Annotated in this window: 109 protein-coding genes and 1 tRNA gene (1 of these 110 running past the window's edge); 53 read left to right on the top strand and 57 right to left on the bottom strand. The window is 64.1% G+C overall.

Translation table 11 applies throughout. The features are described from left to right. Window positions 1-211: the final stretch of a TrmH family RNA methyltransferase gene (locus ABD791_RS04430; RefSeq protein ID WP_345062649.1), read on the top strand. The gene continues 593 nt to the left of window position 1, outside the view; 211 of the gene's 804 nt are visible here — the last part of the coding sequence; its start codon lies off the left edge, out of view; its stop codon occupies window positions 209-211. A 27-nt stretch (window positions 212-238) separates the two neighbouring features. Continuing rightward, window positions 239-1,480 carry a D-alanyl-D-alanine carboxypeptidase family protein gene (locus tag ABD791_RS04435; RefSeq protein WP_345062651.1) on the top strand — a complete coding sequence of 414 codons (1,242 nt, stop codon included), beginning with the start codon at window positions 239-241 and terminating at the stop codon, window positions 1,478-1,480. Here ABD791_RS04435 and ABD791_RS04440 read toward each other — a convergent pair. Then, window positions 1,477-2,271, bottom strand: a complete 795-nt coding sequence (locus tag ABD791_RS04440) for an SGNH/GDSL hydrolase family protein (RefSeq protein ID WP_345062653.1) — start codon at window positions 2,269-2,271, stop codon at window positions 1,477-1,479. The two genes, ABD791_RS04435 and ABD791_RS04440, sit on opposite strands and share 4 nt — an antisense overlap. 56 nt (window positions 2,272-2,327) lie before the next feature. On the opposite strand from ABD791_RS04440, the gene ABD791_RS04445 reads away from it, so the two are divergent. Beyond that, entirely contained in the window at window positions 2,328-4,139 is a 1,812-nt protein-coding gene (locus tag ABD791_RS04445) for a DEAD/DEAH box helicase (RefSeq protein ID WP_345062655.1), read from the top strand. Here ABD791_RS04445 and ABD791_RS04450 read toward each other — a convergent pair. After that, window positions 4,136-4,387, bottom strand: a complete 252-nt coding sequence (locus tag ABD791_RS04450) for a response regulator transcription factor (RefSeq protein WP_345062657.1) — start codon at window positions 4,385-4,387, stop codon at window positions 4,136-4,138. The genes ABD791_RS04445 and ABD791_RS04450 overlap by 4 nt on opposite strands. Before the next feature lie 229 nt (window positions 4,388-4,616). On the opposite strand from ABD791_RS04450, the gene ABD791_RS04455 reads away from it, so the two are divergent. After that, window positions 4,617-5,993: an FAD-binding oxidoreductase gene (locus tag ABD791_RS04455; protein WP_345062659.1), complete on the top strand. Its 1,377-nt coding sequence runs from the start codon at window positions 4,617-4,619 to the stop codon at window positions 5,991-5,993. Between the two features lie 77 nt (window positions 5,994-6,070). On the opposite strand, the gene ABD791_RS04460 is transcribed toward ABD791_RS04455, so the two are convergent. Beyond that, window positions 6,071-7,267, bottom strand: coding sequence for a trans-sulfuration enzyme family protein (locus ABD791_RS04460; RefSeq protein ID WP_345062661.1), 1,197 nt, complete (start codon window positions 7,265-7,267; stop codon window positions 6,071-6,073). Window positions 7,268-7,372: 105 nt separating this feature from the next. On the opposite strand from ABD791_RS04460, the gene ABD791_RS04465 reads away from it, so the two are divergent. Further along, complete coding sequence (locus ABD791_RS04465) at window positions 7,373-7,852, top strand: Lrp/AsnC family transcriptional regulator (RefSeq protein ID WP_345062663.1); 480 nt, start codon at window positions 7,373-7,375, stop codon at window positions 7,850-7,852. A 94-nt stretch (window positions 7,853-7,946) separates the two neighbouring features. Here ABD791_RS04465 and cspE read toward each other — a convergent pair whose 3' ends face one another. The 6 genes from cspE to ABD791_RS04495 form a co-directional block, all read right to left on the bottom strand. Continuing rightward, a complete protein-coding gene (gene cspE, locus ABD791_RS04470; protein WP_055814297.1) occupies window positions 7,947-8,150 on the bottom strand; it encodes a transcription antiterminator/RNA stability regulator CspE in 204 nt (67 codons plus the stop codon). Window positions 8,151-8,347: 197 nt separating this feature from the next. Continuing rightward, a complete protein-coding gene (locus ABD791_RS04475; protein WP_345064494.1) occupies window positions 8,348-9,190 on the bottom strand; it encodes a DUF3097 domain-containing protein in 843 nt (280 codons plus the stop codon). Window positions 9,191-9,215: 25 nt separating this feature from the next. Continuing rightward, window positions 9,216-12,644, bottom strand: coding sequence for an error-prone DNA polymerase (locus ABD791_RS04480; RefSeq protein WP_345062667.1), 3,429 nt, complete (start codon window positions 12,642-12,644; stop codon window positions 9,216-9,218). 14 nt (window positions 12,645-12,658) lie between these two features. Further along, a complete protein-coding gene (locus ABD791_RS04485; protein ID WP_345062669.1) occupies window positions 12,659-14,239 on the bottom strand; it encodes a DNA polymerase Y family protein in 1,581 nt (526 codons plus the stop codon). A 2-nt stretch (window positions 14,240-14,241) separates the two neighbouring features. Beyond that, a complete protein-coding gene (locus ABD791_RS04490) occupies window positions 14,242-14,985 on the bottom strand; it encodes a hypothetical protein (RefSeq protein WP_345062671.1) in 744 nt (247 codons plus the stop codon). Window positions 14,986-15,150: 165 nt separating this feature from the next. Beyond that, window positions 15,151-16,011, bottom strand: a complete 861-nt coding sequence (locus ABD791_RS04495; protein WP_345062673.1) for a slipin family protein — start codon at window positions 16,009-16,011, stop codon at window positions 15,151-15,153. Window positions 16,012-16,179: 168 nt separating this feature from the next. Between ABD791_RS04495 and ABD791_RS04500 the strand changes: the two genes are divergently transcribed. Both ABD791_RS04500 and ABD791_RS04505 read left to right on the top strand, forming a co-directional pair. Continuing rightward, window positions 16,180-16,896, top strand: coding sequence for an SOS response-associated peptidase (locus tag ABD791_RS04500; protein WP_345062675.1), 717 nt, complete (start codon window positions 16,180-16,182; stop codon window positions 16,894-16,896). Between the two features lie 34 nt (window positions 16,897-16,930). Continuing rightward, a complete protein-coding gene (locus tag ABD791_RS04505) occupies window positions 16,931-17,650 on the top strand; it encodes an alpha/beta fold hydrolase (protein WP_345062677.1) in 720 nt (239 codons plus the stop codon). Here ABD791_RS04505 and ABD791_RS04510 read toward each other — a convergent pair. The 7 genes from ABD791_RS04510 to ABD791_RS04540 form a co-directional block, all read right to left on the bottom strand. After that, complete coding sequence (locus ABD791_RS04510) at window positions 17,604-18,776, bottom strand: flavin-containing monooxygenase (protein WP_345062679.1); 1,173 nt, start codon at window positions 18,774-18,776, stop codon at window positions 17,604-17,606. The two genes, ABD791_RS04505 and ABD791_RS04510, sit on opposite strands and share 47 nt — an antisense overlap. Then, on the bottom strand, window positions 18,773-19,084 hold the full coding sequence (locus tag ABD791_RS04515; protein WP_345062681.1) for a hypothetical protein: 312 nt from the start codon (window positions 19,082-19,084) through the stop codon (window positions 18,773-18,775). The genes ABD791_RS04510 and ABD791_RS04515 overlap by 4 nt, the downstream gene beginning before the upstream one ends. A 109-nt stretch (window positions 19,085-19,193) precedes the next feature. Beyond that, window positions 19,194-20,822, bottom strand: a complete 1,629-nt coding sequence (locus ABD791_RS04520) for a helix-turn-helix transcriptional regulator (RefSeq protein WP_345062683.1) — start codon at window positions 20,820-20,822, stop codon at window positions 19,194-19,196. Window positions 20,823-20,861: 39 nt separating this feature from the next. Further along, on the bottom strand, window positions 20,862-21,806 hold the full coding sequence (locus ABD791_RS04525) for an SMP-30/gluconolactonase/LRE family protein (RefSeq protein WP_345062685.1): 945 nt from the start codon (window positions 21,804-21,806) through the stop codon (window positions 20,862-20,864). Between the two features lie 212 nt (window positions 21,807-22,018). Further along, window positions 22,019-23,080, bottom strand: coding sequence for an enoyl-CoA hydratase/isomerase family protein (locus ABD791_RS04530; RefSeq protein WP_345062687.1), 1,062 nt, complete (start codon window positions 23,078-23,080; stop codon window positions 22,019-22,021). 105 nt (window positions 23,081-23,185) lie between these two features. Further along, window positions 23,186-23,659 (bottom strand): SRPBCC family protein, encoded by a 474-nt coding sequence (locus ABD791_RS04535; RefSeq protein ID WP_345062689.1) that lies wholly within the window; start codon window positions 23,657-23,659, stop codon window positions 23,186-23,188. A 44-nt stretch (window positions 23,660-23,703) separates the two neighbouring features. Beyond that, window positions 23,704-24,189, bottom strand: a complete 486-nt coding sequence (locus ABD791_RS04540) for a Dps family protein (RefSeq protein ID WP_345062691.1) — start codon at window positions 24,187-24,189, stop codon at window positions 23,704-23,706. 201 nt (window positions 24,190-24,390) lie between these two features. Between ABD791_RS04540 and ABD791_RS04545 the strand changes: the two genes are divergently transcribed. Continuing rightward, window positions 24,391-24,555, top strand: coding sequence for a hypothetical protein (locus tag ABD791_RS04545; RefSeq protein WP_345062693.1), 165 nt, complete (start codon window positions 24,391-24,393; stop codon window positions 24,553-24,555). Between the two features lie 37 nt (window positions 24,556-24,592). On the opposite strand, the gene ABD791_RS04550 is transcribed toward ABD791_RS04545, so the two are convergent. Next, entirely contained in the window at window positions 24,593-25,255 is a 663-nt protein-coding gene (locus tag ABD791_RS04550) for a DUF1345 domain-containing protein (RefSeq protein ID WP_345062695.1), read from the bottom strand. A 253-nt stretch (window positions 25,256-25,508) separates the two neighbouring features. Here ABD791_RS04550 and ABD791_RS04555 point away from each other — a divergent pair, with 253 nt between their 5' ends. Both ABD791_RS04555 and ABD791_RS04560 read left to right on the top strand, forming a co-directional pair. Then, window positions 25,509-26,459, top strand: coding sequence for a DnaJ domain-containing protein (locus ABD791_RS04555; RefSeq protein ID WP_345062697.1), 951 nt, complete (start codon window positions 25,509-25,511; stop codon window positions 26,457-26,459). Window positions 26,460-27,234: 775 nt separating this feature from the next. Continuing rightward, on the top strand, window positions 27,235-28,938 hold the full coding sequence (locus ABD791_RS04560; protein ID WP_345062699.1) for an HNH endonuclease: 1,704 nt from the start codon (window positions 27,235-27,237) through the stop codon (window positions 28,936-28,938). Between the two features lie 31 nt (window positions 28,939-28,969). Here ABD791_RS04560 and ABD791_RS04565 read toward each other — a convergent pair whose 3' ends face one another. Further along, the gene (locus ABD791_RS04565; RefSeq protein WP_345062701.1) at window positions 28,970-29,845 is read right to left on the bottom strand and encodes a hypothetical protein; all 876 of its coding nucleotides are present in this window, start codon (window positions 29,843-29,845) and stop codon (window positions 28,970-28,972) included. 105 nt (window positions 29,846-29,950) lie between these two features. Here ABD791_RS04565 and ABD791_RS04570 point away from each other — a divergent pair, with 105 nt between their 5' ends. Continuing rightward, window positions 29,951-30,322 (top strand): hypothetical protein, encoded by a 372-nt coding sequence (locus tag ABD791_RS04570; protein WP_345062703.1) that lies wholly within the window; start codon window positions 29,951-29,953, stop codon window positions 30,320-30,322. Between the two features lie 55 nt (window positions 30,323-30,377). Beyond that, window positions 30,378-31,007, top strand: coding sequence for a hypothetical protein (locus tag ABD791_RS04575; RefSeq protein ID WP_345062705.1), 630 nt, complete (start codon window positions 30,378-30,380; stop codon window positions 31,005-31,007). 43 nt (window positions 31,008-31,050) lie between these two features. Here the strand turns inward: ABD791_RS04575 and ABD791_RS04580 are convergent, their stop codons facing one another. From ABD791_RS04580 to ABD791_RS04595, 4 genes are read right to left on the bottom strand one after another with little or no spacing between them, the layout of a single operon-like run. After that, window positions 31,051-31,875 carry a hypothetical protein gene (locus tag ABD791_RS04580; protein WP_345062707.1) on the bottom strand — a complete coding sequence of 275 codons (825 nt, stop codon included), beginning with the start codon at window positions 31,873-31,875 and terminating at the stop codon, window positions 31,051-31,053. Beyond that, window positions 31,872-32,534 (bottom strand): SatD family protein, encoded by a 663-nt coding sequence (locus tag ABD791_RS04585; protein WP_345062709.1) that lies wholly within the window; start codon window positions 32,532-32,534, stop codon window positions 31,872-31,874. Before ABD791_RS04585 ends, ABD791_RS04580 begins: the two co-directional genes overlap by 4 nt. Before the next feature lie 43 nt (window positions 32,535-32,577). Then, a complete protein-coding gene (locus ABD791_RS04590; RefSeq protein WP_345062711.1) occupies window positions 32,578-33,294 on the bottom strand; it encodes a hypothetical protein in 717 nt (238 codons plus the stop codon). Between the two features lie 50 nt (window positions 33,295-33,344). Beyond that, window positions 33,345-33,689 carry a PadR family transcriptional regulator gene (locus ABD791_RS04595; protein ID WP_345062712.1) on the bottom strand — a complete coding sequence of 115 codons (345 nt, stop codon included), beginning with the start codon at window positions 33,687-33,689 and terminating at the stop codon, window positions 33,345-33,347. A 1,178-nt stretch (window positions 33,690-34,867) separates the two neighbouring features. Between ABD791_RS04595 and ABD791_RS04600 the strand changes: the two genes are divergently transcribed. The 3 genes from ABD791_RS04600 to ABD791_RS04610 all read left to right on the top strand — a co-directional run bounded on the left by ABD791_RS04600 (window position 34,868) and on the right by ABD791_RS04610 (window position 36,869). Continuing rightward, window positions 34,868-36,136: a cation:proton antiporter gene (locus tag ABD791_RS04600; RefSeq protein ID WP_345062714.1), complete on the top strand. Its 1,269-nt coding sequence runs from the start codon at window positions 34,868-34,870 to the stop codon at window positions 36,134-36,136. Between the two features lie 111 nt (window positions 36,137-36,247). Beyond that, on the top strand, window positions 36,248-36,706 hold the full coding sequence (locus tag ABD791_RS04605) for a DUF6325 family protein (protein WP_345062717.1): 459 nt from the start codon (window positions 36,248-36,250) through the stop codon (window positions 36,704-36,706). A gap of 1 nt (window position 36,707) precedes the next feature. After that, window positions 36,708-36,869 carry a hypothetical protein gene (locus tag ABD791_RS04610; RefSeq protein ID WP_345062719.1) on the top strand — a complete coding sequence of 54 codons (162 nt, stop codon included), beginning with the start codon at window positions 36,708-36,710 and terminating at the stop codon, window positions 36,867-36,869. A gap of 113 nt (window positions 36,870-36,982) precedes the next feature. Here the strand turns inward: ABD791_RS04610 and ABD791_RS04615 are convergent. After that, window positions 36,983-37,067: transfer RNA gene (locus tag ABD791_RS04615), tRNA-Leu, on the bottom strand. 146 nt (window positions 37,068-37,213) lie between these two features. On the opposite strand from ABD791_RS04615, the gene ABD791_RS04620 reads away from it, so the two are divergent. Genes ABD791_RS04620 through mshC form a run of 3 tightly spaced genes read left to right on the top strand, consistent with a single transcriptional unit; the run spans window position 37,214 to window position 40,700 of the window. Continuing rightward, window positions 37,214-38,539, top strand: a complete 1,326-nt coding sequence (locus tag ABD791_RS04620) for a M20/M25/M40 family metallo-hydrolase (protein WP_345062721.1) — start codon at window positions 37,214-37,216, stop codon at window positions 38,537-38,539. A 17-nt stretch (window positions 38,540-38,556) separates the two neighbouring features. After that, complete coding sequence (locus ABD791_RS04625) at window positions 38,557-39,411, top strand: undecaprenyl-diphosphate phosphatase (RefSeq protein ID WP_345062723.1); 855 nt, start codon at window positions 38,557-38,559, stop codon at window positions 39,409-39,411. Between the two features lie 14 nt (window positions 39,412-39,425). After that, window positions 39,426-40,700 (top strand): cysteine--1-D-myo-inosityl 2-amino-2-deoxy-alpha-D-glucopyranoside ligase, encoded by a 1,275-nt coding sequence (gene mshC / locus ABD791_RS04630; protein ID WP_345062725.1) that lies wholly within the window; start codon window positions 39,426-39,428, stop codon window positions 40,698-40,700. Between the two features lie 16 nt (window positions 40,701-40,716). Here mshC and ABD791_RS04635 read toward each other — a convergent pair whose 3' ends face one another. Further along, window positions 40,717-41,667, bottom strand: a complete 951-nt coding sequence (locus ABD791_RS04635; protein WP_345062727.1) for a PAC2 family protein — start codon at window positions 41,665-41,667, stop codon at window positions 40,717-40,719. Between the two features lie 82 nt (window positions 41,668-41,749). Between ABD791_RS04635 and ABD791_RS04640 the strand changes: the two genes are divergently transcribed. The 10 genes from ABD791_RS04640 to lnt all read left to right on the top strand — a co-directional run bounded on the left by ABD791_RS04640 (window position 41,750) and on the right by lnt (window position 52,356). Then, window positions 41,750-42,532, top strand: coding sequence for an HAD family hydrolase (locus ABD791_RS04640; protein ID WP_345062729.1), 783 nt, complete (start codon window positions 41,750-41,752; stop codon window positions 42,530-42,532). Continuing rightward, window positions 42,529-43,590, top strand: coding sequence for a tRNA (adenine-N1)-methyltransferase (locus tag ABD791_RS04645; RefSeq protein WP_345062731.1), 1,062 nt, complete (start codon window positions 42,529-42,531; stop codon window positions 43,588-43,590). Before ABD791_RS04640 ends, ABD791_RS04645 begins: the two co-directional genes overlap by 4 nt. A gap of 140 nt (window positions 43,591-43,730) precedes the next feature. Beyond that, the gene (locus ABD791_RS04650) at window positions 43,731-44,699 is read left to right on the top strand and encodes an FKBP-type peptidyl-prolyl cis-trans isomerase (RefSeq protein WP_345062733.1); all 969 of its coding nucleotides are present in this window, start codon (window positions 43,731-43,733) and stop codon (window positions 44,697-44,699) included. A 127-nt stretch (window positions 44,700-44,826) separates the two neighbouring features. Beyond that, complete coding sequence (locus tag ABD791_RS04655) at window positions 44,827-45,900, top strand: helix-turn-helix transcriptional regulator (RefSeq protein ID WP_345062735.1); 1,074 nt, start codon at window positions 44,827-44,829, stop codon at window positions 45,898-45,900. Beyond that, entirely contained in the window at window positions 45,897-46,883 is a 987-nt protein-coding gene (locus ABD791_RS04660) for a helix-turn-helix transcriptional regulator (RefSeq protein WP_345062737.1), read from the top strand. The genes ABD791_RS04655 and ABD791_RS04660 overlap by 4 nt, the downstream gene beginning before the upstream one ends. A gap of 2 nt (window positions 46,884-46,885) precedes the next feature. Further along, window positions 46,886-47,254 carry a hypothetical protein gene (locus tag ABD791_RS04665; RefSeq protein ID WP_345062739.1) on the top strand — a complete coding sequence of 123 codons (369 nt, stop codon included), beginning with the start codon at window positions 46,886-46,888 and terminating at the stop codon, window positions 47,252-47,254. Then, complete coding sequence (gene tatA / locus ABD791_RS04670; RefSeq protein WP_345062741.1) at window positions 47,239-47,442, top strand: Sec-independent protein translocase subunit TatA; 204 nt, start codon at window positions 47,239-47,241, stop codon at window positions 47,440-47,442. The genes ABD791_RS04665 and tatA overlap by 16 nt, the downstream gene beginning before the upstream one ends. A 46-nt stretch (window positions 47,443-47,488) precedes the next feature. Beyond that, window positions 47,489-48,241 (top strand): twin-arginine translocase subunit TatC, encoded by a 753-nt coding sequence (tatC, locus tag ABD791_RS04675; protein ID WP_345064496.1) that lies wholly within the window; start codon window positions 47,489-47,491, stop codon window positions 48,239-48,241. A gap of 56 nt (window positions 48,242-48,297) precedes the next feature. After that, window positions 48,298-50,742: a DEAD/DEAH box helicase gene (locus ABD791_RS04680; protein ID WP_345062743.1), complete on the top strand. Its 2,445-nt coding sequence runs from the start codon at window positions 48,298-48,300 to the stop codon at window positions 50,740-50,742. Window positions 50,743-50,751: 9 nt separating this feature from the next. Continuing rightward, window positions 50,752-52,356, top strand: coding sequence for an apolipoprotein N-acyltransferase (gene lnt, locus ABD791_RS04685; RefSeq protein ID WP_345062745.1), 1,605 nt, complete (start codon window positions 50,752-50,754; stop codon window positions 52,354-52,356). Between the two features lie 47 nt (window positions 52,357-52,403). Here lnt and ABD791_RS04690 read toward each other — a convergent pair whose 3' ends face one another. The 4 genes from ABD791_RS04690 to ABD791_RS04705 all read right to left on the bottom strand — a co-directional run bounded on the left by ABD791_RS04690 (window position 52,404) and on the right by ABD791_RS04705 (window position 55,117). Next, window positions 52,404-52,769, bottom strand: a complete 366-nt coding sequence (locus tag ABD791_RS04690) for an RNA polymerase-binding protein RbpA (protein WP_345062747.1) — start codon at window positions 52,767-52,769, stop codon at window positions 52,404-52,406. An 89-nt stretch (window positions 52,770-52,858) separates the two neighbouring features. Further along, a complete protein-coding gene (locus ABD791_RS04695) occupies window positions 52,859-53,560 on the bottom strand; it encodes a glycerophosphodiester phosphodiesterase family protein (RefSeq protein ID WP_345062749.1) in 702 nt (233 codons plus the stop codon). 76 nt (window positions 53,561-53,636) lie between these two features. Further along, window positions 53,637-54,647 carry an SPFH domain-containing protein gene (locus ABD791_RS04700; RefSeq protein ID WP_345062751.1) on the bottom strand — a complete coding sequence of 337 codons (1,011 nt, stop codon included), beginning with the start codon at window positions 54,645-54,647 and terminating at the stop codon, window positions 53,637-53,639. Next, entirely contained in the window at window positions 54,644-55,117 is a 474-nt protein-coding gene (locus ABD791_RS04705) for an NfeD family protein (protein WP_345062753.1), read from the bottom strand. The genes ABD791_RS04700 and ABD791_RS04705 overlap by 4 nt, the downstream gene beginning before the upstream one ends. A 115-nt stretch (window positions 55,118-55,232) precedes the next feature. On the opposite strand from ABD791_RS04705, the gene ABD791_RS04710 reads away from it, so the two are divergent. Beyond that, entirely contained in the window at window positions 55,233-55,991 is a 759-nt protein-coding gene (locus ABD791_RS04710) for an SDR family oxidoreductase (RefSeq protein ID WP_345062756.1), read from the top strand. A 100-nt stretch (window positions 55,992-56,091) separates the two neighbouring features. Here ABD791_RS04710 and ABD791_RS04715 read toward each other — a convergent pair whose 3' ends face one another. Together ABD791_RS04715 and ABD791_RS04720 are read right to left on the bottom strand one after the other, a co-directional pair. Then, the gene (locus ABD791_RS04715; RefSeq protein WP_345062758.1) at window positions 56,092-56,688 is read right to left on the bottom strand and encodes an HdeD family acid-resistance protein; all 597 of its coding nucleotides are present in this window, start codon (window positions 56,686-56,688) and stop codon (window positions 56,092-56,094) included. 580 nt (window positions 56,689-57,268) lie between these two features. Next, window positions 57,269-57,859 carry a TetR/AcrR family transcriptional regulator gene (locus tag ABD791_RS04720; RefSeq protein WP_345062760.1) on the bottom strand — a complete coding sequence of 197 codons (591 nt, stop codon included), beginning with the start codon at window positions 57,857-57,859 and terminating at the stop codon, window positions 57,269-57,271. An 85-nt stretch (window positions 57,860-57,944) separates the two neighbouring features. Here ABD791_RS04720 and ABD791_RS04725 point away from each other — a divergent pair, with 85 nt between their 5' ends. The 5 genes from ABD791_RS04725 (at window position 57,945) to ABD791_RS04745 (ending at window position 60,750) form a co-directional block, all read left to right on the top strand. Further along, complete coding sequence (locus tag ABD791_RS04725; protein WP_345062762.1) at window positions 57,945-58,334, top strand: MmcQ/YjbR family DNA-binding protein; 390 nt, start codon at window positions 57,945-57,947, stop codon at window positions 58,332-58,334. Continuing rightward, a complete protein-coding gene (locus ABD791_RS04730; protein ID WP_345062764.1) occupies window positions 58,331-58,690 on the top strand; it encodes an MmcQ/YjbR family DNA-binding protein in 360 nt (119 codons plus the stop codon). Before ABD791_RS04725 ends, ABD791_RS04730 begins: the two co-directional genes overlap by 4 nt. Beyond that, entirely contained in the window at window positions 58,687-60,000 is a 1,314-nt protein-coding gene (locus tag ABD791_RS04735) for a replication-associated recombination protein A (RefSeq protein WP_345062767.1), read from the top strand. The genes ABD791_RS04730 and ABD791_RS04735 overlap by 4 nt, the downstream gene beginning before the upstream one ends. A gap of 67 nt (window positions 60,001-60,067) precedes the next feature. Continuing rightward, on the top strand, window positions 60,068-60,544 hold the full coding sequence (locus tag ABD791_RS04740) for a DUF2975 domain-containing protein (protein WP_345062769.1): 477 nt from the start codon (window positions 60,068-60,070) through the stop codon (window positions 60,542-60,544). Next, window positions 60,544-60,750 carry a helix-turn-helix domain-containing protein gene (locus ABD791_RS04745; RefSeq protein WP_345062771.1) on the top strand — a complete coding sequence of 69 codons (207 nt, stop codon included), beginning with the start codon at window positions 60,544-60,546 and terminating at the stop codon, window positions 60,748-60,750. The genes ABD791_RS04740 and ABD791_RS04745 overlap by 1 nt, the downstream gene beginning before the upstream one ends. 37 nt (window positions 60,751-60,787) lie before the next feature. Here the strand turns inward: ABD791_RS04745 and ABD791_RS04750 are convergent, their stop codons facing one another. The 3 genes from ABD791_RS04750 to ABD791_RS04760 form a co-directional block, all read right to left on the bottom strand. Continuing rightward, window positions 60,788-61,744: a patatin-like phospholipase family protein gene (locus ABD791_RS04750; RefSeq protein ID WP_345062772.1), complete on the bottom strand. Its 957-nt coding sequence runs from the start codon at window positions 61,742-61,744 to the stop codon at window positions 60,788-60,790. Between the two features lie 198 nt (window positions 61,745-61,942). Beyond that, a complete protein-coding gene (locus ABD791_RS04755) occupies window positions 61,943-63,172 on the bottom strand; it encodes an RNA polymerase sigma factor (RefSeq protein WP_345062773.1) in 1,230 nt (409 codons plus the stop codon). Window positions 63,173-63,177: 5 nt separating this feature from the next. Next, a complete protein-coding gene (locus ABD791_RS04760) occupies window positions 63,178-63,384 on the bottom strand; it encodes a YciI family protein (RefSeq protein ID WP_345062775.1) in 207 nt (68 codons plus the stop codon). Window positions 63,385-63,623: 239 nt separating this feature from the next. Here ABD791_RS04760 and ABD791_RS04765 point away from each other — a divergent pair, with 239 nt between their 5' ends. Next, window positions 63,624-64,172 (top strand): RNA polymerase sigma factor, encoded by a 549-nt coding sequence (locus ABD791_RS04765; protein WP_345062777.1) that lies wholly within the window; start codon window positions 63,624-63,626, stop codon window positions 64,170-64,172. After that, window positions 64,169-65,167 carry a CU044_5270 family protein gene (locus tag ABD791_RS04770; protein WP_345062779.1) on the top strand — a complete coding sequence of 333 codons (999 nt, stop codon included), beginning with the start codon at window positions 64,169-64,171 and terminating at the stop codon, window positions 65,165-65,167. The genes ABD791_RS04765 and ABD791_RS04770 overlap by 4 nt, the downstream gene beginning before the upstream one ends. Before the next feature lie 85 nt (window positions 65,168-65,252). On the opposite strand, the gene ABD791_RS04775 is transcribed toward ABD791_RS04770, so the two are convergent. The 3 genes from ABD791_RS04775 to map form a co-directional block, all read right to left on the bottom strand. Continuing rightward, on the bottom strand, window positions 65,253-65,609 hold the full coding sequence (locus ABD791_RS04775; RefSeq protein ID WP_345062781.1) for a VOC family protein: 357 nt from the start codon (window positions 65,607-65,609) through the stop codon (window positions 65,253-65,255). Between the two features lie 136 nt (window positions 65,610-65,745). Further along, window positions 65,746-67,926 carry an RNA polymerase recycling motor ATPase HelR gene (helR, locus tag ABD791_RS04780; RefSeq protein ID WP_345062783.1) on the bottom strand — a complete coding sequence of 727 codons (2,181 nt, stop codon included), beginning with the start codon at window positions 67,924-67,926 and terminating at the stop codon, window positions 65,746-65,748. Between the two features lie 294 nt (window positions 67,927-68,220). After that, window positions 68,221-68,991 carry a type I methionyl aminopeptidase gene (gene map / locus ABD791_RS04785; RefSeq protein ID WP_345062785.1) on the bottom strand — a complete coding sequence of 257 codons (771 nt, stop codon included), beginning with the start codon at window positions 68,989-68,991 and terminating at the stop codon, window positions 68,221-68,223. A gap of 68 nt (window positions 68,992-69,059) precedes the next feature. Here map and ABD791_RS04790 point away from each other — a divergent pair, with 68 nt between their 5' ends. Next, window positions 69,060-69,347, top strand: coding sequence for a helix-turn-helix domain-containing protein (locus tag ABD791_RS04790; RefSeq protein WP_345062787.1), 288 nt, complete (start codon window positions 69,060-69,062; stop codon window positions 69,345-69,347). Between the two features lie 129 nt (window positions 69,348-69,476). Here the strand turns inward: ABD791_RS04790 and ABD791_RS04795 are convergent, their stop codons facing one another. From ABD791_RS04795 to dhaK, 4 genes are all read right to left on the bottom strand, one after another. Beyond that, window positions 69,477-69,788: a hypothetical protein gene (locus ABD791_RS04795; protein WP_345062789.1), complete on the bottom strand. Its 312-nt coding sequence runs from the start codon at window positions 69,786-69,788 to the stop codon at window positions 69,477-69,479. A gap of 74 nt (window positions 69,789-69,862) precedes the next feature. After that, the gene (dhaM, locus tag ABD791_RS04800) at window positions 69,863-70,576 is read right to left on the bottom strand and encodes a dihydroxyacetone kinase phosphoryl donor subunit DhaM (RefSeq protein ID WP_345062791.1); all 714 of its coding nucleotides are present in this window, start codon (window positions 70,574-70,576) and stop codon (window positions 69,863-69,865) included. Window positions 70,577-70,578: 2 nt separating this feature from the next. Further along, window positions 70,579-71,217 (bottom strand): dihydroxyacetone kinase subunit DhaL, encoded by a 639-nt coding sequence (gene dhaL, locus ABD791_RS04805; protein WP_345062793.1) that lies wholly within the window; start codon window positions 71,215-71,217, stop codon window positions 70,579-70,581. 58 nt (window positions 71,218-71,275) lie between these two features. Next, on the bottom strand, window positions 71,276-72,277 hold the full coding sequence (gene dhaK / locus ABD791_RS04810) for a dihydroxyacetone kinase subunit DhaK (RefSeq protein WP_345062795.1): 1,002 nt from the start codon (window positions 72,275-72,277) through the stop codon (window positions 71,276-71,278). A gap of 276 nt (window positions 72,278-72,553) precedes the next feature. Between dhaK and glpK the strand changes: the two genes are divergently transcribed. Beyond that, window positions 72,554-74,068: a glycerol kinase GlpK gene (gene glpK, locus ABD791_RS04815; RefSeq protein WP_345062797.1), complete on the top strand. Its 1,515-nt coding sequence runs from the start codon at window positions 72,554-72,556 to the stop codon at window positions 74,066-74,068. A 96-nt stretch (window positions 74,069-74,164) separates the two neighbouring features. On the opposite strand, the gene trpD is transcribed toward glpK, so the two are convergent. Further along, a complete protein-coding gene (gene trpD / locus ABD791_RS04820) occupies window positions 74,165-75,217 on the bottom strand; it encodes an anthranilate phosphoribosyltransferase (protein WP_345062799.1) in 1,053 nt (350 codons plus the stop codon). Between the two features lie 105 nt (window positions 75,218-75,322). Here trpD and ctaE point away from each other — a divergent pair, with 105 nt between their 5' ends. The 6 genes from ctaE to ABD791_RS04850 all read left to right on the top strand — a co-directional run bounded on the left by ctaE (window position 75,323) and on the right by ABD791_RS04850 (window position 80,986). After that, a complete protein-coding gene (gene ctaE, locus ABD791_RS04825; RefSeq protein ID WP_425562218.1) occupies window positions 75,323-75,991 on the top strand; it encodes an aa3-type cytochrome oxidase subunit III in 669 nt (222 codons plus the stop codon). Between the two features lie 24 nt (window positions 75,992-76,015). Continuing rightward, window positions 76,016-76,828: a cytochrome bc1 complex diheme cytochrome c subunit gene (gene qcrC / locus ABD791_RS04830; protein ID WP_345062803.1), complete on the top strand. Its 813-nt coding sequence runs from the start codon at window positions 76,016-76,018 to the stop codon at window positions 76,826-76,828. A gap of 48 nt (window positions 76,829-76,876) precedes the next feature. Continuing rightward, the gene (gene qcrA / locus ABD791_RS04835; RefSeq protein ID WP_345062805.1) at window positions 76,877-77,947 is read left to right on the top strand and encodes a cytochrome bc1 complex Rieske iron-sulfur subunit; all 1,071 of its coding nucleotides are present in this window, start codon (window positions 76,877-76,879) and stop codon (window positions 77,945-77,947) included. After that, a complete protein-coding gene (gene qcrB / locus ABD791_RS04840) occupies window positions 77,944-79,563 on the top strand; it encodes a cytochrome bc1 complex cytochrome b subunit (protein ID WP_345062807.1) in 1,620 nt (539 codons plus the stop codon). Before qcrA ends, qcrB begins: the two co-directional genes overlap by 4 nt. 177 nt (window positions 79,564-79,740) lie before the next feature. Beyond that, on the top strand, window positions 79,741-80,433 hold the full coding sequence (locus ABD791_RS04845) for a methyltransferase domain-containing protein (protein ID WP_345062809.1): 693 nt from the start codon (window positions 79,741-79,743) through the stop codon (window positions 80,431-80,433). 106 nt (window positions 80,434-80,539) lie between these two features. Next, entirely contained in the window at window positions 80,540-80,986 is a 447-nt protein-coding gene (locus tag ABD791_RS04850; RefSeq protein ID WP_345062811.1) for a GNAT family N-acetyltransferase, read from the top strand. 77 nt (window positions 80,987-81,063) lie between these two features. Here ABD791_RS04850 and ABD791_RS04855 read toward each other — a convergent pair whose 3' ends face one another. From ABD791_RS04855 to ABD791_RS04875, 5 genes are all read right to left on the bottom strand, one after another. Further along, window positions 81,064-81,486: a cytochrome c oxidase subunit 4 gene (locus tag ABD791_RS04855; RefSeq protein WP_345062813.1), complete on the bottom strand. Its 423-nt coding sequence runs from the start codon at window positions 81,484-81,486 to the stop codon at window positions 81,064-81,066. Further along, window positions 81,487-83,232 carry an aa3-type cytochrome oxidase subunit I gene (gene ctaD / locus ABD791_RS04860; RefSeq protein ID WP_345062815.1) on the bottom strand — a complete coding sequence of 582 codons (1,746 nt, stop codon included), beginning with the start codon at window positions 83,230-83,232 and terminating at the stop codon, window positions 81,487-81,489. Window positions 83,233-83,235: 3 nt separating this feature from the next. Further along, window positions 83,236-84,123 (bottom strand): aa3-type cytochrome oxidase subunit II, encoded by an 888-nt coding sequence (gene ctaC, locus ABD791_RS04865; protein ID WP_345062817.1) that lies wholly within the window; start codon window positions 84,121-84,123, stop codon window positions 83,236-83,238. A gap of 213 nt (window positions 84,124-84,336) precedes the next feature. After that, window positions 84,337-84,714 carry a HesB/IscA family protein gene (locus tag ABD791_RS04870; RefSeq protein WP_345062819.1) on the bottom strand — a complete coding sequence of 126 codons (378 nt, stop codon included), beginning with the start codon at window positions 84,712-84,714 and terminating at the stop codon, window positions 84,337-84,339. A gap of 204 nt (window positions 84,715-84,918) precedes the next feature. Continuing rightward, window positions 84,919-86,343 (bottom strand): dipeptidase, encoded by a 1,425-nt coding sequence (locus ABD791_RS04875; protein WP_345062821.1) that lies wholly within the window; start codon window positions 86,341-86,343, stop codon window positions 84,919-84,921. Window positions 86,344-86,381: 38 nt separating this feature from the next. On the opposite strand from ABD791_RS04875, the gene ABD791_RS04880 reads away from it, so the two are divergent. Beyond that, window positions 86,382-86,981, top strand: a complete 600-nt coding sequence (locus ABD791_RS04880) for a DUF3043 domain-containing protein (RefSeq protein WP_345062823.1) — start codon at window positions 86,382-86,384, stop codon at window positions 86,979-86,981. A 67-nt stretch (window positions 86,982-87,048) separates the two neighbouring features. Here ABD791_RS04880 and ABD791_RS04885 read toward each other — a convergent pair whose 3' ends face one another. Further along, window positions 87,049-88,191, bottom strand: coding sequence for an alkaline phosphatase family protein (locus ABD791_RS04885; RefSeq protein ID WP_345062825.1), 1,143 nt, complete (start codon window positions 88,189-88,191; stop codon window positions 87,049-87,051). 98 nt (window positions 88,192-88,289) lie between these two features. On the opposite strand from ABD791_RS04885, the gene ABD791_RS04890 reads away from it, so the two are divergent. Continuing rightward, window positions 88,290-90,764 (top strand): DNA gyrase/topoisomerase IV subunit A, encoded by a 2,475-nt coding sequence (locus ABD791_RS04890; protein ID WP_345062827.1) that lies wholly within the window; start codon window positions 88,290-88,292, stop codon window positions 90,762-90,764. A gap of 155 nt (window positions 90,765-90,919) precedes the next feature. Here the strand turns inward: ABD791_RS04890 and ABD791_RS04895 are convergent, their stop codons facing one another. Next, window positions 90,920-92,998, bottom strand: coding sequence for a DNA gyrase/topoisomerase IV subunit B (locus ABD791_RS04895; RefSeq protein ID WP_345062829.1), 2,079 nt, complete (start codon window positions 92,996-92,998; stop codon window positions 90,920-90,922). A 172-nt stretch (window positions 92,999-93,170) separates the two neighbouring features. On the opposite strand from ABD791_RS04895, the gene ABD791_RS04900 reads away from it, so the two are divergent. Then, a complete protein-coding gene (locus ABD791_RS04900) occupies window positions 93,171-93,407 on the top strand; it encodes a DUF7455 domain-containing protein (RefSeq protein WP_345062831.1) in 237 nt (78 codons plus the stop codon). A gap of 66 nt (window positions 93,408-93,473) precedes the next feature. Here the strand turns inward: ABD791_RS04900 and ABD791_RS04905 are convergent, their stop codons facing one another. The 5 genes from ABD791_RS04905 to ABD791_RS04925 all read right to left on the bottom strand — a co-directional run bounded on the left by ABD791_RS04905 (window position 93,474) and on the right by ABD791_RS04925 (window position 99,370). After that, a complete protein-coding gene (locus ABD791_RS04905) occupies window positions 93,474-94,202 on the bottom strand; it encodes a type 1 glutamine amidotransferase (RefSeq protein ID WP_345062833.1) in 729 nt (242 codons plus the stop codon). After that, the gene (locus ABD791_RS04910) at window positions 94,199-95,464 is read right to left on the bottom strand and encodes a MurT ligase domain-containing protein (RefSeq protein WP_345062835.1); all 1,266 of its coding nucleotides are present in this window, start codon (window positions 95,462-95,464) and stop codon (window positions 94,199-94,201) included. Before ABD791_RS04910 ends, ABD791_RS04905 begins: the two co-directional genes overlap by 4 nt. A 10-nt stretch (window positions 95,465-95,474) precedes the next feature. Next, complete coding sequence (locus ABD791_RS04915; RefSeq protein ID WP_345062837.1) at window positions 95,475-96,740, bottom strand: RNA polymerase sigma factor; 1,266 nt, start codon at window positions 96,738-96,740, stop codon at window positions 95,475-95,477. Between the two features lie 244 nt (window positions 96,741-96,984). Continuing rightward, a complete protein-coding gene (locus ABD791_RS04920; protein WP_345062839.1) occupies window positions 96,985-98,313 on the bottom strand; it encodes an MFS transporter in 1,329 nt (442 codons plus the stop codon). 133 nt (window positions 98,314-98,446) lie between these two features. Next, a complete protein-coding gene (locus ABD791_RS04925) occupies window positions 98,447-99,370 on the bottom strand; it encodes a proteasome assembly chaperone family protein (RefSeq protein WP_345062841.1) in 924 nt (307 codons plus the stop codon). 171 nt (window positions 99,371-99,541) lie between these two features. Here ABD791_RS04925 and ABD791_RS04930 point away from each other — a divergent pair, with 171 nt between their 5' ends. From ABD791_RS04930 to ABD791_RS04940, 3 genes are all read left to right on the top strand, one after another. Further along, window positions 99,542-101,005, top strand: a complete 1,464-nt coding sequence (locus tag ABD791_RS04930) for a leucyl aminopeptidase (protein ID WP_345062843.1) — start codon at window positions 99,542-99,544, stop codon at window positions 101,003-101,005. A 107-nt stretch (window positions 101,006-101,112) separates the two neighbouring features. Then, window positions 101,113-102,486, top strand: coding sequence for a dihydrolipoyl dehydrogenase (lpdA, locus tag ABD791_RS04935; RefSeq protein ID WP_345062845.1), 1,374 nt, complete (start codon window positions 101,113-101,115; stop codon window positions 102,484-102,486). A 66-nt stretch (window positions 102,487-102,552) separates the two neighbouring features. Next, window positions 102,553-103,974, top strand: a complete 1,422-nt coding sequence (locus ABD791_RS04940) for a 2-oxo acid dehydrogenase subunit E2 (RefSeq protein ID WP_345062847.1) — start codon at window positions 102,553-102,555, stop codon at window positions 103,972-103,974. Between the two features lie 48 nt (window positions 103,975-104,022). Here the strand turns inward: ABD791_RS04940 and ABD791_RS04945 are convergent, their stop codons facing one another. Beyond that, window positions 104,023-105,573, bottom strand: coding sequence for a hypothetical protein (locus tag ABD791_RS04945; protein WP_345062849.1), 1,551 nt, complete (start codon window positions 105,571-105,573; stop codon window positions 104,023-104,025). Window positions 105,574-105,750: 177 nt separating this feature from the next. On the opposite strand from ABD791_RS04945, the gene ABD791_RS04950 reads away from it, so the two are divergent. Continuing rightward, window positions 105,751-106,461, top strand: a complete 711-nt coding sequence (locus tag ABD791_RS04950) for a DUF4191 domain-containing protein (RefSeq protein ID WP_345062851.1) — start codon at window positions 105,751-105,753, stop codon at window positions 106,459-106,461. A gap of 50 nt (window positions 106,462-106,511) precedes the next feature. Here ABD791_RS04950 and ABD791_RS04955 read toward each other — a convergent pair whose 3' ends face one another. Next, window positions 106,512-106,940 carry an RDD family protein gene (locus ABD791_RS04955; protein WP_345062853.1) on the bottom strand — a complete coding sequence of 143 codons (429 nt, stop codon included), beginning with the start codon at window positions 106,938-106,940 and terminating at the stop codon, window positions 106,512-106,514. Window positions 106,941-107,136: 196 nt separating this feature from the next. On the opposite strand from ABD791_RS04955, the gene glnA reads away from it, so the two are divergent. Together glnA and ABD791_RS04965 are read left to right on the top strand one after the other, a co-directional pair. Further along, window positions 107,137-108,561: a type I glutamate--ammonia ligase gene (gene glnA, locus ABD791_RS04960; RefSeq protein ID WP_345062855.1), complete on the top strand. Its 1,425-nt coding sequence runs from the start codon at window positions 107,137-107,139 to the stop codon at window positions 108,559-108,561. 232 nt (window positions 108,562-108,793) lie between these two features. Further along, a complete protein-coding gene (locus tag ABD791_RS04965; protein ID WP_345062857.1) occupies window positions 108,794-109,405 on the top strand; it encodes a hypothetical protein in 612 nt (203 codons plus the stop codon). Between the two features lie 84 nt (window positions 109,406-109,489). On the opposite strand, the gene ABD791_RS04970 is transcribed toward ABD791_RS04965, so the two are convergent. Together ABD791_RS04970 and ABD791_RS04975 are read right to left on the bottom strand one after the other, a co-directional pair. Beyond that, the gene (locus ABD791_RS04970; RefSeq protein ID WP_345062859.1) at window positions 109,490-112,495 is read right to left on the bottom strand and encodes a bifunctional [glutamine synthetase] adenylyltransferase/[glutamine synthetase]-adenylyl-L-tyrosine phosphorylase; all 3,006 of its coding nucleotides are present in this window, start codon (window positions 112,493-112,495) and stop codon (window positions 109,490-109,492) included. A 24-nt stretch (window positions 112,496-112,519) separates the two neighbouring features. Then, a complete protein-coding gene (locus ABD791_RS04975; protein ID WP_345062861.1) occupies window positions 112,520-113,857 on the bottom strand; it encodes a glutamine synthetase family protein in 1,338 nt (445 codons plus the stop codon). Window positions 113,858-113,925 lie beyond the last annotated feature (68 nt).

Consider the following 113,925-nt stretch of genomic DNA (forward strand, 5'->3'; position numbering starts at 1 on the left):
CGCGCTCTCCGACGACGCGGTCACCCTCGACGACTTCGCCTCCGATGCCCCCGAGCGACTCGCGCTCATTCTTGGCACGGAGGGCGATGGCCTCAGCAGCCAGGCCCTTGCCGCTGCCGACACCGTTGTGACGATCCCGATGAAGCACGGCGTCGACTCGCTCAACGTCGCATCCGCTAGCGCCCTGGCCCTCTACGTTCTCCGCGTCTAGTCAGCGCAGCTTGGTTAGGATTGACGAATGCCTTCGCCCCGACAACAGCTGACGCGACGCCAGATCTATCGCCGCCGCCGGATCGCACTTTTCGGAGGGCTGGCCGTTGTGCTGGCCGGACTTGTCTTCGTGGTCAGCGCCGGAGCCGCCCCGCTTCCGGCCGCCGCAGCCGCGCTGAGCCAGCCGGAGCCGTTGACTGCTGCCGCTGCCCAGCCTGCGTGGCCGGGCTTTGGTGAGACGGCGATCGGCGCAGTCGGGTTTGACGGTGTTCTCGCTTCCAGCGGCGATCAAGCTGCGGTTCCGATTGCGAGCATCACCAAAATGGTGACGTCGCTGGTCATTCTCGAAGCCAAGCCACTCACCGTCGGCGAGCAGGGTCCGAACATCACCTTCACCGATGCCGATGTCGACATTTACTACGACACGATCGCCGAGGATGGTTCGTCTGCTCCGGTCGTCGCCGGAATGGTGCTGAGCGAGCGCGAGGCGCTCGAGGCCATGTTGCTTCCTTCCGCGAACAACTATGCGGTGTCGCTGGCGAACTGGGCGTTTGGCTCGGAGGACGCCTACCTGGCGGCGGCCTCCGCGTGGATCAGCGAGCACAAGCTCACTGCCACGACGGTTGTCGATACGAGTGGTTTGTCGGCGGGCAGCATGAGCAGCCCGGCTGATCTGGTCGAGATCGGCAAGATGGTGGCGGCCAACCCCGTGCTCGCCGAAATCGTGGCCATGACGAAGGCCGACCTGCCGACCATCGGCGTTGTCACCAACACGAACAAGCTTCTCGGCGATTTCGGCGTCGATGGAATCAAGACCGGCACAACAGACGAGGCTGGCGCCTGCCTGCTCTTCTCCGCCGATTTCACGGTCGGCACCGAGACGGTGACTCTCGTCGGCGTCATGCTGGGCGGAGACACGCACTCAGAGCTCAACGAAGCGATTGCGGCTCTCATTCAGAGCGTGAAGCCCGGTTTTCAGCAGCTGACACTGACCGAAGCTGGCGCACCGTTCGCCTCGTACACCTCAGCCTGGGGCCAGACCAGCCATGCCGTGGCCGCTGAAGACAGGTCGGTACTCGTCTGGTCTGACACTCCTATCACCGGTACGGCCACGGCCAAACCGGTCGGCACCGCGCGGTCAGGTGACAGCATCGGTAGCGTCGACTTTCAGGTGGGCTCACGCACGATCAGCGTTCCGCTCATTCTCGACGGCACTGTCAGCGACCCCGGCCTGGGGTGGCGTCTCTCCCATCCGGGCGAACTCTTCTAAACCGGCCGGTGCTCAGCGTCGTAGGGACCGGCATCGGGACGCTTGGGCTGCACGAGGTCTCCTGAAGACTGGTGACGGATGCGTCGCAGCACCCACGGCATCAGGTACTCACGCGCCCACGCCAGGTCCTCGGTGCGCGCCTGACGCCACGTTGTGCCCGGCATGGGCGCCGGAACAAGCGGCTTGAGAGAATTCTTCACGTTGAGCGTGTCCAGAAGCATCCGCGCAACCGTGTGATGGCCGAGCGGGTTCAGGTGCAGCCGGTCTGGCGACCACATGCGCGGGTCTTGAATCTCGGTGAGCGCCCAGAGGTCGGCGACGACGCAGTCATGCCGGGCCGCGACGGCCCTGATGTTTTCGTTGTAGATGGCGATCTTGCCGCGCAGCGAGCGAAACACGGGCGAGAAGCCCATATCGGTGCCGGTGAAGACCACGATTGTCGCGTTGTCCCGTGCGAGTCGTGTGATCATGTCGTCAAACTGGGCAGCGATCTCATCGGGATCGGTTCCCGGCCGGATGACGTCGTTGCCGCCGGCTGAAATCGTGATCAGGTCGGGACGCAATGCCAGTGCCGGCTCGACCTGTTCCGCGGCGATCTGCCGAATCAGCTTGCCGCGAACAGCGAGATTTGCGTAGGCGAAATCGTCGGTGCCGATGCTGAGCTGTTCGGCGACGCGATCGGCCCACCCCCGGTTGCCACCAGGGCTTGCAGGCTCAGGGTCGCCGATTCCCTCGGTAAATGAGTCGCCGAGCGCGACGTATCTGCTCCACGGATGCTCTGACTTACTCATCCTGACATTGTGCCCGGTGCAGCAGAGCCCGACACAACTTGATAGATTCTTATGAAGTGACTACTCCACCTGTTTTCGGCCCCGCCCAGGGCACGAGTGCAGCCGAACACCTTTCGCCGTCGTTTCCGGAACGCGCCGCCTGGGGCACCGCGAGCAAGCTGCGGGCCTGGCAGGCCGAGGCCCTCGAAGCCTATTTCCAGAACGAACCGCGCGACTTTCTGGCTGCTGCAACCCCTGGCGCCGGCAAGACCACCTTCGCCCTCCGACTTGCCGCCGAACTGCGCTCCCGCCGCGTGATCGACCGGATCACCGTTGTCGCGCCCACCGAGCATCTCAAGACCCAGTGGGCGAATGCGGCGGCGCGTGCGGGCATCCGTCTCGACCCGACGTTCAAGAACAGTGATGGTCGCTACGGCAATCACTATCACGGCATCGCCGTGACCTACGCGCAGGTGGCGACCCGGGCTGCACTGCACCGCGACATCACCCTGGCGAACCGCACCCTGGTCATTCTCGACGAGGTGCACCACGGCGGCGACGCCCTGAGCTGGGGCGACGCGATTCGTGAAGCATTCGACCCGGCCACGCGTCGGCTCTCGCTGACCGGAACCCCGTTCCGATCTGACACCTCGCCGATTCCGTTCGTGAGCTACCTGCCTGACAAGCACGGCATCCGTCTCTCGCAGAGCGACTACAACTACGGCTACGGCCGCGCCCTCGAAGACGGCGTCGTGCGGCCCGTCATGTTCATGGTCTACGCCGGTCACATGACCTGGCGCACCAGGGCCGGCGAAGAGATGGAAGCCAAGCTCGGCGAAGGCAACACCAAAGACATCACCTCACAGGCTTGGCGCACCGCGCTCGATCCAGGCGGCTCCTGGATTCCCGCGGTGTTGCGTGCGGCCGACCTGCGCCTGACCGAGGTGCGTCACGGCATCCCGGATGCCGGTGGCCTGGTGATCGCGACCGACCAGACGGCGGCCCGCGCCTACGCGGCCATGCTCGAGGAGATCTCGGGGGAGAGCGTCACGATTGTGCTCTCCGACGAGAAGGAGTCGAGCGACCGGATCGAGGAGTTCTCTCAGAACAGCAAACGGTGGATGGTTGCCGTGCGCATGGTATCTGAGGGTGTCGATGTTCCGCGACTGGCGGTCGGGGTCTATGCGACGAGCGCGTCCACCCCTCTCTTCTTCGCTCAGGCGATCGGTCGTTTCGTGCGGGCGCGTCGTCGTGGTGAAACGGCTTCGATCTTTCTTCCGGACGTTCCTGCCCTCACCGGACTCGCCGGCGCGATGGAATTGGAGCGCGATCACGCACTCGACCGCCGCAATCGCGACGACGAAGGCGACGGGATGTACAACCCCGAAGACGCCATGGTCGCCGAGGCCAATCGCCAGGAGAAAGGCTCAGACGAGCTCGGCGAGGAGTTCAGCTGGCAGGCGATCGACTCTCAGGCGACGTTCGACCGGGTCGTGTTCGACGGCAACGACTTCGGCCAGCTTGCCGAACCCGGCACTGACGAGGAGTTCGACTTCATCGGCATTCCTGGTTTGCTTGAACCGGAACAGGTCTCTGAGCTCTTGCAACAACGTCAGGCCCGGCAGTCCAAGCGGTCTTCTGACAAGCGCAAGGATCCGGTGACCGGCGAAGAACAGCCGGGGGAGCCGGCGCTTTTTCGCACGCTCAAAGAGCAGCGCACGCTCTTGAACAGCCTGGTTGGCATGTGGGCGAAGCTCTCGCAAGAACCGCACGGCATCGTTCACGCTGAGCTGCGTCAACTCTGCGGGGGTCCGGCCGTCGCCCAGGCCAGCGTCACCCAATTGCAGAAGCGGATCGACCTGCTGCGTCGGCGCCTCGGTCGCAGCTAACGAGCTGCTCTGCGATTCTCGGCCAACTCCGTCGCCAGGCGTGCGGCCGCTGCGGCCCGGTTCGAGACGTGGAGCTTCGAGTAGACATGCTCCAGGTGTTTCGCCACGGTGCGCGGGCTGCACGATAGATGACCCGCGATGGCGGCGTTGGTGCTTCCGGCGGCGACCAGGGTGAGTACGGTCAGCTCGCGCGGTGTCAGCGTTCCCATGGCGGTGTCTGACAGCGAGACGAGCGTTGCGCTGCTCACGGCTGAACCGTCGGGCTCGACAAGGGCGCCCAGCCCATCGACCAGGCGAATCGCCCGTTCACGTTTGCGCCTTGAGAATATGATTTTCGTCGCCTCGATTCGCTCGAGCACGGTGCCGACGCGCACTCCGTAGCATGCGCAATTTACGTATATCGTACGCCGACGATGGGTTTTAGGGTCACCTCAGAGGAATCTGATCCCCGCCTGATTCGGAAAGCGAGAGCCCATCATGTCTGACCAATTCGACCCCCTTCGCGAGAACGTGCGCGGCCGTGTGATCGTGGCGCAAGACGCAGACTATGAGGAGGCGAGGGCTGTCTACAACGGATCGATTGACAAGCATCCGGCTGCGATCGTGCGTGTCGGTCAGGTCGCGGACGTGATGGCCACGGTGAACTTCGCGCATGAGGCCGGACTCGATGTGGCCATTCGAAGTGGCGGGCACAGCGCGCCGGGGTTCGGCACCTGCGACGGGGGCATTGTGATTGACTTTGCCGCTCGAAACGGGGTTCGTGTTGATCCCGAAACGCAGACGGCTCGGAGCGAACCCGGTGCGACCTGGGCTGACTTCAACCATGCCACCCATGCCTTCGGGCTGGCCACCACCGGCGGAATCATTGGGTCGACCGGGGTGACCGGTCTGACGCTGGGTGGCGGCATCGGCTACCTGGCTCGCCAGTATGGGCTGTCCTGCGACAATCTGCTTTCGGCCGATGTCGTCACGGCCGATGGTCGGTTTCTGATCGCGAATGCAGAGAAGAATGCCGACCTATTCTGGGCACTCCGGGGAGGTGGCGGCAATTTCGGGGTCGTCACTTCCCTGGAGTTTCAGCTTCACCCGGTCAAAATGATCTACGGCGGTGTGGTCATCTTCTCGGCAGAACACGCCGTAGCGGTGGGGGAGTTCTATCGCGATCTGATCGCGTCCGCGCCCGAAGAGCTCGGCGTCTTTCTGGGTTTCCATCAGGGGCCCCCTGTGCCGTTCCTGCCCGAGGAATGGCATGGCAAGCCCGTCTGCGTCATCGTGGGCGCCTGGACCGGCGACCCGGCCGAGGGGCCGGCGCGCTGGCAACCCATCCTCGACGCCGCACCCGTGCTCGGCTCATTCGTCGGAACCCTTCCCTACCCTGCGTTGAATACGCTCTTCGACCCGATGCTGCCCAAGGGCTTGCAGGCGTACTGGAAGGCAGATTTTCTCGCCGAGCTGTCTGACGACGCACTGAACGTCGCGGCAGACTTCGGAAGCCGGGTGCCCAGCCTGGAATCGGCGAATCACTACTATCCGATCAACGGCGCCGTGCAGCGAGTCGGTGCCGACGAAACGGCGTTTGCCTACCGCAACGTCAGCTTCGCACCCGTCATCGCGGGGATGTGGCCCGACCCGGCCGATAACCCGGCGAATATCGCGTGGGTCAAGGAGTATTGGACCGCACTGCACAAGTATTCAGAGGCCGGGGGCTACATCAACTTCATGGATGCCGACGACCAGATCAGAGTCGCCGACAACTATCAGTCGAACTACTCCCGCCTCGCCCAAGTCAAGGCGACCTACGACCCCGACAACTTCTTTCACATCAACCAGAACATCACGCCGGCACTTCGCTGATCTGAACTGGTCCGTGCTGTTGGTTGAGCTTGTCGAGACCAGCGAACTGGTCTCGACAAGCTTGACCAACGATTCAGTTAGACCGCGTCGAGCGCCCGCAGGATGTCGGCGGTGAGGTCGTCAGCGTGCTCCAGGCCGATCGAGATCCGCACGACCCCGGCTGACGGCCGAGCGCTGGCCACCACCGGGCGGTGGGTGAGCGACGCCGGGTGCTGCACCAGGGAGTCGATGCCGCCGAGCGACACGGCGTGGGTGATCAGCTCGCAGGCTTCGGTGAATCGCACGGCGGCGTCGTAGCCGCCGACCAGGTCGAGAGCGATCAGTGAGCCTGCTCCCGACGTCTGAGTGCCGATCAGACCGGCAGGGTCTTGCCCTGGCAAGCCGGGGTAGAGCACCCGGGTGAGCGCCGGGTGGCCGACCAGGCGGCGGGCAACCGCGCCGGCAGTCTCCTGCTGGGCGCGAACGCGAACCGGCAGAGTACGGAGGCCGCGGTGCAGCAGGTATGCCGCGAACGGGTGGAGCAGGCCGCCGGTGAGTGCGCGCACCTGGCGCAGACGCACGATCCAGTCCGTCGGTCCTGACACCGTGCCGCCCATGACGTCGCCGTGCCCGCCCAAGTATTTGGTGGCACTGTGCAGCACCAGGGTCGCTCCCGATTCAAGGGGACGCTGTAGCACCGGCGTGGCGAAGGTGTTGTCGACGAGAACAGGCACGCTGCCCGCCGCATCCGCGACCGCATGGATGTCGGTGAGCTCAAGCGTCGGGTTCGCGGGAGATTCGAGAATGACGAGCCCGGTGTCGGGGCGAATCGCTGCAGCGACGCCGGCCACGTCAGTCCACGTGACCTCGGTGCCAAGCAGCCCGGTGGCCAGAACGTGGTCGGTTCCGCCGTACAGGGGGCGCAGGGCAACGATGTGGGGAGTCTTCGCCGCGACCGCGGAAATGAGAACGGCGCTGAGCGCAGCCATTCCCGTCGCGAACGCGACAGTGCCCTCCGTGCCTTCGAGTGCGCTGAGCGACTCCTCGAAGCGGGCAACGCCGGGCTGCCAGAGGCGCTGATAGACGGCGGAATCGCCCTCGCCCAGGTCGCCGCCGGTGGCGAGGTTTTCATAGGAATCGCCACCTGACTCGACGCCGGCCAGCGGGTTCGTCGTCGACAGATCAATCACCGGAACATGAGACCCGCTCGCGGACACGCCGCGCATTCCGCCGTGGACCGCCAGGGTTTCGATGTGCTCAGGCGTCGTTTCGATGTGCTCATGCGTCATTGTCATGCACTGAGAAAAACAGATCCTGTGCAGATGTGCAAGCGACCCCGCAGGCTCTTTCACTGCGCGCAGTCAGATCGCATAAACTTGTGGAAACAGAAAGTTGGACGCATGGATTCGAAGAAGGCCGAACTCGACAGAGTCGATCGCGCACTCCTCAGGGCACTGTCGGTGAACGCTCGGGCATCGGGAGCCGCTCTGGCCGCTGAGATCGGTGTTGCCGAATCAACCGTGTCACTACGTCTGCGGCGCCTGCAGCAACTCGGCCACATTCGAGGCTACCGGGCGAATATCGACCTCGCTGCCCTCGGCGCCTCGTTGCAGGCTCTCATCTCGGTGCGGCTGGCGAAGCACGCACGTGGTCAGATCGATGCGTTCCGCAATGCCGCCCCGCACTGGCCCGGCGTGATCGGCTTGTTTCACACAGCCGGCGCCGACGACTACCTGCTGCACGTCGCAGCTGCTGATGCGTCTCACTTACGTGACTTTGTACTTGAGCATCTGGCCGAGCATCCTGCTGTCGCACACACGGAGACAAACCTCATCTTCGAGTACGTCGACGGCGATGGCTGGCAAGACCTGGTCAAGTAGGCGACTTAACGAAACAACGCTCCCCGCCGAAGCGGGGAGCGTTGTGCAGTTCAAAGAACTGCGCAGTTCAGAAGAACCAGCCCTAAAAAGTGATTTAGAGGGCGCGGATGTTCTCGGCCTGCGGACCCTTCGGGCCCTGCGTCACCTCGAACTCAACCTTCTGGTTCTCATCGAGGGACTTGTAGCCGCTCGATGCGATTGCGGAGTAGTGCGCGAACACGTCGGCGCTTCCGTCGTCGGGTGCGATAAAGCCGAAGCCCTTTTCAGCGTTGAACCATTTCACGGTACCTGTTGCCATTATGAAACTCCTCCAGGAGTGTAAGACCGGCCCCGACTGTCGGGACCGTTCGTCGCGGTATTCGTCGTCCGCTTCCGAAAGGAATGTGGCGCACAGACCGGGGTCAATGCGTTTTAAGACGTGCAAGCACTACAACTTCTTTCTAAACACTAGACCATGAAGCTGCGTTTTCACCCGAACCTTTCAGACATTCGTTATTAAGCGTTATCTACCGTCACAAAGTCAATGAGTTGTTCGACCCGGCCGAGCAGCTCTGGCTCCAGATCGGCGTAGGTGCGCACCTGCCCGAGAATGCGCTGCCAAGCCCGAGCGATGTCGGCCTGCTCGGCGTGTGGCCAGCCGAGGGCCTGGCAGATTCCGTGCTTCCATTCGATGGAGCGGGGGATCTGTGGCCAGCTGGTCAACCCCAGCCTGGCCGGCTTCACCGACTGCCAGACGTCCACGTACGGATGTCCGACCACGAGCACATGACGCCCGTGCGGCCCGCGCGCCACGGCTTCAGCGATGCGGCTCTCCTTGGAGCCGGGCACGAGGTGGTCGACGAGCACCCCGACTTTGCGCTTCGCGTTCGGTTTGAACTCGGCCAAGAGTTCAGCCAGGTTGTCGACGCCTTCGATGTATTCGACGACGACGCCTTCGATCCGGAGATCGGCACCCCAGACCTTCTCGACGAGCTCTGCGTCGTGGCGACCCTCCACGAAGATGCGGCTGGGCAGGGCGACACGGGCCGGCGCGTTGGCGACGGCCATCGATCCGGATGCGGTTCGGGCGCGTTGCTGAGTGGTCTTCATCGTCGGGTTGATGAGTGTGACGGGCACGCCGTCGACCAGGAATCCGCTGCCGAGCGGAAACAGGCGCAGTTTGCCGTGGCGGTCTTCGAGGGTGACGATGCCCTTTTCAATGCGCGTCACCGCTCCACAGAAGCCGGTGGCGACCTCCTCGACGACGAGATCGCGGGTGGCCTCCTGCTTGTTGATTATTGTTCTGCCGGCTTCCCGCCATCCGGGGGCGAGCACGTCTTGTCCGTATCGGTCGTCAATCACTGTTTTACGTTAGCCGAACGCATTAGCGGAAGTCGCGCGAGCTCATCCGCGCACCGACGGTCAACGGCTCGAACTTGTCGGCAATCAGATTGATGACCCCCTCAGGAGAACGCTCCAGAATGCCCCGCACCACGAGCGCCGGCGACTCACGCGCGATACGCCGGTAACGATTCCAGACGCCGATCCCGGCGATCACGTTGAGGGTGCCGGTCTCGTCTTCCAGGTTGATGAAAGTGATCCCTCCGGCGGTCGCCGGCCGCTGGCGGTGCGTGACCACTCCGCCCACCTCGATCCGTCGCCCTGACTCATGCTCGGCCAACTGGTCGACCCGCAGCGCGCCCCTGGCGGTCAGCTTCGGTCTGGCGTGGCGGATCGGATGGTCGTCTGTCGAGATTCCGGTCGCCCAGAGGTCGTAGACCACCTGCTCGGCGGGGCTGAGCAGCGGCAGCAACGGCGGTTGCACGCTCACCATCGAACCGCTCAAGTAGCTGGCCTTGTCTTGGCTGGCATCCCCGGCGTTCCAGAGGGCCTCGCGCCGCTCCAAACCCAGCGTGTCGAACGCGCCGGCCGCGGCGAGCGCCTCGAGCTGTTCGGTGGTCAGGCCGACGCGACGGGCGACATCCGCCATCGACTGGTAGGGACCGTAGGCCACACGTTCGGCGACAATGCGTTCGGCGAGGTTCTGCCCAATGGTGTTGACCTCGGCCAGGCCCAGCCGCACGGCGAAGCCGCCGTCGCGGCGGTGCTTCGCCCAGTCCGGCGCAATCGATCGGTCGAAGAGCGGCACCTCTGGTTGCTCGTGGACGAGGCAGCTGTCTTGTCCGCCGAATGCCGATGCTGTTCCTGGCACGCTTTCCAACGCTTCGAGGCCGGCGTCCGCACCCGAGCGCAGGATGTCGGGGCGCAGCACGATCACGCCGTGCCGCCTCGCATCCGCCACCAGCGATTGCGGTGAGTAGAACCCCATCGGCTGGGCGCGCAGCAGCGCGGCGAGAAACGCGCCGGGATAGTGCAGCTTGAGCCAGGCGCTGGCGTAGACGAGCAGGGCGAAGCTGATCGAGTGGCTCTCGGCGAAACCGAAGTTCGCGAAAGCCTCGATCTTGTCGTAAATGTTGTCGGCGACCTCGCCGGTGATGCCGTTCTCGGCCATGCCGACGTAGAGCTTGGCTTTCAGCGAGGAGATCTTCTCGATCCCGCGTTTGGACCCCATGGCCCGGCGCAGCAGGTCGGCGTCTTCACCGGTGCATCCGCCGACGGCCATGGCCATCTGCATGAGCTGTTCCTGAAAGAGCGGCACCCCGAGGGTGCGTTCGAGCACCGGTTCGAGTTTCGGATGCAGGTAGGTCACCTTCTCGGTGCCGAGCTTGCGCCTGATGTACGGGTGCACCGCGCCGCCCTGAATCGGGCCGGGACGAATCAGCGCGATCTCGACCACGAGGTCGTAGAACCGGCGTGGCTGCAGGCGGGGGAGCGTGCCCATCTGCGCCCGGCTCTCCACCTGAAAGACGCCGATCGAGTCGGCCCGGCAGAGCATGTCGTAGACGCCCTGCTCCTCGCGCGGGATGGTGTCGAGCGCCCACCGCTCACCGAGGTGCTCCGCGGTCAGATCGAAGGTGTACTGCAGCGCGGCGAGCATGCCGAGCCCGAGCAGGTCGAACTTGACCAGGCCCATCCAGGCGCAGTCGTCTTTGTCCCACTGCAACACCGTGCGGTTCTCTTTGCGGGCGTGTTCGATCGGGCAGACTTCGCCCACCGGCCGGTCGGTGAGCACCATACCGCCGGAGTGGATGCCGAGGTGCCGCGGAAAGGTCAGCACCTGTTCGGCGAGCTCGACGACGGATGCGGGGATGTCATGGTCGCCACTGGCCACCTGACCGCCCCAGCGTTCAATCTGCTTGGACCAGGCATCCTGCTGCCCGGTGCTGTAGCCCAGCGCCTTGGCCATGTCGCGCACGGCGAACTTGGGCCGGTAGGTGATCACATTGGCCACCTGCGCGGCGTTCAGTCGCCCATAGGTGGCGTAGACGTACTGGATGACCTCTTCACGCCGGTCGGAGTCGAAGTCCACATCGATGTCGGGTTCTTCGTCGCGCAGGCTCGAGAGAAACCGTTCGAAGGGCAACCGGTAGTAGATCGAGTCGACGGCGGTGATCCCGAGCACGAAGCAGACGGCGGAGTTGGCCGCAGAGCCCCTGCCCTGGCAGAGGATGCCGCGACCCTTGGCGAAGTGCACGATGTCGTGAACGATCAGAAAGTAGCCGGGAAAGTCTTTCGCCTCGATCACGGCGAGTTCCTTCTCGATTCGCTCACCCACACTGTTGTGCGAGCCGGGGTCGTCGTAGCCGGGGTATTTCTTGGCCGCTCCCTCCCAGGTGAGCTTGCGCAGCCAGCTCATCGGGGTGTGGCCATCGGGCACGCTCAGCTTCGGCAACCGGGGGCGCGCCCGGCGCAGCGGAAAGGCGAGTTCGGCGGCGAGCGGCACCGTGTTGGCGACGGCACCGGGAAACCTGGCGAACCGTGCGGCCATCTCGGCGCCGCTGCGCAGATGGGCGCCACCGGATGCCGGCAGCCAGCCGTCCATCTCGTCGAGACTGCGCCGGGCACGCACGGCGGCCAGCGCGCCGGCCAACCGGTGCTCGGCGGGGGTGGCGTAGTGCACGCTGTTCGTCGCGATGATCGGCAGGCCGGCTTCGGAGGCCAGCCGGGCCAGAACGTCGTTGGTGCTGCTGTCGGTCGGGTGTCCGTGATCGAACAGCTCCACGTAGACGTTGCCGGCGCCGAAGAGGTCGACCAGGCGGGTCAGCTCTGCGGCGGCCGCAGCCGGTCCGCTGGTGGCGAGGGCCTGGCGCACGGCGCCCTTGCGGCATCCGCTCAGCACCACCCAGTGACCCGCTGACTGCTCGGCCAGCGTGTCGAGGTCGTAGACAGGGCGGCCTTTCTCTTGGCCGCCCAACTGGGCGTGGGTGAGTGCAGACGCCAGACGGTGGTAGCCCTCTTCTTGGCGGGCGAGCACGACCAGGTGGGTTCCTTCCGGGTCGGCGGTGCCGTTCTGGGGCGTGCTCAAGCCGAGCGAGAGTTCGGCACCGAACACCGTGGCAATGTTCGGAAAGCTCTCGGCGGTTTCGGCCAGGCGCACGACACCGTAGAGACCGTCGTGGTCGGTCAGGGCGAGAGCGGTCAGGCCGAGCCGGCTGGCCTCCTCAAGCAGCTGCTCTGGCGAGCTGGCTCCGTCGAGAAAACTGAAGTTGGAGTGCGCGTGCAGCTCGGCGTATGGCACCGTTTCGCCGGTTGGCGCAGGCGGCGGCTCGTGCGGAATGTACGGCTGACGCTTGCTCGACCAGGCCGGGCTGTCGCCACCGTCTGCGGCGGGCGGGGTGGCGCCAGGGCGGCGTTGGTCTGACAGCTTGCGCTCAAGCTCAGACCAGGGGATCGGGGGGTTACTCCAGCCCATGGGAACACCTCCACTCAGTCATAGCGCGCCTCCGCCCACCAGACGTGGTCTTCGAGCGCGAGCAACCAGGCGTTGCCGTCGACATCGACCACCTGAAAGCGGTGCAGCCCGCGCCCGCGTTCGGCATCCCACCAGCGTTCACTGACCGGCCACGGCCCGGCCCAGGCATCGATCGGGCGCTGGTCTGCCGCCTTCGCCGTGGGGGAGAACCAGCCGGGCGCCCCGGTGAGGATGCCCCGCTCGTCAACGTCGATCGGCTCGCCCCCTGCGGCGACAACGGCAACAGGCTTGCGTGTCGTGAACACGGTCGAGGGGGCCAGCCCGGGCAGGCTGCCCGGCCAGGGCTGCGCCTGCGCACCGCGCAGCACGGCACCGGACCCGGGCGCCTCGTCGCCCCAGGGCACCAGGATCTGCCGGTCTGCGAGCATCCGCCCGCCGCCGATGACCGCGGTGAGCACGCCCTCGTGCCCGAGCATGCTCTGCACCCGAGTGAGTCCGTGGTGGATGCGTTCATCGGGCCCGGAACCCCAGAGACCCTGTTCGTGGTGGCCCGTCGAGTCGACCCGTTCCGGCGTGATCTGCACCTTCGCGATGCCCGAACGCAGCCCGGTATCGATGCTGCCACCGCCCTGCAGCTGCCAGCGCACCCGGTCGACGACATCCGCGGCGGTGAACCAGCGCGGATGCAGCCAGCTGCGCAGTGAGATCTCGCCCGATTCGGTGTGCACCTCGATCGCGACCGCGGTGCAGACCAGCCGGGCCTCGGTGAGCGCGTCGATGAAGCCCTCGGCCGACGCCCGGATGGCGAAGGTCACCTGGTCGACGCGGTCGAGCGCCGGGTCGAACTCGACGGTGAGGTCATGCAGCTTCGGCGGTACCCGGGCGACAACGCTACGGCTGTCGAGTCCGCTCGCCTTCTCATGGGCCGCGGCGCCCTCTGCTCCGAACCGGCGGCGCACATCGAGGGCGGGCAGCGCGGCGAAGTCGCCGAGGGTGTGAACGCCGAGCCGGTGCAGCAGGGTGGCAAGCCGGGCATCGACGAGAAGGTTCACCGGCAGCGGAGCGAGAAACCGGGGTGAGTCCCCTGGATCGATGATGAGCACTGGGCTCTCAGGCCCGCGGGTGGCACGCGCCGCCTGCTCGGCGGCAAAGGGCCCGTCGGCGATTCCCACCCGCACATCGGGAACACCGAGTTCGGCCAGGCAACGGATGAGCTCCTGCGCGGCTGCCTCTTCGCCGCCGTAATAACGGCTCGGCCCGCGAGCGCGGATGGCGCTGGTTCCGGGGCGCAGCACCTGCACCCCCGGCGTGATCTCTTCGATGCCACGGATCACCGGTTCGAACGCGCGGGCGTCATTCACCGGGTCATAGGGAAGAACGATCAGCGACGTGCACCGGTATTGGGCCTCACGCAGAGTCAAGCCGCGCTGCACCCCCTCGGCGCGGGCGGCCCGGGAACACGCGAAAACGAGGCCATGCTCGATCAGGGCCAACGCTTCGTCGGCGTTCACGCCGGATTCCAAAGCCTGGGTCGCCGCGACAATCGGCCAGTCGGGGCACCAGAGCACGATCGTGCGGGTCAGCCGGGTGGTCATGCTCACCCCGCGACCGCGTGGAGCCCTGCGCTGCGTGACTCAGCACCGCTTGGCACCGCACCGCTTGGCACAGCACCGAGCTGCGGTTTCGCCGACCGGAACTGCTGCTCACCATCGGGCAACCACAGCCGGGTGCTGTTCGCTCGGGCGAACCCGGTGCGCCCGGAGGAGGAGACCGTCACCTCGCGCCCGGTCAACAAGCCGTGCCCGCGACCCACTCCGCTCCACCGGCTGGAGGTGACCCGCAACTGCGCTTCGCTCTGTGGCCACTCGCCCACAACGATCAGCGCGCAGCCTCGTTGGCGCAGCCGGGCGCCGAGCCGGGCGACATCCGCATCGCTGGCCTTGCGTGGCGGGCGAGTGACCACCACGGTGAGCACATCGACGAGTGCCGCGGTCACGGTGAGCCACTGCTCACCGGGCGCGGGCACCAAGACAAGCCGTTCGAGGTCGATGCCGAACCGGGTCGCCGCCTCTGCACCGAAGTTCGGTAGGCCGACGACCCCGCACCAGGCGCCGCTCTGCGAGGGGCCGGCCAGCAAGGCCATCACCAGGGTGGTCGACCCGTCAATCGAATAGGCCGCACCCTCCCGCAACGCCCCGCCGGGCAGGATGTCGGCCAGTGCGGGGAGGGTGGGCAGCGCCGTCGTCGACAGCTTGGTGGCCTGCATTCCTTGGATGCGCTCTTGCAGCGCGACCACCCGACTGTGAGCTGCTGACGAGGGGGAAGCAGCGGGAATGGACATACTTCAATGTTCGAACACTTGTTCTATTAAGTCAACCGAGATCACGCATTCCCGGCGAGTCGTAAGGCAGACCGCCAGACGCGTCACACAGAACCCAAGTGCCGCGCACTGACCACTCTGACAGCGACCACCGACATCCGCTTCACATCTGGTTCACGCCCACGTTCACACCGCCTCCGGCACCGTATGCGGGCCCGACGGATGCGTTGACACGACGGCATCGCCCTGTGTGCCCCCACCCGCATGCTCGATGCTCGCCGCGGTCTCCCGCGCCAAGAAGGTGCCCAGCTCACCGATCGTGCTCATCAGTGGAGCAGGGAAGACCACCAGGGTGTTCTTGTCGACACCGATATCGACCAGGGTTTGCAGATTACGCAGCTGCAGGGCAAGCGGATGCGCCATCATCGTGTCGGACGCGTCGCCCAGTGCAGCGGCGGCCAGGGACTCGCCCTCTGCGGCGATGATTTTCGCGCGCTTCTCCCGCTCGGCTTCGGCCTGCTTGGCCATGGCGCGCTTCATCGAATCAGGAAGCAGAATGTCCTTCAGCTCGACCAGGGTCACCGCGACACCCCAATCAACGGTCTGCACATCGAGAATCTCGCGAATGTTCACGTTCAGGATGTCCGTCTCGGCGAGCGTCTCATCCAGTGCGTGTTGACCGACGACCTTGCGCAGCGTCGTCTGGGCGATCTGCTCGATCGCGGCTCCGACATTCTCAATCGCGATCACCGATTTCACCGGGTCGACGACGCGGTAGTAGGCGACGGCCGAGACCCCGACGCTGACGTTGTCGCGGGTGATGATGCCCTGCGACTGGATGGGCATCGTCACGATCCGCAGCGACACCTTATGCATCACATCGACAATCGGGATGATGAACCGCAGACCCGGCATGCGGGTTCCGACCAGGCGACCGAATCGCAACACGACACCCTGCTCATATTGCTTGACCACCTTGATCGAAGCGGCAAGCAGAATAATCACCAGAACGACGACGATGACCGAAATCACAATTGTCCAGATCATGAGAATCATCTCCACGACGACGGAACTCCTGCTCGTCGTCTCACGTTAATTCTGATCCTGTTTCGCTGTGAGTGCACCGTGTTCGACGAGCCGAATGAGGGAGGCCGGCCTCGCCTTCCCGGCCTCGCCTCCACGTGCACCAGCGGCGCCCGGGAGTAACCTAGCCCTATGTGTGGTCGATTCATCATTACCGATACGGCGCCCGATCTCGTCGCCATGTTCGACGTCGAGCATGAGGGCGAGAACATTCCAGAGCCGTCGTGGAACGTCAAGCCGACCGAGCAGATTCCGATCGTGCTCGAGTCGGCCAAGCAGGAGCCGGCGGTGCGTCGACTCGAATCGGCGCGCTGGTCGCTGGTTCCCTCGTTCGCGAAAGAACTCGCGGCCCCGTACCCCACCTTCAACGCCCGCGCAGAGTCGGTCGGCGAGAAGTCGACGTTCAAGAACTCGCTGGCATCGAAGCGGGCTCTGATCCCGGCCACCGGATACTACGAATGGCACACGGTCGGCACGAAGAAGACTCCCTATTTCGTGCATTCCGACGACGGGTTGCCCCTCGCTTTCGCCGGTCTCTATTCCTGGTGGCGCAACCCCGCCCTCCCCGACACCGACCCGGCCCGTTGGGTGCTGACCGCGACGATCTTGACGACCGACGCGCAGGGGCCGCTCGCAGCGCTCCACGAACGCATCCCTGTCGTGCTCCCCGAGGAGTGGTGGGACCACTGGCTCGACCCGCACACGACGGGTGATCAAGGCTTGGCGGATGCGGCTGTCGACGCGTCGCGCCCGCTTGCCGCAAGTCTGCAGTTCTATGCGGTTGCCAAGCTCGACGGCAATGGTCCAGAACTGCTCGAGCCGATCGGCGAGATCGGGCAGCTCGTCTAATTCGTGTGGAGGCGGCAAACCTAAGATAAAGGGCATGCCCGCCACCGTCATCCTTGTACACGGCCTACGCACGTCGGCCACCCTGTGGCGTCAGCAGGTGGAGCATCTCGGCCGCCTCGGCATCCCCACCGACGCGATCGACCTCCCCGGACACGGGCGGCGTCTCCAGGAGCGCTTCACTCTCGACCGGGCCCTGCAGGGCATCGGTGACGCGGTCACCGCAGCCGAGGCATCCGGCAGCAAGCCCTACCTGGTGGGGTTCTCGCTGGGCGGCTACCTGGCGATCGAGTGGGTGGCCCGCAACCCAGGCCGCGTCGCCGGCCTGCTCGCGGCCGCCTGCGCCACGGTGCCTCACCCCGTGATCATGCACGGTTGGCGGGCTGCGTCGAAGGTGATTCACACATTCCCCGATCGCGGCCGGGCGCTCAACGACTTCACGGTGCGACTGTTCGTGCCGCAGCCCGGTGCAACCGATGTGATCGCCGGGGGAGTCGCCCTCGAGGTCATGGACGATGTGCTTCGCTCCCTGCTGACACTGCACCCCCTCGAACGGCTGGCCGAGATCGACGCGCCCGTGTTGTTCGTCAACGGGCGCTTCGACCACGTGCGCGCCCACGCCGGTCGTTATCTCGCGGCTACCCGCAACGGTCGGCTCATCACTGTGCCCGGCGCCAGTCATATGGTCAGCGTGGTGCGGCCGGTGCCGTTCACCGATGCCCTTCTCGACGGGTATCGCCAGGCGACATCTGACTGACACCGGAGTGGGTCGGCCGGGGCGACGCCACATTGATGCGTTTGGCCAGGTACTTCGCATCGCGGCACGCACCGGTCACCGTCGCCGACGCAGCAGCGAACATGAATTCCAACCCCAGGAAGTACAGGCCAGGGGCCGATTCGACGACCCCTCTGAGCTGTTGCGGCCGCCCCGCTGCGTCGAAAACGGGGGCGTCCACCCACTCCCACTCCTCGCGGTAGCCGGTGCACCAGATCACGTTCGCGACGTCAAGCACCTGGTCTCCCTCGAGCAACGGCTTGCCGTCGCTGACCCCCGCCACTCGTGAGGTTGGCCGCACACCGGCGGCCGTGAGGTCGCTGAGTTTGGTGCGGATGAGCGGTGCGGCGTGCGCCGTGAAATTCGGCGCCGACCTTCGCCCGATCGGCGTGCCGAGGGTGAGCACATGCATCCCGAGAAATCGCACCAGTGGCAGGGCGAACCGTGCAGCCATCCGGCCATGACGAATCGGGAGTTCTGCGCTCGGCCGGCCGGCGAGCCAGGTCGGATGCGTGCGGCTGAGTTCACGCGCAATTTCGGCGCCGGAATTGCCCAGTCCAACGACAAGCACCGCACCTGGCTGAAGCTGCCCCGGATTGCGATAGGCGCTCGAATGCAGCTGCACGACGTCCGAACCGAGCTCGGCGGCGAAAGCCGGCAGCCGAGGCTTCTGGCATCCGCCGGTCGCCACCACGACGTTCTGCCCAACCCAGCGATGAGTGCCCGACGTGACAACGTAGCGATCGTTCTCCGGCCAAAGCCGATCCACCCGCATATCGGTATGCACCGGCAGCCGGAATCGGGCCGCGTAGTCCTCGAGGTAGTCGGCTTCGTCGTCCTTGGTCGGAAAGGAGTTGCGGTCGCCCGGAAACGGCATGCCAGGGAGTCCGTCGTACTTGGTGGGAGTGAAGAGCCGAAGGGAATCCCAGCGGGTTCGCCACGCGTCACCGACCCGCCCGTGCGCATCGAGAATGACGAAATCGCGCTTCTGCTGAGCCAGGTGATAACCGAGGGCAAGGCCGGCTTGGCCGCCGCCGACAATAACGGTGTCGACCTCCGTCTGCTCGGTGACTTTGGTGTTGGTGTTGGTGTTGGTGTTGGTGTTCATGAGTTTGCCTCCTGCTCGGCGAAGGGTGTCCCGGTGGGGGACAGAGAGTGCGTGGCCCGATAGCGGAGGAACCACACCAGCATGAGTGCAGACGCCTCCAGGTAGAAGGTGTGCAGAACCCAGATCGGGCCGAGCGGCAAGCTGAAGACGTACAGCGAGTACACGACGTTTCCAACATTGGTGATCGTGATGTTGCTCAAGCTGTACGACGACAGGTCCTTCGTGCGCGCAGCCTTGTGCAGCATGGGCAGATAGCTCAGCGCGAAGAGGATGGTCGACAGTGCGCCGGCGAGGAGCGGAAGGTTCATGCCTCAACGCTAAGAAGTGGTGGGGAGCGCGCGCGTCGACCAGAATGCGCATTCGCCGGATGCCGGAGTGGGTAAAACGATGCAGACTCCGATGCAGACTCCGCCCGCGTCACACCAGCCCGTGTTCGTACGCGTACGCCGTTGCGGCAGCCCGTGAGGAGAGTCCGAGCTTCGCGAACACATTGCTGATGTGCCGGGCGACCGTCTTTTCGCTGAGGAACAGTTCGCCGGCGATGCCCCGATTCGTCAGACCCGCCGCGATCAATCTCACGACCTCGATTTCGCGCGCGGTCAGCGGACCGGCCGGTGTCTGTGCCGCCGGCGTCAGGGCATCCAGCTCCACGATCGCCGGCACCGCACCGAGATCGACAAAGACCGTCCGTGCGGCCTCGAACTCCATGAGCGCAGACTCTTCGTCACCGAGTGTGCGCCAGGCGCGTGCGGTGAGCGCCCGGCAGCGGGCCGCTTCGTAGGGCGCGTCGAGCTCCAGCCAGAGAGCTCGTGCTCGATGCAGCTTGCCGAGCGCTCCGCGTGCGTCTCGCTCGGCGAGCAACACCGCACCCTCGGCCTGCTCGCTGAGGGCGTGCACCATCGGCATCGTGACGGTGGTGCAGAATGCGGTCAGTTCGTCTGCGGCCGCGCGCGCCGCGACGACATCGCCGGCAGCCAATTCAATCTCAACCAACGCAGAGAGCAGGCGACGCCGGGTTGCTGGGTCGGCACCTTCGACGGCTCGACGGATCACAGACTGGGCGGCTTTCACTTCTCCCTCGGCGAGGCGGAGCAGGGCCAGCCCCGGTTGCGGCTCGAACCCTGTCTGATTGGCGAGAGCGTAGGACTGCAGAGCGGCAGTGAACTCCCCGCGCAGACGTTGCACCTCGCCCTGCTGATAGTGGGCACCGAAGAATGCGTCAAGGTCGCCCCGTTGCGCTCGATCCTCTGCGACCCGAGCCGCAACGAGAGCGTCAGTCCACGCGCCGTGCAGACAGAAGAGCTCGGCCCGATGCATCTGGCATTGCCCGCTGAATGCCACCATGTCGGGCCGGTCGTTGCACCAACGATCCAGAGCCACAGTCCATTCCTGGGCGCGACGCACGTCGAATGCGAGGCGGCAGCTTTGAAGTACCGCACAGTAGATGATGCCGGCGGGAATAGGGGAGATCTCCCCGGCCGTGACGGCGACCATGACTTCGTCGAGCATGGCCAATCCTGCGTTCACCCGCCCGAGCATGATTTGGGACTGTCCTTGCCCCAGCCGAGCCAATGCGCTGAGATCGGGGTCTCCGAAACGCTCCCCGAACTCAGCCACCCGGTCGAAGGCCTGCGCCGCAGCCGCCCCATCGCCGGAGTACAGCGCGCTGAGTGCCTCAGGAACGAGGATGAATCCTTCAACAGGGCTGGGGTCTGAACTCTTGTCGGCGAGCCGTTGAGCTCGAGCGAACCATCCGGCACTCTGCGCGGGTTCGCGCAGGTCCATCAGGTGCAGGCCGATCCAGGCCGCACATCGTGCTGCATTGACGACATCACCGCCCCGCAGAAACTCCTCGTGCGCCCTCGTCAGTGTTTCGATCCCATCGGAGTTTCTGCCGATCAGCACCGCCGCCGTTCCAAATAGCTCAAGATCATGCGCCGGAAGGCCGCCCTCCTGATTGGCTTCCGTCCACGCATTGAACGCGTCGGTCCAGTGGTGTTCCGCATACGAAACACGTCCACGATCAAGGTCCGTTGAGGAGGTCATTCGCTCTTCCACTGGCTGTATGAGCTTGCGACCCCACGCTCAGGTGCGTGCAGGCACAAGAACCACCTCAAAATCTGTAGCCCCTGGAGTGAAGAACTTCGCGTTGACCACGGCGAGGGTGTCACCGAAGAGGGCTGCCGTCGTCGGCGTCTCGAATTCTGGGCTTGTGATGACGCCCCGCACCTCACCGGACGAAAGATCCGACTTCAGGGCGACTCGACTGATTTGGTTGAGTTGGTTCTGTACTGCCCACAGTCTGTTGCCCTGGACGACGATGCCATCGACGGCGGGCACGTTGACGCCCGCGATGACCTCACTCGAACCGTTCTCCGGATCGACGGTGTAGAGGGCGCCGATGCCTGAATGCGCGACGATCAGGGTTTTGCAGTTGGCGGAAGCGGCAATGCCGTTGAGGTTGAATGCGGAAGCGGTGTCGACTGCGGGGCCCGTCAAGGTCAGCGTCTCGACCCTGCCGAGTTCACCCGAACGGCTGACCGGAACAAGATACAACTCCCCGCGTGCGGAGTTGGTGAACCAGGCACCTTCCCTGGTCAGGGCAACATCGTTGATAAAGGATGCCTCCGCGGTCAGCTGGTATGTCGCCACAGTGGCACCGGTGCTCGTGTCGTAGACGTAGGCCTGCCCGGTGGCACCTCCTGCCACGAACAGCAGGTTGTTGCGTACATCCACCGTCATCCCCACAGCTGCCCGGCCGTCTGGAACGTCGATGAACAGTTGGGCGGTGCCCCTGCGCACGTCTCCGCGGTAGATGTCGCCGAGAGTCAGATCGCCGGCGAAGAAGGTGTTCCCCCGTCCGGCGGCGATGCCTTCGGCCGATGTGGCGCCGGGCAGCTCAATGACTGACTGACCAGTTGGCTTGTTCGCGGCGGCGGACTGTGCCGGGATGAGGAGTGCGGTGAGGGCGAGTACCCCGATCATGGCGCGGAGAAGTGTTCTTCCTGAATTCTGGGTTGTGTGAAACATGATGCTTCCTCAACAGGGACCATTCGTGCAGGCCAGATGCAGAGGCTCCGCACAATTGTGAACTGCACCGGGTCTGAAGACGTACCTCTGAATGCAGCGTTAAGGCCCAAGCTACCCACGTGTTGAGGGGCCGACAAGACTCATCGACGGAGCCGCGGTCCGACTGCCGGCCGGCGTCCGGCCCGACCCCCTCTGCCGCGTGACTGCGCGCCTCACCAGAGGGGAGCGGCCACCGGATGCTGCAGGGCGACGGCGGCAAGGTCTGGCGCCAGCAGGTCAAGACGCGCCGGGTTCCAGCGGGGCGAGCGATCTTTGTCGATGATCTGCGCGCGGATACCCTCACGCAGATCAGGCTGGTCGAGCAGCCACCCGCACGCACGATACTCCAGCTGCAGCGCGTCGCGCAGACCGGGCAGCTCCCGCGCCTGGCGGAGCGCGGCAAGCGTGACCGTCACCGCGGTGGGGGAGAGCGCAACCAGCGCATCGGCCGCCGCTCGCACCTCGTCGGAGGCGTGGGTCGCGGCATAGTCGTCGAGCCGCGCAATGATCTCCGCAACCGTGTCGGCGGAGAAGCAGGCGTCGATCCAGCCGCGGCGGGCGGCGAGCGCTGACAGTTCAGGCGTCTCGTCAAAGAGCAGCACGATCTCGCTGGGCGATCCGGGGTCCGCACGTTCGGCGAATGCTTGAATCAGATGCGGAAGCAGCTCAGACGGCACGAAATAGTCGGCGAATCCCAGCGCGAGCGCGTCGGAGCCATTCATTGTCGCCGAGCTCAGCGCCAGGTACGTTCCCAGTTCGCCAGGGGCGCGGGCGAGCAGCCAGGTGCCGCCGACATCCGGACAGAAGCCGATGCGGGTCTCCGGCATGGCGAGCCTCGAGCGTTCGGTCACGACACGGATGCCGGCGTGGCCGGCTAGGCCGATCCCACCGCCCATGGTGACGCCATCCATGATCGCGACAAATGGTTTCGGGTACTCGGCGATCATCGCGTTCAACCGGTACTCGTCGCCCAGAAACGCGAGCGATGCGCCGGTGTCACCCGACACCGCGTTGTCATACAGCGCGCGCACGTCGCCGCCGGCACAGAGACCACGGTCGCCGGCGCCATCGAGCACGACGAGCGACACTTCCGGATCGTCACGCCACGCCGTGAGGGCCTCGGTCAACAACAACACCATCGAATGGGTGAGGGCGTTCAGCGCCTCCGGACGGTTGAGCGTGAGATGGCCGATGCCATCGTGCACACGGATGCTCACCTGGGCTGTTTCTGACATGGTCCCACGGTAGCGACGCAGGCGGGCCGCGCGCGAACTCGCAACGGGTTGTGGAGAAGAGTTGAGTTGTGGGAGGCCCTCACCGTGGGAAGAGTGGGTCGGCCCTCAGGCCCCGCTATTCGCGACCAACCGTGTGTCGAGCTGATCGAGAATGGCCGGCCACGCCTGCGCATGCTGGTCTTTCAACTCAGCGGTCGGAAATCCGGCATGCGTCAGGCGGAGCAAGGTCGTCTCGCTCTGTGGGATCGATCCAGAAATCCGCTCCGGAATCAGCTCAACAGTGACGATTGTCTCTGCTCCCAGCGTTCCGCTTGTCACCCAGGTGAGTTCGACAAGTCGATCGTGTTCGAGGCGCAGAAAACGTCCGTAGTGCGGGTGTCGTTTGCCCTCAAACTCGGTCTGAAAGAAGAACGGCGCATTCACCTCGGCGATCATCGACACGGAACCGCGTGCTGCGAACCAGAGTTCGAACCACTGGGTCCAGGCGTCATAAAGGTCTGAGGGGTGCGACACCATCGCGCGTTCAACCTGGAGGGAGTGCGGGCGCTCGGTCAGATCCGGATACTGGGGCCCGGTCATGGCATCACGTGGGTTCTTGGCGGAACGTCGGCTCTGGCAGCGAGTCAGAGAACGCGTGCCGCACGCTCGAAGCCAGGCTTGCGCGGAGTGCGATTCTCGGCGCTGACCATCCAGGCGTACTGCTCCAGCGTGTCGATGATGCCGTGCAGCAGATCGGCAGTCGACGGATCCTCATCGTCGACCTCATCGTGCACGGCACGAACGGTGGCCACCGTTGCGGTGAGGCGCTCCGTCACGAGGTCGACGGCATCCGTGGTGCTCACTTCGCCATCGGGAAAGGGTGGAAGTTTGGTCGTGTCACTGACGGTCTCACTGCGGCCATCCGGCACGCAGTCGAGTGCGCGCATCCGTTCGGCGATCACATCGGAGAACTCGCGAACCGCATCGATGATCTCGTCGAGTTGCAGGTGCAGATCACGAAAGTTCGTGCCGACGATGTTCCAGTGCGCCTGTTTGCCTTGAAGATGCAGTTCGATCAGATCGACCAGAACCGATTGCAGATTCTTGCTGAGTGTTTCGGAAGCTTGCACGGCGTTCCTCCTCGCGCGAGAGGGGTGGTACCCGACCGATCAGCTGGGCCTGCTACCCCTGTCTTGGTCATTTCAGGCTAACAGGACGCGTTCGATCGGAGAGGCTTTTCTTCAGGGCCGCCGAAGCAGCCCGGCAAAGCGGTACGCTCGATGGTGCGGCGTCAGCCGTGCCCGTCGGCAGCCCATCGCAAGGAACAGCTCATGAACGTCGTTATCTTCATCGTCTCTCTCGCCATCTTCGTGCTGGGCTTGTGGCTGTTCGGGCTCGCGTTCACTGTGACCGCCGGCATGCTGCCGATCTTCTTCGGTGGCATTCTCTGTGTGGCCCTCGCCGTCGCGATTCCGACGAACCTACTGCGCGACTAGGTTTCGTTCTCGCACTCGTTCTCGCACTCGTTCTCGCTTACGACGGGCTGCTCGAGAGCCCGGCGATCAGGTTGATCAGGCTGGCCAGAATGACCGAGCCGAAGAGGTACGACAGCAGACCATGTCGGAGCGCGGTCATTCTGACCTCATGACTTGTCAGGTTCGTGTCTGAGACCTGAAATGTCATGCCCAGCGTGAACGCCAAGTAGGCGAAGTCGCCGTAGCTCGGCGGCTCTTTCTGGTTGAAATCAACTCCTCCGTCGACCCCCTGGTAGTAGAGGGACGCGTAGCGCAGCGTGAACAGCGTGTGCACCAGCAACCAGGAAAGCGCGATTCCGAAGATCGCCAAGACGGCAACGATCACTTGCACGCTGTTGCTGGCGCCGTTGGCTCCGATGAGCAGCAGCACGATGGCGCCAAGGCTTGCGATGCTCGCGAGAACGATCAGGAGGTCGGCCACCGGCCGCGCCGGATCCTCGCGCGTTGCGTGGCTGGCTGTCGTCGCGGCATCCATGCGCCCAATCATCGCCCAGACCCAGACGACGTATGTGATGGATGCGGCAGCCCAGCCGGCGATCGGCGCATACTCCCAGTGGCCGAGCAACCCTGTGGCGACTGCGACGACCACACCAGCCACCAGCATCAGCGCAAATCGAGTGCCTGACCGGTGCACTCGCTTCCACGACTCAGTTTGTTTCATGGGCCGATGCTCGCACAGAATCGTGGACTGGCCAGTTTCACCACGCGTCGGGCGTCCATTGCGCTGATCGGGCAAACAAATTCGGCAGACACCGCTGTGAACAGGTGTTCTTCGGCGCCATGCCAGAATTGTTCGATACGTTGTTGTACTGCCCATCGGGTTGAACTGCTCGCTGGGTTGAACTGCTCGCTGGGTTGAACTGCTCGCTGAGTTGCACTGCCCGCCGACCGCACATTGAAAGAGAACGCCCAGGATGCCTGAGAGCCCCGCCGCATCCACTCCCTATGAGGTGCTGGGCGTCGCCGCCACGGTCAGTGACGAAGAGTTGCGCCGCGCGTATCGCCGACGCTTGCGCGTCACCCATCCCGACGTGGGTGGGAGCGCTGTCGAGTTTCAGGCCGTGCAGACGGCGTGGGAGCGCATCGGCACTCCGCAGAACCGGGCCGCCTACGACGGCCATCGCTTTGCGGATGCCGAACCGCATCCGACCCGTACGGCGGGAGCGGGCGGTCGATCCGGCGCCGGCGGCGGTGCCTCTGGGCGGGCGACCCAGTCGTCAGGGCCGAAGGCGCGCATGCACGGGCACCCCGGTGGCATTGCCCGGCAGCACTATCTCACGCTGATCAAGGAGTGGTCTGGTCGCGGAACCACGCTGGCTGATCCCTACGCGCCGCAATTGATTCGCTCAGCCCCGCGGGAGATTCGGCACACGTTGGCGAAAGCCCTGGCCGAGGAATCGACCGCGCAGCTCATCTCGAGTCTCGGCATCGGCTATACCGCGTGGCACGATGTCGAAGCGGGCCACAAGGGCGACAAGCTCGACCACGTGGTGCTGGGTCCGGCCGGTCTCTTCGCGATCATGTCTGAGGATTGGGGCGGCCCGGTCGAACTGAAGCGCGGAGAGCTCGTCGGGGAGTCACTCGCCGGTGCCAAGCCGATCGACGCTCTCGAAGACTCAGCGCGGGCATTTTCGCGTGCGCTGCGGGTGAAGTTCACCGCGCTCATCGTGGTGCTTCCCGACGCGGCTCTCAACGATGTCTACACGCTTCCGGCACGCGGCCGTCGCCCGATTCTCGTTGTCGTTCCGCGGTCGCGCCTGGTCGGTGTGCTGCGCGAGGGAATGCTGGGGATGAGCCGGGGGAGTTTCGAGAAGGTCTTCGAGCTGCGGAGCACGTTGCAGAATGGCATCAGGCTGCTTGACTGACTGGCTGCTTGGCTGACTGGCTGGCTGGCTGGCTGGCCGACGGACTGGCTCGCTGGCCGACGGACTGGCTCGCTGGCCGACGGACTGGCTCGCTGGCCGACGGACTGGCTGATTCTGACGGGCTGGCTGGCTGATTTGCTGACTGGCTGGCTGATCTGCTGACTGGGTCGTTATCGGCCGACACATCCGATGGTTCCGCCATCCGGCCCCGGTGGGGTACCGGGTTCAGGAGTGGAGGTGTGTCGGCCGCGACCTGCCCGCGGAATCGCGGGCCACCGCATCCGCGACACGGCCTCCGTTTCTGAACCCGGTCCCGTCCCGCCCGTTGGTCGCGCAGGTCGAGGCCCCTGCCGGCCGACCCTCGAACACGCTCCGCGCGTCCCGGCCCCGGCCCCGGCGGGTACCTAGTTCAGGAGTGGAGGTGTGTCGGCCGCGGCCTGCCCGCGGAAGCGCGGGCGACCGCATCCGCGACACGGCCTCCGTTCCTGAACCCGGTCCCGTCCCGCCCGTTGGTCGCGCAGGTCGAGGCCCCTGCCGGCCGACCCTCGAACACGCTCCGCGCGTCCCGGCCCCGGCCCCGGCGGGTACCTCGTTCAGGAGTGGAGGTGTGTCACCCGCGACCTGCCCGCGGAATCGCGGGCCACCGCATCCGCAACACGGCCTCCGTTCCTGAACCCGGTCCCGTCGATCCGGGGAAACACCCGGTCCCAGCCAGTTTGTCAACCCCCATCCCGGATCCGGGGTTAGTGTCGGTGGTGTCCGGTTAGCTGAAGATATGGATCAGCTGGAGCTGTTGCAGAACCTGGAGCTAGCGCCCGACGAGGATGACTTCGGGGTGTGCGGCGACTACGACCCGATGGAGTTTTGCCTGGGCATGAGCCCGGCCGACTTTCCCGGGTTCGTCGACGGCCCGCTGCCCGACGACCCGGAGGACGGCCCGAGGCTGGTGGAGGGCTACACGGCCCGGCTCAACCAGTACCTCGATGTGGCCGTTGACGATCAGAAGCTCACGGCGATGCGTGCGGGGCACTGGGCCCGGGCGATTGACGCGGCCCGGATGTGGTCGCGGGTCTCCGACGAGTACGTGCTCTACAACCCGACGCAGTCCGACTCGCAGCGGGCGGAATGGGCGCACCTGATCTTTGTCCGGGAGGTCAGCGCGCGGTTCAACATGCCCACTCCGACCGCGTCGCATCTGATCGACGAAAGCCAGACCCTCGTGCACGAGCTCCCCGCCACCCTGGCGGCGTTGGAGAACGGGTCGATCAGTTACCGGCACGCGCAGGTGATCATGGACCAGGCGCGCACGCTGCCAGCCGAGGTACGGGCCGCGTTTGAGCAGGCTCTGCTGCCCGATGCGCTCCGGCTGCCGGCCCCCCAGTTGCGGCGGAAGGCCATCGCGTTGCGGGAGCGAATGCACCCGGACTCCATCACCGCCCGCAAACGCGCCGCGCTGGCGGAGCGCCGGCTCGCGTTTGAAGCGGCCCCCGACGGGATGGCCTGGTTGAACCTGTTCGGACCGGCCGCGGACGTGCTCGCCGCATTCAACCGAGTCGACGCCGTCGCCCGCCGCCGGCAGGGCCCGACCGAACCGCGCACCCTCACCCAGTTGCGGGCGGATGTCGCCGTCGAACTGCTGCATGACGGGGAACTGTTCGAGCCGGGCGAGATCACCGCCGAACTGCAACAGCTGCTCGACGACGCCAGTGCCGGTGGCGGCGGTAGCGCCGGTGCCGGTGGCGCTGACGGCGCTGCTGGTGGTGCTGGTGGTGGTGCTGCTGGTGCGAAGCGGACCAAGCGCCGCTCGAAGGCACGCCGCGGCATCCGGCCCACCGTGATCGTCACCGTGCCGATGTTCACCCTGATGGGACTCAGCGACGAACCCGCCACCCTCGACGGCTACGGGCCGATCGATCCGGACACCGCACGCGAGTTGTGCGCGAAGGCGCCGTCGTTCCTGCGGTTGATGGTGAATCCGGAGACCGGAGTCCCGCTCTCCCTCGGCCGAGAGCACTACACAGTGCCCAAAGACCTCCGGATCTGGTTGCAAACCCGCGACGGCACCTGTCGCGGCGTGAACTGCGGGCAACCCGCGGCCACCTCCGAGATCGACCACACCCACGCCTTCGCGCACGGCGGCCCCACCGACGCCAACAACCTCGCCCACCTCTGCAAGGCCTGCCACCGGCTCAAACACGCCAGCACCTGGAACCCCATCGGCCGCGGCAACGGCGTCATCGACTGGACCTCACCCACCGGACGCGTCTACACCACCTGGCCCGCACTCGACCTGCCCGGCACCAGCCTGCCCAACGCCGGGCTTCCCAACGCCGGTCAGACCGAACCTGACCCGTCCGAACCTGACCCGTCCGAACCGACGTCCGGCGGCACCGACCTCAACGATTCGAAATCGTCTTCGTGGAACCCCGAATGTTCGAACCCTGCACCGCAGAGCGAGCCAGAACCGCCGCCGTTCTGACGACTCATCCGGCCAGCCTCCTGGTAGTCCGCTAGTGCAGCTGCAGCTTCTCCACCCAGTAGTCGAGAAAAGCAGCCCCCGCCTCGTCGTGAATCTGTTCACCCATCACGATCACGGGGTAGGGGCGGTCCAGGATGCCGTCGGCGGGTCGCACGTCGACGTGCGCGACGTCGTACCCAGCGGCGTGCAGGTGATCGGCCATGAGGTAGTCGCTGCGGGAATCGCCGACCGAGCGCCATACTTCGGGAAGTGAACCGGATTCAGCGAAGAATTCCAGGGCGCGGCGGGCGCCGTGGTCTTTGTCCAAGGTCACCGACTCAATGTCCGTGGAGATGATTGTGGGGTCAAGACGGAACGGCACCGAACCGTCGGCATCCGGGTGCTCACGATCGCCGTAGCGCACACCGAGACCATGGCGAGTGACGATGGCGAATGCCGCCTCGTTGAAGTCGGGCTGGGCTGCGACATAGGTCGCGTGGTCGACATCCGTGCGCTGTTCGACCGAGATCATTGCCTGCTTCGTGGCGTCGAAGAACATGGTGTCGCTGAACCGGTCGACGACCAGCTGACGCACCTCGTCGACGACGGCCTGGGGGAGCGCCACCGAGTCGTCGATGACGACCTCGCCCATGCCCGCTGGGCTGATCGGAAACCACACAGCGCCCTTCTCGCAGACGCCGTACATCCGCAGGTCTGCGGGCAGTCCGGCAGAAACCAGAGGAGCGATCACCTCGTCGCGGATGAAGTCGGCCGATCGTCCGGTGATGAACGCAATCGGAACGTTTGCACCGGCCAGCAGAATCAGGTCACTGACGATGCTCGGGGTGGCGATGGTGCGGGTCACGGGGCTCGCGATGGGGCCGTCAACGTCGAGCAGCAGGCCAAGGGGAGAATGGATGTCAGGCATCCGCTCATTCTCGCATCTTGCGTTTCCACTTCGCGCGACCCTGCGGTCGCTACGGCGTCGCCGCGTCACGACGTTACGGCGGCCGACGGCCTATCCTTGGTGGAGATGATTACCAGAAGAGAAGCAGCACTCCGCCTTGATATCCCGCTCGAGATGGCTCAGCGCAATGGGATCCCCTCGCGACTGACCGAGGCGCAGCTCGCCGAGATCGACGCGAACCCACCGGTCTGGCTGGCTCAGTCGCGCGCGAACCGCACCGGCAAGAAGCCGGTCTGGGTGGAGCTTCGCTGTGACGTTTGCGGGTACACCGAGGCTGCCCGGCCGAAGAAGTGGTGGCCGACGTTCACCTATCTCAGCTGCGATCATCACGGTTTCGATGAGCTGCCGGAGCCGGCGGAGGGGCTGGCCCGTCGCGAGGTCGACGGTATCGGCACCCGATTCATCGGCATCGTCGACGAGGCTCCGAGCGGCGCCTAAGCGAGCTCGGAACGCCCTCGTCTGTGCGTTCCTCTCATCCAACGAAGGAGTTAGGGTGGCCCACGCCTATCAGCTGTATAACGACGTCGACGCACAATGCCTGTGCTGTCGGGCGATGCAGCCATTTCATTTCACGTCGGCAGCCGACCAGGTGGTCTGCTCGTTCTGCGTGAGGCACACCGGTCCCGACCGGGCCGAGCGCCGCGACACCGACCACGTCGCCCTCTGGCTTGAGCTCTACACCGAGCTTCAGGATGTCCACGCGGCCGCCGTAGCCGACGCGACAGCGGAATCTGCGTTGAAAGACCAGATCATTGCCGAACGCGTGGCCGAGGTCGACGAGCTGCGGGGCCTCCTGGCCGAAAGCTTCGATTCCACGCCGCGCGGAGGAATCCGTGAGGTTCTCGAGACTGATCTCGTCAAGCGCGCTGAGCGCAAGACCGAACTCGCTGAACGGCGCACCGACCGGGCGATGGCGGTGCTCTGGCGCCTCGCCCAGCGACATTCAATCAATCCCGGCGATCCCGCCCTCTGTGGCTGCGGAATGGGCGTCGCGCTCTGCCCGGACCAGCAGGCGCTCGAACTGGTGCGCACCGAGCTAGCCGAGTGGGAGACACGCAACGTGCAGCGTGCGGAAGCCGGGCAGCGGCATGCGCTTCCACCGGAGCATCCGTCATTCGTCTGACTGCGGTCGCTCTACGAGGAGCTCACTGTGTCTTGCCTGAAAACTAGACCTGGGCAGAAACCAGGAGAAGCCCGACGGCGCCGAGTGCCAATGCCCAGCTGACCAGGCTGCCGACGAGGAAGTATTCGGCCTTTGAGCCGGAAGAGCCGTCCTTCGAAATTTCGGGAAATCGCACGATTCCCTTCGCAGCAATCACGGCCCCTGCGATGACGTAGGCGCCTGACAGCGTGAGTGCGACGATGAGGATCCGCTCAATGACGCCGATTGATCGACCGCCCTTGAGATCCTCGACGAGAACCTCGCTTCCTGTGGGAGGCATGACTCCTCGCGCGGTGCGCAGTGAGGCTCTCCGTTTCCAACGATTGGAAGACTCAGATTGGGTTGCGACCGCCTGCGGAGCAACTGCAGACTGCCGGGTGCGCCGTGAGAGCGCCTCTCTGACGATGATGTTGCTGCTCTCACCGAGAAACAGAATGAGTGCTGCGCCCAGCACGAGGGCCGCAAGTGGAACAGCCCGCACTGCCGCCGTCGGCGTCGAGTCATACCAGTCAACGAGGAAACCCGATACGGGGGCAGCCGTGCCGTCGAAGGCCAGAGTTACCAGGACGACGATCGCCAGTCCGGAGGCCGGATAGAGACCGAACGACGGGCGAATGCGCTCCGTGGCTGTCGTTGTCGCCAACCAGGCGATGGCGACGGCGATCATCGCCATGATCCAAACGAGAGGCAGCGAGAGCCCTCCGACCGCAACGACCGCGCCGACCGCCCACCCCACGGCGATGATGGCAGTGGCAATCCACCCGCTGCAGCGTGAACGAATGAGATCCGCGGATCCGATGAAGTAGAGCAAGAAAGCGGCGAGCATCATTCCGTCCCGATTGTCAGCTCGTGGAGCCCAGCAACGAGAACGGCCCCGCCCGATTTTTTGAGCGATTGTGAGACTGCCGACTGGGTGATGCCTTCGTCCTCGGCGATCTGCGCCTGGGATCGCCCCAACATCACGCCGAGCGTGATGCGACGCGCACGGTCGCTCATGCCACCGATCAGATGGTCTCGGGCCAGGAGGTACGAATTGATGAGTGACTGCTCAGCCAGCCCGGGGCGCTCCGGGCCAGGATCGCGGTCGGCCAAGTACCAGGTGCGCAGGGTTGGCGTTCGCACGTCGGCGCGTTTGTGGGCCTGATCGATTGCCTCACGCGCTCTCCACCATCCGGGTCCGTCTTGAATCTCACCAGCGGCTCCATCACCGATCGGCCAGACGGGTCCGCCGCCCAGTCCGAAGCGGCAGTCGATTCCAGCCGGAATTGCGAGCCTCACCAGCAAGGTTGCGTGCAAGGCATCACCCACGCTGCCGTAGACGCCTTGAAATTCATCCCCCACCGTTGGCGCAAGAGGCTGGACGGCAGCAACATGGCTATTCACGATCTCGATCGAACGCTCCGTCTCAAACTGAGCCAGGCGCCTGTTCGCGAGTTGCCGGGAGTTGACGAGATCGAGGATCACTGCAATGACTTCTGGCTGCACCATGGCATTAGCGTACAGCTAATATCTTCAAGATATAAGCCTGAAGCTAATGCTTATGCCGGAGCCGTGGACGCAACGGCCAGAGGAGCGCGAGTGCCCCCGCAAACGACGCTACGGCACCAGCGGCCGTCCCTAGGCCGGCGGGGCTCGACGTCAATACGGGCAGCCGAGCGAAAACTATCTGGGACAGGAGGATCCCCAGCACGACGAGAAAGAGAGCGCCGAGCGCTCGCCCGACATCGGAGGCAGAACGGAGCGGAACGCCGGCCGCGATACCAAGCCCAACGAAGATCACGACGGCAGGAAGGCCCGGACCGAGCCAAGAATAGCTCGCTGACAGGATTCCGATCAGAATCGTGACGGGAACGCTCAGCATGGCGATGAGCCGTGCCGTTCTTCCGCGTCCGAGCAACGCACAGACCAAACCGATGCCCAGCATCACGCCGACGATTGCCGACGGATTCGAGAACGGCCCGACTGTACCCGCGTAGCTGATGCCGGGCGCCCATGCAATCACGGCGAGGTACCAGACCGAGAAGGTGGCCGCGGCGATCTGAGTTCCCAGACCAAACCGATTGAGGCGCTCGGGAGCGATGAATCGCTCATACAGGCCGGCCGCGACAACGGTGAGGCTGCTCGACAGGGTGGGAGCGATGCGTCCGTGCGCATCATCCTCGTCCATGAGTACTGAAACGATTGCTTCGCCGTTGCGCTTCTGCCAGTTGGCCGGATACCAGCGCACAAGCTTGCGATACCTCGCCACTCTGGCTGCTTCAGGCCCGGTGGGCGAACCCTCTCCGCGAGCACCCACGGCTAGAACGCCACGATCGGAGTCGATGAGCTTCGGGCCTGCAACCGGGTCCGTGCCTGGCGGGCATTCGCTTCGAGCCTCGCGACCTCGGCCTCGAGCTGCACTGCGCCTGCATCGGTCAGACGAAAGTAGCGACGCAAGCGCCCGTCGACCACCTCGTCGCCGTCGAGTGCCACCCAGCCCTGTTGTCCGAGGCGTTCGAGTGCCGCATACAGGGTGGCGGCCTTGAGGTTCACCCGGCCATCGGAGAGCTCGCGCGCCTCTTCGATCAGCGAGTAGCCATGCCGTCGACCTCCCGTCAACACCGTGAGCACCCAGAACGTTGGTTCGCGCATTTCAGCTGCCATGCGCTCAACATAGTCCCGCGACTGGAATATCACAACGAATTGACTATGTGCGACTCAGGCGTTTCCTCCGCCCTCGCTACGCGTATCGGCCACTTCGGTTAATCGCTCGCACTGGCACGGTGTCGACGAACTAGCATTGCGGCATGAGCACTGAGTCGCCTCAATTGCCCGTCCCGCCATCGGGAGGGCTGCGCAGGCGGTCTCGCTGGTGGTCGGTCCTGCTGATTGCGCTATCCCTGGTGAGTGTATTGGGAGCCTTCGGCGTGCAGTCAGGTTTCTGCTCCGATTCACCAAGCGATGCACCCGGTGCCGGTAATTGCTCCAGCGGACCCGCGATGGGCTGGGCGGAAGCCTGGGTTATCGCCGTTCTGGGATTAATCATCGTGGCGTACTGCATCTATCGCATGGCGCGCAGACAGCCATGACGAGCGGAAGCAGCGACTCCGGTGAGCGGGTGAGCCGATCTGTCAATGGACCGGAAGCGCGCCGCGGTTAAGCCGCTTTCGTATTCGCTCGACCAGGAGAACGCCGTTGCGGATGCGGCATGGCCGGGCGAGGGTGCTCGACCTCGGCAACACCCGGATGTCGCACTAGGCTGGCGCGCCGCGGGCAGCGTCACCCTCAGCGGTCGTGCTTGCAGAAGTCGGTCTGCCGGGTGCCCTGTTGGCACCGGAGCAGGCGCAGCTGTTTTCGCTCGAAGCGGTATGACGCGACGGCGGCAAGCCATTCGCGGGATCGCGCCCACCGTTGGTCGAGCGCCAGCAACCCCACGCGCCTCAATCGTGCGCCGAACTGTGTCAAATGACGACATTTATCGCTGATAAATGGTCATTCGCCACAGTTCGATGGCCGGACCGACCAGCGATCACGACAAGGGAACAAGAAAATAGCCCCGGTTCCGAAACACCGGGGCTGTGAGCACTGTCTCAACCAGTACTCTCCGGCGGGGCTCTCGCCGCACCGGAAATCTCCCTCAAGCCTACTGCGTCTTGAGTTAGAGAACTTCTGTGCGTGTGCCGGCCGCTCGAGCGATGCGGCGCCCCTTGGCGGCTGTCGGGTCGCGGGCCACACTGACCAGGAGTGTTGGTCTGCACCGTTGCTACCGCCGCTCGTTTCAGCCTCCCCGGACCGTCACGGACCGCGGGAGGCGGAAAATCTGCAACCGAAAGCAGGACCGCATGCTCGCGGCGACGATGATACTGGCGCTCATCATCGTCTGGAGCGTGTTTTCCCGGCCGCTTGACCGGCGCGGGGTCACCTCTGCTCTCTTTCTCATGGTCGCGGGATTTGTGATCGGCGCACTGGAGCTTGGCCTGCGCGACATCTCGGTCGACTCGGTCGTCGCCGAGCGGGTGGCGGAGGTAACGCTGGTGCTGCTCCTGTTCAGCGACGCGACCCGCATCGACCTGCGCTCGCTCCGCCACGAACTGCGCTGGCCGAGCCGACTCCTTCTGATCGGGTTGCCGCTCTCGATGCTCGCCGGGGTGGGGGTGGGCGTGCTCGTCTTCCCTGGCATGGCGCTTGCCTCCGTTGTTCTGCTCTCCACCATGCTCGCCTCGACTGATGCGGCCCTCGGCCAGAAGGTGGTCTCCGACCCGGCCGTGCCGGCCAGGGTGCGCCAGACGCTCGATGTGGAGAGCGGTCTCAACGACGGCCTCGCCGTCCCGTTCTTCCTCGTGGCGCTCGACGTGGCCAACGCCGACCTCCACACCGGCGTCACTTGGTCGGTAGTGAGCAACATGATCACCCAGATCGGCGGGGGACTTATCGCGGGACTCTGTGCGGGCATCCTCGGCGGGCTTCTGTTCCGCTTCGCAGATCGCCGCGGCTGGATCGGCTCCGAGTGGCGACAGGTTCTGCCACTGGCGGCGGCGCTTCTGGCCTATACCCTCGCGCTGTTGCTCGGCGGCAGCGGCTTCATAGCGGCCTTCGTCGGTGGCCTCGCGTTCGGCAGCATGTCGGGCGCGAGCGGATCGATTGTGACCTTGCTCACCGAGGAGATGGGTGGCTTTCTCGCCGCCGTCACCTGGATCGGATTCGGGGCCTTGGCACTCAGTTTTGCGATCCCACACATCACGTGGCAGGTTCTCCTCTACGCCGCGCTCAGCCTGACGCTGGTGCGGATGATCCCCGTCGCGATCGCCTTCGCCGGCCAGCGGGTGAAGCGCCCGACCGTGGCATTCATCGGATGGTTCGGCCCGAGAGGGCTCGCGTCGCTGGTTTTCGCACTGCTCGCTCTCGAGCGCGGCATCCCCGACAGCGAGGTTGTGCTCACCACCGTGATCGTAACCGTGGCACTCAGCGTCATCCTCCACGGCCTGACCTCGGTGCCCCTGGTCGCCGCCTACCATCGCTGGTCTGCGGCTCACACGAAAGAGCATCCGTCGGCCGAAGAGGCCGCGCCGACGACGATACCGCGCCAGCGGCGGCACAGTGGCCTCGGTTAGAGACTGATAAATCCGGCGAAGAGAGAACTGTCGAAGCGCCCGAGCGGGGCGTACGATGTGCCACATTCTCGGTCCCGCTGCGAGCGATCGAGTCAGACGAAGGGATATGTGATGACTGAAACTTCACTCGACGAGTTGGGGCCAGTTGACTTCTTGATCGTCGAATTCCCTGAGGGGGAGTCGAACTTCACAGGAGAGATTGCCGATGAATTGGTGAGGCTTGTCGATGCGGGCACGATTCGAGTCATTGACATCCTCATTCTCGCCAAAGATGACGAGGGTGTTATTGAGGCGATGGAGCTCTCCGACATCCCCGAGCTCGGTGCCTTGCACACGATTGAGGCCGAACTCGCCGAGCTTCTCGCCGAGGAAGACGTCGTGAACCTCGCCGCCGCGATGGAACCCGGAAGCATCGCCGGCGTCCTGGTCTACGAGAACCTGTGGGCTGCACCCTTCGCGTCAGCGACGCGCCGTGCCGGCGGGCAGCTGATCGCCAACGGCAGAATCCCCATCCAGGCCATCATCGCCTCAATCGAGGCTGATGAGACATCCGAGAGAGTAGGAGGGTGACATGCCACTACGACCCGCACGAGTGGGAAGGGTGGGCGTCGTTCGCGCACCTGTCGCCAAAGCCGCAGTCGTCACGGCAGCAGTCACGCCGGGTCGTTCCCCGGTTGCGAAGGCCGCCGTTGTCGGCGCCGCGGTCACGCCGGGCCGCCGACGCCGGATCTAAGCGTCGCGAGAGGAAATTCAGAGAGATTCAGCCCAGAAAACTCTCCAGACTTCCCTCATGCGTTAACGAAAAAATCCCCCGCTGAGCCGAAGCTCAGCGGGGGATTTCTGTTGTGTCCGAGAGGGGACTTGAACCCCTACGCCCTATACGGGCACTAGCACCTCAAGCTAGCGCGTCTACCAATTCCGCCACCCGGACGAGTGAATCGGCATCCAAGTGAACTTGGCTGCCGAGGTAATAATCTAGCACGCTTTCTGAGACCGTTTGACCACACGATGTTCATTTGGTTCATTTCCGACCAATTATTTTGGATGGGTTTGCACTCGGAAGGTAGCGTGAGGCGCATGGCACTCACCAGCACCCCAGACTTCGACGGCGAAACACTCGACCTCACCGCTGAAATTGCGCGGGACCTGATTCGGTTCGACACCAGCAACTATGGCGAGGGGCGCTCCAACGGTGAAGCGGATGCCGCCGACTACGTGGCAGAGAATCTGCGCGCACTCGGTCTGAAGCCAGAAATTTTCGAATCAGAACCCGGTCGCACGAGTGTCGTCGCCCGGGTCAAGGGTCGCGACAGCAGCCGGGGGGCGCTCGTCGTGCACGGCCACCTCGATGTGGTCCCGGCCGATCCGGCCAACTGGTCAGTCGACCCGTTCGGCGGAGTGATCAAGGACGGACTGCTCTGGGGCCGCGGAGCCGTCGACATGAAGAACATGGATGCGATGATGCTCGCCTCCCTGAAAGACATCCTCGGCGCCGGTGAGGCGCCGGCCCGCGACCTGGTGATCGCGTTCTTCGCCGACGAGGAGGCCGGGGGAGTGCTCGGCTCGCACTACCTGGTCGACACCCGCCCCGAGCTGTTTGCGGGCGCCACTGAGGCAATCAGCGAGGTGGGCGGCTATTCCATCACCTTCGGCGACCAGCGCTCCTACCTGCTGCAGACGGGCGAGAAGGCCCTGCTCTGGATCAAGCTCGTCGCGCGGGGCAGTGCTGCGCACGGTTCGCGTCTCATTCACGACAACGCGGTGACTCGTTTGGCTGAGGCCGTCGCAGCGGTCGGTCGGCGTGAATGGCCCATCCGGTTGACAGACACCACCACGCAGCTCCTCACTGAGGTCGCACGCATCCTGGATGTCGACCCGCAGCGGGTCGGGCCAGACGAGCTGGCTCTCGCCACCGGCACGGCCTCCGGCTTCATCCAGGCGAGCCTCCGCACGACCTCAAACCCGACGGTGCTGAAGGCCGGCTACAAGCACAACGTGATTCCCGACACCGCCGAGGCACTGATCGACGTGCGCACCCTGCCCGGCGAGGAGGACGCCGTGCTCGCCGAGATCGCCGCACTCGTCGGACCCGATATCGAGATCGTTGTTCTGCACCGCGACATCGGGCTCGAGAACCCCTTCGACGGCGCGCTCATTGATGCGATTGTCAGCACCCTGCACACCCATGACCCCGGCGCGCCGGTACTGCCCTACCTCCTCTCGGGCGGCACCGACAATAAAGCCCTGAGCAAGCTCGGAATCACCGGTTATGGCTTTGCGCCCCTGAAACTCCCCGCCGAATTGGATTTCCCCGGCATGTTCCATGGCGTTGACGAGCGCGTGCCACTCGACGCATTAGTGTTTGGCAGGCGGGTCCTGACCGACCTGCTCTCGACCTACTAAGCCTGCGGAGCACCACAGTGGATTTCATCAACGCCATCATTCTCGGATTGGTTCAGGGCCTCACCGAGTTCCTGCCGATTTCGTCGAGCGCTCACGTGAGCATCGTCGGCCAGCTGATGGGCACCGGTGAAGATCCGGGCGCCCGCTTCACTGCCATCACGCAGATCGGAACCGAAGTCGCCGTGGTGCTGTACTTCTGGCGCGACATCGTGAAGATCATCGGCCAGTGGTGTCGCTCGCTGGTCGGCAAGGTTCCCCGCAACGATCCCGATGCCCGCATGGGCTGGCTGATCATTCTCGGCTCGCTTCCGATCATCGTGCTCGGCCTGCTCTTTCAGGATGCGATTGAGACCACGCTGCGCAATCTGTGGATCACCGCGACGATGCTGATCGTGTTCGGCATTCTGCTTGGCATCGCCGACTATGTCGGGGCCAAGAAGCGTCGCCTGAAAGATCTCACCGTGCGCGACGGCACGATCTACGGGTTCGCCCAGGCACTCGCCTTGATTCCCGGCGTGTCCCGCTCCGGCGGCACCATCACGGCCGGCTTGTTCATGGGGTACGAGCGTAAGGCTGCGGCCCGCTACGCCTTTCTGCTGGCGATCCCCGCCGTGCTGGGCAGCGGCTTCTACCAGGTGTACAAGTCGATCGCCGACCCGTGCCTCGCCGGCGCGACCAATTGCACCCCCGAGATCTTTGGCCCCGCCGAGACCCTGGTGGCCACCGTCGTCGCCTTCTTCGTCGGGCTCGTTGTGATCGCGTTCTTCATGAGCTACATCTCGAAGCGCAGCTTCTTGCCGTTCGTGATCTACCGCATCGTGGCCGGCATCGTCGTGTTCGTGCTTCTGGGCACGAACGTCATCGCCGCATAGCTAGGCTGGATCCCATGCGCGCTTGGCAACATCCCGTCGTCCCGTCTGTGCCGGGCCACTCCGACGCACCACTTCTTCACGACACCGCGACTGACGCGCTGGTGAGTGCCCAGCCGAATGATGTCGCCCGGCTCTACGTCTGCGGCATCACTCCGTACGACGCCACCCACCTCGGGCACGCCAATACCTACCTGGCGTTCGACACGCTGCAGCGCGTCTGGCTCGATGCCGGCTACACGGTTCACTATGCCCAGAACGTGACGGATGTCGACGACCCGCTCCTGGAGCGGGCCGCGGCAACCGGCGTTGACTGGCGTGAACTCGCCGAGTCGCAGGTCGAGCTTTTTCGCACCGACATGGCGGCGCTCGGCATCCTGCCGCCCGACGACTACGTGGCCGTCACCGATGTGATCGATGAGATCGCCGCGGCCGTCTGTGCGCTCTCCGATTCAGGTCTCGCATACCCGGTCGACGCTCCGGATGCGCTGGTCGACGACGCCGGGGTGCGCGGCAGCGATCTTTACTTTGATATTGCAGCGGCCGAGAAGGTGGCCCCGTGGCGCCTGGGCGACGAGAGCAACCTCGACCGCGCCGCGATGCTCGAGCTGTTCGCCGCGCGCGGCGGCGACCCGGATCGTGCGGGCAAGCGTGACGCTCTCGACCCGCTGCTCTGGCGCGCGGCTCGCGAGGGGGAGCCGTCCTGGCCGACCCGCGTCGGCGCCGGCCGCCCCGGCTGGCACATCGAATGTTCGGTCATCGCACTCAAGGAGCTCGGCACGGACTTCACCGTGCAGGGCGGTGGCAGCGACCTGATCTTCCCGCACCACGACATGAGCGCTGGCCATGCGGCTGCGCTCTCCGGGCATCCGCTCGCCGGTGTCTATTCCCACGCCGGAATGGTCGCGTATCAGGGCGAGAAGATGAGCAAGTCGCTCGGCAACCTGGTGCTCGTTTCGGGGTTGCGTGCCGAGGGAGTTGACCCGCGGGCCATCCGTCTCGCGCTGCTGTCGGAGCACTATCGCTCGGACTGGGAGTGGACGAACTCCACCCTGGAGGCCGCTGTGGCCCGTCTGGCGCGCTGGGAAGCGGCGTTCGGGGCCGAGGCCGCTTCTGCCGATTCTCCCGTCGTCTCGGCCGAGAGCGTCGTGCAGCAGCTGCGTGATGCGCTGCACACCGACCTCGATACGCCGCGCGCCCTCGCGGTCATCGATGCGGCCGCTGGGGCAGCGTCAGACCATCCAGCACTGATCGCGAAGGCGATCGACGCTCTGCTCGGGGTGCGGCTCTAGAGACCTTGGCGCACCGTTAGGCGCGTGGCGGCCCCTCAGGACCGGGACGACCGTCGGCCCAGCCGTCACGACCGTCCCTACCGTCGCCACGCTTGCGCAAATATTGCTCAAACTCCTGGGCGATTGCCTCGCCGCTGGCCTCGGGGGAGTCGACGGTGTCGCGCGCCTGCTCCAGCTGGGCGATATACGCCGCCATCTCGTCGTCGTCGGCGGCAAGTGCATCAATACCACGCTCCCATTCCGCGGCATCAGAGACCAGGTCGCCGCGGGGGATGACCACGTCGATGATCTCCTCGAGCTTGTCGATCAGCGCCAGAACTGCTTTGGGAGACGGTGCATTGTGCACATAGTGCGGCACTGACGCCCAAATCGACAGGGTCGGAATCCCAACCTTCTCTGCTGCCTCAGCCAGCACACTCAAGATCCCGATCGGGCCCTCATAGTTGCTGCGCTCGATGTGCAGTTCTTTGCGCACCTCTGGGTTGTCGCTCGACACGAAGATCGAAATCGGCCGGGTGTGGGGGACATCCGCGAGCATCGCTCCCAAGAAGACAACCCCACTGATGTCGGCGGCCAACGCTGAATCAAGAATCTCGGCGGTGAAACTCTTCCAGCTGCGCGACGGCTCTGTGCCGAGAAGCAGGTAAATATTTCCGGCGTTGGTGCCGCTGACGGCCAGCTCGGCATCCTCGGCCAGGGGAACGGGTTCTACGCCCGGCGCAATCGGGCCGTACATGACTGCGTCTGGCCATTCGATCGACCGTCCGCCCTCGTCGTTCGTCGAGATGGTGGGGCGATTGAACTGGTAGTCGAAATAGAGCTCTGGATCGACCTCGGCGATCTGAGTGACGCCGAGCAGGTCTTTGAGGGTGCTCACCGCGCCGGTGGCCGCTTCGCCCGCGTCGTTCCAGCCCTCGAACGCCACCACAAGAAGGCGCCCGCTCAAAAACCCATTGCCGTTTGTCACGCTTGAAAACCTCGATCATTCCGCGTGCCCGTTCGGCGCACCCACAGTCAAGGATAGGCCGTGCCCTCTAGACTTGAACCCCGTGAACCAGATCAGAGCTATTTCCCCCCTGCCCGCGGCCGTTCTGTGGGATATGGACGGAACCCTGATCGACACGGAACCGTACTGGATGCAGGCCGAAACCGATCTCGTCACCTCCTTCGGCGGCACCTGGACCCACGACGACTGCATGCTTCTCGTCGGCTCCGGCCTGCCGAACGCGGCGGCGATCCTCCAGTCGCGAGGAGTCGAGATGGAGATCGACGACATCGTGTCCTGGCTCACCGACCGGGTTCAGCAAAAGATCGAAGAGCATGGGCTGCCGTGGCGTCCCGGCGCCCGCGAACTGCTGTCGTCGTTTGCCGCGGCCGGCGTGCCGATGGCCTTGGTGACGATGTCCATCGAACGGATGGCGCGTCAGGTCGCCGACCTCATCGGAGCCGACACGTTCACCGTCATCATCGCCGGCGACATGGTCATCGAGAGCAAGCCGCATCCCGAGGCCTACCTGCGCGCCGCGACGCTTCTCGGCGTCGACCCGGCCCGCTGCGTCGCAGTGGAGGATTCGCCCACCGGGCTCCGCGCAGCCATTGCCGCCGGCACCATCGCCATTCACGTGCCGCATGAGGTCGACGTTCCCGAGAGCGACGCGCACACCCGCTGGGCCACCCTTGCCGAGCGCACCCTCACCGACATCTCCGAGCTGTGCAGCATCCGCTTCGACCTGTTAGACGACGCCAACTCCGCCGCTGCCCCCTCATCATCTGACTTTGAACACACCAATTCCCGCGCCACAGCGCACAATCACGAGGACGCAACAGCATGAGCGACAACCAGGTCAACCAGAACAGCGGCCATTTTCGGGTCGGCGACCGTGTTCAACTCACCGGTCCAAAGGGCAAACTGAACACCATCTCCCTGGAGCCGGGCAAGGTCTTTCACACCCATCGCGGAATCCTCGCTCACGATGACATCATCGGTCTGCCCGATGGCTCGGTCGTCACGAACAACGTCGGCGTCGAGCACCTCGCGCTGCGTCCGCTCCTCAACGACTTCGTCATGTCGATGCCGCGTGGCGCGGCGATCATCTACCCGAAGGATGCCGCGCAGATCCTCGCTCAGGCCGACATCTTTCCCGGCGCCACCGTCGTCGAGGCCGGCGTCGGTTCGGGTGCGCTGTCGCTCTGGCTGCTGCGCGCGATCGGCCCGGCGGGACGTCTCGCCTCGTTCGAACGTCGTGAAGAGTTCGCCGATGTCGCCCGTGACAACATCGCCACTTTTCTCGGCCATGACCCGGCGAATTGGACGATCACCCTCGGCGACCTCGCCGACACCTTGCCCGACACGATGGAACCGCAGAGCGTCGACCGGGTTGTGCTCGACATGCTCGCTCCCTGGGAGTGCCTCGGCGTCGTCTCCGACGCGCTCAAGCCCGGCGGCGTGCTGCTCTGCTACGTCGCGACGGTCACCCAGCTTTCCCGTGTCGCCGAGGCGATCCGCGGCAGCGGCCTCTACACAAATCCCGATTCCAACGAGACGATGGTGCGCGGCTGGCACGTCGAGGGCCTCGCGGTTCGCCCTGACCACCGGATGATCGGCCACACCGGGTTCTTGATCACCGCGCGCCGCCTGGCGCCCGACACGATCCTGCCCGAGCTGAAGCGCCGCCCGTCGAAGACCGACTTCGCCGATGAAGATTTCGAAGCCTGGACCCCCGGCGCCCTCGGAGAACGCAACGTGAGTGCGAAGAGCATGCGCAAGCGGATGCGCGCAGCGGGAACCAGCGCTGCCTTGTCGAAGGGTCGCGATCTCGAGACCGGTGACGTCGTCACCGCTGACGACACCGCCGGTGAAGGCGCCGGCGACAGCGTCGACGCCGGTTAGGATAGGCTCCGGCCCGCCACGTGTCACGACCACACGTCAGCGACCGTGCCACAGAATTCATCGCCACCGCAGTACGCAGTGACACCCTGCATTGACCCACATTGAACGACACCGGAAACCCTGTACTGAAACGAGGACTTGTGCGTAAAGCATCCGCACTGATCGCCACCGCTGCGCTTCTGGCTGCAGCACTGACGGGATGCAGCGCCCCCGGCACTGCCGCTGCCGATTGCAAGGCACCTGTGAAGTCGGGTGCCGCCTCAGAGCTCATCGACGTCACGGGCGACTTCGGCACGGCTCCGACTGTCGACTTTCCGACACCGCTGAAGACGAAGACCACTCAGCGCACCCAGATCATCGAGGGTTCAGGCGATCCGCTGGTCAAGAACCAGATGGTCACTGTCGACTTCAGCGTCTACAACGGCACCTCAGGCAAGTTGATCGAGGCGACGGGCTACGACGGCGAGAAGGCCGCAACTCTGGTGCTGAACGACAGCACCATGAAGGGCCTCGTCGACGGACTGCTCTGCACTCAGGTGGGCGAACGCGTCGCTGTTGCAGTATCGCCGGCCGACGGCTTCGGACCCCAGGGCGGCCAGGAGCAGCTCGGCGTCGCCGCCACAGATTCCCTCGTCTTCGTGATGGATGTCGTGAAGGCCTACCTGCCGCGGGCCAACGGAAAGGACCAGCCCGTCGCATCCGGTCTGCCGTCGGTGGTTCTTGACAAGGACGGCGCCCCCGGAATCACGATTCCGTCCGGCGCAGCCCCGACCAAGCTCACCATCGGTGTGCTGAAGAAGGGCAACGGCGCCGAGGTCAAGGAGGGTGACACCGTCACCGTCCAGTACACCGGCGTCGTCTGGGACACCAAAAAGGTCTTCGACTCCAGCTGGGAGAAGGGTACCCCTGCTCAGTTCGTCGCTGCAGACGGATCGAAGGTGCAGGGCGGTGTCATCACCGGTTTCGCTGATGCGCTGATCGGTCAGACCGTCGGTTCTCAGATCATTGCGGTCATTCCGCCCGACCAGGGTTACGGCGACCAGGAGTCGGCAACGATTCCCGCAAACTCCACGCTGGTCTTCGTCGTCGACATTCTCGGTGTGAACTAGGTTCACACTCCGGATGCCGAAGTCGGCTTCTCGAACGCCCCGCGCAGGTCAGTCATCTGGCCGACGCGGGGCGTTCGTCATGCCGGCCTCCACCGACCGTGCACGTCAATCCCATAGAATCGCCCCTGTGCCGCCCACCCCAGACAAAGCCCCCGCCGTCGCCATCGAGGAACGTTTGTTCAGCCTCGTCCTGGCACTGATTGCGACAGAAATCGGTCTGACCAAGTCAGACATTCTGTCGACCGTGCAGGGCTACCGCCAGCGCTACGTGCTCGGCGGTGACAACGCGAGCCTGGAACGCCAATTCGAACGCGACAAAGACGACATCCGCGATTTGGGGATCCCGCTGGAGACCATCGACTCGGACGACGAGCCGGGAAGCAACCACCACCTGCGCTATCGCATCCCCAAGGGTCTCTACGATCTTCCGGCGGATGTCTCGTTCTCTGCCGACGAACTCATGCTCCTCAAACTCGCCGGCACCGTCTGGCGGGAAGGCTCGCTTTCGGCGGAATCTCGCCGAGCGCTCACCAAACTCAATTCACTGGGTGTCGACTCGAATGACCCGATTCTCGGCTACGCCCCGAGTTTGCGGGCGCGCGATGCTGCTTTCGAACCGCTGAGCAAGGCCCTCGATCGCGGTCAGAGTGTCGCATTTCTCTACCTGAAGCCCGGTGAACCGTCGCCGCGTCGCCGGCAGGTCATCCCGCGCGCCATTGTCTTGCACGAGGGGCGCTGGCACCTGTCTGCCACCGACCTGGCCGCCGACGCCAACCGCACCTTCCTGCTGTCACGCATCACGGGCCCGGTGAAGACCCTGCCCGGTGCGACTGCCGCAGGAGTGCCTGGTGCCGCCCAGGCCGCACTCGAAGACCTCGACCGACTCTGGGGTGCTAACTCCGCCGTCGTCGAGGTGCGTGCCGGCAGCGACGCCGCCCTTCGGTTGGGCAAACGCGATGTCACAGAAACCGAAAGCGAGAATCTGCTCACCTTGCATTTCACCGACCTGAATATCCTCGCCGACGAACTCGCGGGCTACGGCCCCGAGGTCATGGTTCAGACGCCGCTCGAGCTGCGCCAGGCGGTACGTACCCGCCTGATCGGGGTGCGCGACGCTCACTCTGTGTCAACGGGCACCGAACCGCCAAACACCGAACCGGGCAGCGCACCGACCACAACACGCGGGAGCGTGAACTCATGAGTGAACGACCGGCTCAGTTCAGCGCGCCAGACAAACTCACTTTTCTGCTCTCGCTCGTGCCATACCTCACCGAGCACACCAACGTCGAGGTCTCAGAAGTCGCCGCCCATTTCGCGGTCAGCCCCGACCACGTGCGCGATGCAGTTCGACTGATCGCTCTCTCCGGCGTGCCGGGAGAGTCGCGCCAGTACCAGCACGGTGACCTCTTCGACATCCACTGGGATGAGTTTGAAGAGAACGACCGCATCGTGCTCACCCATCTCGTCGCAATCGACGATGCCCCCCGACTCAGCGCGCGTGAAGCCTCGGCACTGATCGCCGGTCTTCAATATCTCTCGTCTCTCCCGGAGAACGCCGACAAGGTGGCGATCGCCTCATTGATGGCGAAGCTCACCCGGGGTGCCTCGGCGGCGCCGAGCCAGGTCGCGGTCTCCGAGGCCGTCGCCAGCGAGGCGATCACAACCATTCAGGCCGCCGTGCGCGACGGGCTTCCCGTCGAATTCGACTACCTCAACGCGCGGGGCGAACAGGTTCACCGCGTTGTCGACCCGCTGCGGGTCGAATCGGTCGACAACGACTGGTACCTGCGCGGCTGGTGCCACCTGCGCGAGGCCGTGCGCACCTTTCGACTCGATCGGATGAGTTCGGTCGAACCGACCGACCAGCCTGCCGAGGCCCATGCCGGCGACGTGCGGGTTCCGGAACGCCTCTTCGAGGGATCCGACGATGATCTCACGGTCGTCGTGGAGTTGCCGGCCGCCGCTCTACGGCTCATCGCCGACTACCACCCGGTCGGCTCAGAGCCGCGTGGCAACGGCGCCCTCGTGCGCACGACGCTCCGGGTCGCGCACTACCACGGTCTCAAACGTCTCGTCGCCGGGCTGGCCGGCATCGTTACCGTCGTGTCACCCGATGCGGCTCGCCGCGTCGTTGCCGACTGGGCGGCGGATGGCGTGGCTCGCTACGACGAGACAGAGGCATAGCCGTGGCATGGTGGGGCTGGGCGCTCATCTGGACCGCGCTGATTCTCGGGCTGCTCGGCATGCTCGCGTGGTTCGCGATCCGACTTTTTCGCAAGGCGATGAAGACCGCAGACGCCCTCGCTGAGCTCGGCGACAAGATGGCAGTGCTCGAGAACGCGTTCGCCGGCGCCGACGCGACGACGCAGCAAAAACCCCGGTTCAGCCCAGCAATCTTTCAGGATGCCGCCGAGCTCGGGTTTCTGCGGCAGCAGGAGCGTGCCGAACACGGCCGCCGACGTCAGGCGCGTCGAGATTCACGGATCGACCGCGGTAAACTACTCACACACACCCCTACGAACTTAGAGGACACAGCCTCATGCTTCAGAACCTGACCGGATGGCACTTCCTGATCATCCTCGTCGTCGTACTGCTTCTCTTCGGCGCACCGAAACTCCCCGGACTTGCCCGGAGCCTCGGACAGTCGATGAAGATCTTTAAGAGCGAGATCAAGAGCGACAAGGTCGACGAAGACCCGAACGCCGAGCCTGCTCGCCCGGCCGATCCCACCACTAAGCCGTAATCTGGTGAGCGGGCGCGCCCCACAGAGTGCGGGCCGCGACGGCAAGATGTCGCTCGGGCAACACCTTCTCGAGCTGCGCAAGCGACTCTTTCTCGCGGCCGCCGGTCTTTTCGTCGGCGCGATCGCCGGCTGGTTTCTCTCAGACTTCGTCTGGGACGCCCTGCGCGAGCCGATTTACGCGATCATCGAGGCGCAGCACCGCAACGCACAGATCAACTACCCCGACATCACGTCGGCATTCGATCTGAAACTTAAGATCTCCCTCTACGTCGGCCTGATTGTCTCGAGCCCGATGTGGCTCTACCAAATCTTCGCCTTTCTCGTGCCAGGCCTCACCCGTCGTGAAAAGCAGTACACCTTCGGGTTCTTCTTCACCGCGGTGCCGTTGTTTCTCGCCGGCTGTGCGGCCGGCTGGTATGTGCTTCCCCACGTCGTCGAACTGATGACCAGTTTCGCGCCCCCCGAAGACGCAGCATTCATCAATGCCCAGGCCTACTTCGACTTCGTGCTGAAACTCGTCGTCGCCATCGGGATCGCATTCGTGCTTCCGGTCTTCATCGTGCTGCTGAACTTCGCGGGTGTGATCAGCGCGGCGTCGATCATCAAATCGTGGCGGATCGCCATCCTCGTCATCATCCTCTTCACGGCCATCGCCACTCCGGCCGCCGACGTCGTGTCGATGTTCCTTCTCGCCCTTCCCATGATCGTGCTGTACTTCCTGGCCTACGGCATCGCCTGGCTTCACGACCGCCGGGTGGCCAAACGCGCCAGTGCGTTCGCGCAAGAGTATGCAGTGTGAGCCCTCCAGAATCCCGCCTTCCAGATTCTGAGCCCCCTAGATTGGTGCCCGCGCACGTGACAGACACTCTTTCCCCGGCCGAGCGGTTCGCTGCTGCGCGCACCCGTGCCGGACATCCTCAGGTCGAAGCATTTCGTGCCGGGCTCACCTTCGGCCTCGACCCGTTTCAAATCGCGGCCTGCACGTCGATCGAAGACGGCAACAGTGTGCTGGTCGCGGCACCCACCGGTGCCGGAAAGACGATCGTCGCCGAGTTCGCGGTGTTCCTGTCCATGGCCACCCCATCGGCCAAGGTCTTCTACACCGCGCCGATGAAGGCGCTGAGCAACCAGAAGTTCCAAGAATTCGTCGCCCAGTATGGTGCCGACGAAGTGGGCTTGTTGACCGGCGACACCAATGTGAACCCGCACGCACGCATCGTGGTGATGACGACCGAAGTTCTGCGCAACATGCTCTATGCCGACTCCGATCTGCTCACCAACCTCGCCTTCGTCATCATGGACGAAGTGCACTACCTGGCCGACCGGTTTCGTGGCGCCGTCTGGGAAGAAGTGATCATTCACCTCCCGCAGTCGGTGCGCATGGTCTCCCTGAGTGCCACCGTGTCCAACGCCGAGGAGTTCGGTGACTGGCTGCAGGCCGTGCGCGGCGAGACCGACGTGATCGTGTCAGAGGAACGCCCTGTCCCGCTCGAACAGCATGTGCTGGTGAAGAGCAAAATGCTCGACCTGTTCGATTCTTCGGGCAAGGCGGCCACCCACCGGGTGAACCCCGAACTCGTGCAGATGACCAAGGGTGGCGGAGGCGGGGCATCCTCCCGATTCAACAACACCCGCCGGCGCAACGATCGTGGTCGCTCGCACGAACGGATGCAGCCAGAACCCGGCCGCATGGACCGCTCAGAGATCGTGCGGATGCTCGACGGCAAGCATCTGCTGCCGGCCATCTTCTTCATCTTCAGCCGGGTCGGCTGCGACCAGGCCGTTCGCCAGGTGCTCCGCGCCGGCGTGCGCTTGACCGATGAGCATGAACGCGATGAGATTCGCGCGATCGTCGATGATCGATGCCGAACCCTGCTCGACGAGGATCTCGCCGTGCTCGGCTACTGGGAGTGGCTCGACGGCCTCGAACGCGGTGTCGCGGCTCACCATGCCGGAATGCTTCCCGCATTCAAGGAGGTCGTCGAAGAACTCTTTCAGAAGAAGCTCGTCAAAGCCGTCTTCGCCACCGAGACGCTGGCGCTCGGCATCAACATGCCGGCACGCACCGTGGTGCTCGACAAACTTGAGAAGTTCAACGGCGAAGCCCGGGTTCCGATCACGCCGGGGGAGTACACCCAGCTCACCGGTCGCGCCGGCCGGCGGGGGATCGACGCTCTCGGCCACTCGGTCATCCAATGGCAGCAGGGTCTCGACCCTCAGGCCGTGGCTTCGCTGGCTTCCCGCCGCACCTACCCACTCAATTCAAGTTTCAAGCCGACCTACAACATGGCAGTGAACCTGATCAATCAGTTCGGACGCACGCGCACCCGTCAGGTGCTCGAGTCGTCGTTTGCCCAGTTCCAAGCCGACCGTGCCGTTGTCGATCTGGCGCGCACGGTTCGCCAGCAAGAAGAGTCGCTGGCCGGTTTCGCCGAGGCGATGACCTGCCACCTCGGCGATTTCACCGAGTATTCAGGCATCCGCCGTCGACTGAGCGACCTGGAGCGTGAGAACGAGCGCAGCGACCAGACCAAACGCGGCGAACGCGAGCTGCGACAGCGTGAACTGCAGAGCTTGCGCAAGCGGATGAAGGCGCACGGCTGCCATCAGTGCCCCGAGCGGGAACAGCACGCGCGGTGGGCCGAACGCTACTGGAAACTCAAACGGCAGAATGACGCTCTCGGCAAGCAAATCGCATCCCGCACCGGGGCCATTGCCCGCATTTTCGACCGGGTCACCGACGTACTTCTCGGCTTCGACTATCTCGTCGCCGACGCTTCAGGCCAACTCACCTTGAGTGAGAGCGGCCTGATTCTGCGTCGCATCTACGCAGAACGCGACTTGCTGGTCGCCGAGTCACTACGACGCGGTCTGTGGAACCAGCTCGACGCCGCCGGCCTCGCCGCGATGGCCTGTGCGCTGGTCTTTGAACCGCGCCGCGACGAGGGAATGATCGACGCCCGCTATCTGCCGAAGGGCGTCTTTCGCCCGGCCTTGGACGAGACGCAGGAGCTGTGGAGTCGTCTCGACGACCTCGAGCGTGACAACCACCTGCCCGGCAGCAATCCCTTGGCCGTCGGCCTCAGCCTGGCGATGTGGAAGTGGGCGCGTGGCGACTCGCTCGGCAATGTGCTCGAAGAGGCTGAAATGGCGGCCGGTGACTTCGTGCGCTGGACCAAGCAGACCATCGATCTGCTCGACCAGCTGTCCGTTGTCGCAGACGGTCACGTCGGTCGCACCGCGCGGGTGGCAATGGACTCCATCCGTCGCGGCATCGTTGCGTACTCCTCGGTCAATTAGGCTGATGTCGTGACAGAGGTTATAGCGGAACGGCCCAGCGTGCCCGTCACGGCGACGGTCCGACCGTCGCTGCCGCCCACGGAACAACTTCAGCTGCCGCTCTGGGGAGCTCTGCTCCTCGCTGCCGGCGCCGGCGCCGTGCTCGACGCGGGATTTCCCGCTCGCGACTGGTGGATTCTGGCCCCGGTCGGCGTCGCCCTCATGCTGGTGGCCCTGATCGGGCGCGGACCGTGGACCGGTCTTCTCGTCGGGCTGACGGCGGGGCTGTCATTCTGGGGCATCCACATCAGCTGGCTGACTCTCTACCTCGGCCCGGTGCCGTGGTTGGCGCTGGCGGTGCTCGAGACACTCTTCTTCGGTGTCGGGCTCGCCCTCATCGCCGTCGTCTTGCGCTGGGGCCCGCGGGTCTGGCAGACCGTGCTCGGCCGGGTGGGCATCGTCCCCGTTGTCGTTGCGGGCCTCTGGACCGCGCGTGAGGCGCTGACGTCGGTCTGGCCATACGGCGGTTTTGCCTGGGGGCGGGTGGCGATTTCTCAGTCCGAGAGTCCGTTCGCCTCGTTGGTCGCCTGGGTAGGCATGTCGGGGCTCAGCTTTCTCATGGTCTGGCTCAGCGCTCTCGTCGTTCAGCTGATCAGGGAAACCGATCTGCGTGTGGCGCCCCGGTGGGGAATCGCCGTCGCGGCCGTCGCCCTGCTCATCGTTTTTCCGGCCTGGCCCACGCTTCAGTCGGGAACGACCCGTCTCGCTGCTGTGCAGGGTGGGGCCGATGCCGGCTTGTTCGCCCAGCATGCGCCTGGCCAGATTCTCAATGATCATGCGTCGGCTACACTGCCGCTGATCGGCGAGAAGGTCGACTTCGTCGTCTGGCCTGAGAATGCCAGTGACGTTGACCCGATCCGGTCAGCGGATGCCGCGCGCATCATGGATTACATCAGCACCGAGATGGATGCCCCGGTAGTCACCGGCACCATCACCGCACGTGACGGCAACTTCTACAATTCCTCCCTGCTGTGGAAGGCGGGGCAGGGAGCCGTGCAGATCTACGACAAAGTGCACCCGGTGCCCTTTGCCGAGTACATGCCGGATCGCGACTTCTGGCGACCCTTCGCCCCAGAACTGATCGACCTCGTGCCGCGGGACTTCACGATCGGCACCCAAAGCAATGTCTTCGACATCAACGGCATCTTTGCCGGAATCGCAATCTGCTTCGACATCGCCGACGATCAACTCGTTCACGAAATGGTCGAGAACAAGGCAGAGATCATTTTGGCTCAGACCAACAACGCTGACTTCGGCAAGACCGACGAGAGCGTGCAGCAGCTCGCGATCGCGCGCATCCGGGCAATTGAGGCCGGGCGCACCGTGGTGAACATTTCAACCGTCGGCACCAGCGCGATCATCGCGCCAGACGGGTCGACCCTCGACTCGCTTCCGACCTGGGTGGCCGGTTCGATGGTTCAGACCGTTCCACTCAGCACCACGGTGACTCCGGCAATGACCGCTGGGCGGGGGATCGAGTGGCTCGTCTCTGGCCTCGGACTCGCCGGATTCGCGTTCTGTCTGCTCGGTGCGCGTCAGGTCAGTCTCCAGGTACGGAAGAAGCCACGCGGTTAAGCGTGGCTTTTTCCGGTCCGTACAATGCCGGTCTGGCTACGGCCGGGTTAGGCGCCGATCTTCTGCTGTCCGCGACGTGCGCGCAGAAAAGTCAGGCGTTCTTCGAGCAATTCCTCAAGCTCGGGTAGTGTGCGGCGCTCAAGAAGCATGTCCCACGGGGTGCGTGGGATCTTCTCGTCGGAGTGGTCGACGACAACCGGCTTCGAATCAACGAGGCGTGTCGCCACCTGTGAGCAGTGCTTGCACTCCCACTCATCGGGTGCTTCGGCTTCGGCCGAAAATATCAATACTGTTTCGCGTCCGCACGCGGCACACAGGTAGGTGTGACTAACTCGTGGCGAAAAGGTGACTCCCTCTTCGGTCTGAAGGCTTTGTGCGCCCAATCTCATTCCACGCAAACTGCGATCCGCCATCGTGTGGTCTCCTCTCGCGATGCATTCATAGTTCTAAACCATCAAGCTGGGCGTTATCTTTCCGTGACCCGCGATCTTGGAGGCAACTCTCAGACTCGCCGGGCCAGTACCTCCAGGGCGCTGTCGCATCGGTCCGTCATGATGCCGTCGACACCCAGGTCGAGCAAGCGGTTCATTGCTGCTTCTTCGTTGATTGTCCAGACGTGCACCTCAATGCCCGCTGCATGCATGAGTCGTACGAAACGAGGTGTGACGATTCTCAGAAACTTGACGCTCTCCGGAACCTGAACAGCGTGAATGCCAGTCATACTCCGCCGTACCTGCCCCGTCAAGCCAAGATTCGAGGCAGCCACGACACGGCGCAGGATTGCCGAGGAGGCCGAGGTCGCAACGCCGGGAAGGAGGCTGACAGTGCGCATCCGTCGTTCCTCAGAGAAAGACCCGATCAGTACCCGATCGGTGGCCTTGGCTTTCAGTACTGCGCGCGCGGTTGGTTCGGCTGCGCCCAGCGATTTGACGTCAAGATTGAATCGCGCGTGCGGAAACGCGTCGAGGACCTCACCCAATGAGCAAAAACTCTGCCCGAAGCCGAGGTCGATCCGGCGCAACTCGGCCATGCTCAACTGATCCACGCGAACAGAACGGCCGGTGAGACGCAGTAGGTCTGGGTCGTGGCTGACGACCGCGACACCATCCTGGCTCACCTGAAGGTCGGTCTCAAGGTAACTGACCCCGGCCGAGAGCGCGTGAAGAAAGGCCAGCAGCGTGTTCTCCGGAGCGTTGATCGCCAACCCGCGGTGCGCGAAGATGCGGGGTGTCGGGGGTGCAAAGAAGGAGTGCGTGGTGATGCGAGGTACCTGTTTCTTGCTACTCCGCCGCTGGGGGAGTGGCGGCGGGCGGAACGGTTGATGCGGCTGATGTGCTCGGTGCGGCCGACGTGCTCGGTGCAGAAGGTGCAGAAGGTGCAGCCGCGCCGGCGGGCGCCTGCTGGCCGAATGCCCGGCCGATGCCCTTCATCGCCTCGGTGAGTTCGCTGGGCACGATCCACAGCTTGTTGGCGCTGCCTTCGGCGAGCTTCGGGAGGGTCAACAGGTACTGATAGGCAAGCAGTTTGGGATCGGGATCACCGTCGTGAATTGCCTTGAACACCGTCGTGATGGCCTCCGCCTCACCCTGTGCTCGCAGAACCGCGGCCTTTGCGTCACCCTCGGCCGAGAGGATCGCCGCCTGCCGAGCGCCTTCTGCAGTCAGGATCGCGGACTGCTTGGTGCCCTCGGCGGTCAGGATGAGAGCGCGACGGTCACGCTCGGCGCGCATCTGCTTCTCCATCGAGTCCTGGATGGAGTGGGGCGGTTCGATGGCCTTGAGCTCCACCCGACCGACACGAATTCCCCACTTGCCGGTTGCCTCGTCGAGAACGATGCGCAGCTGACCGTTGATGTTGTCCCGGCTGGTCAGTGCCTCTTCGAGGTTCAGCCCGCCGACGACGTTGCGCAAGGTCGTTGTGGTGAGTTGCTCGACAGCACCCAGGTAGTTCGCGATTTCATAGGTCGCGGCGCGGGCATCCGTCACCTGAAAATAGACGACCGTGTCGATTGACACCACCAGGTTGTCTTCGGTGATCACCGGCTGCGGCGGAAACGAGACGACCTGCTCGCGCATGTCGATCAGGGGGCGCAGCCGGTCGACGAAAGGGATGAGCAGGTTCAGGCCAGGCATCAGTGTCTTGTGGTATCGGCCGAGCCGCTCGACAACTCCGGCGCTGGCCTGCGGGATGATGCGAATCGCCTTGAACAACGTCACGATCAGAAAAGCGACGAGCGCCACAATTACGATCACGACGAAGATCTGCAGAATAAGGAGGTTGGTGTCGGTCATCGCGTGTTCCCTTCAGAAGGCACAACAACTGCGGTGGCGCCGTCTATAGCGGTGACGCTCACAATTTCGCCCGGCTGCAGGTCGCGCGGGGCAACGCCGGGGGAGAGCCTGGCCGTCCAGGTCTCACCGTTGTCTAAACGAACTTGGCCACCGTTCGCGCCGACGGAGCGCACGACGCGTCCACCGAGGCCCAGGAGGGCGTCGACATTGGTTTTGCTCGGGTCGCCGCCACGCTTGAGCGCCCGCAACAGAGGGGGCCGGATGCCGAAGAGCAGCACCAATGAGAGAACCACGGCGATGATCAGCTGCAACCACCAGGGAGCTCCGAGCAGCCCAGACAGCAATCCGCCGAGACCTCCGAGGGCCATCATGAGGAAGGTGAGTTCGAGTGTGACCATTTCGATCGTCACGAAGATGAGAATGAGCACAAGCCAGACGATCCAGCCGTAGTCAGCGAGAAAAACGTCCATGCGAGCCCCCTTCTTTATTGGGTACATCTTCGAAACTAGCAGGTGGACCACGGGGTCTGACTGTCAACTTGGTAGTGTCGTTCTGTTGAACTTGATCTATTTCTGAGGAGTACATGTGACCAATCCACTTGCAGCCGGAACACTCGAGGGCAAGCGTGTACTCGTCACCGGATCATCCCGGGGGATCGGTGCTGACACCGTGGGCTACTTCGCCGAAGCAGGCGCGAAGGTCGTCATCAACTTCCGCAATAAGGAGGCCCGCGCCACGAAACTCGCCGACGCGATTCGCGCGGCCGGTGGAACCGCGCTGACGGTGGGGGCTGACCTGACGGATGCCGACTCGGTCGCCGCCATGTTCGAAACTATCCGTGCCGAGTTCGGCGGTCTCGACATCCTGGTCATGAACGCCTCAGGCGGCATGGAGAGCGGCATGGCCGCCGACTACGCCATGCAGTTGAATCGTGACGCCCAGGTCAACCTGTTGAAGACGGCGCTGCCCGTACTGGCCGACGGCGCCCGCATTGTTTTCGTGACGAGCCACCAGGCCCACTTCATTGAGAACACCGAGACGATGCCGGAGTACGAGCCCGTCGCGCGCAGCAAGCGTGCGGGGGAGGATGCCCTCCGCGCGCTCATCCCCGAACTCGACGAGAAGGGCATCGGCTTCGTGGTTGTCTCCGGCGACATGATCGAAGGCACCATCACCGCGACGCTGTTGGAGCGCGCGAACCCGGGCGCGATCAGCGCCCGCAAGGACTCGGCCGGCCGCCTCTACAACGTGAGCGAGTTTGCGGCTGAGATCGCATTGGCTGCGGTAGAGCCGGTTCCCGCCAACAACACGCGCTACGTCGGCGACATTTCGGACTTCGCGTAAGCAGCCTCACAACACGAATGGCGTCGTGCTCCGGGGGAGCGCGACGCCATTCGTGCTCGTACCGCCTTCCGGTGGTACTGAGTGCCGGTGGTGCTGAGTGCTACAGCGCTGCGGTGATCCGCTTGGAGGCCCGACCGAACGTGAAGGCCTGAACGACCTGGATCAGGCCAGATGCGATGAGGAAGATTCCACCGATGATCACGAGAACGCCGATCGACTGCAGGGGAGTGAGCAGCACGATGATGCCGGCGATGATGCTGATTGCGCCGAACAGCGTGCCAAACCACTTGCTGGAATCAGGCGCAGTTTCGACGAGTGCGGCGACTCCTTCGATGATCCAGGAGATACCGATGACCATGCCGAGTATGACGAGTGAATCGAGCGGGTTACGGATGGTGATGATGCCGGCGATGATGAGAAGCAGGCCGAGCAGGATTGCCAGAATCCTGAGTCCGCCGCTCATTCCTGTGGTGAAGAGGCCGCGAGCGACGCGCACGATTCCGGCGATCAAGAAGTAGAGACCGAACAAAACGGCGAGCACTGACAGGGTCGACGACGGCCAGACGAGCACGATGATGCCCAGTACGACGGCGACGAGACCGCTGATGCCGATGGCGACACGGATCCCCGTGACCTCAGACTTGGTCAGCCGTGTCGGGTCAATCGTGAGATCGAATACCGTAACGCCTTGTGACATGCTGTTCCCCTCAGTTGACGCTGCGGCGCGTTTCGTGGGGAGCAGCGCCGAGCGAAGGTATCTGTTCAGGCTCAATTTACTGCGCAAGCGGCCGCCACTGTGATGCGCGCCCGGCAATTCGTAACAAGTGAGCGCTCCGCAGGGACGAACTCGAGATCACTTGACATAATATGCAGATTCGGGCATCGGGAACAGATTTCCGGACGTGGCCGATTGTGCCGCTGTGAGGCGATCTCAGCTCGGCGAGACAAATGACTCGTGACGCCGGACTCAGCGTCCGCGTCAGCGCCGATTTCCCCGGGGCAACTCGAACGCAGAGCGTGAACACAGATTCACGGATTGGCGCTGCAGCCGTATCGTCACGCGGCAGAAGCCATCCTGGTGCCGGGCAACTGAAATACCCGGAAATCTGCCCCTTTCCGGGTAGGTAGCGAGGTGTCCGATAATGCACATTATGTCAGATCGAAGAACTCGCCGGCCCCCGCCCACCCCACGGCGAGCGAACATGCATGGATACTTCCCGCCGCCCCGAGGGCATGAGCCCGCCCTGGAGTAAGAAGCTAACGGTCCGAGCATGGTGTCAGGCCCGGCGAGGCCCATTCAGCGGATCGCGCGCTGTGGTGGCCATTGAGACCAGGGCTCGGTAGGCGTCTCTCACCGTGCTCGTGTCGAGTGGGTCGTCATCGTTGAGGGCGCGGTAGCTCCACCACCCCCACATGAGCGCGTCGACAGCACGGGCCGCACCATCCGACAGGGAGCAACGAAGAATCACGAGAGATTCCTGCTGGAACTCGCGGAGGAGGTCAGCGACCCGTGGACTGCGTGCACCGTACAGGTGCATCTCCTCATACAAGCGGATGTCCTCGAGCGTTGGAGCTGTTGAGCCGCACGTGGCAGCCACGAGCGCGTCAACGATGTCAGAGTCGGTACGAGCGTCGCGCATCGGGGCCGCGTATCGCGGTTCGAGTCCGTCACGCAAGGTCTCGAACGCGGTGACGATCAACGTCTCCAGGTCGGCGAAGTAGTACGTCGTCGACCCGAGCGGCACCCCGGCCTGCACGGCGATGCGTCGATACGACGCCGCGTGCACGCCTTCCGACGCGATGACCTCCAGCGCTGCGCGAAGGATCCGGGTTCGGCGCTCCGGGTCGTTCGGCCTGCCCTTCCTCACGAGCCCTCCTCGATGTCAGACAAAGTATGTACCATTGTACGCAGACCCAATGGCCCCTAGACGGTCAGTGACCCAGGAGGACGATATGCAGGGCGACACACTCCAGCAGTACGCCCGAAACCGCGTCGAGGAGCTTCCAGGCGCTGAGCTCGAGCACCCCTTCGGGCCCGACTGGGAGGTATTCAAAGTCCGCGGAAAGGTCTTCATGCTGATCACCGAAACCACTGGTGAGCCGATCGTGATCGTCAAGGCGGACCCGGAAGACGGCAAAGCACTCCGCGAGCAGTACAAGGACATCACCCCCGGCTACCACATGAACAAGCAGCACTGGATCACCTTGAATCCAGGCGGGGACCTGCAAGAGTCTCTCGTCGATGACCTCGTCACCGAGTCCTACCTGCTCGTGGTCGAGAAACTGCCTCGCGCAAAACGCCCGGTCGATCCAGAATTGTTCGGCGACCGGAGAGGGCTGTGACACTTTCGGGCGAGCAGCTGCAGCAGCACGCCCGTGACATAGCGGCGTCGCTTGAGCACGTCACCAATGGGCGCCCGTTCACGCCGCACCTCGATGTGTGGAAGGTGCATGACAAGGTTTTCCTCATCGTCACCGATGATGATCCAGACCTGCAGATCATTACGGTGAAAGTTGATCCCCACCAGGCGGATGCGCTCCGCCGAGACGTCGACACGATCACGAGCGGTCGCTATTTTGACAAGCGGCATTGGATCTCTATCGGGGCCGGCGCCGGGATCACGAAGCAGCTGATCGAATATTTGGTGCACGCGTCCTACGACCTCGCAGACGACCGCGAGCTGAGGCGGCAGTCGTGAGCGAGGCACCGTCACTCTTCGACGTCGACGACGCCTCGCGGCCACTGGCCGATCGGCTCCGACCGCGCACCCTGCACGATGTTGTCGGGCAGGACCATGTTCTCGCGGCGGACGCGCCGATCGGGCGCATGGTCGACGCTCAGAGACTTATATCGATGGTGCTGTGGGGGCCGCCCGGGTCCGGGAAAACCACTATCGCGCGGCTTCTCGCCGAGCAGACCGACCTTGCGTTCGAACCGCTTTCCGCCACCTTCGCCGGCGTCGCGGACCTTCGGAGAGTGTTCCAAGCAGCGCAGCGTCGGCGCGAGCTCGGTCAGGGCACGCTGCTGTTCGTTGACGAGATCCACCGCTTCAACCGCGCCCAGCAAGACTCCTTTCTGCCCTTCGTCGAAGACGGCACCGTCGTCCTCGTCGGCGCGACCACGGAAAACCCCAGCTTCGAACTCAACGGCGCGCTGCTCTCCCGCACCCAGGTCTTCGTTCTGAAGCGCCTCGACGACGTCGCGCTTCGCACCCTCATCACCCGCGCCGAAGCGCTCATCGGTGAGCTGCTGCCGCTGACTGAAGAGGCTCGCCAGGCGCTGATCGCGATGGCGGACGGTGACGGCCGGTACCTGCTGAACATGATCGAGCAGGTGCACGCCCTGCCCGCACCCGTCGACCCTGCCGCCCTCGCCGCCGCCGTGCAGAAGCGGGCACCGCTGTACGACAAAGCCCAGGAAGGCCACTACAACCTCATCTCCGCGCTCCACAAGTCGATGCGCGGCTCCGACCCTGACGCAGCCCTGTACTGGTTGGCACGGATGCTCGAGGGCGGTGAAGACCCCTTGTTCATCGCCCGCCGCATCACCCGATTTGCCACCGAGGACATCGGTATGGCCGACCCGAACGCCGTCCAACAGGCCCTCGCGGCCTGGGATGTCTATGATCGCCTCGGTTCACCCGAGGGAGAACTCGCCATCGCGCAGGCTGTCATTTACCTGGCGACTGCGCCGAAGTCGATCGGCGTGTACCGGGGGTTCACCAAGGCGCGCGCCGCCGCCAAACGCACCGGATCGCTGATGCCGCCCGCACACATCCTCAACGCCCCGACCCGCCTCATGAAAGACCTCGGCTACGGCGACGGCTACCAGTACGACCCCGACACCGAGACCGGGTTCTCTGGCGCGAACTACTTCCCCGACGGCATGCCCCGGCAGACCTTCTATGAACCCACCACCGGCGGATACGAGCGAGCCATCACCGAACGGTTACGTCACTGGGCGCAGCTCCGCCATGGCGATACTCCCCTCCAATCCGACGCGGACTAACTCACCTCCCCCAGGAACCCTGGCAGAAGCTATTGACAATCGATGGAGATCTATCGATGATCGATACATGAGTCCCCCACGCTCCACCGACCTGATCACTCTGCTCGCGTGGATCGCACTCGGGTTGCTCGCCTTCACAGTGCTCGCGGGTGGCCTCCTGATGATCCCGATCGCGGAGTCATCCGCTCGTGCCTTCCCGGAGTTCGCTCACCTCCAGACACCCCTACTCGTCGCAGTAGCCGCATTCGTGGCCTGTGTGGAGGCGATGCTCGGCACGACGGCGATGCTCGTCGGCTGCATCAGGAACAACAGCATCTTCGGCGCTACAGCCCTCCGGCTCGTTGACGTTCTCGCGGGTCTTCTCACCGTCGCCACCGTGATCCTGGCTGCGGTCATCCCCGCACTGCCTGGCCCTCCCCTGCTCGTGCTGGTGTTCCTCGCCAGCGTGCTTGTCGGGGCAACCTTCGTTCTGGTCTTTCTGGTGCTGCGATCGCTGCTGCGCAGCGCTGTCTCCATGCGCGTCGAGCTCGACGAGGTGATCTGATGGCGGTGCGCATCCTCATCGACCGGTTGCTCGTGGAGCGCGGCATGTCGGTGGGTGAGTTCGCCGGCGAGATCGGAATCACTCCGGCCAACGTCGCCGTCCTGAAGAACGGGCGAGCACGGGCCATCCGCTTCTCCACACTCGATGCGATCTGCCGGGTCCTCGCATGCCAGCCGGGCGACATATTGAGCTGGGAAGACGACTGAGGCCGTCGCAGGACCCGTTCTCGGAGTCGCCTCGTCTTCACCGCCAGAATTCGGTGAATTGCTCGGCGAGGGTCATTCCCTGGTCGTACCCTCCCCGCGCAGCCGGCAGTCGAGTCGACGGATCCAAAGCGTTGGCGTTGAACACGTCGCCCGCACCGGCATCCGGAAAGACGGTCTCGACTCTGCTGCCTCCTGCGCGCAGCTCGTCGACCTGGGTTGCGAGATCCATGCCCCACTCCAGCGGTTGCCGCGACCTGCCGCCGAATGGTTCCAGCACCAGCACCCGCCCATATCCGGCCGCCAGGTCCGCGTTCGAGCTACGCCGATAGGCGCCATTGATGTAGGCGTCCTCGCCGATGGGATAGGGCGTCATCGGCGAGGTGCTGGCAGCGACGGCGTCAACCAGGTCGATTCCGCTCTCGCGGTCGAACACCACCGGTTCCCCGGTACGCGCATTGACCGCCGTGATCAGCACACGCTGTTGCGGCCACTGGTGGTTGGGTAGCCGAGCCGCGACGATGTCGCGCCAACGTACCCCGGAAGCCCCGTTGGACGTGTCCATTTCGAGCGCCGCGGCGCCGAACCTGCGGCGCATGTCTGACACATCCTCAGCAGAAGCGATGATTCCTTCCGACCACTCCATATAGGCGGGCCCCGAGAGACGCGGAGCGCCTCCCCTGCCCGCGCCCGCGTTGCCGGTCTGTGGCGCGGGCGCCTCGGCGAGGATGGCGGCATACAGATCTGGGGGTCGGATGCCGCTGGTGATCTGGGCAGCCACTGTGGACCCTGCCGACGTCCCGATGACGAGTTCCGCCTCAGCGAGATCAACGCCGGCATCGCACAGACCGGCGATGAGACCAAGCTGCCATGCATTGCCGGCCGCTCCGGCACCGGCGAGTACCAACGCTCTGTGGGAGTGGTGTTCCGAGACGTCGCCCGAGGTCGTCTCCGAGTTGAACGGACGTGCAGAGTTGAACTGACGTGAAAGATTCATAGTCGTAGCTTTCTGAGAGTGCATGTAGCGCTCCCCGCGACGGCTACGTCAGTCGCGCGATCGTGAACTCACAGGAGCGCCCAGAGTGGACAGTGTGTGCATCGGGCTCACCTCCTCGAATCGTGTCACGTTCGCCGAAAACTCTACCGGCTCGCGCTCGGTGCGACAACCGACGAGCGCCTTCAGATCAAGTGGCCGTCACTCTGAGCGCAGCTCCTCGCGTCGGTGGATCAAGTAGCTGGTTTCGGCAGCGTTGCCCGCCAGCTCGATGGCTGTGTCGTATGCCGCGCGCGCCTCCTCACCGCGGCCCAGCCGACGCAGCAGCTCAGCTCGGGTGGCATGGTAGGCGTGATAGCCGACAAGGTTATTCTCCAGCCGATCGACGAGTGCCAACGCCACGACAGGGCCGTCACGCTCGGCGACCGCGATGGCCCGATTGAGGGCGGCGACCGGCGACGGGTCGAGGCTGACCAGTTGGTCATAGAGGGCGACGACCTGTGACCAGTCGGTATCGCTCATGTCACTCGCGGAGGTGTGCACGGCATTGATCGCCGCGAGGATTTGGTAGCGACCAGGGGCTATTCCGCTGGCCAGACGCTCGCGCACCAACCGATGGCCCTCGGCGATCAGCCCCGAGTCCCATATCCCCCGGTCCTGCTCATCAATACGCACCAATTCACCGACCGCCGAGATTCGTGCGGGGGTGCGGGCCTCGGTGAGGAGCATCAACGCCAGCAACCCGGCCACCTCGCCGTTCTCTGGCAGGAGGGTGCGGATCAGGCGGGTGAGCCGGATCGCCTCGGCCGTGAGGTCCGAACGTATCGGGTCGGTGTCGGGGCCGGTCGCCAGGTAGCCCTCGTTGAAGATGAGGTAGAGCACAGCGAGCACGCCGGAGACACGTCCAGGGAGATCCTCCAGCGACGGCACCTGAAACGGGATGCGCGCCTCCTTGATCTTCAGCTTTGCGCGGGTGATCCGCCGCGCCATGGCTGTCTCCTGTACCAGGAAGGCCCGTGCAATCTCAGTAACGGTCAGTCCGCCGACAATGCGCAGCGTCAGTGCCACGCGGGCCTCCATCGCGAGCGCCGGGTGGCAGCAGGTGAAGATCAGCCGGAGTCGCTCGTCGTCGATGGCGCCCAGCGACTCCGGCGGGTCGTCGTCGAACACCAGCTGCGCCTCCCTGTGTTTGCCATCACGCTTGTTCTCACGACGGATACGGTCAATGGCTTTGCGGTAGGCCGTGGTGGTCAGCCAACCGCCGGGGTTCGGTGGCACGCCGTCGGCTGGCCACCTCTCGGCGGCCGTCGCGAACGCCTCCCCCGCGGCCTCCTCGGCAATATCGAGGTCACCGAAACGCTTGGTCAGGGCAGCGACCACTCTGGCCCACTCCTCGCGGTGGGCCTGAGTGATCGCCTCCCCAGCATCCATCACACTCAGTGGGCCAGGAGCGGCCTGTCGGTGAGGATCGCTGCTCCTCCCCTGTTATCGACCACAGTCGCCGTGCTGGGTGCCGCCAGACCCCCGGCGAAGACCCAATGGCCATCCGCGTGAAGCCGATCGTTGAAGACGTCAATGGCAGCCATCTCCGTCGCGGTCGCAAGACCGGGGTTATCGAAAACCACAGAAACCAAATACTGCATCTCGAATCATCTCCTGCCGGTAGTGTGCCTCAGGTGCCGGAGCCCCGGTAGGTGTTGATCACCACGCCGTCAGGCAGGGCAGGGCTCCCGACCAGGGCCAATCGCGAGAACGGCGAGTTCTGCCAGCACCGATGCATCCTGCGCCTGCTGAGCGCCACGCAAGAATGGCTTGGCGAACATCAGACGATTCTGACCGTCGAGACACTACTTGTTATGAGCACACAATTGATGGAGAGCCGATGAGCGAGCGGATGTGGCTGGATTCCGGCGGCTCGGAGGCGTTCGGGCACCTCTATGACAAGCACATCACCTCGGTGTACCGGTATGCGCTTCGGATGCTGGGCAGCATTCCAGATGCCGAGGACATAGCCCAGGAGGTCTTCGTACTCGCGTGGGTCAAAAGGTCGAAGATTCGAGTTGTCGACCAATCCCTCCTGCCGTGGTTGTTGGTCACGACGCGAAACCTCAGCTTGAACAAAATCAAGCTGCTCCGCAGGGACGCGCGTCACACCTCTCTGGACTCCGGTGAAGTTTTCGCGCTTCATCCGCAACCAGGCGCAGAAGACGTGGCCATCGCGCAGCTTCTTGGAGACGCCATCAACGAAGCGATCGACGAACTCTCCGACACTGACCAGACCCTGTACCACCTGTGCATCTCCCAAGGGCTCAGCTATCAGAAGTCAGCTGACCTCCTCGGCGTCACTCACGGTGTCGTCAGAAACCGGCTCTCTGCGCTGCGACGCACACTTCGGCTCAAACTCGCCACCCAGCAAGAAGGACTGTCATGACTACACACCTCGGCCCCACCACGGAGCAGATCACGTCGATGCGGACCGCCGTGATGGAACGGGTAGCCCCCCACGATGCAGCTGCCCCCACGGCGCTGAAACCTCAGAGCGCAGGACCACGCCGATTCGGACTCGTCGCGATCGGGATCGGAGCGATCGCCGCGGCTCTGATCGTCATGGGAGTGATCATGCCGGTCGGCAGCACCGGTGGCGCGACCGCCCAAGCCGCGGAGTTCCTGACCACTGCCGCAAACGCGACGATCGAGACCTCCGATCCCGTGGTCGGACCCGGTCAATACCTCCGCATCTCAACCAACAGCGCTTCCGGCGCTTCGAACGGCGGCGACCGGACAATGTGGCTCATACCGACCACCGGCGTGCTCTACATTCCTGCGGATCGCACCCACACCTGGGTCTGGGAACGCCACGAACTCCCTGCGACCGTGTTCTTCGGCGAGGCGGGGCGAGCGGCGGCAGAGCGTTACGATCTCGATCCCGATAACCAGAACGATCCGCTTCGCAATGGAGTGCTTCGCGCGGAAGGGGGCGCCTTCTTCGGCGGATCCGTGCAGTCAGAACGAGTGCTTGATCAGTTGCCTCGCGACCCGTCAGCGCTCCGCGATCACTTCTATGACGAGTACAGTGGCGGATCGTCGTCAATCGATGAAGACGTCTGGGTGCGCATCACCGGACTTCTCCGCACCGGCGAAGTGCCGGCGGATCTCCGCGCCGCTCTTTACCGCACCCTCGCACTCATCCCCGGAGTCACCATCACCGAGGAGGAAGTAACCCTCGATGGTCAAGCGGGTGTCGCTCTGGGGCGCACCGAACCGGCCAGAGGGTCGATCGCGCGCGAGGAGATCATCATCGACCCGATCACAGGTCTCTTGATTGGGGAACGGACCGTCACCCTCGCGGATCAGGAGGACATCCCAGCCGGCACGACAATCAGTTGGTCCTCAGTGCACACCAGCGTTGTCGACGTCACACCCTAGAAAGGGCCACGCCAGAACCATCCACGCTGATGTTCCCGATGGGTCTTCCATCGGGAATATCAGCGTGTCCTTCATGGCCAATGGGTCATTCCGCCGGCGGCTCCCACAGCTCGATCGGCAGGCCCTCTGGATCATGGATGCGGGCGAAGCAACCATAGTCGGCGGTGTCCCACTCGGGCCGACGCTCGACAGGGATGCCCGCCGCCTCCAGCTGTGCGGCCAACGCATCGAGCTCCGTGACGCGAAGGTTGAGCATAAACGACTGGTCCACTGCAAAATAGTCGGTGTCGGATGCAAAGGGAGCAAAGACGGTCGTGCCCGCCTGCTGCGTCCAGATGGCGCCCTGACCGGCGTCAATGCCGAGGTGCTCGCGATACCACGCCGCCCGCGCATCCGGATCGCGGCTGCGAAAGAAGAGTCCACCGATTCCCGTCACTCCCATAAACTGTCTCCTCGCTTCACGCGACCTCGTCGAGCGACTCCTGCGTCGTCAACCGAGCGCCGTCTGAGCGCCTTCAGTCGCTGGCTGGCGGCCAGCTTACCGGCGAGATCTGACCAGAACCCACTCGATACGGAGGTCACGGCGTCTGAACAACATCGGGAGTTGAAAGAATGACGAGTCGTTGGGTCGCTCGTGTCATCGCGACGTAGCGATCAACCGCGCCTTCGATGCCCGTGCCAAACGAGTCGGGGTCGACGAGTACAACCAGATCGAACTCGAGGCCTTTCGACAGCTCCGGGGTCAGCGAGCGGATGCGGGACGTCGCCTGGAACGTGTCGGCTTCGGTGCCCCCGGCCCTGACAACGCAGGCGATCCCCTCCGCGTGCGTGTCAAGCCAGGCGTCGAGGATCGACCCCAGCTCCGACACCAACCCGTGTTCGACCGGGACACCACTGCTGCGAATCGACCTCGGCACGTTGACGTTCGGGAGAACGGCCCGGATGACCGGCTCGGCTTCGGCCATGACCTCTTCCGGCGTGCGGTAGTTGATGCTCAACGTGGTCTGGCTGATCCGGCTGAACCCGACCCGCTCGAGCCGCTCCTGCCACGACTCGCTGAAGCCATGCCGCGCCTGGGCTCTGTCTCCCACGATGGTGAAGCTCCGTGACGGGCACCGCATCAGCAGCATCCGCCACTCTGCGTCGGTCAACTCCTGCGCCTCGTCGACGATGATGTGGGCAAATGGCCCGGCGAGCAGATCTGGGTCGGAGCTTGGCAGCGCGGTTTCGTCAACGAGGCTGTTCTGGGCGTCTTGTCCGCGCAGCGTCGACATCACGAGCAGCTCAGAGTCATCGGATGCGATCAGGTCGTCCACGACTCGGGTCATCTGTTCGCGTTCGGATGCAGCCTGGGTCTCACGCTGACGGTTTCGTCGGGCTGATTCCGGGTCGCCGACTCGAAGCCGCGCGGCGTCCAGGAAGGGCAGGTCGGAGACCGTCCAGGCCCGGGAGTCCGCGCGCTGGAGCGTCTGGATCTCGGCGGAGGTGAGCCAGGGGGCACACCTCTGCAGGTACGCGGGCACCGACCACAGGTCTGCGACGATGCCGAGCGGGTCGAGTAGCGGCCAGGCCCGCGTGAAGGTGCGCGTCAGAGTGTCGTTCTGCACCAAGGATCTGCGCAGCAGGTGGGGAGGCACGCTCTCGTCGTCGACCTGGTCGGTCACAATGTCGAGAAGCGCATCCCAGACCTGATCGCGGGCCTCGTTGTGCGGAGTACCTTCAGGCGCCGCGTCGAACGCCTCTGCCCACTCAGCGGTGCTGAGCCACACATCCGCCCAGGGAGTCTCAACGGTCAGACCCTGTGACGGGGGTTGTTCGTAGAATCTGACCGCGGCCTCGACGGCATCCATGAGGTCGCCGGATGCCTTCACCGCCGCCACTCCCGAGTCGGACTCCACCGGTGCGGCGGCGCCCTCGGCCATGAAGTCGCGCAGCGTGCAGATCTGCACGCTCTCCTCCCCCAGGCTCGGCAACACATCGTTGACGTAGGCCAAATACGCCTGGTGCGGACCGACAAACAACACACCACCGCCGCCGCGAGCGATCCGTGAGTCGGAGTACAGGAGATACGCCGCACGGTGCAGAGCGACAACCGTCTTGCCGGTGCCGGGACCGCCGTCGACGACGAGCGTGCCGCGAGAGCCGGCACGAATGATGGCGTCTTGGTCGGCTTGGATGGTGCCGAGCACGTCGCGCATCTGCGGCGATCTGCTGCTTCCCAGGCTGGCGATGAAGGCGGACTGGTCGTCGAGCGCGGCGCGCCCGTCGAGTCCGGCGTAGGCGAACACCTCGTCCCAGTAGTCGCTGATCCGCCCGTGATTCCAGCGATATCGGCGGCGACTGACCACTCCCATGGGGTTGGCGTGGGTCGCGCCGAAGAACGGTTCGGCCGCTGGAGAACGCCAGTCGAGCAGGAGCCGGTTGCCCGCGCGGTCCGTGAGCCCGAGCCGCCCAATGTAGATCGGCGCTGAGCTCTCTGCACTGACAATGTGCCCGAGGCAGAGGTCCAACCCGTAACGACCCAGCGTGCGCAGGCGAGCAGTCAGCCGGTGGATCTCCAAATCCCGGTCCATCGCTTCCTGGCCGCTTCCGCCGTGCGCCCTGCGTTCAATAGCGAGGCGGTGAGACAGCTCGGTGATCGACTGCTCGAGGCTCTCCGCAATGGCCGCGAAGTGCCGCTCGTCACCGGCGATGAGCTTCGGGTCAGCCTTGGTTGCGAGTCGGTCGGCAAGGTCAAATGCACTGGTGATCAACTCCACGACAGCACCTTTCGGTATGACACGGCCCACGGCAAATTGGGGCTCGACCGACAAGTGTGCGCCATGACCTGGGGCTTGCCGCAAGTGCCCCTGTCAGTTGTAGATTGAAAGTAGCGGGATCAGTTGAAGGCGAAGGTCCACGCACCGGACACATCGACACGGAGAGCAGAGACCTTCCAGCCTGCAGCTCCGGACATCGTCATCTGCTCACGAAGCGTCTCCCAAACGAGCGGGAGCGGCCCGGGAAACTCACCGACATGCTCGCTGGCGCCCACCTACCCCGCGTTTCACAACTCAGCCGAGCCGCCTCGTCAGCGTGATCGGCCCGTCTGCCGTGACTGCGATGGTGTGCTCCGAGTGCGCGGTGCGACTTCCGTCTGCGCTGCGCAGAGTCCACCCATCCGGGTCAACCCGGAGCTTGTCTGTACCGCGCATGAACCAGGGCTCGATCGCGATCACCAGACCCTCCTTCAGCGGATACCCGCGGCCAGGCCGGCCGGAGTTCGGCACGGGAGGGTCGCCATGCATCGTGCGTCCGACTCCGTGACCGCCGAATTCCGTATTGACCCGGAGACCCGCCTCGGCTGCGACGCTGCCGATGGCGTGCGAAATGTCGCCGATCTTGTTCCCAATCACAGCGGCCGCGATTCCCGCGTCGAGAGCGCGCTCGGTGAGCCTGATCAACTCGAGGTCCTGCTCGCTTGCGGTGCCGACCACGATGCTGATGGCGGAATCAGCTACCCAGCCGTCCACGTTTGCGGCGAAATCCAGGGTCAGAAGGTCACCATCGTGAAGGCGATACGAGTGAGGCTTGCCATGCAAAACCGCATCGTTGACCGACGTGCACAGCACATAGCCAAACGGTCCGGATCCGAAGGATGGCGCATAGTCCAGGTAACACGATTCGGCGCCGCGTTGACGGATGAGCTCGTGCGCGAAGGCATCAAGCTCCAGGAGGTTTACGCCAACGTCGGCACGGGCCTTCAGCGCTGCGAGCGTCGAGGCGACGAACTCCCCCGCTGCCTTCATCTCGTCGATCTCGCGTGCTGTGCGCAGCTCGATCATTCGCCACCTACCTTTCGGGGAGCCATCCACAGCTCCGGTATCATCATACCGGTACTATCATTGGTGCCATGGTACGTGTTCCGCTTTCTCCCGAAGAGCTCAAACGAGGCAAGGACCTCGGTGCTGCCCTGCGCACAGCGCGTGGCCCACAGACGATGGTCTCCACTGCAGCCCGTGCGGGGGTGTCCGTTGAAACACTCCGCAAGATCGAGACTGGCCGCAGCCCGTCACCGGAGTTCTTCACGATCCAGCGAATCTGCTCGGCACTAGGCATCGCGATGGATGACTTGCTGACGCACCGCTCAGGGTCCGACCGCGAACGCGCCGTCGCAGCGGCCATCCCCGCGCGTCCGTAGTGAGCACTGCGGTCTCGGAGTAGCGATTGGCGTGACACAGGTAAGGCCCCGGTTTGACTCACGAATCGCATCAGCGCGGCCCGCAGAGAAACGATTCGCTATCATGAAGGTTTCTACGCGAACGGCGAACTAAGACGCGGAATCCTCGGGTGCCGGGTGGATGACCATGCCGAATTCATTCACCGGCTCAAACACGTCAGCGTCACCGGCATTCGTCTGCGGTACCGGGCAGATCAGTCGAGTGTTTTGCACAGAGTGGTCGATGACGTGCTCACGCATCGAACGCCCGCAGAGTGGACAGCCAGCCAGATCGAGAGTGGTCTCCGCGTCGTATCGGCCTGGCGGTGGCGGAGTTTCGAATGCTGGTCGAAGCTTGTCTTCCACCCACTCGAAGAGGTGAGCGTATGCCCCGTTCGCCCTGGACTTCTTCTCGTCAGCCATGCCCACACGATACGCCGGATTGCGCTGATCTGCACGGCTTTATCGGCGATGAGCAGTACAGGGCGACGACGTGGTCAAGCCTCGCCGAATCCCGATTCGATCAGTGCGGCCAAAGCGTCCACGGCCGGCTTTCCTTCTTCGTCAACAGTGCTGATCTCGACCGCTTTGCCTCGAGTGAGCCCCAGAGCCATAATGCCGAGCAGGCTCTTCGCATCCTTGCCGTTGACTGTTACCCGCACCGGAAAGGTGGTGGCAAGTTTGACGAAATCGGCGGCGGGCCGTGCGTGCAAACCATCGGCGTTGATCAGCGTCACCGTGCGGGTGTAGCCGGCGGATGCGCCATCCTGCTGGCCACGTGTCTGGCCGGACGCTGGCTGAACCGGAGCCGCTTGCACCGAATTCGCCGATTGGGCCGCGGCGATCACAGCAGCGAGATTCTCCCCTGACTCGGCGGCAACCGCTGCGGCAACTCCGCCCTCAACGAGGGGCGCATCGACGATCACCACACGGTCGCGGTCAGCCTCATCGAGAAAGTCTCTCGCCGTCTCAGCGGTCAGTATCGCTGAGCCCAGATCGCAGAGCACCACAACTCCTGCGCCGGTGTCGGCCGACGAGATCCCCGCGCTGACCTTCTCAAAGCTTGTGCCGATACTTCCTTCGTCGGTGCCCCCCGCGGCGATGAGACGTGCGTTCGGCGCCATCTGCCTGGCAAGTTCGACGAGGCCGTCGGCGATCTTGTCGCTGTGCGAGACGAAGACGACTCCGACGCGCGATTCGGATTCAGCCACGGCTACTCCTGTCCGGCCGCTTCGGCGGCTGCCCGCAGCAGAAGCGCAGTGGACTCGGCTCCGGGGTCACGATGACCGATCGCCCGCTCCCCCAGGTAGCTTGCCCGCCCCTTGCGAGCGACCCACGGCTCGGTGGCAACGGCCCCGGCCAGTGCGGCGTCAGCGGCCTGCCTGAGGATCTCAGCGGTGCTCGCGCCGGCCGCGTTCGCCGCAGTTGCCGCGTCAACGGCAGGGGTCCAGGAGTCGACCATTGTCTTGTCGCCGGACTCCGCCTTGCCCCGAAGAACGATGCCGTCACGGGCAGCGGTGAGAAACGTGGCGAGACCGTTGCCGTCGAGTTCAACCTGGCCAACGACCGAGAGTGCAGCTTTGAGAAAAGCGGTGCCGTAAAGCGGTCCAGCAGCTCCGCCGACCGTGGAGATCAGCGTTGTGGCGACGACCTTGAAGACGTCGGCCGGCGTCGCTGTGTCGGACAGCTCGTCGAGCTTCGGAAGGGCCGCTTGAAACCCGCGATCCATGTTCTCGCCATGGTCACCGTCACCGATGTCTCGATCAAGCGTGTTCAGAGCGGCGCGATTCAGCGCGATGTCCGCAGCACTCCGTCTGATCCAGGCTTCCGCCCAGTCGGCTCCCACGCTCATTCGGTCTCCTTCTCCAGCTCTGAACTCGACCGCAAGAGGGCTCTGCAGCCCCCGTTCCCTACCGACCCCATCGCAGCGCAGCGGTGTGGACCGGCGCATCCCAGAGCGCGGTCAACTCGTCATCCAATTTCAACACGCTAACCGACACACCCTGCATTTCGAGGGAGGTGGTGAAGTTTCCGACCAACGACCGGGTGACCTCGATTCCCTTTTCGGCGAGCACCTCGGCCGCACGACGGTAGACGATGTAGAGCTCGATTTGCGGAGTTCCGCCCATTCCGTTCACCAACAGAAGCACCTTGTCGCCCGAGACGAATGGCACATCCTCAACAACTGCGCCAAGCAACCTGTCGACAATCGCATCGGCCGGTTCGAGCTTGATGCGTTCCCTGCCCGGTTCGCCGTGGATGCCGATGCCAATTTCAATTTCGTCATCGGCCAACGTGAAGCTCGGCTCGCCGGCGTGCGGAACGACACACGGAGTCAGGGCAACACCCATGGTGCGCACCTGTGCGTTCACCCTTTCGGCGATCTCAGCAACTCCGGCGAGGTCGTCCCCGCGCTCAGCAGCTGCACCGGCGATCTTTTCAACGAGGACCGTGCCGGCGACGCCGCGGCGACCTGCCGTGTAGAGCGAGTCTTTGACTGCCACATCGTCGTTGATGATTACCGCGCGCACCTCGATGTCCTCGGCCGCCGCGAGGTCAGCGGCGGTCTCGAAATTGAGCACGTCACCGGTGTAGTTCTTGACGATGTGCAGAACCCCGGCACCGCCGTCGACGGCTTTCGTCGCGGCGAGGATGGGGTCGGGGGTCGGAGACGTGAAAACGGCCCCTGGAACTGCGGCATCCAACATCCCTGGCCCGACGAAGCCGCCGTGCATGGGCTCATGACCGCTGCCGCCGCCGCTCACAATTCCCACTTTTCCGGACACGGGTGCGTCGCGACGCACGATGAAGATCGGATCAAGAGAGACCGTGACCAGATCGGCATGGGCTGCACCGAAACCAGAAACCGCTTCGGTAACGACATTCTTCGGATCATTGATGAGCTTCTTCATGAGCTTCCGTCCACTCGGTATATCGGACACGACCCGAACCTCGGCTCCAGCTCGAATCGTCGTTGTTCTCCCGCTCAAACTACGCCATGCTCGCCCGCGCGGTAAGGGCACACTGTGCGAGCTCTGGCCATTCCCCTCGCCGAGCGCCGAGGCTAGGGTGTAGCCAAACGCTCACCCCGGCCCTGTTCGTTGCAGCTACTCGTCTTATCTCCGCATCACAGGTGCAGCAGCCCGCGCCGGCCCGCACTGTTTTGAGTCAGCCCAACGGAGGTCACAATGACTGATTACATTCTCGCGATCGACCAGGGAACGACGAGTTCTCGGGCGATCATCTTCGACAAAGCAGGCTCGGTCATCTCGACCGGGCAGCTGGAACATGAACAGATCTTTCCGCAGGCCGGGTGGGTCGAACACGACCCGAAGCAAATCTGGGACAACGTGCGCGAGGTGATCGGTCAAGCCCTGGCAAAGGCCAACATCACTCGCCACAACATCAAGGCCGTCGGCATCACGAACCAGCGTGAAACGGCAGTCGTCTGGGACAAGACGACCGGAGAGCCGGTGTACAACGCCATCGTCTGGCAGGACACCCGCACCCAACCGATCGTCGACCGCCTCGCAGCGGACGGCGGTGTCGAGCGGTTCAAGCAGCAGGTCGGCCTTCCCCTGGCGACGTACTTCTCTGGCACGAAGATCGTCTGGATTCTCGAGAACGTGCCAGGCGCCCGCGAAAAGGCTGAGGCCGGCGACCTCCTGTTCGGCACGACCGACACCTGGGTGCTCTGGAACCTCACCGGCGGCGTCAACGGTGGCGTTCACGCCACGGATGTCACCAACGCGTCACGCACGATGTTCATGGATCTCGAGACACTCCAGTGGGACGACGCCATCCTCGCCGCATTCGGGGTGCCGAAGTCGATGCTGCCGACGATCAAGTCCTCGTCAGAGGTCTACGGAACCGTCGAGGAGCATTCGCTACTTCGGGAAGTGCCAGTCGCCGGCATCCTGGGCGACCAACAGGCAGCCACCTTCGGCCAGGCCGCCTTCGACACCGGCGAGGCCAAGAATACCTACGGCACCGGAAACTTCTTGATCTTCAACACCGGGGAGGAGATCGTTCATTCGAAGAACGGCCTGCTCACCACCTTGGGTTACAAACTCGGCGACGCGTCGCCGCACTACGCGTTGGAAGGATCGATCGCGGTGACCGGTGCGCTGGTGCAGTGGTTGCGCGACAACCTCGGCATCATCTCGTCGGCCGACGAGATTGAGGCGCTGGCCAAAACAGTCGATGACAACGGTGGCGCGTACTTCGTGCCGGCATTCTCCGGCTTGTTCGCTCCGTATTGGCGCGCGGATGCCCGTGGCGCACTGGTCGGTCTGACCCGCTTCGTCAACAAAGGCCACATCGCCCGCGCAGTTCTGGAGGCGACAGCGTTCCAGACCCGCGAGGTGATCGACGCGGTCAACGCCGATTCGGGAGTACCGCTGACCGAGATCAAGGTCGACGGCGGAATGATCGCGAACAACCTGCTGATGCAGTTCCAAGCCGACATCCTGGGTGTACCGGTGGTGCGTCCCGTCGTCGCCGAGACGACGGCACTCGGTGCTGCCTACGCGGCGGGTCTCGCTGTCGGTTTCTGGAGCGATCTTGATGATCTGCGCGCCAACTGGCAGGAAGACAGCCGGTGGACGCCGAAGATGGATGAAGCCGAACGGGCACGCCAGCTGCGCAATTGGAAGAAGGCAGTGACGAAGACGTTTGACTGGGTCGACGAGGACGTCAACTGACGAACCCGCTGACAACAACAGCAGAAATCGACCGACCGGGCCGCTCAGGCCCGGTCGGTCGAACTCTGTTCCCACGCCGGGTGACGCGCGACCGGCTCAGCCTCGAGTCGCGGCGACCCACTGGGAGAGTTTGTTCGCGGCGGAACCTGAATCGATGGCCTCCGCGGCAACGAGCATCTGTGTGCGGAAGCGATCGAGGATGCTGATCTGACTCTGTGAGGGATCCTGTGCCAACTCGAAGGACACCAGGCCGGCCGCCGCGTTGAGCAGCACGATGTCGCGAACGGGTCCCACATCGCCGGCCAGAACCGAGTGCACCACCGCTGCGTTGTGGGCAGCGTCTCCCCCTGTCAAGTCGCTCATCTTCGAGCGCTTGATTCCGAGGTCGCGTGGATCGATGTCGTGCTCAGTCACCAGTCCGCGGGAGATCTCCCAGACGTGGCTGTGACCAGTGGTGGTCATTTCGTCGAGGCCGTCGTCGCCGCGGAAGACGAGGGCGGTGGCCCCGCGCGTCTGGAACACACCGACAAAGAGCGGCACGCGAGAGAGTGCGGCGACACCGACGGCCGAGGCTTCGGGTCTGGCCGGGTTGCACAGCGGACCCAGATAGTTGAAGACCGTGGGGATGCCCAGCTCGCTGCGAGTCGCCGCAGCATGGCGAAACCCCGGATGGAATGCCGCAGCGTAGGCAAACGTGATTCCCGTCACATCCAGAATCTCAGCGACGGTGGTGGCAGACAGCGTGAGGTCGATGCCCAACGCCGCGAGCACATCCGACGCGCCCGAGTCGGAGCTTGCCGCACGATTGCCGTGCTTGATTACGGGCACGCCAGCGGCCGCACAAACGATCGATGCCATCGTCGACACGTTCACCGTGCCGAACCTGTCACCACCGGTGCCGACGATGTCCAGAGCCATGGGGTTGACCGGGAGCGGAATGGCGTGATCGAGGATGGCATCGCGGAATCCGACGATCTCATCGACGGTCTCCCCCTTGGCCTGAAGTGCCACAAGAAACGCGCCCATCTGGGCATCTGTGGCCTCGCCGACCATGATCTGTTCCATGCTCCAGGCGGCGTCGGCAACGCTCAAGTCCTCTCCACGGAGAAGGGAGCTCAGGATATTGGGCCAAGACTGCAATTCCAGCATGCGCACAATCGTAGGGGAATCTGGCTAATCCCCCGAAATCACGCGGGATATCGACGCCCGGTAAGGCTTACCTAACCATAACCATTGGGCGACAGGCACGCCTCAATGAGAAAAACCTGTACGAATATCGGCCATAATGGAGGGGTGACGAGCACCTCAATTACTCATACGGCTGTTGCGCCGGTAGTGAACAGGCCCAACAGCGTGGCAGTGGGCACCATTGTCTGGCTAGGCAGCGAAGTTATGTTCTTCGCCGGCCTATTTGCCATCTACTTCACCCTTCGGTCGACTTCGCCCGAACTGTGGCAGTTCGAGACCGACAAGCACAACTTCACCTACGCGCTGATCAACACACTGATCCTGGTGTCCTCCTCGGTGACATGCCAGTTCGGTGTGTTCGCTGCAGAGCGACTGCAGGCTCGGGCAACCGGCTGGAAGCCGAGTCAGTGGGGCATGGTCGAGTGGTTCTTCCTCACCTACGCCCTGGGTGCCATCTTTGTGTCCGGCCAGGTGCTTGAGTACGCGACGTTGGTCTCTGAAGGCATCTCGCTCAGCTCCAATGCGTATGGCTCAGCCTTCTACATCACAACCGGATTCCACGGAATCCACGTGACCGGTGGTTTGATCGCATTCCTCCTGGTCATCGGTCGCGCTTTCGCGGTCAAGCACTTCGGCCACAAAGAAGCGACCAGCGCCATCGTGGTCTCTTACTACTGGCACTTCGTCGACGTCGTCTGGATCGGGCTCTTCCTGGTCATTTACGTTCTCAAATAGAAATCAGGAGCGGACAACCACAGCATGCCCGAGAACAGAAAACCCACTACCCGGCAGGGTCGCAAAGCCGGTCGTCGCCACCCCATGGCCAGCGTTGCCCTGATCGCTATCGGTCTGCTCTTCACTGGAGGCGCGTACGCAGCCTTCAGCGCTTCGAGCGCAACCGCTCAGGCGGATGCAACAAGCCAGCAGACCATTGAAGAGGGCAAGAAGCTCTTCGCCGCCAACTGCGCCACCTGCCACGGCCTTGCTGCCGATGGCACCGGTGACGGCCCCAGCCTGATCGGTGTCGGCGCTGCCGCTGTCGACTTCCAGGTCGGAACCGGCCGCATGCCGATGGCAGTCAACGGTCCGCAGGCAGAGCAGAAGCCCGTGCAGTTCACTGACGAGCAGATTTCGGCTCTTGCCGCATACGTCGCCTCCCTGGCACCCGGCCCCGCTATTCCAGAGGGCGAAGTTCTCGATGGCAATGGCGACCTGTCCAACGGTGGAGAGCTGTTCCGCATCAACTGCGCAATGTGCCACAACGTCGCCGGCGCCGGTGGCGCACTCACCGAGGGAAAGTTCGCTCCCCCTCTGACGGGTGTTTCAGCCACGCACATCTACGAGGCCATGGTCACCGGTCCGCAGAACATGCCGGTCTTCAATGACATGAACATCACGCCTGAGGGCAAGCGCGACATCATCAGCTACCTCAAGTACCTCGAGAACAACCCGTCGCCGGGCGGTTTTGCGCTGGGCTCGCTCGGACCCGTTTCAGAGGGCTTGTTCCTCTGGATCTTCGGTCTGGGTGCAGTCGTGGCGTTGACCGTGTGGATCACGGCGAAGTCGAACTAACCGGATACCGGTTCATGACACAGCGTATAAAGCCCCTGAAGGAGAACAATGGCCAAGGACGATAACGGCGGGAAGGACCTGATCGCCGCCGACTCGCCCGGCGCACACGCGGAGGCATCCTCCGGTATCGCCGTCGTCGCACGGGATGCCGTCGCCAACCCAGGTCTCCCCCCGCACCGCAAGCGTGTGACCGATCTTCACCCGAAGGCTGAACGCCACGCCGAGCGTGCCGTCTACACGCTCTTCTACCTGTCGATCGTGGGCAGCATCTGGGCGATTGCCGCGTACATGATCTTTCCGATGGAGGGTGACGACGTCGGATCCGTTCGACTGAACAACCTGTTCATCGGTCTCGGTCTGGCCCTCGCGCTTCTGGCACTCGGTATCGGCGCAGTCCACTGGGGCAAGGCGCTCATGTCCGACCACGAGGGCGTCGACGAGCGTCACCCGGTGCAGGGCAGCGACGAGACCCGTGCTCGCGCCGTGGAGATCTTCCAGGAAGCGAACGAGGAGTCAGGTTTCGGCCGTCGTACCCTCATTCGCAACAGCCTGATCGGCGCGCTCGTCGTGTTCCCGCTGCCGGCAGTGGTTCTGTTCCGCGGCCTCGGCCCGCAAAACGTCGACCCGGTCGAAGCTCTTTCACACACCATGTGGAAAAAGGGCATGCGCCTGACGATCGACCCGAGCGGCACCCCGATCAAGGCATCGGATGTCACACTCGGCTCGGCGTTCCACGTGATCCCCGAAGGTCTGGTCGACCTGGAGCACGGCAAGCTCGAAGAGAAGGCCAAGGCCGCAGTTCTGCTGATGCGCTTGAAGCCAGAAGATCTCCACGAGCAGCCTTCACGCAAGAACTGGTCGTACGACGGCATCGTCGCGTACTCCAAGATCTGCACCCACGTCGGTTGCCCTGTCGCTCTCTACGAGCAGCAGACACACCACCTGCTCTGCCCGTGCCACCAGTCACAGTTTGATGTTTCAAACGAGTGTGCGGTCATCTTCGGACCGGCCAAGCGGCCGCTCCCCCAGCTGCCGATCACCGTTGACTCTGAGGGCTACCTGATCGCGCAGAGCGACTTCACCGAACCCGTCGGACCGAGCTTCTGGGAGCGTTCTTGAGCACGTCAACCACCACGAGCGCACCCGTCGAGGCTAAAAAGTCGGGTGGCTTCACCGCCTCCGCGGCGAATTACCTCGACGAGCGCACCAGCATCTCTACTGCGGTCAAGGAACTGGGTCGCAAGATCTTTCCTGATCACTGGTCCTTTCTTCTCGGTGAAGTGGCGCTGTACAGCTTCGTCATTATTCTTCTCTCCGGAAGCTTCCTGACCTTCTTCTTCCAGGCGTCTATGGCGCAGCTGCACTACGACGGTTCCTTCGTTCCGTTGAAGGGCGTCGAGATGTCTGCCGCCATGGCGTCGTCCCTCGACATCTCCTTTGATGTTCGCGGTGGATTGCTGATGCGCCAGGTTCACCACTGGGCGGCTCTTCTCTTCGTCGCCTCTATCGGCCTGCATATGCTGCGCATCTACTTCACCGGTGCGTTCCGCAAACCGCGTGAGCTCAACTGGGTGATCGGCTTCGTGCTGTTCATCCTCGCGATGGCTGAAGGATTCACCGGCTACTCCCTCCCCGATGACCTGCTCTCCGGAAACGGTCTGCGCATCATCGACGGTCTCGTCAAGGGCATCCCGCTGGTCGGAACCTGGATCTCGTTCCTGTTGTTCGGTGGTGAGTTCCCGGGCGAAGACATCGTCGGACGCCTCTACTCGTTGCACATCCTGCTGCTGCCGGCTTTGGTCGTCGCGTTCATCGCAATGCACCTTCTGTTCGTGGTTGTTCACAAGCACACGCAGTACCCCGGTGCAGGCAAGACCAACCAGAACGTCGTCGGATTCCCGGTTCTCCCGGTCTACGCTGCGAAGGCCGGTGGATTCTTCTTCATCGTCTTCGGCGTCGTGATGCTGATGGCCTCGCTGTTCACGATCAACCCGATCTGGAACTATGGACCGTACGACCCGTCCCCCGTCTCCGCCGGCACCCAGCCTGACTGGTACATCGGATTCGCCGACGGTGCACTGCGCCTGATTCCGCCGGGACTCGAGACCGTGTGGCTGAACCACACGTGGTCCTGGAACATCATCATCCCGCTGGTCGTCATCGGCATCTTCATCGTGCTCGTGATGTTCTACCCGTTCATCGAGGCCTGGATCACCGGTGACAAGCGTGAGCACCACATCCTCGACCGCCCGCGCAACGCTCCGACCCGCACCGCGATCGGCGCAGCCGGTGTGACCTTCTACGCCGGCCTCTGGGCCGCCGCGTCGTCGGACATCATCGCGACTCACTTCCATCTCACGATGGAAGGCGTCATCCACGGCATCCAGGCCATCACCATCCTCGGACCGGTTCTCGCCTACTTCCTCACCAAGCGCATCTGCTTGGCGCTGCAGAAGAAGGACCGCGAGATCGTGCTTCACGGCTACGAGTCAGGTCGCATCGTTCGCCTCCCCGGCGGCGAGTACATCGAGGTGCACCAGCCGGTCGATGAGTACGAGCGCTGGAAGCTCATCAGCCACACGGACTACAAGCCGCTGATGATTCGTCCGAACGCGAAGGGGCAGATCACGGCCGGCCAGCACCTGCGTGCCGCGCTGTCCCGTTGGTTCTTCGAAGACCGGATCGCACCGGTCAGCCAGAAGGAACTCGAACAGTCGCACGGCGATCACCACTAGTCACAACGGCTGATCGGAACCAACACAACAGATCGGGTATCGATGTCACTCCAGACTTTGTCGGAGTGGCTTCGATGCCCGGTCTGTTTTTCTGTGCTCCTGCCGCGCGAACCACTCACGCTTGTCTGCGCCGCAGGGCACTCCTACGATGTGAACAAGCGGGGCTTCCTTACCCTCTTGCGCTCACAGGGACTGATCGGTGACAGCGCCGAGATGCTTGATTCCCGTGACGCGTTTCTGGGAACGGGATGGTACTCCGCGCTGCGCGATGCGGTCACCCGCGTCGTGTCCGCTGAAACACCTCACACCGTCGTCGATTTCGGCTGTGGCACCGGCTACTACCTGGCCGGCATACTCGACCAGACGCCATCCGCCCGCGCCCTCGCCGTCGACATCTCCCCCGCGGCGGTTGCACGCACGGTGCGCGCCCTCGAGCATACCGACGGGCTTGTGGCCAATGTCTGGTCGCCGCTGCCGATCAGAGATGGCGCGGCTGACGTCATCCTCAATGTTTTCGCGCCCCGCAATGCTGCGGAGTTCGCGCGTGTACTTCGACCAGGCGGCCTGCTGGTGGTCGTCATTCCGCAGCCGTCTCATTTGCGCGAGCTGCGCGAGGCCGGTCTCGCCCTCGGCGTTCAAGACGACAAAGCTGCAGTCTTGATTGCCGGCCTTGCCGCACACTTCACCGTGCACTCACGGCAGCAGCTCTCGACAGAGGTCTGGCTCACCGTGACCGAGATCGCGGCCCTCGTCGGAATGGGTCCGTCAGCGCATCATCGGTCGACTGCGGCTGGTCGGCTCGACCCGGCAGAGCGACACCCCGTGACGACGGCGTTCGAGGTGTTCGGCTTTCGCCGGCTCTCCCACTGATCACTCGCTCCCCGCCGATCGTATGCTCGCTGAGCGATCGATCCCCTGCGTACTCCCGCTGAACACCGGTGTTGTCAGTGTCGGCCGTAGGTGCCAGGGTGAATGCATGGCGATCGAGGTGCGTGCGGCCACAAAGTTCGACGATGTGAAGACCATGGTCGGCCCCAAGCGCGCCGATGCGAATGTGTGCTGGTGCTTGAGCTATCGCATTCCGTCAAAGCAAAACATCGCTGCGCTCGGACCAGAGCGCGGCGAGATCGTGAAGAACCTGTGCCGACAGGACCCGCCGCCTGGTGTGCTCGCCTACGAGGCCGATGAGGTGGTGGGTTGGGCCGCCGTGCACCCCCGAGCCGATACCGGGTTCGCCCGCAAGCGAGGAGCTCCAGCGGTCGAGGGATACCCGGTCGATAACGCGGGCCAGACGGTCGACCTCACGATGGCCTACGTGGGTACGCGCACTCTCTTCGAACGGGCCGGCTTCACGAAGGCCGCCGACACCGATTCGGTGTTGAACGGGTTTCCCCGCATCCTCATGCGCCTGGATCTGAGCTGAGAGATCAGAACTAGGGTTCAGATACACAAAACGCCCTCCCGAAGGAAGGCGTTTCGTGTATCGCTGTGTGTGCAGCCTTAGCGGGCGAAAAGTCCGCGGTAGTACTCGTAGACCCAGCCGATGAGGCTGATGACTCCGACACCGACTGCAATGAAGCAGATCCAGAAGCCCACGCCGAGTCCGAGGAACAGCAGCGCTGCACTCGCAGCGAGCATGATCGGCCACCAGCTCCACGGGCTGAAGAAGCCCATTTCCGGGTCGCCATCGTCGATGTTTGCGTCGAGACGGTCCTCGGGCAGTTCGCCACCCTGAGCAGCGTGAACACGGCCGAGGTAGAAGGCCAGGAAGCCAGACAGCACCGTGGACAGCGCGAGCGCGAACGTTCCGGCCCATTCGACGGCCTGGTGACTCGGGTCCAGCAGGCTCCACACCACGTAGGTGACCGCGGACAGAGCGAAGAAGACCGTCAGAATCCAGAAGAGGTTGACGTTGGCTTTCATTTACTTGACCTTTTCCGAGGCTGCGTCATAGGTGGGAGCGTCAGGTGCGTCCTTGGCCGGGCCAATGCCGACCGGGATGCCCACCTCGGGGTGGTTCAGGTCGAACGCGGGGCGCTCGGACCGGATCCGGGGAATCGAGGTGAAGTTGTGACGCGGCGGCGGGCACGACGTGGCCCACTCAAGGGAGGAACCGTAGCCCCACGGGTCGTTGACCGTGACCTTCGGCGCCTTACGCGCCGTGATGTACACGTTCAAGAAGAACGGAATCATCGAGGTCGCGAGAATCATGGCGCCAATAGTCGACAGCTGGTTCATCCACGTGAAGCCGTCTTCAGGTGAGTACGTGGCGTAGCGACGCGGCATGCCGACGACACCCAACCAGTGCTGCACCAGGAAGGTGGTGTGGAAGCCGATGAACAGCAGCCAGAAGTGCCACTTGCCGAGAGTCTCATTGAGCATCTTGCCGGTCCACTTCGGCCACCAGAAGTAGAAGCCACTGAACATGGCGAACACGACGGTACCGAACACGACGTAGTGGAAGTGAGCGACGACGAAGTACGTGTCAGACACGTGGAAGTCGAGCGGCGGCGACGCGAGGATGACACCGGTCAGACCACCGAAGGTGAACGTGACCAGAAAGCCGATCGCCCAGAGCATCGGAGTTTCGAAGGTCAGGGACCCTCGCCACATGGTGCCGATCCAGTTGAAGATCTTCACACCGGTCGGCACGGCGATGAGCATCGTCATCAGCGAGAAGAACGGCAGTAGCACTGAACCGGTGACGTACATGTGGTGAGCCCACACCGTGACCGAGAGCGCAGCGATGGAGATCGTCGCGTACACGAGCGTCTTGTATCCGAAGATCGGCTTGCGGCTGAACACCGGGAACACCTCAGAGACGATACCGAAGAACGGCAGCGCGATGATGTAGACCTCGGGGTGACCGAAGAACCAGAACAAGTGTTGCCAGAGGATGGCGCCACCATTGGCCGGATCGTAGATGTGAGCGTCGAAGATGCGGTCGGCCGCTGCAGCCAGCAGGGCGGCAGCAAGAACCGGGAACGCCATCAGGATCAGAATCGACGTGACGAGCGCGTTCCAGGTGAAGATCGGCATGCGGAACATGGTCATGCCCGGAGCACGCATCGTGATGATCGTGGTGATGAAGTTCACGCCACCGAGGATCGTGCCGAAGCCCGAGAGGCCCAGGCCAACCATCCAGAGGTTTCCACCGACACCTGGCGAGAACGTCGTCGACGCCAAGGGCTGATAGGCGAACCAGCCGAAGGATGCGGCGCCCTGCGGGGTGAGGAATCCTGCGACGGCGATGAGGCTACCGAAGAAGAAGAGCCAGAAGGAGAAAGCGTTCAGACGCGGGAACGCGACGTCAGGAGCACCGATCTGTAGCGGCATGAGGGCGTTCGCAAATCCGAAGAAGAGCGGGGTGGCGAACATGAGCAACATGATGGTGCCGTGCATGGTGAACAGCTGGTTGTACTGCTCCTTGGTCTGAACGATTTCGAGACCAGGGGCGAACAGCTGGGCGCGGATGACCAAAGCCATCACGCCGCCGATGCAGAAGTAAATGAACGAGGTGATCAGGTACATGTACCCGATGACCTTGTGGTCAGTGGATGTAATCCACTTGACCAGGATGTTGCCCTTGCGTTCGGCCGAACGCGACGCCACCGGGGATGAACCCAGTGGTGCCGTCGGTGCCGGGGCGGGTGCTGTGGTGGTGCTCATGGGTTAGTGGCCCTCCTCGGTGGTCGGGGCGCCCGTGCCCGGAAGATTGCTGTTGCGGTCGTACTCCTGGCTGAGCTGACCGGTGTTGCCGGCTGCGCGCAGCGACTCGATGTACGCATCGTAGTCAGCCTGGGACACGACCTCCACGTTGAAGAGCATGAGGGAGTGGTACTCGCCACACAACTCTGCACACTTTCCGGCGTAGGTGCCGATGCGCTCGGGGATCAGCGACATGTAGTTCGTCTTGCCCGGAATCACGTCTTTCTTGTACAAGAAGTCGATGACCCAGAACGAGTGGATGACGTCGCGCGACTCGAGCTTGAACTCGACCTTCGCGCCGACGGGAAGAACAAGCTTCGGCAGCTCGGACTCTTCGATTGTGCCGGCCGGAGCGTCAGGCTTCGGCTGGGCCTGAATGCCTGCGGAGTAGACGTCTTCATTCACGTAGTTGAAGTCCCACGCCCATTGCTTGGCCATGACCTCGATCTGCACGTCCGGCTGATCGAAGCGAGCTTCGATCGCAGCCTGGTCGCGTGCAGTGAAGGCGAAGAAGCCCAGCACCAGGATCAGCGGCACGATCGTGTAGAAGATCTCAATCGGCATGTTGTAGCGCATCTGGACCGGAAGACCGGTCTGACCCTTGCGGCGTCGATAGACAACAACCGCCCAGATAGTAAGGCCCCAGGTGATGAGACCGACGATGAGCAGCACGATCCACGAGGTGGTCCAGAGCCCTGAAATGCGCTCGGTGTGATTTGTCACCGCCGTTTCGCCATCAACAAAGCCGGGGAGAAAACCATTCAGCTGGGCGGTAGTGCACCCGGCAAGAACAATGGTTAACGTCGCTGCGATCGGAATTGCAGCCCATCGGAGACGGCGATTTGTGCGCACCGGTGACCTTTCGGGAGACTCGAGGGCACTTCACAGGAAGTGCTTTGACCGGTTCTAGCCTACTCCGGCAGATGCCGCCCAATGTGCACTCTGAGGGCCGAGTCGGTGAAGAAGTCGTCGTCAACCGCAAATTTTCTGTCTGAAAAGCGGCCAAAAAGCCAGATGGGAGACCATCCAGACGGATGATCTCCCAGGTTGGCGTGCATCAGCTAACTAGTGGAAAGAATCTCCACAGGCGCAGCTTCCACCCGCGTTGGGGTTGTCGATGGTGAATCCCTGCTTCTGGATCGTGTCTTCGAAGTCGATGGTTGCGCCCTCCAGGTAGGGAACGCTCATCTTGTCGACGATCACTTCGACGCCGTCGAAATCACGCACAGCGTCACCTTCGAGGGTGCGCTCGTCGAAGTAGAGCTGGTAAATCAGCCCTGAGCATCCGCCCGGCTGCACTGCAACGCGCAGACGCAGGTCTTCGCGGCCCTCCTGCGAGAGCAGGCTGCGCACCTTGTCGGCAGCGGCATCGCTCAGCCCGACGGCGTGAACAGCGATGTCGGCAGTCTGTGACGGAGTGCTGGTGGTGATGGTGTCAGTCATGGTGCTCCTCGGTTCGATCAGGTGAGGGATCGCGTCGGTTCGGTCGTTCGGCACTGGGGCAGTCAGGGACTACATCGTGTGGCCGGATCTGAAGAGATTCTAACTCGGGCAACGTTGAAGTCGCCGTGAGCATTCCCTGAACATCAATGAAGCCGTAAATCCTGCAACGGATGTCAGTGGCGGCGACCCGCGTGGGCGTGTCGCCTAAGCAGCAGGGTCGCGACGGTTCAACCGCCCCAAGAGATAGGCCTCGGTGAGAAGTGCACGCTTGAACACCCCGAGATGGAGCGACTCGTTGGGACTGTGGGCCCGTGAGTCAGGGTCTTCGACCCCGGTGACCAAGATTTGAGCGGCGGGGAAGACCCGAACGAGATCGGCGATGAACGGAATCGAACCACCGACTCCGATATCAACCGGCGGTACTCCCCAGGCGTCTGCCATGGCTTCGCGAACCGACGCGACCGCCCAGCCGCTCGTGTCGACGAGGAACGGCTCCCCCGTGTCGAGATCGTCAATCTCAAGGTGCGCGCCGAACGGTGCGTTCTCGGTGAGATGAGTTTCGATCGCCTGGTAGGCCGACTGAGCGTCTTGCCCGGGGGCGACACGAACGCTGATGCGCACGCTGATTGCCGGCGCCAGTGTGTTTGAGGCGTTGTCGACGGTCGGCGCGTCGATTCCGGTGACCGTGATCGACGGCTGCGCCCAGATCCGGCTGAGGATGGTGCCGTGCCCGATCGGTGAGACGCCGTCGAGCAGACCCGTCTCACGACGCAGCTGCTCCTCGGAGTAGGCCGGAGTCTCTTGATCGTGACTGGTCAAACCGGCCACTGCAACACCGCCCTCGGCATCGTGAAGCGTCGAGAGCAGGCGAATCGTGGCCAGCATCGCGTCCGGCACCGCTCCCCCGAACATTCCGGAGTGCGAGGCGTGCGCCAAAGTACGCACCGTCAGCCTGAACGTCACATTGCCGCGCAGCCCGATGGTCAGTGCCGGTGTGTCGATGTCCCAATTGTTGGAGTCGGCGACCACGATCACATCGCCGGAGAGCGCTGCGTGGTTCTCCTCGAGGAAGGCGGCGAATGAACGGCTCCCGAATTCCTCTTCGCCTTCGATGAACAGTGTGATGCCGAGATCGAAGTCGGGCCCCTCCGCCTCGACCAGAGCGCGGATGGCACTGATGTGGGCCATCACCCCGGCCTTGTCGTCGGCTGCACCGCGACCATAGAGCCGGTCGCCGCGCACCGTGGGTTCGAACGGGTTCGACTCCCACTCTTCGTCTTTGCCGGGAGGCTGCACGTCGTGGTGGGCGTAGAGAACCACCGTCGGCTTGCCGTTCTGGGCAGCGCGCGTCGCAATGACGGCGGGCTGGCCGAGCTCGTCTGTACCGGGAATGCCGGCTTGCTTCACCTCGACGACGTCAAAAACCCCGAGATCACGGGCCAGGCCGGCCACCGCTTCGGCGCTTTCGGCAACATGGTTTCGGTCGAACGCCGCCCACGAGACCGACGGGATGCGCACGAGCGCGCAGAGGTCGGCGATGGTAGTGGGCAGACCGCGTTCGACCGCTTCGCGCAGGGCGGAATCGAGTTCGGGAACAACTGCAGAGACTGGCTTCTGGGTATCCGTCATGGAGGTAATCTTAAAGCAACCAATCGCAAGGAATTGATGTGGCTAAGAACCCTGTAAACCCCGACGCCCAGCCGTCGATCGAGACTGCCGACGAAACCGCAGCTCGTCTCGCCGCTGCGGCCACCGCCGGAAAAGGCCAGGCGACGCCGACGCGCAAGCAGCAAGAAGCTGCAAATCAGCGCCCGCTCGTGTCCGGTGACCGCAAGGTAGCGGCCAAACAAGCGCGTGAGAAGTCGATGGAGGCGCGAGGACGCGCCCGTATCGGCATGGCCAACGGCGAAGACAAGTACCTGCCCCTTCGCGAGCGTGGACCGCAGAAACGTTTCGTGCGTGACTACGTCGACGCTCGTTTCAACGTGGGCGAGTTCATGATTCCCGTCATGTTCCTCGTCATCCTGCTCACGTTCTTCCCCGACCAGGCAGTGCAGACCTACGGGATCCTCGCTCTCTGGGCGTTCTTCCTCGTTGCCGTGGTCGACTGCGTGATCCTGGGCTTCATTCTCACCCGCAAGGTTGCCGCTAAGTTCGGCGCCGACAAGGCGGAGAAGGTGCGGTGGTACGCCGCCATGCGCGCACTCCAGCTGCGCCCGATGCGTCTGCCGAAGCCGCAGGTCAAGCGCGGCCAGTACCCGAGCTGATCACAGCCTGAACCATTGCTGCCCCGCCGCCGACATTGTCGGCGCGGGGCAGTTTGCATTTGTCGAGTCAGTTACCGAAGGCACCCGCACGAATCAACGGAATGCGCACCTCTTCGTCGGTCATCGAGCCGTGCTGACCGATCATCTGTCGCGGCGACTGATTCGGTTCCCGCGAATCGTAATAGGCAACGAGCTTGCGTGCGGCGATGATCACATCGCCGATGCGGGGGCGAACCTCGTCGGCGACCTCACCGAAGAGACCGGATGCGATCGCCTCGTCACGCGTGAACACCCAGGCACGGTCTCCTTCGACGCTTCGCCATTCCTCAGCCAGCGCATCGGCCGCGCCGGGTGTCGGTGACTCCAAGTAGAGGTAGAGGCAGCGCGGGTCTCCCCCGATGTGGCGAACTCCGGCAACCAGCTCGGGAACCGTGTCGAAAAGCACGTGCTTGGTGTGCGGCACGTCAATGACTCCGTGATCCGCGGTGAGCAGCAGACCTTCGTCGGCTCCCAGTCCTCCCGCGAAGGTGGCGATCTCTCCATCAAGGGTTTCGAGGGCGCCCAGCCACTTCGCTGACTCCCAGCCATGGGCGTGGGCTGCGATGTCGAGCTCAGCGACGTAGAGATAGACGAGCGCCCGCGCGTTCTCGTCAAGTACACGCCGGGCCGCGGCGAACCGGTCGGCAACCGAGTCGGCAGAAACGTAGGTCGCACCGCGGAGCACCGCCTGAGTGAGGCCCGATGCTTCATAACGCTTGGGCCCGATCACGAACGACGGCACATCGACATCCGCCGCCTGCTCGAAAACGGTGCGGGCGCGCTGCCAGGTGTCTGGCTGCATCCCTTCATCCCAGCCACTCAGTTGGTTCACTACACGGTCGTTGGCACCATCGAGCACGCGGTAGCCGACCAGGCCATGCATACCTGGTTGCACGCCTGTGGTCAGCGCAGCGATGCCGGCCACCGTCGTCGCCGGAAAAACCCCCTCGATCACCGACGTTTTGGTCAGCCTCGACGCCAGAAACCGGGCGTGCCCTGCACGAGCCTTGATCGCGCTCACGCCGAGTCCGTCGGCGAGCACCACGACGGCCTTCGAGACGGGAGGGAGGTTGAAGACGTTGGGTTCACCGCTGATTGCGGCGAGGGAACTTGTCAGAACATCGGCAAGGCGCAGGGCTCCGAATGGGCGGGCCGGTAGAATTGATGGCATCGGGACAAGTCTTTCACAGCTGTTCCGCACGTCCGCATCTCACCGAAGTGCACAGTGCCTGCCTCACGCACAGCGCACGCCTGAAGCAGAAGTCACGAATGAGCCGCAAAGACACCACTCCCCCCGCCGAGATCAAAGAACGCATCGAAGACGTCGACGTTTCAGTCGAGATGCAAGGCTCGTTCCTCGAATACGCCTACTCCGTGATCTATTCGCGCGCACTCCCCGACGCGCGTGACGGCCTGAAGCCCGTGCAGCGCCGCATCCTCTATCAGATGAGCGAGATGGGTCTGCGTCCCGACAAGGGCCACGTGAAGTCGGCTCGTGTGGTCGGCGAGGTGATGGGCAAGCTGCACCCCCACGGTGACACGGCCATCTACGACACGCTGGTGCGCATGGCTCAGGCCTTCACCCTGCGCGTTCCGCTGATCGACGGGCACGGAAACTTCGGCTCCCTCGACGACGGCCCCGCCGCCTCCCGGTACACCGAGGCGCGCCTCGCTGCCCCTGCGCTGGCAATGACCGAGAATCTCGACGAAGACGTCGTGAATTTTGTGCCCAACTACGACAACCAGCTGACCCAGCCCGACGTGCTGCCCGCCGCCTACCCGAACCTTTTGGTGAACGGAGCGAGCGGTATCGCCGTTGGCATGGCCACGAACATGGCCCCGCACAACCTGATCGAGGTGGTCGGCGCTGCCCGCCACCTGCTCGCGCATCCGAACGCGACGCTCGAAGACCTGATGGAGTTCGTTCCCGGCCCTGACTTGCCCACCGGCGGAACCATCGTCGGCCTGGACGGAATCAAGGATGCCTACGCCACCGGCCGCGGGAGCTTCAAGACTCGCGCCCGGGTGACGGTTGAAGCGATCACCGCACGCAAGACCGGTCTTGTCGTTACTGAGCTGCCCTACTTGGTCGGACCGGAAAAGGTCATCGAGAAGATCAAGGACGGCGTCAACAACAAGAAGCTCAGCGGCATCTCCGATGTCACCGACCTCACCGACCGCACCAAGGGCCTGCGCCTGGTCATCGGCATCAAGACCGGGTTCAGCCCGGAGGCGGTGCTCGAACAGCTCTACCGAATCACCCCGCTCGAAGACTCTTTCAACATCAACGCCGTGGCCCTGGTCGACGGCGGTCCTCAGACGCTGGGGCTGCGTGAGCTGCTCGTCGTGTATGTCGGCCACCGCATCGAGGTCGTCACCCGCCGGTCGGCCTACCGCCTGGCACGCCGCAAGGAACGCCTGCACCTGGTGCAGGGCCTCCTCATCGCCATCGTCGACATCGACGAGGTCATTCAGGTCATTCGCACGAGTGATGACAGCGAACAGGCTCGCACCCGCCTGATCGATGTGTTCGAGCTCAGCCAGCTGCAGGCCGAGTACATTCTCGAGCTGCGCCTGCGTCGTCTCACCCGGTTCTCCCGCATCGAGCTGGAGACCGAGCGCGACCAGCTGCTCGCCGAGATCGCCGCTCTCGAGAAACTGCTCGGCAGCAAGCAGGCAATCCGCACCCTGGTGTCTGATGAGCTTGCCGCCGTCGCCGAGAAGTTCGGAACTCCGCGCCGTACCATCCTCACCGAGGCCAAGCCGAGCATCGCCGGCGCATCAGCCAAGAAGGGCGCCGTGATCTTGGAAGTCCAGGACACCCCGACCCGGGTGTACCTGAGTGTGACCGGGCGCATCGCCCGCGTCGAGCTGCAGGAGGGCGACGACGCCCAGGCCGACCGTGTCGGCCCGGCCAAGCGTCGTACCAAGCACGACGCTGTGCTCTCGGTGCTCGACACCACCACCCGTGCCGAGATTGGTGCGGTCACGAACCTGGGGCGCCTCATCCGTTTCACCCCGGTCGACCTGCCGCTCATGCCGCCGACGTCGATTCAGCTCGCGGCCGGCGTCAAGGTTGCCGACTACTTGGCATTGCCGAATCGGAGCGAAAAGGTTCTGGCGCTGGTCTCGCTGGAGTCCCCGCGCGCGATCGCACTGGGCACCAAGCAGGGCATCGTCAAGCGGGTCACTCCCGGAGATTGGGCCAACAAGCCCGACTTCGAGATCATCGTCCTGAAGCCGAAAGACGAGGTCGTCGGGGCGGTGCAGGGCGGTGACGATGACGAGCTCGTCTTCATCGCCTCCGATTCACAGCTGCTGCGCTTTCCCGCGTCTGGCGTTCGCCCTCAGGGTCGGGCCGCCGGCGGAATGGCCGGCATCAAGCTCGCTGCGGATGCCCAGGTCGTCTTCTTCACCAGCCTGAGCCCTGAGCAAGCGGAGACCGCGGTCGTCGCCACTGTGGCCATCGGCAGCCAGACGCTGCTCGGCATCGACCCCGGCAGCGCCAAGGTGTCGGAGTTCACCGAGTACCCGGCTAAGGGTCGCGCCACAGGCGGCGTGCGCTCACAGCGCTTCCTCAAGGGCGAAGACACTCTTGCCCTTGCTTGGGTGGGTCCGGCGCCGGCACACGCTGTCTCACTCTATGGCACCCCGCGTGCGCTTCCGGAGTCCGGCGCACGCCGGGACGCCTCGGGAACGATGCTCGACGCTGTTGTCGGCGCGATCGGCGCGGCGCTCAGCTAGAGTCCGCCTCGTTGAGGTCGGCTCTTTTCCGCGTCGCGCGGGTCGGGCGCCGCGGCGCGGGTCGGCCCCAACCGGCGCAGCGGCACCCGACCAGCGCAGCGCGCAACATGGTGACGGATGCGAGCGGCCGCCGCAACACGTGCTGCGGGCCGGCGCTAGACGTCGATGCGATCCCGCGAGAGCGTGTCAGAGCTATTGATGATGAACTCCTTGCGCGGTGCGACGTCATTGCCCATCAGCAGCTCGAACACGGCGCCTGCAGCCTCCGCGTCAGAAACCCGCACCCGGCGAAGGGTGCGATGCGCACGCTCCATCGTGGTGGTCGCGAGCTGATCGGCATCCATCTCACCGAGGCCCTTGTACCGCTGGATCGGGTCTTGGTAACGCTTTCCACTGCGCTTCAGCCCGGCAAGCACGCCCTGCAGTTCGGCCTCGGAGTAGGTGTAGATGGTCTCGTTCGGCTTCGAGCCCGGGTTCATCACGACGACACGGTGAAGCGGCGGTACTGCGGCGAACACCCGACCGTCTTCGATCATCGGACGCATGTAGCGGAAGAAGAGCGTGAGCAGCAGCGTGCGGATGTGGGCGCCGTCAACGTCGGCGTCGCTCATGATGATGATTCGGCCGTAGCGGGCGGCTGAGAGATCGAAGCTGCGCCCCGACCCGGCTCCGATCACCTGGATGATCGACGCGCATTCGGCGTTGCTGAGCATGTCTGAGACCGAGGCCTTCTGCACGTTCAGAATCTTGCCGCGGATGGGCAGCAGCGCCTGGTGTTCACTGTCGCGAGCCAGTTTTGCCGTGCCGAGCGCGGAGTCGCCCTCTACGATGAACAACTCGCTGGTCGCGACGTCGTTGCTGCGGCAATCGACGAGCTTCGCCGGCAGTGACGAACTTTCGAGCGCATTCTTGCGACGCTGCGTCTCTTTGTGCGCGCGAGCCGAGATGCGGGACTTCATCTCGGCGACGATCTTGTCGAGCACGAGAGCCGACTGCGCCTTGTCGTCGCGTTTGCTTGACGTGAAGCGCTCGTTCATCGTCTTCGCAATGACGTTGGCGACGATGGCGCGCACGGCAGGGGTGCCGAGCACCTCCTTGGTCTGTCCCTCGAATTGCGGCTCGGGCAGACGCACGGTGAGCACGGCGGTCAGGCCGGCCAGCACATCGTCTTTCTCGAGCTTGTCGGAGCCGACCTTGAGCCGGCGGGCGTTCTTCTCGACTTCGGCGCGCAGAAACTTGAGCAGGCCGGCCTCGAATCCGGCCTGGTGGGTTCCGCCCTTCGGTGTGGCGATGATGTTCACGAAGCTGCGCACGACGGTGTCGTACCCGGTTCCCCAGCGCAGCGCGATGTCCACGTGGCAGTCGCGCTTCAGCTCGGTCGGAACCATCGTGCCCGAGTCGGTGAGCACCGGAACCGTCTCGGTGAAGTGTCCGTCGCCCGTCAGTCGCCAGGTGTCGGTGAGCGGGGCATCCGTCGCCAGGTGATCGACAAACTCCGAGATGCCGCCGTCGAACTTGAACGACTCATGGATCGGTTCCTCTGCGCGGAGGTCGTCGATCTCGATCGCAAGACCCGGCACGAGAAATGCGGTCTGGCGGGCGCGAGCGAGAAGCTCGTCGTTTTGGAACGTCGCACCCTTGGTGAAGATCTGACGGTCTGCCCAGTAGCGGATGCGTGTGCCGGTGACGCCCTTCTTCACCTTGCCGATGACGCGCAGTTCGCTCTTCTTCTCGAACGGGGTGAACGGAGCGTCTGGACTCTTCTCGCCCGTGTCGGCGAAGTTTCCGGGCTCACCGCGGTGGAACGACATCGCGTAGGTCTTGCCGTCGCGATCGACCTCGACGTCGAGGCGTTCGGAGAGAGCATTGACCACGGAGGCGCCGACGCCGTGCAGACCGCCGGACGCCGCGTAGGAGCCGCTGCCGAACTTGCCACCGGCGTGCAACTTGGTGAAGACAACCTCGACACCCGTCAGACCCGTCTTGGGTTCGATGTCGACCGGGATGCCACGTGCGGTGTCACGCACCTCGACGCTCTCGTCGGGGTGAAGGATGATGTCAATGCTGTCGCCGTGGCCGGCCAACGCCTCGTCGACCGAGTTGTCGATGACTTCCCACAGGCAGTGCATCAGTCCCCGGGAGTCCGTGGACCCGATGTACATGCCAGGGCGCTTGCGAACAGCTTCGAGACCCTCGAGGACCGAAAGGTGGCGTGCGGAATAGTCAGAACTCACAACGGTTAACACTACTGAACAAGCCTGCACCTGCCCGAGTGACACTCCTTGCAGTTACTACGCGGTGAGCGAAATAACAGCTCCAATGCTCGCCGGGAGGCGTCAGGCGTGTTTTGATTGGGTATCAGCCTTAAAGCTTGGGTTTCAGGCTTCGCAACTGGAGGAGGAGAACATGTCCCAGATCGCCACCGATAATGGTGCCGTCGACCAGCAGGGCGCCCCCCACCAGCTCACCGCAGCCGACCGCTGCGACGCTTGTGGCGCTCAGGCCTATATTCGGGTCGTTGTAAACAACAGTGAATTGCTGTTCTGCGCACACCACGGTCGTAAGCACCAAGAGAAGCTGTCGGCAATCGCCGAGAGCTGGCACGACGAGTCGAGCCGACTCCTCGAAGACCAGCGCTCCTAGAGCCTTGCGAGTCGCTCCGCGCACTGCGCCGGAGCGACTCGGCAGAGCGTTCTATTCCGGAGCGTTCTATTCCGGAGCTTGGCCAAGCCGCACTGCAATCTGATTGCGTGCGGCTTTCGCCATTTCATCGGCGAAAATTGCGTCTTCGCCGCGTCGGTATGAGGCGCCGTGCCGGGCCGCCATGATCTCCAACAGGTGATCGGCAAACTGCGGGTTGCGGGCGAGCACCGGGCCGTGCAGGTGGGTTCCGAAGAACTCCCCCATCACGAGGCCTTCGAAACCGGCGCCGTTTCCGGTGCCTGACAGCACCCGTCCGAGCGGAGAGCCTTCGGCGCCGACGTAGTCACGCGCGTGGTTCTCAAAGCCGATCAACCGGCCGTACTTGGTCTTCACCACGAGATCGTCGGTCACCCGCTCTGTACGCGGCACCGCGCGACCTGCGACGAGACCCAGTCCTTCGATGACGGGGCCGTCGGCCTGCTCGATTCCCCAGCTGAGCAGTTCCCACCCCGTGCCGACCGCGAGAATCGGGACCCCACCGGTCGACCAGGTGCGAAACTCAGTCGTCATGGTGGCCAGGATGTCCCTCGCCGTAGCGAGGTCACCGTCGGTTCCCGATCCGACAACAACGGCATCGACCACCGCCGGAAGGTCTGCGGCTGAGCGCACCTCGACGACGTTCGCCTCGAAACCCGCCCACTCGGCCCGGCGACGGAGCACGCGGGCGTTCGCCGCGTCGCCGTTCGTGCCGAGCAACTCGGGCAGCACAGAAACTATGGTCAGCGACGTGGTCATGCCGACTCCTCGTCGTTGGAGGTCAACCCGAGATGCGCGCGCGTGCGGCGCATCGAGTCGGCAGAGAAAATAATCGTCTTCAGCCCGTGAGCCGGGTCGTCGAGAGCGAGGAACGCGTCGAGAGCCGTGCCGAGATCAGGTTCCACTCGATCGACCGTGACGCCGTCGTAGGCGAGCTGCAGGGCAATGTCGTGGGCCTTCGAACCTGACGCCAGCAGCACATGGCCGAGCCCGGAGGTGTCGACGGGCCAGAAGTAGGAGGGGTCCCGCACGTCTGAGCCGACGGCGATCATAATCTGCTCGGTGCCAGGTTCCAGGCTGTCGACGTTGAGCTGAAAGCTCGCCGGGTTCTGAACCAGCACGAACTCGACCATTCGCCCGCGCACCGAGACGATCTCGCCACGTCCGAAAACCGGAGGGATGGACGAAATGGCAGTCAGTGCGACGACGGGGTTGAACCGTTCTCCGAGGGCCGAGCGGGCGGTGGCCAGCGCGGTGACGGCATCGACCGCATAGTGTGTTCCGCGCGCCGGCAGCGTGAACGCATACGTACGTCCGTCGAGGTTCAGCTCGGCATCGCGGCCGTTCACCCGGGTGAGCAGAACGCCCTCCCCCGCCGGCAGCCGGTCGAGCGCAGTCTGGGTGTAGCCGAGCCCGCGCGGATTCTGGGCCAGTACCTCAGCGCTGACTCCATAACGATCGACCCTGACGCCGCTGAGACGTTCCCCGAGTTCGACGAGGTACTGGTCATCGCTGTTCAGCACAACCGACTCGGTCGCACGAGCCGCGATCTTCGCGAGCATGGCCGCGACCATCTCAGAATCGTGAAAACGATCGATCTGGTCGACCATCACATTGGTCAAAGCGACGACCCGCGGAGTGAGCGAGTCTGAGATCAGAGCGCCGTGGCCCTCATCCATCTCAAGCACTGCGATGTCGCCGGCGATGCGTCCACCCAGCGACACCTGCTCGAGCAATGCCGAGCTCAGTCCCTGGCTGATATTTGCCGTCGAGGGGTTGGTGAACACACTGACCCCGTGAGCACGCAGAGCCGCGACGAGCATCTTCGTCGTCGTCGATTTGCCGCTCGAACCCGTCACGATGACGAGCCCTCCCGGAAAACTGTTCAGGGTGCGCGGGAGGAATCCGGGCGCAATCGCGTTCACGACAACACCCGGAATCGCCGAGCCACCGCCCGGCTTTCGCCACCGGGCAAGCTTCCTGACGATCCTGCCAATGAGGATCGCCGGAGCATATCGCACCCCGTCGCTCCTACTCGAGGTAGTCGCGCAGTGACTGCGAACGCGACGGGTGACGCAGCTTGGCCATGGTCTTCGACTCGATCTGACGGATGCGCTCACGCGTCACGCCAAAGGTGTCACCGATCTGGTCCAGAGTCTTCGGCATGCCGTCACCGAGGCCGAAGCGCATGCGGATCACTCCGGCTTCACGCTCGGACAGCGAGTCGAGCAGGCTCTCCAGCTGCTTCTGCAGCATGGTGAACCCGACCGCGTCGGCCGGAACAACGGCTTCGGTGTCTTCGATCAGGTCACCGAACTCGCTGTCCCCGTCTTCACCCAGCGGGGTGTGAAGTGAAATCGGCTCGCGGCCGTACTTCTGCACCTCGACGACCTTCTCGGGCGTCATGTCGAGTTCGCGGCTCAGCTCTTCAGGCGTGGGTTCGCGACCCAAGTCCTGCAGCATCTGACGCTGAACGCGGGCGAGCTTGTTGATGACCTCGACCATGTGCACCGGAATGCGGATGGTGCGGGCCTGGTCGGCCATGGCGCGGGTGATGGCCTGACGGATCCACCAGGTGGCGTAGGTCGAGAACTTGAAGCCCTTGGTGTAGTCGAACTTCTCGACGGCACGGATGAGACCCAGGTTGCCTTCCTGGATCAGGTCGAGGAACTGCATCCCTCGACCGGTGTAGCGCTTGGCCAGTGAGACGACGAGACGCAGGTTGGCCCCGAGGAGGTGGCTCTTGGCGCGGGCGCCGTCTTTCGCGACCCACTGGAGTTCGCGTCCGAGGGGGCTCTTCTTCTCCGCATCGGTCATGACCGACAGCTTGTCCTCAGCGAACAGGCCAGCCTCGATGCGCATGGCGAGCTCGACCTCTTCGGCCGCGTTCAGCAGAGCGACCTTACCGATCTGCTTCAGGTAATCCTTGACCGGGTCAGCCGTCGCACCGGTGATGGCGCTCGAGTAGACCGGAACATCGTCATCGTCGTCGACGATGGACAGCACGAGTGCACCGCTCGGGAGCGGCTCGGTCGATGCCGGACGCTTGGTGCCGTCTTCATCGTCATCGGCAAACGCGTCGTCGGCGGCAACCGGCTCAACAACTTCGTCGTCGTCTGCCTTCTTGGTTGCGCGCTTGCGCGGGGCTGCAGCTGCAGTCTTCTTCACTGCGGCAGTCTTGGTTGCGGCGGCCTTGGCGGGAGCCTTGGTAGCCGCGGCTTTGGTCGCGGGAGCCTTGACAGCGGACTCCTTGCTCTCAGTGGACTCCGTCGCTTCTGACTTTGCGGGGGTTGCCATTCGAACACCTCTCATGCTGGGTTGGTGCACTGGCCAGACACTCAGCCTGCTCGCAAACCTCCGAAATCGGGCGGATTGTGACCAAGCAGTTGAATTTGGGCAGTACAAGGACCCATGTCAAGTCCGGGGCGCTGCAACTAAGCAACGCATGCTTTGACGCTGGCGTCAAAAACTCCGGAACCAGAACGGGTCCTGTCCTCAATTATTGCACGGTTTAGCGGGGGAACAAGCCACTGTGTTCGCCTCAGGCCTTGCGCCGACGCCACCTTCGTGAGAGTGCAACCCAGATCGGGGCCACTTCTATTCCCTCATCACGGGACAGGCCCTTGCGCGTACGGCGTCGTGCCCGCAGCAGGAACACGACTCCGACCCCGATCACGAGGTACTGCACGGCAAACGCGATGCGAAAAGAATCGAGGGCATAGAGGTTGCTCTCCTCGCCGTGTGCGACCCGCCATCCGTTCAGAAGGTCAAGCAGCAGACCGATGAGATACATCGTCACAAAACTGGCGGTGAAGCCACCGACGTTCACGACGCCGTTTGCGGCGCCCAGGCTGCGCTGCGGGTTGAAGGTGCGCGCAAAGTCGAAACCGATCAGTGACCCGGGACCCCCTGCACCCAGCACCACGAGCAGCAGCGCAATGAGCCAGATGGGCGGCGTGCCCGGCCAGAGCAGCACGACAGCCCAGGCGATGCCGATCGCCGTCACAATGCCGAGCACGATGTTGCTGCGGCGCAGCGGATGACGCGCGGACAGCAACCCGAGGATCGGGCCGAAGACCAGACCGGCCCCAACCAGAATGGTGAGCATTGCCGCGGCCAGATGTGGCTCGTAACCGAGACCGAACACCATGAACGGAAAGCCCCAGAGCAGGCTGAACACCGTGCCAGAAGACTGGGTGACGTAGTGCGACCAGAAACCCAATTGGGTGCCGGGGCGCTTGAAACTGTGGCGCAGTTGGGCGATGGCGGCGTTCCAGCTGCTGGCCCGAGCATGGTCGGGCGAATCGGCGGGCCGGTCCCTGACCGCGACGATGACGGCGATCAAGGCGACAACGGCGACGGATGCCGCGGAGAGGAACGCGGGCGTCCAGCCCCACTGCGACAGCACCCAGGCCAGCGGAATTGCCGAGAGTACCTGACCGAGCTGGCCGATGTTTCCCATCCACTGAGACAACTGCGGCACAATACGTCCCGAGAACCAGGAGCTGATCAGACGGATCACCGAGATGAACATCATCGCGTCGCCCGCTCCGACCAGGATGCGTCCGATCACCGCGACGGCGATGCTCGGCGCGAACGCCAGGGCGATCTGTCCGACCACCATGAGCGCGGTACCCGTGATCATCAGCACGCGCGGGCCGTACCTGTCGATCAGAACGCCGACGGGAATCTGCATCGCAGCGTAGACGATCAGCTGTACGACGGCGAGGCTGGACAGCACCGCGGCGGAGCCGCCGAACCGTTCGGACGCCGCAACGCCGGCGATGCCCATTGAGGTGCGTTGCAGAACAGCAGAAAGGTAGGCGAACGATCCAAGGAAGAAGACAAGCCAGGATCGAGAAGAGTTCACTTATCCCAACCTACCGGCCGCAATCGTGGCCCGCGAATTGGCAGCGGCACTCGATGGTCGAACGTTGCGAACGCTGGATACCGTCAGAGGACGTGAGACAGAGACTCGCCGGACCGAGTCTTGCAGTTAATATTCACAGCGGTGAGCCGTCGTCTTTATTGCGTCGAATCGCGAGAAACTTCTCCAGCTCCGCCGCGATTTCATCGGCAGTGGGCAGCTCGCCGTCTTCGTCGGTGAGCGGGGAGCGCAATGTGCTGCCCTCCATATACGAGTCGTAGCGCTGTTCGAGTGTGCCGACCAGTTTCGCAAGCTCGGGGTTGTCGCCCACTTGCTCGTCGATGCGCTCAATAAACTCACGGTTCTTCTCGCGCAGGTGATCTGTCGGAAAGATGAGACCCGTCGCCGCACTCGTGCTTTCCAGTGCCGACAGCGCGGCGAACGGAAACTCGGTGTCGGCCAGGTAGTGGGGAATCAGCAGCACGAAGCCGACCGCTGAAGCGCCCGACTCCAACAAGCGGTACTCGACGAGGTGCAGCACGTTCGCGGGCACCTGGGTGTGCGGGCGCCAGACCGACATGCTCTCGACCAGGTCGGAGCGGCTGCCGCTCACGGTCACCCCGATCGGACGCGTGTGCGGCACCGGCATCGGAATCGCATGAACCCAGGTGGTCGACGAGATGGTGAAGCGTTCGACCAGCTGAAGTATCGCCGCGGTGAACTGCTCCCAGCGAAAGTCAGGTTCGAACCCGGCCAACAGCAGGAACGGCTGCCCGATCTCATCCCTGGCGAGGTAAAGGCTCAGTGTCGGCGGCTGGTAGTCGCTGAGATGGTCTTGATCGAAGTAGATGATCGGGCGACGCGCCCGGTAGTCGAGAAGAACGTCAGCATCGAAAGTGGCGACCACGGTGTGCGGAAGCGCACCGAGCAGATACTCGGTGAACTGCGAAACCGCACCACCCGCATCCGCAAAACCGGTCAATCCGGCGACGAGATGCAAGCCTTCCGGGATGCCGGCAGCAGCATCGGTCAGTTCGTAGAGGTCACCGGGATCACGCATGCGTTAACTCTAGGCCGCACGCTCTTGAAGCAAACTGAAAAGGGGGCTTGGCGTTGGTGCCGAGAGCGAACAGCTGCCGGCCTGGCTGCCGGCCCGACGCGAGGCCGACGGCCGCGGCGCTGAGCCGCCGGCGGTGAATGATCACGAGCGAGCGGTGATTAGCATTGAGGAATGGTCCTTCCGACGTTGTCCTTGTCTACCCAGCCCGCTCTCGATTCTGCCGCCGATGTTCTCGTGCTCGCCTCGCTCAGCACCCCAGATGGGCCAGTGCTGATCGCCGACCCCGCCTTCGACGACATCGCCGCGCATTTCGTCGCTCTCGGCGTCACCGGCCGGCGCGACGAGGTCGTCAGGCTTCCCGCATCGCTCGGTACGGCAGGCGCGATCGCCATTGTGGGCCTGGGCAACGCGCTGACTCCGGATGCGCTCCGACTGGCCGCAGGGTCGGCCGTGCGTCAGCTGACCGGTGCCGCTCACCTCGCCTTCGCGCTCCCCCTGGCCGATGAGCAGCAGCTCGATGCGCTGCTCGAGGGTGCGCTGCTTGGCGCCTATTCCTTCACCGACTACCGCAACACGAGCCTCGCCGCCACGAAGCTGAGTGCTTCGCGCATCGACGTTCATTCCTCACTGGGCAGCCCCGACTCGGTCGATCACGCGCTGGCGATCGCCTCGGCAATGCAGCTGGTCAAGGATCTCGTGAACACTCCGCCCTCCGATCTCTTTCCGCAGACGCTGGCGGAGCGCTCAGAGCAGGCGGTCCGCGACCTGCCGGTCGACGTGACCATCTGGGACGAGGTGGCGCTGGCCGCCGACGGGTTCGGCGGCATCCTCGGCGTTGGTCAGGGTTCGACCCGACCGCCGCGCTTGGTCAAGGTCAGCTACTCCCCCGCCGGCGCCTCCCGCCACCTGGCACTCGTTGGCAAAGGGATCACATTTGACACCGGCGGGTTGTCGCTCAAACCGGCGGCGTCGATGGTCGGCATGAAGTACGACATGACCGGGGCAGCGACAGTGCTTGCGGTGGCCGCTGCCGCAGCGAAGCTCGCCCTCCCCGTGCGCATCACCGCCTGGTTGTGCATCGCCGAGAACATGCCGTCTGGCGCCGCAATTCGCCCGGAGGATGTTTTGCGCATCCGGGGCGGACGCACTGTCGAGGTACTGAACACCGATGCAGAGGGACGACTGGTCTTGGCCGACGGCCTGGTTGCCGCTGCCGAGGAGAAGCCTGACGCCATCGTCGACGTCGCGACGCTGACCGGTGCCGCAACAGTGGCTCTCGGCACGCGATACTTCGCGGCGATGGGCGATGCCCCATTGGTCGACCAGGTGCTCGCGGCCAGCACGGCAACGGGCGAGCTCGCCTGGCCGATGCCGCTGCCCGATGAGTTGCGCGCGTTGTTGAACTCCGATGTCGCGGACATCGCCAACGCGAAGATCGGCAACAAAGCCGCCGGTATGCTCCTCGCGGCCGTTTTTCTGCGTGAGTTCACCGATACGACCATCCCGTGGGCACACCTGGACATTGCCGGGAGTGCGCAGAACGAGGGCGGTGCATGGGGATTCACGAAGCCGGGACCGACGGGTGTAGCTGTGCGTGCACTGATCAGACTGGCCGAGGACTTTTCTCGCCCGTAGTACAGTCGTAGAGGCAAGAGTAGCTTGCCGCAGAACGCCTGCCATGTAGATCATGAATCCGTTGGCGGGGTCGTGGCTGAATTCGTAATGCGCGAGGGAGTAGCTGGGTGTCGGAACAGAATTTTGACATTGTCGTTCTCGGTGGAGGAAGCGGTGGATATGCAGCAGCGCTGCGTGCTGTCCAACTCGGTTTCTCCGTTGGTCTGATTGAGAAAGACAAACTCGGCGGCACCTGCCTGCACCGTGGTTGTATCCCGACGAAGGCGCTGCTTCACTCGGCTGAGGTTGCCGATGTGAGCCGTGAGTCGTCGAAGTACGGTGTGTCGACCACGTTCGGTGGCATCGACATCGCAGGCGTCACCGCGTACCGCGAAGGCATCGTCGCGAGCAAGTTCAAGGGCCTGCAGGGTCTGATCAAGGCTCGCGGCATCACCGTCATCGAGGGTGAAGGTCGTCTGATCTCCCCGACGACCGTGCAGGTCGGCGCTGACACCATCGTCGGCAAGAACGTCATCCTCGCCACGGGTTCCTACTCCCGTTCACTTCCGGGTCTCGAACTCGGTGGACGCGTCATCACCAGTGAGCAGGCCCTCGAGCTGAACTTCGTTCCGAAGAAGGTTGCCGTGCTCGGTGGCGGCGTCATCGGCGTCGAGTTCGCCAGCGTCTGGAAGTCTTTCGGCGCCGACGTCACCATCATTGAGGCTCTGCCCCACCTCGTTCCGAACGAAGAAGAGTCAATCTCCAAGCAGTTGGAGCGCGCCTTCCGCAAGCGCGGCATCGAGTATTCGCTGGGCGTGCGCTTTGCCAGCGTCACCCAGAACGAGTCGGGTGTCGTCGTGACTCTCGAAGACGGCAAGACGATCGAGGCTGAGCTGCTGCTCGTCGCCGTCGGTCGTGGCCCGTCGACCGCCGGTCTCGGTTTTGAAGAAGTTGGCATCACGATGGATCGCGGCTTCGTCATCACCGACGAGCGCCTCGCCACCAACATCCCCGGCGTCTACGCCGTCGGCGACATCGTTCCCGGCCTGCAGCTTGCACACCGCGGATTCCAGCAGGGCATCTTCATTGCCGAGGAACTCGCCGGCCTGAACCCGATCATCGTTGAAGACGTGAACATCCCGAAGGTCACCTACTGTGACCCCGAGGTGGCGTCAGTCGGATACACCGAGGCGAAGGCTGCTGAGAAATTCGGCGCCGACCAGGTCACGAGCTATGAGTACAGCCTCGGCGGCAACGGTAAGAGTGCCATCATCGGCACCACTGGTTCGGTCAAGGTAGTTCGTGTCAACGACGGCCCCGTCGTCGGTGTGCACATGATCGGCGCCCGCGTCGGCGAACTGATCGGTGAGGCCCAGCTGGCTGTGAACTGGGAAGCATACCCAGAAGACATCGCGCCGCTGATTCACGCCCACCCGACCCAGAACGAAGCACTCGGCGAAGCGTTCCTCGCTCTCGCCGGCAAGCCGCTTCACGCAATGTAACCGGTTTCCGGTTCACCTCTTTCACTAAGCTAACCCCAGACAAATGGTTTCAAAGGAGACAAGCGCATGAGCGAATCCGTCAGCCTCCCGGCACTCGGAGAGAGTGTCACAGAGGGCACGGTAACCCGCTGGCTCAAGAATGTAGGCGACCGCGTGGAGGTCGACGAGCCGCTGCTCGAAGTATCGACCGACAAGGTTGACACGGAGATCCCTTCTCCTGTCGCCGGCGTGATCGAGGCAATCCTGGTTCAGGAAGACGAGACCGTCGAGGTCGGAACGATTCTCGTCACCATCGGTGACGGTTCAGCGGCTGCCGCAGCACCGGCCCCCGTGGCCGAGGCTCCGGCCGCACCGGCACCGGTCGCAGCTCCCGAGCCTGTCGCGGCACCGGCACCGGTTGCGGCGCCCGTTGTGGCTCCGGCACCCGTTGCTGCTCCCGCTCCGGTTGCAGCACCTGTTGCCGCACCCGCACCGGTTGCTGCTCCTGTTGCGGCCCCCGCACCGGTTGCTGCTCCTGTTGCGGCCCCCGCACCGGTTGCCGCTCCTGTTGCTGCACCCGCTCCGGCGCCCGCCGCAGCTCCGGCCGCACGTGGTTCGCACGCAGGTACTTCCGGCTACGTCACCCCGATTGTGCGCAAGCTCGCCAACGAGGCCGGCGTCGACCTGTCGACCGTCACCGGAACCGGTGTCGGCGGACGCATCCGCAAGCAGGACATTGCTTCGGCTTCGGTATCATCTGCTCCGGCCGCTGCGCCGGTTGTCGCCGTGTCGCCGCTGCGCGGCACGACTGTCGCGATGTCACGCTTGCGCAAGGTTGTTGCAGAGCGCGCCGTCATCTCGATGAACACGTCGGCTCAGCTGACCACCGTCGTTGAGGTTGATGTCACCCGCGTCGCGATTCTTCGCGACAAGATCAAGGGCGAGTTCCTCGCGAAGACCGGCAACAAGCTGTCGTTCCTGCCGTTCTTCGCTTTGGCCGCCGCCGAGGCACTGCAGGCCAACCCGATCATCAACGCGACGATCGAGGGTGACTCCATCGTCTACCCGGCGCAGGAGAACATCAGCATCGCCGTGGAGACCGAGCGCGGATTGCTCACGCCCGTCGTGCGCGATGCTGCCGGCCTCGACATCGCCGGGTTCGCCGCGCAGATCGCCGATCTTGCTGAGCGCACCCGCGAGAACAAGCTCAAGCCCGACGAGCTGTCTGGTGGAACGTTCACGCTGACCAACACTGGTTCACGTGGCGCCCTCTTCGACACCCCCGTTGTCTTCCTGCCGCAGAGCGCCATCCTCGGCACCGGAATCGTCTACAAGAAGCCGGTCGTTGTCACCAACGACGGCCTCGACTCGATCGCCATCCGTTCGACCGTCTACCTGGCGCTGTCGTACGACCACCGCATCATCGATGGTGCCGACGCTGCAGGCTTCCTCACCACCATGAAGAAGCGTCTGGAAGCCGGCGCTTTCGAGGCGAACCTCGGCCTCTAGGCCGATTCGGTTGCGCGGTGCTTGCCGAATGGTGAGCCCACTGCGCAATCAGTAGTCGAAAATCTCACGCACACGCCAACCGGCCTCGCCCCTGATCACCAGGAGCGAGGCCGGTTTGCTGTATCCCGGCGCAGCAGCGGGATCCTCGCCCTCGGCCGGCGCCCTCTCGATTTCAATCAGAGCGGAGTCGCCGTTGCGTTCGACGAGCGTCGCGTCGGTACCGAAGCGCTGCCCGGGCGGTTCGCTGGCACTCTGCTGCGCCATCCGCACGGCGTATCGATCGGCTGCCATCGCGGCTGAACCCGCCTGATCGACGTTATCCAGACAGAGCACCGATGACTCCGCCAGGCAAGCCGAGCGCAGCGTGAGCAGAGCAACGGATGCGGCCACCGGGTCGTCGGACGAAATCGCGGCCCGCTCTGCAGCGGTGCCACGCGCGGCCGGTGACAGGCTTGACTGAGCGTTCGTCGCACGGGAGGGCTCGGCCGACGCGTCGTCGGTACCATCCGCCGTCGACAGCGCGGTCAACGCGAGTGCGATGAGCCCGGTCGCCAGGGCAACCGCGACGAGCACCGGTCGGGAGGTCAGGCGCTTTCGCAGCCGGTTCCGCTCGCTCACCGCGCGACGCGCAGCGTGCCACAGGCGACCTGGCCCCACTTTCTGGGGCCGGGCCGCACCATCCGCTGCCGTGGCAGGTTCCGCGGCGACCGGATCGACCCGGCGAAGCGGCACATCGACGGCACGGGCGTCTCGCGCACCCACCGGGCGCCGCATGCGCAGCGGCTCTGCCGGCGCCCATTCGAACAGCGCATGCTCGAGCCCGGCGAGACATTCGGGAATGGAGAGATGATCGGCGGCCTCCTCCCCCCAGCCGGCGATTCCCTCCCCGTGGCGCGACATGGGATCGGTCGGCTCGAGTGCCGCGAAAACTTCTCGCATCACCCTGATCAACCGCCCGTAGTCGTTGCGCACATGATTCTGACGCAGACGAGCGTCGGTCGCAGATGGTGGTAGCAATTGAAGGGCTCCCCACCGATCGATGACCGGGCGTCCCTCCGCGGTGAGCGCAATCGACGTCACAGCCAAATCGGGCAGGGCGAATCCGGCATCGTGCAGGGCCGTAAGCGACAGCACGAGAGGCGCGAGGATCGTCACGGCCTCCCCCGGGGACACCGGTGAATAATCGCGCAGGTAGCGCAGGAGCGACCCTCCCGCCAGATGCTCAAGCACCAGCACAACCCGACCATCAGCCACCGTCGCGACGTCGAGAAGCGCTCCGACGGTTCCGGGAGCCAGCTGGGTGCGCACCGCCAGCTCCCGTTCACTCTGGGAGCTGGCGGCATCAGCCCGGAACAGTTTCAGTGTCACGTTCTGCCGCTGGTCTGCGCCAGCGCTGGCGTCAGTGCTGTCGTCAGCGCTCCGGCCCAGGTACAGATCGGCGTCGGCGTCGACTCCGAGCTTGCGTCCGACCTGAAAGCCTGCAATTTCCGAGAACAGCGCGGGATGCCCGGCCGGAGGCGCCTCGCCCGTCCGGGCCCCCGAGCCCGACCGCTCGGCCTGAAGAGGAGTGGGCGGCAGTTTCTGTTTGCGTGATCTCACGCCCGCCAGCCTGGCCGACGCGAACCGCGCCATCCGCTTGCCCAGACAATCTGTGCAGAAGTTCTGCCTCCTTCCCCTGGTGAAGGAGCGTCGGTGCGCCCGCCGTCCGCTGCAAGCGTTGCCCAGGGTGCCGGAATCGGTCACGCGACATTCGGCGGACTCGGTAGTCTTAGACCCATGGCACGCAGCAAGGATAAGACTCCCCGCAAACCCAAAGAACCAGGCCGCTTGAAGCAAATGTGGCAGGTCTTCCAGATGACGAGACGCTACGACTCGAAGATCACCCTCTTCTTGATTCTGGCCTTCCTCGTTCCGGTTGCGCTCGGTCTTGCCTTGGCCTTCATCTTCTCGCCCGGCAACGTTCTGTCGCTGGTGCTCTGGATCGTCGCCGGCGTGCTCGGTGGCGTGCTGGCAATGCTCATCATCCTGGGCCGCCGCGCAGAGAAGGCCGCGTACTCCCAGATCGAAGGACAGCCGGGCGCCGTCGGCGCCGTGCTGCGCAGCTCTCTCAAGCGCGGCTGGGTCGGCAGTGAAATGCCGGTTGCCGTCAACGGCAAGACTCAGGATGCCGTTTACCGCGCCGTCGGCCGTGGTGGCGTCGTGCTGATCAGCGAAGGCCCCCGCTCACGCACCGCGCGCATGATCGACGACGAGCGTCGCAAGGTTGCCAAGGTTCTCGGCAATGTCGCGGTCACCACGATTTCAGTCGGCCCCGACGAAGACGCCGTGCCGCTGCACAAGCTCGCGCGTCGCCTCACGCGCATCAAGCCGACCCTCACCAAGGCCGAGGTCTTAGCCGTGAACAACCGTCTGAGCTCCCTCGGAAATGCACTGCCGATTCCGAAGGGCGTCGACCCGTTCAAGGCTCGTCCGCAGCGCGGCCGTTAGGCCGCCTTACCCTCCAGCCTCAGTCATCGCCGGTACGGTTTCTCGATTCGCTAGGCGCGGATCAGAACCGTGCCGGCGATTTTGTCGTGAAAACCACGCTGGTCTGAATCCCAGACGAGTGCCGGAACGACAATGCCGAGCAACACTGAACGCACGACGGGACGCCAGAGGCCGACCCAGCCTCCGGCCAGTGCGACGACGCGCAGGCCGAGCAGTCGGTGGCCGATGCTTCCGCCGATCGTGGGGATGAAGACGATCTGCATGCCGACGAAGATGAGCGTCGTGGCGAAACCGTTGTAGTTGAAGAACAGGCTCGACGCCGCGACGGCCAGGGCCCAGTCGATGGCCAGAGCGGCCAGGCGACGACCGACCCGCGCCACGGAGCGGGGTCCGCGTTCGGGGAGACCGAGCCGCTCCCCCGGCCATTCACTCGGGGCCAGCTGCCCAAAAGAGACGGATTTCGATGAGGAGTCAGACACACCTTGAGTCTATCGAGCGCACCTGAGCGCGGTGCCGCCGCGGACATCCGCTCGCCTCCGCGATGACCCGCACTCACCCGCCACGTAACATGCGCGAAACATTCGCGTCACTCTCAAGAAACGACCCTCAGCTACGCTCGTTCTTGGCCGCAGTGCGCGACTGTCCCAGAGAACCACGCCGTTTGGAGTTAACCGCATGTTCCGCGATTCCTCAGAAGTGCTCAAATTCATCAAAGAAACCGATGTCAAGTTCCTCGACATCCGTTTCACCGACATGCCGGGTGTGCAGCAGCACTTCAACATCCCTGCGTCGACAGTCGATGAGGAGTTCTTCACCGTCGGCCAGTTGTTCGATGGTTCCTCGATCCGCGGTTTCGCGTCGATCCACGAGTCGGACCTGCAGCTGATCCCCGATGTCACCACCGCGTACATCGACGCATTCCGCGCCGAGCGCACGCTCATCATGATCTTCGACATCTACAACCCGCGCAACGGCGAGATCTACTCGAAAGACCCGCGTCAGGTTGCCAAGAAGGCTGAGAAGTACCTCGCCTCCACCGGCATCGCCGACACCGCATTCTTCGCTCCCGAAGCCGAGTTCTACATCTTCGACGACGTGCGCTACGAAGTGAACCAGCACTCGAGCTTCTACTCGGTCGACTCCAGCGAAGGCGCCTGGAACTCCGGTCGCGTCGAAGAGGGCGGCAACCTCGCCAACAAGACTCCCTTCAAGGGCGGCTACTTTCCGGTCAGCCCGGTCGACCAGCACGCCGACCTGCGCGACGACATCTGCCTCAAGCTGATCGACGCCGGACTCATCCTGGAGCGCAGCCACCACGAGGTGGGCACCGGCGGACAGGGCGAGATCAACTACCGCTTCGACACGATGGTGCACGCGGCCGACGACATCCTCAAGTTCAAGTACATCGTCAAGAACACGGCGCACGAATGGGGCAAGACCGCCACGTTCATGCCGAAGCCGCTGTTCGGCGATAACGGCTCCGGCATGCACACGCACCAGTCGCTCTGGTCCGACGGCAAGCCGCTCTTCTACGATGAGGCAGGCTACGGCGGACTCTCCGACCTCGCCCGTTGGTACATCGGTGGTCTGCTCAAGCACGCCCCGGCTGTGCTCGCGTTCACCAACCCGAGCACCAACTCGTTCCGTCGCCTGGTTCCCGGCTTCGAGGCTCCGGTCAACCTGGTCTACTCGGCCGGCAACCGCTCAGCCTGCATCCGTATCCCGATCACCGGCACCAACCCCAAGGCCAAGCGCATCGAGTTCCGCGTGCCAGACGGCGCCAGCAACCCGTACCTCGCCTTCGCCGCTCAGCTGATGGCCGGCCTCGACGGAATCAAGAACCGCATCGAACCGCACGAGCCGGTCGACAAGGACCTCTACGAGCTGCCGCCCGAAGAAGCCAAGAACATCCCGCAGCTGCCGGCCTCGCTCGACGCCGCGCTCGACGCGCTGGAAGCCGACCACGACTTCCTGCTCGCCGGCAACGTCTTCACGCCCGAACTGATCGAGACCTGGATCGCGTTCAAGCGTGAGCACGAGATCAAGCCGCTCGCCGCGCGTCCGCACCCGTTCGAGTACGAACTGTACTACGGCGTCTAAACCGTTCCTCGCTAATCCACTGGGCTGAACGTACTTCAGTCCGCTACGAGTCCGCATGAGCTGCGCAAACCGTCACTGACGGCAGCCCATGCGGACTCATCTGTTTTCGGCCACAGGTGCCCGTTCGATTGCTATTTGGGTCTACCTTTGGGAGAATCAGCCACCATCAGGAACTTTTTCACGCAGCGTTTGAAACGAGAGCCAGGACGTGGCGTTTCTCAAAGGGGTTGTCGTGAGCGTCGTGCAAAAATCGGCTGGAATCATTGTGGCGTTGGGCATCTCAGGGGCCGTCATGCTGAGCGGGTTGCCGCCGGCCGCTTCAGAACCGACGCGTCCACGGCCGAGTTCACAAACCCCCTCGGCCACCGCGATGAACCTGCCGGACACGGCAGAATCAATCGCACGCGTCGGCGCAACTCAATTTCCGGGTTCCTTTGGAGGCGTTGAGTACAACGAGGAAGGCAACGGACTGATCGTTCATCTCGTCGGCTCTTCACCAGCTCTTGAATCGTCGCTCCTGCAGGCTGCCTCAGCCGACCCTGCGATGGTTACGTTCTCGGCGGTGACCCGCACCTATGCCTCACTGACTGAACTGAACGACCGTGTAGCCAGCAGGTTCGGGGCGATGCCTGCGGAGGGGATCGACATCAGGTCGAGCGGCATTGGTCCGGGCCCCACAGAGATCATTGGGGTTCGGGGGCTGACAACTGCGATCTCAGACCGACTTCACAGAGAATTCGGTTACGACGTCGTCGTGGTCGAGGCTGGTCCAGAGGGCACAGATGCCATCTTTACCGTATACACGACTCCGCGCCCTAGCCTCTGGAATCTCGGCCTCTTTTAGATTCTCAGACAGGTTGGCTGGCCATCACCGGACCAAATGACGCTCGCGGCGGGCGCCTCGCGGCGGGCGCAAAGAGCCGCGTGGCTAGGCTGGCCCGTAGAACTCCCGTTCGAAGACCGCACGCGAGCGACGGGTGACGGCCAGGTAGTCCTCGTCGAGCTGGTTGGCCGAACCGGGCGGATACTCCATCACCCGAGCGATCCCCTCCAGCTGCGCCCGGTCAATGGGGAGCACGTCAGAGGTTTTGTTGGTCCAGAGGGTGATGGCCGACCGTGCGCGCGACGCGAACACCCACGCGGCACGCAGCGTCGCTGCATCCGACTCGGTGACCAGCCCAGCCAGGCTCGCTTCGTGCAGGGTATGAAGTGTCGAAGTCGACCGAAGTGCCGGGATGGCCGCGGCGTGCTGCAACTGCAGCAACTGCACGAACCACTCGACGTCGCTGAGCGAGCCGCGGCCGAGCTTGAGATGGCGCATCGGGTCGGCACCCTGTGGCAGGCGTTCATTTTCAACCCGGGCCTTGATGCGCTTGACCTCACGCACGTCTTTGTCGGCGATCGCAGTGGGATAACGCACGGTGTCGGCGATCTCTTCAAAGTCGTGCAGAAGGGCGGCATCGCCAGCCACGCCTCGCGCGCGGAGGAGTGCCTGCGCTTCCCAGGTCAGCGACCAGCGTCGGTAGTAGGCGGCGTACGAGTCAAGCGAGCGCACGACGACACCGTTCTTGCCCTCCGGGCGCAGCCCGATGTCGAGGTCGAGCGGCAGTCGACTGTCTTCGGTGAGCCGACTCAGCTCACGCACGATGAATTTGGCGCGGTCATGGGCAGCCTCGCCCTCGAGGGAGCCCGCCCGAAAGACGTACATCACGTCAGCGTCGGAACCGAATCCGAGTTCTGCCCCTCCGAAACGCCCCATCGCGATCACTGCGAACTCGATGCCGTCGCCCTCACCCTCGTCGGCGGTCAGGCCACTCCCGCGAATTGCGGCAGTGACAGCCTGAATGTGGGTGGCGGTCACCTCCGTGAGGCCCCGCGCCAGCTCATCGAGAGTCAGCTCGCCGAGGAATGCGGAGAAAGCGAGACGGAGCACCTCACGGCGACGCGCGGTGCGCAGGATGCCGGCGGCGGCATCCGCGCTCGTGTGACGGGCCAGCACCGCCCGAGCTTCTTCTTGCAGAACGGAGAGCGGGCGTGGACGCAGATCGTCGGGGTCTTCGAGCCACGCGACGGCTTCGGGAATGGTTTCGAGCAGTTCACCGATGAAACGTGATCCGGAAAGCACCCGGGTGAGGCGCTCGGCAGCGCCGGAGGAATCACGCAGCATGCGCAGAAACCAGTACGTCGAGCCGAGATCATCGCTCAGTCGACGGAAGGAGAGGAGCCCGTAGTCGGGGTCGGCGCCCTCGGAGAACCATTGCAACATGACCGGTAGCAGATGCCGTTGGATCGTCGCCCGCCGAGACACCCCACCGGTGAGGGCCGCAATGTGTCCCAAGGCACCGGCAGTGTTACGAAAACCGATGGCCGCGAGCCGCGCCTCGGCCTGCCCACTCGTGAGATTCAGCCCCTCAGCCGGCAGCGCAGCCACTGCCGAAAGCAACGGTCGGTAGAAGAGGCGCTCGTGCAGGCCGCGCACGCGTTGTTTAGTCTCGGACCAAAGCGTGCGGAGACCCGCGGCGCTGGTCGCCAAGCCGGTAGCCCGAGCCAGCAGCCGCAAATGCTCTTCGTCACGCGGCAGCAAATGGGTACGACGCAGGCGGGCGAGCTGCAGCCGGTGCTCCATCAGCCGCAGCACCCGGTAGTCGTGGGCAAAGTCTGTCGCCTCAGCACGACCGATATAACCGGCATCAGCCAGTGCCGCCAGAGCCGGCAAGGTACCGGGCTGGCGAACCGCCGGGTCGACCTGCCCGTGCACGAGCTGCAGCAACTGAACGGTGAACTCGATGTCCCGCAGTCCACCCGGACCCAGTTTGAGCTGGATGTCGACTTCGTCGTCGGGGATGTTGGCCGTCACGCGTTCACGCATCCGCTGCACCGACTCGACAAAGTTCTCACGGCTGGCGCTCGACCAGACTTTCGGGGCCAGAGCGTCGACGTAGGAGTGTCCGAGGCCGAGGTCGCCGGCGAGGGGGCGCGCCTTCAACAGTGCTTGGAACTCCCAGCTCTTCGCCCACCTGTCGTAGTACGCGAGATGCGACTCCAAGGAGCGCACGAGAGCGCCAGCCTTGCCTTCGGGGCGGAGGTTCGGATCGACCTCCCAGAGCTCGGGCTCCACGGCCGCCTCGTTGATGCCGCGCATCATCAGGATGGCGAGACGGGTGGCGATCTCGACGGCGCGTGCGTTCGACAGATCGCCGGTCTCGTCGCCGGATGCCACGAAAATCACATCGACGTCGCTGACGTAGTTGAGCTCAGATGCGCCGGCCTTGCCCATTCCGATCACCGCGAATCGGGTGGCGGCGACCTCCTCTGTGGCGAACACTCCGGGGGCCGCGACATCAGCAGAACACATGGTGCGAGCCACGGCGAGTGAGGCTTCCAGTGCTGCGGCTGCCAGGTTCGCCAATGTTTCGGCGACCTGGTCCACACCGGCTACCGGATCGGCCTGTTCCAGGTCGAAGGCTGCGAGTTCGGCTAGTCGGCGCCGATAGCGCACCCGCAGGGCCACCCAGGCCGGCTCCTCCACCATCGTCGAGAAGCCGTTGACTGCCCCAACGGAGTCCAGCAGATCGGCCAGGAGCTCTGCGGCATCCGGCACATCGGTACGCGGGGCGGCGAGCACCGAGAGTTCAGACGGATGCCGCAAGAAGAACTCTGCGACACCGCTGGAAGCACCGAGCACCACGAGCAGACGCTGGGCCGCCTGCGGATCGACTAAGAGCGCCTGCACCTGCTCTGGCGACTGACGGAGCAGGTCAAGCAGCGAGCCGAGCGCGGCATCCGGGCTCGCCGCATTGGCCAGCATCGGCAAGAGCTCGGCCGAGTCGGGAGCACCGAGCGCCTCGGCTTCAGCGAGTCGAGCGCGCACGGCGCTGAGCTCGTTGAAGCCGACGCGAGCCAGCGCGGTGAGGTTCAGTTGGTCACGTGCCATGGTGTTGCGTTACACCCCTGGCGGTTAGAGCATTTCGAGGTTTTTGCGAAGCTCGAACGGCGTCACCTGGGCGCGGTAGTCCTTCCATTCCTGACGCTTGTTGAGCAGCACGTAGTTGAACACCTGCTCCCCCAGCGTCTCGGCAACGAGCTCGGAGTTCTCCATGGCTTCGATGGCCTGGTCGAGACTCGCGGGCAGCGGGTGGTAGCCCAGCGCACGACGCTCGGTGTCGCTCAGGCTCCAGACGTTGTCTTCGGCCTCAGGCGGCAGTTCGTAACCCTCTTCGATGCCCTTGAGGCCGGCGGCCAGCATGAGCGAGTAGGCGAGGTACGGGTTTGCCGCTGAATCCATTGCCCGGTACTCGATGCGTGAACTCTGGCCCTTGTTGGGCTTGTAGAGCGGCACGCGCACGAGCGCTGAGCGGTTGTTGTGCCCCCAGCAGACGAAGCTCGGGGCCTCGTCGCCGCCCCAGAGCCGCTTGTAGGAGTTCACGAACTGGTTGGTGACCGCGGTGATCTCCGGTGCGTGACGCAGCAGCCCGGCAATGAACTGACGGCCGGTCTTCGACAGCTGGTACTGCGCGCCGGCCTCATAGAACGCGTTGGTGTCACCTTCGAACAGCGACACGTGCGTGTGCATGCCCGAACCGGGGTGATCAGACATGGGTTTCGGCATGAACGTGGCGTAGACACCCTGCTCGATCGCCACCTCTTTGATGACGGTACGGAAGGTCATGATGTTGTCGGCAGTGGTGAGCGCGTCGGCGTAGCGGAGGTCGATCTCATTCTGGCCGGGGCCGGCCTCGTGGTGGCTGAACTCCACCGAAATGCCGAGGTCTTCGAGCATGCGCACTGAACGGCGACGGAAGTCGTGAGCGGTGCCGCCTGGAACGTTGTCGAAGTAGCCGGCCGAGTCGACGGGAACCGGCCCGTCTTTGCCGACCTTCGACGACTTCAACAGGTAGAACTCAATCTCAGGATGCGTGTAGAACGTGAAACCGCGTTCGGCGGCCTTCGCGAGGGTGCGTTTCAAAACGTTGCGGGGGTCGGCGACAGCCGGCTGACCGTCTGGCGTGGTGATGTCGCAGAACATGCGGGCGGTCGGGTCGACTTCACCGCGCCAGGGCAAAATCTGGAACGTGGTGGGGTCCGGATGCAGGAGTACGTCGGCCTCGAACGAGCGGGTCAGACCTTCGATTGCCGAGCCGTCGATCCCGAGGCCTTCGATGAAGGCTCCCTCGACCTCTGCGGGCGCGATGGCAACCGATTTGAGGGTGCCGACGACATCCGTGAACCAGAGTCGAATGAACTTGATGCTCCGTTCCTCGATAGTTCGAAGTACGAAGTCGCGTTGCTTATCCATCCACGCCCTTTCTTGTCGTGTCTAGGCTACTTGCTGCGGCCCTGTTCTTACGCGAAAACACCCCCTGA

Source organism: Glaciibacter kafniensis, assembly GCF_039538945.1.
GTDB lineage: Bacteria > Actinomycetota > Actinomycetes > Actinomycetales > Microbacteriaceae > Cryobacterium > Cryobacterium kafniensis.

Coding starts and splice junctions, on each gene's coding strand:
- tatA (WP_345062741.1), top strand. CDS start 47,239: ATGCTTCAGAACCTGACCGGATGGCACTTCCTGATCATCCTCGTCGTC.
- ABD791_RS04500 (WP_345062675.1), top strand. CDS start 16,180: ATGTGTGGTCGATTCATCATTACCGATACGGCGCCCGATCTCGTCGCC.
- ABD791_RS04950 (WP_345062851.1), top strand. CDS start 105,751: ATGGCACGCAGCAAGGATAAGACTCCCCGCAAACCCAAAGAACCAGGC.
- ABD791_RS04585 (WP_345062709.1), bottom strand. CDS start 32,534: ATGGTGCAGCCAGAAGTCATTGCAGTGATCCTCGATCTCGTCAACTCC.
- ABD791_RS04890 (WP_345062827.1), top strand. CDS start 88,290: ATGAGCCGCAAAGACACCACTCCCCCCGCCGAGATCAAAGAACGCATC.
- ABD791_RS04545 (WP_345062693.1), top strand. CDS start 24,391: ATGAACGTCGTTATCTTCATCGTCTCTCTCGCCATCTTCGTGCTGGGC.
- ABD791_RS04505 (WP_345062677.1), top strand. CDS start 16,931: ATGCCCGCCACCGTCATCCTTGTACACGGCCTACGCACGTCGGCCACC.
- ABD791_RS04535 (WP_345062689.1), bottom strand. CDS start 23,659: ATGACCGGGCCCCAGTATCCGGATCTGACCGAGCGCCCGCACTCCCTC.
- ABD791_RS04885 (WP_345062825.1), bottom strand. CDS start 88,191: ATGCCATCAATTCTACCGGCCCGCCCATTCGGAGCCCTGCGCCTTGCC.
- qcrC (WP_345062803.1), top strand. CDS start 76,016: ATGCCCGAGAACAGAAAACCCACTACCCGGCAGGGTCGCAAAGCCGGT.
- glnA (WP_345062855.1), top strand. CDS start 107,137: ATGTTCCGCGATTCCTCAGAAGTGCTCAAATTCATCAAAGAAACCGAT.
- ABD791_RS04795 (WP_345062789.1), bottom strand. CDS start 69,788: ATGGCTGACGAGAAGAAGTCCAGGGCGAACGGGGCATACGCTCACCTC.
- ABD791_RS04620 (WP_345062721.1), top strand. CDS start 37,214: ATGGCACTCACCAGCACCCCAGACTTCGACGGCGAAACACTCGACCTC.
- ABD791_RS04875 (WP_345062821.1), bottom strand. CDS start 86,343: ATGACGGATACCCAGAAGCCAGTCTCTGCAGTTGTTCCCGAACTCGAT.
- ABD791_RS04700 (WP_345062751.1), bottom strand. CDS start 54,647: ATGACCGACACCAACCTCCTTATTCTGCAGATCTTCGTCGTGATCGTA.
- ABD791_RS04570 (WP_345062703.1), top strand. CDS start 29,951: ATGATTACCAGAAGAGAAGCAGCACTCCGCCTTGATATCCCGCTCGAG.
- ABD791_RS04605 (WP_345062717.1), top strand. CDS start 36,248: ATGACTGAAACTTCACTCGACGAGTTGGGGCCAGTTGACTTCTTGATC.
- ABD791_RS04495 (WP_345062673.1), bottom strand. CDS start 16,011: ATGATCTGGACAATTGTGATTTCGGTCATCGTCGTCGTTCTGGTGATT.
- ABD791_RS04725 (WP_345062762.1), top strand. CDS start 57,945: ATGCAGGGCGACACACTCCAGCAGTACGCCCGAAACCGCGTCGAGGAG.
- ABD791_RS04520 (WP_345062683.1), bottom strand. CDS start 20,822: ATGACCTCCTCAACGGACCTTGATCGTGGACGTGTTTCGTATGCGGAA.
- ABD791_RS04440 (WP_345062653.1), bottom strand. CDS start 2,271: ATGAGTAAGTCAGAGCATCCGTGGAGCAGATACGTCGCGCTCGGCGAC.
- ABD791_RS04525 (WP_345062685.1), bottom strand. CDS start 21,806: ATGTTTCACACAACCCAGAATTCAGGAAGAACACTTCTCCGCGCCATG.
- ABD791_RS04740 (WP_345062769.1), top strand. CDS start 60,068: ATGAGTCCCCCACGCTCCACCGACCTGATCACTCTGCTCGCGTGGATC.
- ABD791_RS04490 (WP_345062671.1), bottom strand. CDS start 14,985: ATGTCCATTCCCGCTGCTTCCCCCTCGTCAGCAGCTCACAGTCGGGTG.
- ABD791_RS04690 (WP_345062747.1), bottom strand. CDS start 52,769: ATGGCGGATCGCAGTTTGCGTGGAATGAGATTGGGCGCACAAAGCCTT.
- dhaL (WP_345062793.1), bottom strand. CDS start 71,217: ATGAGCGTGGGAGCCGACTGGGCGGAAGCCTGGATCAGACGGAGTGCT.
- ctaD (WP_345062815.1), bottom strand. CDS start 83,232: ATGAGCACCACCACAGCACCCGCCCCGGCACCGACGGCACCACTGGGT.
- ABD791_RS04645 (WP_345062731.1), top strand. CDS start 42,529: ATGAGCGACAACCAGGTCAACCAGAACAGCGGCCATTTTCGGGTCGGC.
- mshC (WP_345062725.1), top strand. CDS start 39,426: ATGCGCGCTTGGCAACATCCCGTCGTCCCGTCTGTGCCGGGCCACTCC.
- dhaK (WP_345062795.1), bottom strand. CDS start 72,277: ATGAAGAAGCTCATCAATGATCCGAAGAATGTCGTTACCGAAGCGGTT.
- ABD791_RS04790 (WP_345062787.1), top strand. CDS start 69,060: ATGGTACGTGTTCCGCTTTCTCCCGAAGAGCTCAAACGAGGCAAGGAC.
- ABD791_RS04555 (WP_345062697.1), top strand. CDS start 25,509: ATGCCTGAGAGCCCCGCCGCATCCACTCCCTATGAGGTGCTGGGCGTC.
- ABD791_RS04900 (WP_345062831.1), top strand. CDS start 93,171: ATGTCCCAGATCGCCACCGATAATGGTGCCGTCGACCAGCAGGGCGCC.
- ABD791_RS04595 (WP_345062712.1), bottom strand. CDS start 33,689: ATGGCAGCTGAAATGCGCGAACCAACGTTCTGGGTGCTCACGGTGTTG.
- ABD791_RS04465 (WP_345062663.1), top strand. CDS start 7,373: ATGGATTCGAAGAAGGCCGAACTCGACAGAGTCGATCGCGCACTCCTC.
- ABD791_RS04560 (WP_345062699.1), top strand. CDS start 27,235: ATGGATCAGCTGGAGCTGTTGCAGAACCTGGAGCTAGCGCCCGACGAG.
- ABD791_RS04660 (WP_345062737.1), top strand. CDS start 45,897: ATGAGTGAACGACCGGCTCAGTTCAGCGCGCCAGACAAACTCACTTTT.
- ABD791_RS04850 (WP_345062811.1), top strand. CDS start 80,540: ATGGCGATCGAGGTGCGTGCGGCCACAAAGTTCGACGATGTGAAGACC.
- ABD791_RS04775 (WP_345062781.1), bottom strand. CDS start 65,609: ATGGGAGTGACGGGAATCGGTGGACTCTTCTTTCGCAGCCGCGATCCG.
- ABD791_RS04855 (WP_345062813.1), bottom strand. CDS start 81,486: ATGAAAGCCAACGTCAACCTCTTCTGGATTCTGACGGTCTTCTTCGCT.
- ABD791_RS04455 (WP_345062659.1), top strand. CDS start 4,617: ATGTCTGACCAATTCGACCCCCTTCGCGAGAACGTGCGCGGCCGTGTG.
- ABD791_RS04510 (WP_345062679.1), bottom strand. CDS start 18,776: ATGAACACCAACACCAACACCAACACCAACACCAAAGTCACCGAGCAG.
- ABD791_RS04480 (WP_345062667.1), bottom strand. CDS start 12,644: ATGGGCTGGAGTAACCCCCCGATCCCCTGGTCTGAGCTTGAGCGCAAG.
- ABD791_RS04715 (WP_345062758.1), bottom strand. CDS start 56,688: ATGTCACAAGGCGTTACGGTATTCGATCTCACGATTGACCCGACACGG.
- ABD791_RS04755 (WP_345062773.1), bottom strand. CDS start 63,172: ATGGATGCTGGGGAGGCGATCACTCAGGCCCACCGCGAGGAGTGGGCC.
- trpD (WP_345062799.1), bottom strand. CDS start 75,217: ATGCTGGAATTGCAGTCTTGGCCCAATATCCTGAGCTCCCTTCTCCGT.
- ABD791_RS04870 (WP_345062819.1), bottom strand. CDS start 84,714: ATGACTGACACCATCACCACCAGCACTCCGTCACAGACTGCCGACATC.
- qcrA (WP_345062805.1), top strand. CDS start 76,877: ATGGCCAAGGACGATAACGGCGGGAAGGACCTGATCGCCGCCGACTCG.
- ABD791_RS04485 (WP_345062669.1), bottom strand. CDS start 14,239: ATGACCACCCGGCTGACCCGCACGATCGTGCTCTGGTGCCCCGACTGG.
- ABD791_RS04925 (WP_345062841.1), bottom strand. CDS start 99,370: ATGCGTGATCCCGGTGACCTCTACGAACTGACCGATGCTGCTGCCGGC.
- ABD791_RS04460 (WP_345062661.1), bottom strand. CDS start 7,267: ATGACAATGACGCATGAGCACATCGAAACGACGCCTGAGCACATCGAA.
- map (WP_345062785.1), bottom strand. CDS start 68,991: ATGATCGAGCTGCGCACAGCACGCGAGATCGACGAGATGAAGGCAGCG.
- ABD791_RS04515 (WP_345062681.1), bottom strand. CDS start 19,084: ATGAACCTTCCGCTCCTCGCCGGCGCACTGTCGACCATCCTCTTCGCG.
- ABD791_RS04760 (WP_345062775.1), bottom strand. CDS start 63,384: ATGCAGTATTTGGTTTCTGTGGTTTTCGATAACCCCGGTCTTGCGACC.
- ABD791_RS04765 (WP_345062777.1), top strand. CDS start 63,624: ATGAGCGAGCGGATGTGGCTGGATTCCGGCGGCTCGGAGGCGTTCGGG.
- ABD791_RS04915 (WP_345062837.1), bottom strand. CDS start 96,740: ATGGCAACCCCCGCAAAGTCAGAAGCGACGGAGTCCACTGAGAGCAAG.
- ABD791_RS04905 (WP_345062833.1), bottom strand. CDS start 94,202: ATGACCACGTCGCTGACCATAGTTTCTGTGCTGCCCGAGTTGCTCGGC.
- ABD791_RS04705 (WP_345062753.1), bottom strand. CDS start 55,117: ATGGACGTTTTTCTCGCTGACTACGGCTGGATCGTCTGGCTTGTGCTC.
- ABD791_RS04750 (WP_345062772.1), bottom strand. CDS start 61,744: ATGAATCTTTCACGTCAGTTCAACTCTGCACGTCCGTTCAACTCGGAG.
- glpK (WP_345062797.1), top strand. CDS start 72,554: ATGACTGATTACATTCTCGCGATCGACCAGGGAACGACGAGTTCTCGG.
- ABD791_RS04770 (WP_345062779.1), top strand. CDS start 64,169: ATGACTACACACCTCGGCCCCACCACGGAGCAGATCACGTCGATGCGG.
- ABD791_RS04565 (WP_345062701.1), bottom strand. CDS start 29,845: ATGCCTGACATCCATTCTCCCCTTGGCCTGCTGCTCGACGTTGACGGC.
- ABD791_RS04580 (WP_345062707.1), bottom strand. CDS start 31,875: ATGATGCTCGCCGCTTTCTTGCTCTACTTCATCGGATCCGCGGATCTC.
- ABD791_RS04435 (WP_345062651.1), top strand. CDS start 239: ATGCCTTCGCCCCGACAACAGCTGACGCGACGCCAGATCTATCGCCGC.
- ABD791_RS04610 (WP_345062719.1), top strand. CDS start 36,708: ATGCCACTACGACCCGCACGAGTGGGAAGGGTGGGCGTCGTTCGCGCA.
- tatC (WP_345064496.1), top strand. CDS start 47,489: ATGTCGCTCGGGCAACACCTTCTCGAGCTGCGCAAGCGACTCTTTCTC.
- ABD791_RS04745 (WP_345062771.1), top strand. CDS start 60,544: ATGGCGGTGCGCATCCTCATCGACCGGTTGCTCGTGGAGCGCGGCATG.
- ABD791_RS04940 (WP_345062847.1), top strand. CDS start 102,553: ATGAGCGAATCCGTCAGCCTCCCGGCACTCGGAGAGAGTGTCACAGAG.
- ctaE (WP_425562218.1), top strand. CDS start 75,323: ATGAGAAAAACCTGTACGAATATCGGCCATAATGGAGGGGTGACGAGC.
- ABD791_RS04600 (WP_345062714.1), top strand. CDS start 34,868: ATGCTCGCGGCGACGATGATACTGGCGCTCATCATCGTCTGGAGCGTG.
- ABD791_RS04975 (WP_345062861.1), bottom strand. CDS start 113,857: ATGGATAAGCAACGCGACTTCGTACTTCGAACTATCGAGGAACGGAGC.
- ABD791_RS04530 (WP_345062687.1), bottom strand. CDS start 23,080: ATGTCAGAAACAGCCCAGGTGAGCATCCGTGTGCACGATGGCATCGGC.
- ABD791_RS04550 (WP_345062695.1), bottom strand. CDS start 25,255: ATGAAACAAACTGAGTCGTGGAAGCGAGTGCACCGGTCAGGCACTCGA.
- ABD791_RS04970 (WP_345062859.1), bottom strand. CDS start 112,495: ATGGCACGTGACCAACTGAACCTCACCGCGCTGGCTCGCGTCGGCTTC.
- ABD791_RS04930 (WP_345062843.1), top strand. CDS start 99,542: ATGGTCCTTCCGACGTTGTCCTTGTCTACCCAGCCCGCTCTCGATTCT.
- cspE (WP_055814297.1), bottom strand. CDS start 8,150: ATGGCAACAGGTACCGTGAAATGGTTCAACGCTGAAAAGGGCTTCGGC.